Annotated in this window: 75 protein-coding genes, 2 pseudogenes and 1 riboswitch; of the genes and pseudogenes, 41 read left to right on the top strand and 36 right to left on the bottom strand. The window is 48.8% G+C overall.

The genetic code is table 11. The features are described 5' to 3' along the window. On the top strand, positions 1–563 hold a 563-nt coding region (locus BN1234_RS11840; protein ID WP_370733928.1), incomplete at its 5' end, for a BadF/BadG/BcrA/BcrD ATPase family protein. A 33-nt stretch (positions 564–596) separates the two neighbouring features. Next, complete coding sequence (locus tag BN1234_RS11835) at positions 597–1904, top strand: 6-phospho-beta-glucosidase (RefSeq protein ID WP_054956866.1); 1308 nt, start codon at positions 597–599, stop codon at positions 1902–1904. Between the two features lie 114 nt (positions 1905–2018). Here BN1234_RS11835 and trpS read toward each other — a convergent pair whose 3' ends face one another. Then, positions 2019–3005, bottom strand: a complete 987-nt coding sequence (trpS, locus tag BN1234_RS11830; protein WP_054956865.1) for a tryptophan--tRNA ligase — start codon at positions 3003–3005, stop codon at positions 2019–2021. Between the two features lie 530 nt (positions 3006–3535). Here trpS and BN1234_RS11825 point away from each other — a divergent pair. The 7 genes from BN1234_RS11825 to BN1234_RS11795 all read left to right on the top strand — a co-directional run bounded on the left by BN1234_RS11825 (position 3536) and on the right by BN1234_RS11795 (position 10017). Continuing rightward, positions 3536–3781 (top strand): glutaredoxin family protein, encoded by a 246-nt coding sequence (locus BN1234_RS11825; RefSeq protein WP_054956864.1) that lies wholly within the window; start codon positions 3536–3538, stop codon positions 3779–3781. Positions 3782–3848: 67 nt separating this feature from the next. Continuing rightward, positions 3849–4172, top strand: coding sequence for a metal-sensitive transcriptional regulator (locus tag BN1234_RS11820; RefSeq protein WP_054956863.1), 324 nt, complete (start codon positions 3849–3851; stop codon positions 4170–4172). A gap of 303 nt (positions 4173–4475) precedes the next feature. Next, positions 4476–6917: a heavy metal translocating P-type ATPase gene (locus BN1234_RS11815; protein WP_054956862.1), complete on the top strand. Its 2442-nt coding sequence runs from the start codon at positions 4476–4478 to the stop codon at positions 6915–6917. Between the two features lie 50 nt (positions 6918–6967). Beyond that, the gene (locus BN1234_RS11810; protein ID WP_054956861.1) at positions 6968–7606 is read left to right on the top strand and encodes an NAD(P)/FAD-dependent oxidoreductase; all 639 of its coding nucleotides are present in this window, start codon (positions 6968–6970) and stop codon (positions 7604–7606) included. A gap of 306 nt (positions 7607–7912) precedes the next feature. Then, entirely contained in the window at positions 7913–8374 is a 462-nt protein-coding gene (locus tag BN1234_RS11805; protein WP_245640158.1) for a MarR family winged helix-turn-helix transcriptional regulator, read from the top strand. 38 nt (positions 8375–8412) lie between these two features. Beyond that, positions 8413–9165 (top strand): SDR family NAD(P)-dependent oxidoreductase, encoded by a 753-nt coding sequence (locus BN1234_RS11800; protein ID WP_054956860.1) that lies wholly within the window; start codon positions 8413–8415, stop codon positions 9163–9165. Positions 9166–9258: 93 nt separating this feature from the next. Then, complete coding sequence (locus tag BN1234_RS11795) at positions 9259–10017, top strand: SDR family NAD(P)-dependent oxidoreductase (protein WP_054956859.1); 759 nt, start codon at positions 9259–9261, stop codon at positions 10015–10017. Positions 10018–10154: 137 nt separating this feature from the next. On the opposite strand, the gene BN1234_RS11790 is transcribed toward BN1234_RS11795, so the two are convergent. From BN1234_RS11790 to BN1234_RS11780, 3 genes are read right to left on the bottom strand one after another with little or no spacing between them, the layout of a single operon-like run. Next, positions 10155–11771, bottom strand: coding sequence for an extracellular solute-binding protein (locus BN1234_RS11790; protein ID WP_054956858.1), 1617 nt, complete (start codon positions 11769–11771; stop codon positions 10155–10157). Positions 11772–11831: 60 nt separating this feature from the next. Then, positions 11832–12716, bottom strand: a complete 885-nt coding sequence (locus BN1234_RS11785; RefSeq protein ID WP_054956857.1) for a carbohydrate ABC transporter permease — start codon at positions 12714–12716, stop codon at positions 11832–11834. 13 nt (positions 12717–12729) lie between these two features. Further along, positions 12730–13629, bottom strand: coding sequence for an ABC transporter permease (locus tag BN1234_RS11780; RefSeq protein ID WP_082423181.1), 900 nt, complete (start codon positions 13627–13629; stop codon positions 12730–12732). 426 nt (positions 13630–14055) lie between these two features. On the opposite strand from BN1234_RS11780, the gene BN1234_RS11775 reads away from it, so the two are divergent. Then, a complete protein-coding gene (locus tag BN1234_RS11775) occupies positions 14056–16332 on the top strand; it encodes a helix-turn-helix domain-containing protein (RefSeq protein WP_054956855.1) in 2277 nt (758 codons plus the stop codon). Between the two features lie 70 nt (positions 16333–16402). Here the strand turns inward: BN1234_RS11775 and BN1234_RS11770 are convergent, their stop codons facing one another. The 3 genes from BN1234_RS11770 to BN1234_RS11760 form a co-directional block, all read right to left on the bottom strand. Further along, positions 16403–17419 (bottom strand): LLM class flavin-dependent oxidoreductase, encoded by a 1017-nt coding sequence (locus BN1234_RS11770; protein WP_054956854.1) that lies wholly within the window; start codon positions 17417–17419, stop codon positions 16403–16405. Between the two features lie 180 nt (positions 17420–17599). Continuing rightward, positions 17600–18892 (bottom strand): serine--tRNA ligase, encoded by a 1293-nt coding sequence (gene serS / locus BN1234_RS11765; protein WP_054956871.1) that lies wholly within the window; start codon positions 18890–18892, stop codon positions 17600–17602. A gap of 299 nt (positions 18893–19191) precedes the next feature. Continuing rightward, positions 19192–19518, bottom strand: coding sequence for a YnfA family protein (locus tag BN1234_RS11760; RefSeq protein ID WP_054956853.1), 327 nt, complete (start codon positions 19516–19518; stop codon positions 19192–19194). 138 nt (positions 19519–19656) lie between these two features. On the opposite strand from BN1234_RS11760, the gene BN1234_RS11755 reads away from it, so the two are divergent. From BN1234_RS11755 to BN1234_RS11735, 5 genes are all read left to right on the top strand, one after another. Next, positions 19657–20382: a threonine/serine exporter family protein gene (locus tag BN1234_RS11755; RefSeq protein WP_245640160.1), complete on the top strand. Its 726-nt coding sequence runs from the start codon at positions 19657–19659 to the stop codon at positions 20380–20382. Between the two features lie 20 nt (positions 20383–20402). After that, on the top strand, positions 20403–20846 hold the full coding sequence (locus BN1234_RS11750; RefSeq protein WP_054956869.1) for a threonine/serine exporter family protein: 444 nt from the start codon (positions 20403–20405) through the stop codon (positions 20844–20846). A 218-nt stretch (positions 20847–21064) separates the two neighbouring features. Next, positions 21065–22360, top strand: a complete 1296-nt coding sequence (locus BN1234_RS11745; protein ID WP_054956852.1) for a GntP family permease — start codon at positions 21065–21067, stop codon at positions 22358–22360. A 33-nt stretch (positions 22361–22393) separates the two neighbouring features. Then, positions 22394–23539, top strand: coding sequence for a glycerate kinase family protein (locus BN1234_RS11740; protein WP_054956851.1), 1146 nt, complete (start codon positions 22394–22396; stop codon positions 23537–23539). A 111-nt stretch (positions 23540–23650) separates the two neighbouring features. After that, positions 23651–24700, top strand: coding sequence for a CdaR family transcriptional regulator (locus tag BN1234_RS11735; RefSeq protein ID WP_054956850.1), 1050 nt, complete (start codon positions 23651–23653; stop codon positions 24698–24700). Here the strand turns inward: BN1234_RS11735 and BN1234_RS11730 are convergent. Then, positions 24693–25562: a class I SAM-dependent methyltransferase gene (locus BN1234_RS11730; RefSeq protein WP_245640157.1), complete on the bottom strand. Its 870-nt coding sequence runs from the start codon at positions 25560–25562 to the stop codon at positions 24693–24695. The two genes, BN1234_RS11735 and BN1234_RS11730, sit on opposite strands and share 8 nt — an antisense overlap. A 180-nt stretch (positions 25563–25742) precedes the next feature. On the opposite strand from BN1234_RS11730, the gene BN1234_RS11725 reads away from it, so the two are divergent. Next, complete coding sequence (locus BN1234_RS11725; protein ID WP_054956848.1) at positions 25743–26474, top strand: HAD family hydrolase; 732 nt, start codon at positions 25743–25745, stop codon at positions 26472–26474. On the opposite strand, the gene BN1234_RS11720 is transcribed toward BN1234_RS11725, so the two are convergent. The 5 genes from BN1234_RS11720 to BN1234_RS11700 form a co-directional block, all read right to left on the bottom strand. After that, on the bottom strand, positions 26469–26945 hold the full coding sequence (locus tag BN1234_RS11720) for a glutathione peroxidase (RefSeq protein WP_054956847.1): 477 nt from the start codon (positions 26943–26945) through the stop codon (positions 26469–26471). The genes BN1234_RS11725 and BN1234_RS11720 overlap by 6 nt on opposite strands. Before the next feature lie 132 nt (positions 26946–27077). Further along, positions 27078–27257, bottom strand: a complete 180-nt coding sequence (locus BN1234_RS11715) for a CsbD family protein (protein ID WP_054956846.1) — start codon at positions 27255–27257, stop codon at positions 27078–27080. A gap of 56 nt (positions 27258–27313) precedes the next feature. Continuing rightward, positions 27314–28777, bottom strand: a complete 1464-nt coding sequence (locus tag BN1234_RS11710; protein WP_054956845.1) for an alpha-amylase — start codon at positions 28775–28777, stop codon at positions 27314–27316. A gap of 134 nt (positions 28778–28911) precedes the next feature. Then, positions 28912–29418 (bottom strand): cupin domain-containing protein, encoded by a 507-nt coding sequence (locus BN1234_RS11705; RefSeq protein ID WP_054956844.1) that lies wholly within the window; start codon positions 29416–29418, stop codon positions 28912–28914. A gap of 111 nt (positions 29419–29529) precedes the next feature. After that, complete coding sequence (locus tag BN1234_RS11700; protein WP_245640159.1) at positions 29530–30501, bottom strand: YeiH family protein; 972 nt, start codon at positions 30499–30501, stop codon at positions 29530–29532. A 232-nt stretch (positions 30502–30733) separates the two neighbouring features. Between BN1234_RS11700 and BN1234_RS11695 the strand changes: the two genes are divergently transcribed. Continuing rightward, positions 30734–31633: a LysR family transcriptional regulator gene (locus BN1234_RS11695; protein WP_054956842.1), complete on the top strand. Its 900-nt coding sequence runs from the start codon at positions 30734–30736 to the stop codon at positions 31631–31633. 47 nt (positions 31634–31680) lie between these two features. Further along, positions 31681–32124, top strand: a complete 444-nt coding sequence (locus BN1234_RS11690) for a hypothetical protein (RefSeq protein WP_054956841.1) — start codon at positions 31681–31683, stop codon at positions 32122–32124. A gap of 317 nt (positions 32125–32441) precedes the next feature. On the opposite strand, the gene BN1234_RS11685 is transcribed toward BN1234_RS11690, so the two are convergent. After that, positions 32442–33299, bottom strand: a complete 858-nt coding sequence (locus BN1234_RS11685; RefSeq protein ID WP_054956840.1) for a lipoate--protein ligase family protein — start codon at positions 33297–33299, stop codon at positions 32442–32444. Positions 33300–33472: 173 nt separating this feature from the next. On the opposite strand from BN1234_RS11685, the gene BN1234_RS11680 reads away from it, so the two are divergent. The 5 genes from BN1234_RS11680 to BN1234_RS11660 all read left to right on the top strand — a co-directional run bounded on the left by BN1234_RS11680 (position 33473) and on the right by BN1234_RS11660 (position 37842). Then, positions 33473–34525, top strand: coding sequence for an ABC transporter substrate-binding protein (locus BN1234_RS11680; protein ID WP_211751803.1), 1053 nt, complete (start codon positions 33473–33475; stop codon positions 34523–34525). A 33-nt stretch (positions 34526–34558) separates the two neighbouring features. Next, the gene (locus tag BN1234_RS11675) at positions 34559–35377 is read left to right on the top strand and encodes an ABC transporter permease (protein ID WP_245640156.1); all 819 of its coding nucleotides are present in this window, start codon (positions 34559–34561) and stop codon (positions 35375–35377) included. A 1-nt stretch (position 35378) separates the two neighbouring features. Further along, entirely contained in the window at positions 35379–36119 is a 741-nt protein-coding gene (locus tag BN1234_RS11670; RefSeq protein WP_054956838.1) for an ABC transporter ATP-binding protein, read from the top strand. Between the two features lie 90 nt (positions 36120–36209). Then, positions 36210–37127, top strand: coding sequence for a cysteine synthase A (gene cysK, locus BN1234_RS11665; RefSeq protein WP_054956837.1), 918 nt, complete (start codon positions 36210–36212; stop codon positions 37125–37127). 145 nt (positions 37128–37272) lie between these two features. Continuing rightward, entirely contained in the window at positions 37273–37842 is a 570-nt protein-coding gene (locus tag BN1234_RS11660) for a DoxX family membrane protein (protein ID WP_054956836.1), read from the top strand. A 296-nt stretch (positions 37843–38138) separates the two neighbouring features. On the opposite strand, the gene BN1234_RS11655 is transcribed toward BN1234_RS11660, so the two are convergent. The 3 genes from BN1234_RS11655 to BN1234_RS11645 all read right to left on the bottom strand — a co-directional run bounded on the left by BN1234_RS11655 (position 38139) and on the right by BN1234_RS11645 (position 41478). Beyond that, complete coding sequence (locus BN1234_RS11655; RefSeq protein ID WP_054956835.1) at positions 38139–39251, bottom strand: TolB family protein; 1113 nt, start codon at positions 39249–39251, stop codon at positions 38139–38141. 78 nt (positions 39252–39329) lie between these two features. Next, positions 39330–40793, bottom strand: a complete 1464-nt coding sequence (locus BN1234_RS11650) for a sensor histidine kinase (protein WP_054956834.1) — start codon at positions 40791–40793, stop codon at positions 39330–39332. A 1-nt stretch (position 40794) separates the two neighbouring features. Continuing rightward, positions 40795–41478, bottom strand: coding sequence for a response regulator transcription factor (locus BN1234_RS11645; protein ID WP_054956833.1), 684 nt, complete (start codon positions 41476–41478; stop codon positions 40795–40797). 166 nt (positions 41479–41644) lie between these two features. On the opposite strand from BN1234_RS11645, the gene BN1234_RS11640 reads away from it, so the two are divergent. After that, complete coding sequence (locus tag BN1234_RS11640; protein ID WP_054956832.1) at positions 41645–42043, top strand: YgaP-like transmembrane domain; 399 nt, start codon at positions 41645–41647, stop codon at positions 42041–42043. Between the two features lie 333 nt (positions 42044–42376). Here BN1234_RS11640 and gdhA read toward each other — a convergent pair whose 3' ends face one another. The 4 genes from gdhA to BN1234_RS11625 form a co-directional block, all read right to left on the bottom strand. Next, positions 42377–43747 (bottom strand): NADP-specific glutamate dehydrogenase, encoded by a 1371-nt coding sequence (gdhA, locus tag BN1234_RS11635; protein WP_054956831.1) that lies wholly within the window; start codon positions 43745–43747, stop codon positions 42377–42379. A gap of 191 nt (positions 43748–43938) precedes the next feature. Next, the gene (locus BN1234_RS21895) at positions 43939–44070 is read right to left on the bottom strand and encodes a DUF4023 family protein (RefSeq protein WP_082423175.1); all 132 of its coding nucleotides are present in this window, start codon (positions 44068–44070) and stop codon (positions 43939–43941) included. Between the two features lie 285 nt (positions 44071–44355). Then, positions 44356–44667: an antibiotic biosynthesis monooxygenase gene (locus BN1234_RS11630; protein WP_054956830.1), complete on the bottom strand. Its 312-nt coding sequence runs from the start codon at positions 44665–44667 to the stop codon at positions 44356–44358. 71 nt (positions 44668–44738) lie between these two features. Next, positions 44739–46007: a DUF418 domain-containing protein gene (locus BN1234_RS11625; protein ID WP_082423174.1), complete on the bottom strand. Its 1269-nt coding sequence runs from the start codon at positions 46005–46007 to the stop codon at positions 44739–44741. 134 nt (positions 46008–46141) lie between these two features. On the opposite strand from BN1234_RS11625, the gene BN1234_RS11620 reads away from it, so the two are divergent. Together BN1234_RS11620 and BN1234_RS11615 are read left to right on the top strand one after the other, a co-directional pair. Next, complete coding sequence (locus BN1234_RS11620; RefSeq protein WP_054956867.1) at positions 46142–46864, top strand: response regulator transcription factor; 723 nt, start codon at positions 46142–46144, stop codon at positions 46862–46864. Further along, the gene (locus tag BN1234_RS11615; RefSeq protein ID WP_054956829.1) at positions 46861–48594 is read left to right on the top strand and encodes a sensor histidine kinase; all 1734 of its coding nucleotides are present in this window, start codon (positions 46861–46863) and stop codon (positions 48592–48594) included. The genes BN1234_RS11620 and BN1234_RS11615 overlap by 4 nt, the downstream gene beginning before the upstream one ends. 82 nt (positions 48595–48676) lie before the next feature. On the opposite strand, the gene BN1234_RS11610 is transcribed toward BN1234_RS11615, so the two are convergent. Then, positions 48677–50035 carry an ArsB/NhaD family transporter gene (locus BN1234_RS11610; protein WP_054956828.1) on the bottom strand — a complete coding sequence of 453 codons (1359 nt, stop codon included), beginning with the start codon at positions 50033–50035 and terminating at the stop codon, positions 48677–48679. Between the two features lie 33 nt (positions 50036–50068). Beyond that, complete coding sequence (locus BN1234_RS22250) at positions 50069–50239, bottom strand: hypothetical protein (protein ID WP_156337202.1); 171 nt, start codon at positions 50237–50239, stop codon at positions 50069–50071. 203 nt (positions 50240–50442) lie between these two features. Next, positions 50443–50544: riboswitch (purine riboswitch) on the top strand. A gap of 199 nt (positions 50545–50743) precedes the next feature. On the opposite strand from BN1234_RS22250, the gene ade reads away from it, so the two are divergent. From ade to BN1234_RS11575, 7 genes are all read left to right on the top strand, one after another. Continuing rightward, complete coding sequence (ade, locus tag BN1234_RS11605) at positions 50744–52537, top strand: adenine deaminase (RefSeq protein ID WP_054956827.1); 1794 nt, start codon at positions 50744–50746, stop codon at positions 52535–52537. A gap of 216 nt (positions 52538–52753) precedes the next feature. Further along, positions 52754–54157: a cytochrome ubiquinol oxidase subunit I gene (locus tag BN1234_RS11600; RefSeq protein WP_054956826.1), complete on the top strand. Its 1404-nt coding sequence runs from the start codon at positions 52754–52756 to the stop codon at positions 54155–54157. After that, positions 54147–55160, top strand: coding sequence for a cytochrome d ubiquinol oxidase subunit II (cydB, locus tag BN1234_RS11595; RefSeq protein WP_054956825.1), 1014 nt, complete (start codon positions 54147–54149; stop codon positions 55158–55160). Before BN1234_RS11600 ends, cydB begins: the two co-directional genes overlap by 11 nt. Continuing rightward, complete coding sequence (gene cydD / locus BN1234_RS11590; protein WP_054956824.1) at positions 55160–56914, top strand: thiol reductant ABC exporter subunit CydD; 1755 nt, start codon at positions 55160–55162, stop codon at positions 56912–56914. Before cydB ends, cydD begins: the two co-directional genes overlap by 1 nt. Then, complete coding sequence (gene cydC / locus BN1234_RS11585; RefSeq protein WP_054956823.1) at positions 56911–58692, top strand: thiol reductant ABC exporter subunit CydC; 1782 nt, start codon at positions 56911–56913, stop codon at positions 58690–58692. The genes cydD and cydC overlap by 4 nt, the downstream gene beginning before the upstream one ends. 475 nt (positions 58693–59167) lie before the next feature. Next, the gene (fumC, locus tag BN1234_RS11580) at positions 59168–60556 is read left to right on the top strand and encodes a class II fumarate hydratase (protein ID WP_054956822.1); all 1389 of its coding nucleotides are present in this window, start codon (positions 59168–59170) and stop codon (positions 60554–60556) included. Between the two features lie 13 nt (positions 60557–60569). Then, on the top strand, positions 60570–61628 hold the full coding sequence (locus tag BN1234_RS11575) for a hypothetical protein (protein WP_054956821.1): 1059 nt from the start codon (positions 60570–60572) through the stop codon (positions 61626–61628). Positions 61629–61691: 63 nt separating this feature from the next. Here BN1234_RS11575 and BN1234_RS11570 read toward each other — a convergent pair whose 3' ends face one another. The 9 genes from BN1234_RS11570 to BN1234_RS11530 all read right to left on the bottom strand — a co-directional run bounded on the left by BN1234_RS11570 (position 61692) and on the right by BN1234_RS11530 (position 76904). Beyond that, the gene (locus BN1234_RS11570) at positions 61692–63281 is read right to left on the bottom strand and encodes a hypothetical protein (RefSeq protein ID WP_054956820.1); all 1590 of its coding nucleotides are present in this window, start codon (positions 63279–63281) and stop codon (positions 61692–61694) included. Positions 63282–63446: 165 nt separating this feature from the next. Next, positions 63447–64793, bottom strand: coding sequence for a hemolysin family protein (locus BN1234_RS11565; RefSeq protein WP_054956819.1), 1347 nt, complete (start codon positions 64791–64793; stop codon positions 63447–63449). A 711-nt stretch (positions 64794–65504) separates the two neighbouring features. Continuing rightward, the gene (locus BN1234_RS11560) at positions 65505–66494 is read right to left on the bottom strand and encodes a LacI family DNA-binding transcriptional regulator (protein ID WP_054956818.1); all 990 of its coding nucleotides are present in this window, start codon (positions 66492–66494) and stop codon (positions 65505–65507) included. Between the two features lie 108 nt (positions 66495–66602). Continuing rightward, complete coding sequence (locus BN1234_RS11555; protein WP_054956817.1) at positions 66603–69953, bottom strand: GH36-type glycosyl hydrolase domain-containing protein; 3351 nt, start codon at positions 69951–69953, stop codon at positions 66603–66605. Positions 69954–70084: 131 nt separating this feature from the next. Continuing rightward, positions 70085–72244: a glycoside hydrolase family 3 N-terminal domain-containing protein gene (locus tag BN1234_RS11550; protein WP_054956816.1), complete on the bottom strand. Its 2160-nt coding sequence runs from the start codon at positions 72242–72244 to the stop codon at positions 70085–70087. 322 nt (positions 72245–72566) lie between these two features. Further along, complete coding sequence (locus BN1234_RS11545) at positions 72567–74165, bottom strand: extracellular solute-binding protein (protein WP_054956815.1); 1599 nt, start codon at positions 74163–74165, stop codon at positions 72567–72569. A gap of 63 nt (positions 74166–74228) precedes the next feature. Then, positions 74229–75143, bottom strand: coding sequence for a carbohydrate ABC transporter permease (locus tag BN1234_RS11540; protein WP_054956814.1), 915 nt, complete (start codon positions 75141–75143; stop codon positions 74229–74231). 16 nt (positions 75144–75159) lie between these two features. Continuing rightward, on the bottom strand, positions 75160–76125 hold the full coding sequence (locus BN1234_RS11535; RefSeq protein WP_054956813.1) for an ABC transporter permease: 966 nt from the start codon (positions 76123–76125) through the stop codon (positions 75160–75162). An 11-nt stretch (positions 76126–76136) separates the two neighbouring features. Further along, positions 76137–76904, bottom strand: a complete 768-nt coding sequence (locus tag BN1234_RS11530; protein WP_054956812.1) for an alpha/beta hydrolase — start codon at positions 76902–76904, stop codon at positions 76137–76139. A gap of 391 nt (positions 76905–77295) precedes the next feature. On the opposite strand from BN1234_RS11530, the gene BN1234_RS11525 reads away from it, so the two are divergent. Next, complete coding sequence (locus BN1234_RS11525; protein WP_054956811.1) at positions 77296–78201, top strand: serine hydrolase domain-containing protein; 906 nt, start codon at positions 77296–77298, stop codon at positions 78199–78201. Between the two features lie 169 nt (positions 78202–78370). Here the strand turns inward: BN1234_RS11525 and BN1234_RS11520 are convergent, their stop codons facing one another. Continuing rightward, a complete protein-coding gene (locus tag BN1234_RS11520) occupies positions 78371–79078 on the bottom strand; it encodes a MerR family DNA-binding transcriptional regulator (protein WP_054956810.1) in 708 nt (235 codons plus the stop codon). Positions 79079–79184: 106 nt separating this feature from the next. Between BN1234_RS11520 and BN1234_RS11515 the strand changes: the two are divergent. After that, positions 79185–79724, top strand: a pseudogene (locus tag BN1234_RS11515) (DUF6022 family protein). Between the two features lie 94 nt (positions 79725–79818). Here BN1234_RS11515 and BN1234_RS11510 read toward each other — a convergent pair. The 3 genes from BN1234_RS11510 to BN1234_RS11500 form a co-directional block, all read right to left on the bottom strand. Beyond that, positions 79819–81681, bottom strand: a complete 1863-nt coding sequence (locus BN1234_RS11510; protein WP_054956809.1) for an LTA synthase family protein — start codon at positions 81679–81681, stop codon at positions 79819–79821. 218 nt (positions 81682–81899) lie between these two features. Then, a complete protein-coding gene (locus tag BN1234_RS11505; protein ID WP_054956808.1) occupies positions 81900–82589 on the bottom strand; it encodes a CidB/LrgB family autolysis modulator in 690 nt (229 codons plus the stop codon). After that, on the bottom strand, positions 82586–82957 hold the full coding sequence (locus BN1234_RS11500) for a CidA/LrgA family holin-like protein (protein WP_054956807.1): 372 nt from the start codon (positions 82955–82957) through the stop codon (positions 82586–82588). Before BN1234_RS11500 ends, BN1234_RS11505 begins: the two co-directional genes overlap by 4 nt. Before the next feature lie 121 nt (positions 82958–83078). On the opposite strand from BN1234_RS11500, the gene cidR reads away from it, so the two are divergent. The 6 genes and pseudogenes from cidR to BN1234_RS11470 form a co-directional block, all read left to right on the top strand. Then, positions 83079–83969, top strand: a complete 891-nt coding sequence (gene cidR, locus BN1234_RS11495) for a cidABC operon transcriptional activator CidR (protein WP_054956806.1) — start codon at positions 83079–83081, stop codon at positions 83967–83969. A gap of 134 nt (positions 83970–84103) precedes the next feature. Next, positions 84104–85144 carry an oxidoreductase gene (locus tag BN1234_RS11490; protein WP_054956805.1) on the top strand — a complete coding sequence of 347 codons (1041 nt, stop codon included), beginning with the start codon at positions 84104–84106 and terminating at the stop codon, positions 85142–85144. 128 nt (positions 85145–85272) lie between these two features. Further along, positions 85273–86067, top strand: coding sequence for a delta-lactam-biosynthetic de-N-acetylase (gene pdaA / locus BN1234_RS11485; RefSeq protein ID WP_054956804.1), 795 nt, complete (start codon positions 85273–85275; stop codon positions 86065–86067). A gap of 205 nt (positions 86068–86272) precedes the next feature. After that, positions 86273–88567 carry an ATP-dependent DNA helicase gene (locus BN1234_RS11480; protein WP_054956803.1) on the top strand — a complete coding sequence of 765 codons (2295 nt, stop codon included), beginning with the start codon at positions 86273–86275 and terminating at the stop codon, positions 88565–88567. Between the two features lie 89 nt (positions 88568–88656). Then, positions 88657–88869: a hypothetical protein gene (locus BN1234_RS11475; RefSeq protein ID WP_054956802.1), complete on the top strand. Its 213-nt coding sequence runs from the start codon at positions 88657–88659 to the stop codon at positions 88867–88869. A gap of 47 nt (positions 88870–88916) precedes the next feature. Further along, positions 88917–89256: pseudogene (locus BN1234_RS11470) on the top strand (ribosome small subunit-dependent GTPase A); the annotation flags it as partial.

The raw sequence follows: 89256 nt of genomic DNA, 5'->3' as shown, positions 1-89256 counted from the left end.
AGCTGCAATATGGCGGTTTTGGTTTTAAGTATGGGGATGGGTATGCGGGTGGATCGGGACTTGCATTACTGGCATTCCGGTCTGTGATGAGGGCGTGGGACGGGCGTGGCCCCAAGACCATGTTAACGTCTTTGGTGCTTGAGCATACGGGATATACCTCCGTGGAAGCTTTGTTTGAAGATGTGCTGTATGAGAAGATTTCCATTCCCTCCAGCCTGGTGAAAACATTGCTCCAAGCCGCAGAAGCAGGCGATGATGTAGCGGTCTCCATTCTTGAAACCGAAGGTGAAGAGCTGGCTAATGCCGTATGTACATTGATCGAGCGTCTTGGAATGGCGGATGAAGAGTTCGATATTGTCTATATTGGAAGCGTTTTAAACAAAGGCAGGAATGTCGTCTTTACGAATGCCATCGAGCGCGGCGTGGCCAAGCGGGCACCTCATGCCAGATGTGTACACTTAACCTCAGACCCTGTAGCGGGTGCTTTGCTTAGTGCAATGGATGCGGATGGACAAGTGATTGATGCGGAAACCGAAAACCGATTGAAATCCCTGTCTTTCTAGACGATATATACATCAACTATGGAGGCGATTGAAATGGCACAACCGAAAGGACTCAAAATTACGGTCATTGGCGGGGGCTCCTCGTACACACCGGAAATCGTAGAAGGATTTATTCGCAACTATGATCAAATGCCAATCCGCGAGCTGTGGTTCGTTGACATTGAGGAAGGTAAGCATAAGCTGGATATCGTAGGTAACCTGGCTAAACGTATGATTGAGAAATCCGGGCTTCCCATTGATGTTCACCTGACGCTTGACCGCAGACGTGCGATCGAAGGCGCAGATTTCGTAACAACTCAGATGCGTATCGGTCTGCTGGCTGCCCGTAAGCTGGATGAGCATATTCCAATTCAGCACAGCGTTATCGGTCAGGAAACAACAGGTCCGGGAGGAATGATGAAGGCTCTTCGTACCGTGCCTGTTATTCTGGATATTTGCCGGGATATCGAGGAGCTGGCTCCGAATGCATGGATGCTGAACTTTACGAATCCGGCAGGTATTGTAACCGAAGCGGTGCTGAAGCACAGTAAAGTCCGTTCCGTCGGCTTGTGTAATTCCCCGATTAACTTCCAGAAGTTCCTGGCAGCAGAATATCAGGTGCCCGAGAAGGAAGTGCTTCCGGAGTTTGTAGGTATTAACCACCTGCACTGGGTAACCTCGGCGATTGTTCAAGGAGAAGAGAAGCTCCCTGAATTGCTGGATGGCGGAAAGACCTACACGGCTAAAAATGTTCCAACCCTCGGCTGGGATGCAGATTTCCTGAAATCACTGGGTGCGATTCCGACCTATTACCTGAAATATTACTACATGACAGATACCATGTTCGCTGATATGAAGGCCGCCCTGGAGAAGAACGGAACGCGTGCTGATGTCGTCAGCCGGGTGGAGAAGGAATTGTTTGGGCTGTATCAGGATGTGAATCTCGATGTGAAGCCGAAGCAGCTGGAACAGCGCGGCGGCGCCTTCTACTCCGAGGCAGCGGTGAATCTGATGAACTCCATCTATAATGACAAGCGCGATATTCAGACCTTGAATGTGGCGAACGGAAATACATTTGACTTCTTGCCTCCAGATGCCAGCATTGAGGTAAACTGCGTAGTAACCGGACAAGGACCGATTGTGCTGGCGCCTAAGCATGTACCTGAGAATGTGAAGGGCTTGATGCATGCGGTCAAAGTATATGAGAAATTAACCATCGATGCGGCGGTAACCGGCGATCGCGGTATTGCACTTCAGGCGCTGGCTCATCATCCGCTCGTACCATCTGTAGATGTGGCCGCAAAAGTACTGGATGAGCTGCTCGAAGCTCATAAAGCTTATCTGCCTGCGTTTTTCAAGTAGTGCATTCGTAATACAGATGCACTGATTTTATAGATAGATAAGAAGAGCCTCCCGTTTAAGAGTGATGCGAACCAACTCGGTTTGCACCCTCTCTGGGAGGCTCTTTTATTTTATTTAGAAGGTGACAAAGCCCATCGCGCGCTTCGCAGCCTGCAGTGTTACTTGAGCCGCTTCATTGGCACGTACAGCACCGTCCTTGAGGATATCATCCAGATCCTTGGAGTTAATGATCTCATGATATGTTTTCTGGATCGGTTCGAGCTTCGCGATGACTGCCTCAGCGAGACCCTTCTTGAACGCACCGTAGCCTTGGCCTTCATACTGCTTCTCAATCGCCGGAATGGATTCACCTGAGAATACCGAGTAAATCTCAATCAGGTTGCTGACCTCTGGCTTGGTGTCCCAGTCGTAGCGTACACACATATCGGAGTCGGTTACAGCCCGGGAGAACTTTTTGCGTATAACGGCAGGGTCATCAAGGAGCAGTACGTAGCTGTTCTGGTTCGGATTGCTCTTGCTCATTTTGTTCGTTGGATCATCCAGACCCATGATTCTTGCACCTGTTTCCTGGATGACTGGCTCAGGGATCACAAAGGTCTTACCGTATTTATTGTTAAATCTTGCAGCCAAATCGCGCGTCAGCTCGACATGCTGCTTCTGGTCATCGCCGACAGGCACATGAGTGGCCTGATACAGCAGGATATCTGCCGCCATCAGCACGGGATAGGTGAACAGCGCAGAGCTTACCGTATCCTTGCCTTCGGATTTATCCTTAAATTGTGTCATCCGGCTTAACTCACCGAAATGAGCCTGGCTTTCCAGCAGCCATGACAGCTCGGCATGCGCAGACACTTGGGATTGCAGGAAGATGGTCGCTTTGTTGGGATCGATGCCTGCCGCAATGTACAAGGCAGCCAGGTCACGGGAACGCTGGTGCAGCTCTTTAGGGTCCTGATATACCGTAATGGCGTGCAGATCAGGGATGAAGAAAAAGCATTCGTAATCGTGCTGGTTAGCTACAAACTGGCTGAGTGAGCCGCTGTATCCGCCGATGTTCAAATCTCCGCTGGGCTTAATGCCCGAAAGCATTCTTTTATTCATAATCGTTGACCTCCTTGGATTTATGAAACTATAAAAAAACACCTCGCCCCTGTCATCAGGGACGAAGTGTTTGACTCCGCGGTACCACCACTTTTCGGCAACATGTGCCGCACTTTAACATGACGGGAAGAGAGGCGTAATTACATAACCTGCTCCGATCATTTCTCCCGTGATAACGGGGGAGTGCCGTCAAAGCCTACTGACCTGCTTGATCAGGAGTTCGGTTTGAAGCGAAGGGACCCATTCACAGACCTCGTTGTACCGGACCTCACACCGGCCGCCGGCTCGCTTGAACAACGATGGATAAGCTACTATTTTCCCTTCATGGCTTTCGTGTAATATTAGTTCCTATAAAGATGCCATATTTCAGATCGAACGTCAAGATGGACGGGAGCGGGATCATCATGTACCTGAACTTGAGCTTCGTTATTTGGGCGATAACTTCCTTGCGAATAGTGTGGATAGGGTAGGGGGCTATATGATATAATATATAAAGAATCTTGTTTCATCTGAACAAGGAGGGGCTTTTGATGAGAAGACCGAAAGTTGAAGTGTACACCACACCAACCTGTGAAGACTGCCGGAATTTTAAGAAGTTCCTGAATGAGCATATTATAAGCTATAAAGAATACAGCATTGCTGATGAACCGAAATATGCGGAGAAGCTTCGCAAACGTTCAGGAAAGACCCTGGTGCCTACGATATATATTAATAACCAGGAGTTTTTCGGATTTGTTTTTAATCGTCAGGAGATTGAGAAGCTGCTGTTAGGTTAACAACGGGCCTCTATACGCCAAGACAGCGGTTATTATAAAATAGGTGTAATTTAGGAGGGGATCGTTAGTGGAGACAGTAGATCAGACCCATGAGAGTTGTTCCGTCCCGGGAGAACGCAAGAGCCATCATTCGGATAAGACCAAAAGCAACTTAATCAGCCGTCTGAACCGGATTGAGGGACAAATTCGCGGTGTAAAGGGACTCATCGAGAAGGACACCTATTGTGACGATGTGTTAAATCAGATATCGTCCATTCAGTCAGCCTTGAATGGGGTGGGGAAGCTCCTGCTGGAGCATCATATGAAGAGTTGCGTGATCGAGAGAATTCAAGAGGGCGATGATGAAGTTATATCTGAGCTCTTGGTTACGATGAACAAATTAATGAAGTAAGTTGGACAACATGCCACCCGCATAACCGGTGTGGCATTATTATTTTTTTCGAAAAGATGAATGAAGCGCTTGACAAATATAGGGTAGGGGGGTAAACTAATTCCAAGTTAAGGGAAATATATTCATTAAGCCAGGATATATAGCAGTCCATCAGGATTTCGGGTAAGAAGGATGCAGGAATGCAAGTTAGAATGCCCGGTAACGATAATGAGAAGAAGCAGCACGGTAGAATGAATCCGAGAGTGTGAGGTTTATTTATACGCGGAGTTGAACGTTAATTGAATGGGAAGAGGTGTATAAAGAATGGGTGGAGAAACCGAATCACTTCAGAATGAGTTGAAGAAGACCACAATGCAGTTGACAGGAATGACCTGTGCTGCCTGTGCGAATCGGATCGAGAAGGGCCTTGGCAGGATGGAAGGCGTGCAGGAGGCGAATGTGAACTTTGCGCTGGAGCGGGCAGCCGTAACCTTCGACCCGAAGGTGGTCACAGTGCAGCAGATGGAAGAGAAGATTGAGAAGCTTGGATACGGGACAGCGAAGGAGACGGCAGATCTGCAGTTGGTCGGCATGTACTGTGCGGCTTGTGCGGTCAAGATTGAGAAGGTCGTTGGCAAAATGCCGGGCGTATACAGCTCCGCTGTGAACTTCGCTATGGAGAGTCTCCGGGTGGAATACAATCCGGCAGAAGTCAGCATCCCGGAAATCCAGCAGCGCATTGATAAGCTCGGATATCAGGCAATGCCGAAGGAAGAGCAGACGGATAAATCAGAGCACCAGGAGAAAGAGATCCAGAAAAAGAAACGCAAGCTGCTCATATCCGCTATTCTGTCACTTCCACTTCTCTGGTCCATGGTAAGCCACTTTTCCTTTACCTCGTGGATCTGGATACCGGATATATTTATGAATCCGTGGTTCCAGTTGATTCTGGCAACACCGGTCCAATTTTATATCGGCAAGCAGTTTTATGTGGGTGCTTATACAGCGCTTCGTAATAAGAGCGCAAATATGGATGTGCTCGTCTCTCTGGGTACATCGGCGGCGTATTTTTACAGCTTGTATTTGACCATAGATTGGGCTTTAGCAGGAGCGAGTGCCCATCACGGACCGGCTATGTATTACGAAACAAGTGCGATTCTGATTACCCTGGTGCTGCTCGGCAAGCTGTTCGAGGCCCTCGCTAAAGGACGGACTTCTGAAGCGATTAAGACACTGATGGGACTGCAGGCGAAGACCGCTGTGGTTGTCCGGGACGGACAGGAAATGTCGATACCGGTAGAGCAGGTGCAGCGCGGTGATGTGGTTATGATTAAGCCTGGCGAGAAAGTGCCGGTAGATGGTGAAGTCATTGAAGGCACATCCGCTGTAGATGAGTCGATGCTGACCGGTGAGAGTATACCGGTAGAGAAGAAAGCCGGTGACGTTGTCATCGGGGCTACGATGAACAAAAACGGCAGACTGATGATCAAGGCAACGAAAGTGGGTAAGGAAACGGCGCTGGCACAGATCATTAAGGTTGTCGAAGAGGCACAGGGCTCGAAGGCGCCAATTCAGCGTATTGCTGACGTGATCTCAGGTATTTTCGTTCCGATTGTTGTAGGTATAGCCATTGCTGCGTTCCTGGTATGGTACTTCCTGGTTACTCCCGGCGACTTTGCACGCTCACTCGAAATTGCCATTGCCGTTCTGGTTATTGCCTGCCCATGTGCGCTAGGTCTTGCAACGCCGACATCCATTATGGCTGGTTCGGGACGTGCGGCAGAGCTGGGTGTACTGTTTAAAGGCGGGGAGCATCTGGAGTCCACGCACAAGATTGATACGATCATCCTCGATAAGACGGGCACGGTGACCAAAGGGAAGCCGGAGCTAACCGATGTTGAAGTGAATGGAATGGATGAAGCCCTGTTTAAACGCCTGGTGGGCGCAGCGGAGAGAAACTCTGAGCATCCACTCGCCGAAGCTATTGTAGCAGGTATCACAGCTGAAGGAATTACTCTTCCTGCTGTGGGTGAGTTCGAAGCCGTTCCGGGTTACGGAATTCGCGCTGTAGTCGAAGGCGCTACCGTACTGGTAGGTACTCGCAAGCTAATGAAGAAATATGAGATTGAAATAGGTCAGGCGGATTCACGCATGTCCGAGCTTGAAATGGAAGGCAAGACAGCGATGCTGGCAGCTGTAGACGGAAAGTTTGCAGGGATAGTAGCTGTGGCTGATACGATCAAGGAAACCTCGAAGGAAGCGGTAGCCCGATTGAAAGGCATGGGTATCGAAGTCATCATGATTACAGGAGATAACGAGCGTACAGCCCAGGCGATTGCTAAAGAGGCCGGTATAGATCATGTCCGTGCCGAAGTTCTTCCTGAAGGCAAAGCAGAAGAAGTGAAGAAATTACAGCAGCAGGGCAAGAAGGTGGCCATGGTCGGGGACGGCATTAATGACGCTCCGGCATTGGCCATGGCGGATATCGGAATGGCGATTGGTACAGGTACGGACGTTGCGATGGAAGCCGCAGATGTTACCTTGATGAAGGGTGACCTGAACAGCATTCCGGATGCGATCTACATGAGCCGCAAAACGATGTCGAACATCCGTCAGAACCTGTTCTGGGCTCTAGGTTATAACTCTCTCGGTATCCCGGTTGCTGCCCTTGGCCTTTTGGCTCCTTGGGTAGCGGGTGCAGCAATGGCGCTGAGCTCGGTATCAGTCGTCCTGAATGCGCTCAGACTGCAGCGCATGAAGGTGTAAGGCTAAAGCTGGAATGGATGGCATGATGGCAGAGGGGAGATTCATGGGACATGGTGATGAAGAAATTCGCGGTAACACCAGGCTTCAAGGTTGGGGGAACTCTGTTTAAGCCTCAGCAGCTTGCTGTACTCGGTTCTATCGTAGGACCGGATGCAGAGATCGAAATGACAACCTTTAAGCAGTTATATGTGGCGATGGAAGAGGAACGGATTCCTGAAGTGCAGGAGCAGCTGAGACAGGCGGGACTGGAAGTGCATCCTGCGGGATTCGTGTCCAAGAGCCTGATCACATGCAACTTTTGCCGGGGAGCAGAGGATGCTGGACTGGATATCGCCCAAAGGCTTGATGAAATCGTAGCCGATCGTGAAGTGCCCAGCCCGCTTAAGATTGGATATGCGGGGTGCGCACTCGGCACAAGCGAACCGCTGATTAAAGATATTGGCGTCGTGAAGATGAGGGATGTATTTGATATTTACATTGGCGGGGAGCCCAAGGGAATCAAGGCCAGCCTTGCGCAGCTGTTCATGAAGGATGTTCCGGAAGAGAAGCTTCTGCCCATTGTGGATCGTCTGATCTCGATTTATCAAGAGAATGGAAAGAAGAAGGAGACATACGCCCGATATGTCAAAAGAATAACGCCAGAGAAGCTGCATGAGCTGGTGATCAGCTCTAGTATAGCAGCCGAATAGACATGGGGAGACACGCCGGAAGATCAACCATCTTCTCGGGGCTGTCTCCTTTTTTTGATGCAGATAAAGTCCATATATTACCACTCGTTTTGTCACAATCTTTCAACATGTCCTGCCTATTTTCGATGTAAGTACAGAACGACAGCGGGTAATAATTCTTAAGATCGTCTTGGTTATAATGCATGCAATAAAACAGGCCAGGAAATGAATAGCAAGTAAGCCATTACACAACATTGACTGGGGGATGGACAAGGGTTACACTTGAATTATTCAAAGGTGTTAACTTCTTAATTACGTACCATTAAAATGAAAAATTATAAGATCGAGGTGATGAATCTGGACAAGAAGGATAGACTGTCGCAGCTGGCTTCCAGTTACGCAAACAGTCTTGTTGTCGGATTCGCCAGGCTGCTGGACAACGAACTGACAGCATCTCAATATTTTATTCTTCAGATGCTTGCAGATGATGAGATGCGGACTTGTTCAGAAATTGCCGGTACGCTGGGAGTAACCCTTCCGGCGGTGTCCAATTTGACCAACAAACTTGTTAAAAAAGGACATGCAGAGCGTGTCCCAAGCCAAACGGACAGACGGATTGTGTATCTGAAGATTACAGATGAAGGCCGAGACGTTACAACAAAGATGCTTGAGAGGTATAAGGAATTAACCGACGGACTATGGACTGATTTTTCCGAGCAGGAAGTGGATCTGCTTATTGCATCTTATGAGAAGACGATCAGGCGCTTACAACAGCGGAATTTCCAATAACCGGTGACTCCTTAGTCACATACTGGAGGGTATTACAAATGGGAAGATTAGACAATAAAGTAGCTGTCATTACAGGTGCTGCAGGCGGTATGGGTAAAGCAGATGCACTTCTTTTTGTACAAGAAGGAGCGAAGGTAGTCCTTACTGACCTTCAGGCAGAGAAGGTAAAAGAAGTGGCTAAAGAGATCGAAGCAATGGGTGGCGAGGCGCTTGCCTTGAAGCATAACGTTGCTTCCGAGGAAGATTGGGCACGTGTTGCTGAAGAAGCTATTGCAAGATTCGGCAAGATTGACATTCTCGTCAACAACGCCGGTATTTCCAGTGCGACTCCATACATGGAGCAGACTGTAGAGTCCTTCGAGAGAGTGATGAAGATCAACTTGAATAGCGTGTTCCTTGGCCAAAAAGCTGTTATTCCTCATATGATCGAGAATGGCGGAGGCTCCATCGTTAACATCTCCTCCATTGCTGGCCTGACTGGCGGCAGCGGCGCAGGCCCTTACACAGCAAGTAAAGGTGCGGTACGCATGCTGACCAAAGCGACAGCGGTTGATTTTGCAAAATATCATATTCGTGTAAACTCCGTTCACCCTGGATTCATTGAAACTCCAATGACTAAAGACATGTTTAAGGATGAGAGAATGACAACCTGGTTCCAATCCATGACTCCATTGCCACGCTTGGGTAAAGCAGAGGATATCGCAAGAGGTGTATTATTCCTTGCTTCGGACGAATCTTCTTACATTACAGGCGTTGAGCTTCCAATCGATGGCGGATACTTCGCAAAATAAGAATCGCCTCATATTCAATATTCAATATCAGCTATAGTAAAAGGTTATTTACATTTACATCAGTGTCTATCGTGAGATGAGGAGAGTGTCATCATGTCGGAAAATAATCAAGTAGCTATCATTACAGGTGCAGGCAGCGGTATTGGCCGTGCAAGCAGCATCAAGCTGGCGGAGAATGGCGCAACCGTCGTTCTGGTTGACTATAACGCACAATCGGGTGAAGAAACGCTTCAGATGATTAAGGATAAGGGCGGGAATGGTATCTTCGTTCAAGCCGACGTATCCAAGAGCGAAGATGTTCAGAACTATGTGAACAAAGCTGTGGAGGCGTATGGAAGAATTGATTTCTTCTATAACAACGCTGGCGTGGTACAGAAGTTTAACCGGCTTGCCGATATCGAAGAAGCTGAGTTCGACCGCCTTGTAGCCGTCAATCTGAAAGGCTGCTTCCTTGGCATGAAGTATGTTCTTCAAGTTATGGACCGGCAGGGCAGCGGTCATATTCTGAACACGGCTTCAACCGCAGGTATCCGCAGTGAGCACAGTGCAAGTGTATACTCGGCAACGAAACACGGCGTTGTTGGGATGACCAAATCGGCTGCACTCGAATATGTGAAAAGAGGCATCCGGATCAATGCTATTTTGCCGGGAGCAGTAAAAACGGCCTTGACCGCAGGCGTCATGAAATCCTTCCAGGAAGGCGGCTATGTTCCTGAGGAAGTCTCCAATGTGAGAATGGGCCGTCCGGCAGAACCTGAGGAAATTGCCAATGTGGTAGCATTCATGGCATCTCCGGCTTCCAGTTACATGACAGGCTCCCTCGTCAACGTTGATGGCGGTTTGACACTGTAACGTCTGTTGTTACTCTCAGCATAAATTAAAGCACCCCTTGGGGCAGCGCGGATTTCTGAGCTGCATGCCAAGGGGTGCTTTTTTATTGTAAATGCGATGCAGCCAAGCGGGATTCGACCGCGTCTGCAGCTGTCTGCTTACTCGCCGACTTTTTGGTAACGCTCATAAGCCTTTTTGTAAATTTCCATATACTCGGAAACTCCCATCTTCTCAACCTGTGCCACGTACTTATCCCAATCGGACATCGGAGCTGCTCCCGTAATGAACTTCGCTTCCATCTCTTCGATATAGGTGCCGATATCCGCTCCAACGGTGGACATGAAATCTGTCTCTTCTTCCGTATAGTTGAAGGCGCTCCACTGTTCCTTAATCTTATAAGGCTCGGCTTTTTCACCGACGGCAATCGATTCAGGAAGTGATTCAGACCCTTTAAAGTACTTCACCTGCACGTATCCCGGATAGCTGCCGCCCAGCCAAGTAATATATTTGGCCAAAGCCTGGTCCATGGTAAGTCCGTTCGGGTTTTTCGTGATCTCTTCTGTGAATTGCAGCTCTCCGTCTGCATTTTTGGTGTATGTCTGCCCTTCAAGGCCCATGAAGTAGAAGGTCGCTCCCTCATCACCGTAGAAGTGGTCCATCCATCTTACAGTCGCTTCCGGATTTTTGTTCTTATCCGTAATGACGAAGGCGCCCGGCCAAACGACAGGGACTTTAATATGCGTGTACAGCTGATCGCCATACGGTCCTTTCAAAGCGCCAAGTCCAAAGTAACCGGTCTGGTTCATTTGGGTTGCCGGGTTGGGATTAATGGTTGCCCCGAAAATGCCTTCCTGTCCTTTAGCGTAAAGCGCGCTGGTCTTGATTGTGAAAATTTCGTTGTCGATCAGGCCTTCTGTATACAGCTTACGCATATATTCAATGACCTCTTTATATTTCGGGTCCGTACGGAAGAACCGGAGCTCATTCGTAGCAGGGTCCACGTCCACATGCTTATGGCCGAGGCCCCGGTTGCCGAAGCCCCATGCTCCCCGCAGCTGCTCGATCAGCGGATTGATTCCTGTTCCGGCATACGGGATTTCATCCTTCTTGCCGTTTCCGTTCAGATCGTTCTCCTTGACACCCTTTAAGTATTGATAGAACTCCTCGGTTGTCGTCGGTTCCTTCATATTCAGCTTATCGAGGAATTCCTGCTTGACCCACAGCGGCGTACCGATCAACATCGGCAGAAATTCAGGGCTGTAGAAGGAAGGGAAGGAATAAATATTGCCGTCAGGCATGGTCAATCCCTTCTTCAGGTCCGGATACTTCTCCATGAGGGCCTTAAAGTTCGGCGCATACTGGTCGATCAGGTCATTCAGCTTGATAAAGGTTCCCTGGGAGCCGTATTTCATCAGATCTGCCGCAGGCACCCGGGCACTGTAAAAGGCATCGGGATAGTCGCCGCTGGCCAGAGCCAAATTCCGCTTCTCGGTCAGGTTATCGAACGGAACCAGCTCGAACTTAACATTGATGTTAGACATCTTGGCGTATTCTTTCCATACAAGGGTTTCTTCAAAGTTATTGCCGTTCGTAGCTGCCTTACCGGTGAAGAAGGTAAGGGATACCGGCTCTTTGACAATAGGCATGCCTGTCAAGTTCACATTATCCTTGTTAGCCGCTTCCGTCTTTCCGTCGGTCTTGCTGCCGCAGCCGGAGAGCAGGCTTCCTGTCAAGGCTGCAGCCAGCAATAATGAAACCAAGCTTTTTCTTTTCATCCAAATAGACACCCTTTCAATTGGAAAATGTTTATGAATCCGTTAATCTGGCATGGCATACTAGCCTTTGACTGCTCCAATCATAACGCCTTTGACAAAATACTTCTGCAGGAACGGGTAGAGGCAGAGTACAGGCAGGTTCGCAACAATGACAGCTGCGTATTTAATGGCCTCGCCCTCCATGACAATTCGGGACTGGGTATCGTCGCCAATACCAAGCATCTCCTGCATCTGGCCCTGGATGAGGATCTCGCGCAGGAACAGCTGAAGCGGGTACTTGTCGCGGTCGGTCAAGTAGATCAATGCGCTGAAGTAGGCGTTCCAATGTCCGACGCTGTAGAACAGGATCATAACGGCAATAATCGGCATGGATAACGGCAGCACGATCCGGATCAAGGTGCTCATATTCGAGCAGCCGTCAATCGAAGCGGCCTCCTGAACCTCATAAGGAATGCCGTTCTGGAAGAAGGTCCGCATAATCAGGACATTGTACACGGACACGGCTCCCGGAATGAGCAGCGCCCACATAGAATTCAGCATCCCGAGACTTTTGACGAGCAGGTAGGTCGGAACCATCCCTCCGCTGAAGAACATCGTAAACACTAGCAGGGCAGCAATGGTATTGCGGCCGAAGAAATCCTTCCGGGAAAGCGGATAAGCCGCTGCGATGGACATTACCAGATTGATTGCCGTTCCGACCACCGTATACAGGATGGTGTTTCCGTAACCAATCAGAATTTCGTCATTCTGAAAAATTTTGCTGTATCCGACCATCGTAAGCTCTTTCGGCCAGAGCCACACCTCGCCCCGCATGACGGCATCCGGGCTGCTGATGGACGCCATGAGGACGAAGACGAGCGGGTACAGCACGGCTACGCAGATAAGAATTAAAACGATATGCACACCCCGGTCAAACCACTTCTCGCTTTTACTTTGATTATTCAAGATCCATCACCTCCTACCACAGACTGGTCTGATTTATTTTGCGGGCGATACGGTTGACGGTAACCAGCAGGATAAAGTTAATCACTGAGTTGAACAGGCCGACAGCGGCGGAATAGCTGTACTGACCGTCAATGATCCCCTTGCGGTATACATGCGTGGAGATGACATCGGACGCCGGCATATTCAGCGAATTCTGCATCAGGAATACCTTCTCAAACCCGACACCGAGCAGGGAGCCCATGTTCAGGATGAGCAGTACGATAATCGTCGGCATAATCCCTGGCAGGTTGATGTGCCAGATCCGCTGCCAGCGGCTGGCGCCGTCCACACGTGCAGCCTCATGAAGCTGCTGGTCGATGCCCGCTAGCGCGGCCAGGTAGATGATGGAGCTCCATCCCATCTGCTGCCAGACGCCTGACAAGACGAAGATGCTCTTGAACCACTCCGGCTTCGTCAAGAAGGCGATCGGGTTCCCGCCGAGCGAGGTGATCAGTGTGTTGAGCAGACCCGTTTGCGGCGAGAGGAAAATGTACAGTAATCCGACCATGACGACAGTGGACAAGAAGTGGGGAGCATACGTGATCGTCTGCACGAACCGGCTGAATTTTCTGGAACGGACCTCATTAATGAGCAGCGCCAGGATGATCGGGATCGGAAAGCCGACAAGCAGCTGGTACAGACCGATGCCAAGCGTGTTACCGAGAAGCCTCCAGAAATAATAGCTGTCAAAAAAGCGCTCGAAATGCTTGAGGCCTACCCACGGGCTGTCCAGTATTCCTTTATTGGCGATAAAATCTTTAAAGGCAATCTGCAGACCGTACATCGGCCCGTATTCGAAGACCAGAAAGAAAGCGATTACAGGAAGGATCAGCAGGTACAGATCCCAGTTCTTTTTTATGCGTTTATATACCATGCGTCGGTCCGTTTGGTTTCGGGTCTTTTTAGAAGCGGTTGGTACCAAATGGGGAGTAGACAAACACGACTCTCCTTTCTATAGGTCGATCAGGAACAAAGAGAAACAGGAAAATGCAGCTCAGACCACCTCTTTTTATCAAGTTCATCCATGCCATGAATTTAAATCCATTGTATAAGGCGTTTGTTTTCCTTGTATTAACGGAGCGTGAAAATGAAAATTCTCTCCTTTCCCGGGGTTTTATTGCATCTTAGCAGGAGAATCGGTGCATGAAAATGAACACTTCTTTATGATCTTATCGTCTTATTGGCTGAGATAAAGAAAAGATAACTTTACAAAAAAATGATTGTACTGTGAGACAGTGTTTTAGGTAAAATATGGGTGACCATGCAATTGTCAAACTGCGAAACGGAGGGATAAGAGCAATTGAAGTGGAAATGGTTTAAGCAGCGGAGCTTCGTATTTCGGATTTATGTCAGTTTTCTGGTCATTATCCTTCTGTTTTCCATGTTTAATCTCTTGTCTGTCGGCTTGTTTAGTAAAGGCGTACAGAACGAAATCATTCAGTATAACCGGATGATGCTGAGAAACACCGCCGAACGGTATCAAACTCATTTTGAGCGGGTCAAGACGTTGGTATTTGATATTTATTCGAAGGACGATGTTGTTGCCTTCCATCATCAGATTGAGAAGCGGGAGGCGAAGGATATCAATTACAGAGAAGCCAAGGATATTCTAAGGGAGCTTCGGACTCATGCATCCAATCCGATGTTTTATTTGGACAATCTGTTGATTCATTTTAATAAAGGCGGGGTTGTGCTGGATAAGGAAGGCAGCCTGTCCGCCGATATGATGTTTTCGAAATTTTATGTAAGCGAGCCGTATTCCGTTTCTTATTGGGAGGACAATATCAGCAGACCAGGCAGCTTTATGATCCATTCGGAAAGCGCTTTCCTTACATCGGGACTGAATGCCTCAAAGACACTGGGCATCATCCCGGTATCCTTTCATATGCCGTCCTCGAACTATCAGGTTATCGCCTTTCTGGATGCCAGGCTGATGAATGAGGCTTTTTATGATGATGCGGAGGATAAGCAGTTTATCATTCTGGACGGGGACGGGGCGGTACTGTATCGCACACCCGGAAATGTAATGATAGATGCTATTCCCGCTCTTGATGGAAATGAGACATTCACACTGTCGCACGGATACTATTTCTTTAAGGAAAAGGATGAGGAGAACAATTTAACCTATGTGACGGCCGTGTCATCCTCAAGCATTGCGGCGAAAGTAAGAAGCACCAACTGGAATCTGATACTCATCTTGGCCGTCTCGATCGTGCTCGGACTGCTGGTGTCCATGTATTTTGTCCGGGGAATCCATCGGCCGGTGAAACAGTTCATGGCCTCAATCCTTCACCCCAATTCGGCCAGACTGGACAGCAGGGTTCATGAATTTGATCTTATTCATCAAAATATCCGCAATTTAATGCTGGAGAAGGAATCGATCCACCAGGAGCTTCAAAACAAACAGTCACTGCTCACCAGCTTCGGTTATATCAATAAACTGAAAGCGATTGTGTCAGACATCAATGATTGGAAGGACATCGCCGAGCTGGAGGAGCCTTTTATTCTTGTGCTGTATCAGCTCCACTTCAAGGCAAGGCCAGCGGAAAGCACGCATATGAAGACGAACCGGATGGCGTATTACATACATGAGTACATCAATGTCATCGTCTCGGAGTTTATTCCATCTTCCCACACGCTGCAGATTGAGAATAATCAGATTATTTCCCTGATCCGCAGGGACGAAGTGCGGGAGGATCTCGACAAAGCCCTGTCCGGGCTGAAGGAGCGGCTGGATCAAGATAACAGCTATGTGCTGGTGACCATCGGCATCAGCTCGGTTTATCCGAATTCTTCCGAATTCAGTGAAGCGTATAATGAGGTGCTGGAGCTGGTCCAGTGCGGCAGGCCGGTCGATGAGACACAAATCATCCGCGGACCGCAGCCGGATGCGGGAGCGCTGGTATTTACGGTGCAGCAGGAACATGAGCTGTACGCGAATTTGCAGGCCGGGAATGCACCGTTCTGCATCTCCTTTATTGAACGGATGCTGGACCAGTTCAACCGCAAGGAGGCAAGCATCCGCCAGCTGCGAAGGCTGTCGGACGGCATCATAACCAGGGTGATGAAGATTCTGGAGCCGTATGGAACGGTTGACCAGGGAATGGCGAAGCAGCAGACGAAGCTCATGATGGAATGCTGCACCCTGGAGCATTTCAAGCTCTTTTTTGCCCAGCTGTTTGAAACAGCCGCCGAAGTCATCCAATCCAAGAAGGAGGAGCAGGACCCCATTATTTCTTATGTGATGGACTATATCGCCAATGGGGTGGGAAGCGAGATTTCGCTGGATCATCTGGCTGAAAGTCTGAACCTGTCGGCGGCGTATCTTTCCGTCTATATCAAGGAGAAGACCGGCGCTAACTTCAGTGAGCATTTCAACTCGGTCCGGATCCGTAAGGCGAAGGATCTGCTTGGAGCAAGCAGCATGTCTATTCAGGAGATCAGCAGCCATCTCGGCTACAGCAATGTGACCTCCTTCAACCGGATGTTCAAGAAGATGACGGGCATACCGCCGGGAGAATACCGTAAGCTCGAAATGGTACAGAACGGAACCGATGATCACCAAATATGCCCTTAACGAAAGGAATAGAAAAGACCAGCCGATATCCCGCAGGATATCAGCTGGTCTTTTCATGGTAAATGGTGAGTTATTTAGTGATGCCGATGTCCGCCAGCAGCTCATAGGAACGGAGACGGGCTTTATGATCGTAAATGGCAGATGCCACAATGATCTCGTCCGCGTCTGTCATGTCGATAAAGCGATCCAGCTGCTCACGCACTGTGGCTGGGCTTCCGATAGCGGAGAAGCTGAGAGTACGTCCGACAACCGCTTTTTCCTGCGGGCTCCAGATGTCATCCATACTGTCGACCGGCGGCTTAAGCTGACCCGTGCGGCCCCGGATAATATTCAGGAACTGCTGCTGCGCTGAAGTGGCAAGACGGTGCGCTTCTTCATCCGTATCTGCACAGATCACATTAACGCCAACCATGGCATAGGGCTGCTGCAGTTCTTCGGAAGGTTTAAAGTTGCTGCGGTACAGATCCAGTGCAGGCAGCAGGTAATCCGGTGCGAAGTGGCTGGCAAACGCAAACGGCAGTCCAAGCTGAGCGGATAACTGTGCACTGAATCCGCTGGAGCCAAGCAGCCAGATCGGAACATCCAGTCCCTCCCCGGGAACGGCCCGTACTTGCATGGAGGAGCCGGAGGTTGGATGGAAGTAATTGCGAAGCTCACCCAGCCGTTCAGGGAAATCCTGACCATCGCTGCCCGGACCGCGGCGCAGAGCACGCGCCGTCAGCTGGTCTGAGCCTGGTGCCCGGCCAAGGCCAAGGTCGATCCGGCCTGGAAAAAGTGACTCCAGGGTACCGAACTGCTCAGCGATAACGAGCGGGGAATGGTTCGGCAGCATGATGCCCCCGGCACCGATCCGCATCGTTTGGGTACCGGCTGCAATATGTCCAATAACCACGGAAGTAGCTGAGCTTGCGATACCTGTCATGTTGTGATGCTCTGCAAGCCAGTAGCGGTGATATCCCCACTTCTCTGCATGCTGGGCAAGATCAAGCGAGTTCCGAAGCGATTCCGCGGCCGTGCTCCCTTCAGTAATTGGAGCCAGGTCCAGAATAGAAACGGGTATATGTTGAACTGTTTTGGATACTGTCATCTGAATATCCTCCTATTTAGATACTGTTTAAAAAATAGCACAGTTGTATTATATACCCTGTGGGCGTATAACGAAACTTTTGTTAAGTGGTTATACTCGAGGCATCCCAAAAAGAGCCCTTACTTCACAGGTAGGGCTCTTTGTTCGGTGTTCCCAGAGAGCAGGATTCAGGCTCCTTTATTATTTCCGTAACTCAATCCGTTCCATTCCGTTCATATAAGGCTGAAGAGCCTTTGGAATGGCAATCGATCCGTCCTCCAGCTGATGATTCTCCAGCAGAGGAATCAGGATGCGCGGCGAGGCGACTTCCGTATTGTTCAAGGTATGGCAGTACTGCAAGTTTCCGTCTTCATCCCGATATCGGATGTTCGAACGCCGGGCCTGAAAGTCCAGCAGGTTCGACGACGAATGTGTCTCGCCATAGGCACCTCTGCTTGGCATCCAGGTTTCGATATCGTATTGCTTGTACGTCTTCTGCGACATGTCTCCCGTGCAGACGGCCATCACCTGGTAAGGAAGCTCCAGCAGCTGGAGGAGCTCTTCAGCATTCGCAGTGATCTCCTGATGCATGCGCTCCGATACCTCCAGATCTGCCTTACACAAGATAACCTGCTCAACCTTGGCGAACTGGTGAACCCGGTACAACCCGCGTACATCCTTGCCTGCCGAGCCGATCTCACTGCGGAAACACATCGAAGCTGCAGCAAGCTTCAGAGGCTCTGTAACATCTACAGTTTCACCGCTGTAATACGAGACGAGCGGAACCTCCGCCGTGCCGACCAGCCATTTATTTTCATCCGTGATATGGAAGGTCTGGTCTTTGCCCAGCGGGAAGAAGGCTGTGTTCATGAGTGCCTCTGTCCGTACCATAAGCGGCACATCGAGCAGTGTAAATCCTTTCTTCACCAGCAGGTCCAGTGCCAGCTGCTGCACAGCCCTGTGAAGCTGAACCCCTACACCAGCCAAGTAGTAATTTCGGCTGCCGGCGGTTTTGACGCCGCGGGGGATATCAATCATTTGATGCATCTCGCCGAGCTCCACATGATCCCGGAACGGAAACGGGAACACAGGGGGCTCCCCGATCTGTCTGACCACCACATTATCCTGGTCCGAGGCACCCACTGGCGTATCCTCCGAGACGATATTTGGTACAAGCATGATAAGCTCCGAGTACGCCGCTTCGACTTCACGAAGCTGGTTTTCTTGTCCGGTCAGCTGCTCATTGATCTCTTTAACCTTCTGCTTTACAGGCTCAGCCTGCTCCCGTTTTCCCTCCCGCATGAGGACGCTGATCTCCTGTGTAAGCTGGTTCCGCTTCTGGCGCAGGGCTTCTACATCCTGCAAGAGCAACCGCCGCTGCTCATCAAGCTTCAAAAGCTCCGCCACCGACAGCTTAATTCCTTTTTGATCGGCTGCTTGCTGTACTCTTAACTGATTCTCTTCCTGTTCTCTAAGCCATTTCATGTCAATCATCATCACCGCGTCCCTTCTGTTTCAGAAATAACAAAAAAAGCGTCCTAGTCCGTATGGGACGAGGGACGCTTATGCGCTCGCGGTGCCACCCAAATTGATTAAACTGCTGAAGCTTCAGAAGCTTAATCCACTTTGATTCCGCGATAACGGGCGAAAGCCGGTTAACTTAGGGGGAAGACCCCTTAACGAGAACGCCTCAGAGTTGGAAGCTCTTCATTGGCCTGATTTCGATATTTGTATATATTATACCGCAAGCATATGTTTTGATTCAAGGGACGGGCTGCTGTGCGCTGTTCCATTTAATGCCTCGGTGCCCAGAGCATAATGGACACGCCGACAAGACATACAGCCGCCCCAATCCAGTCATATATATCCGGCATTTTTTTGTCAACGCCCCATCCCCATAACACCGAAAGAATGATGAACACACCGCCGTAAGCGGCGTATACTCTTCCGAAATCCGGGAATTTCTGAAGTGTAGGGATAATTCCGTACAGCACCAGCACGATGGCTCCGATGATCCCGTACCAATACGGCCGTCCTTCCCGCAGCCATAGCCATACCAAGTAACCTCCGCCGATTTCAGCCACTCCAGCCAGCAAAAATATAATGATGGAATGTATCATCTCTCACCCTGCCTGTCGTCAAAATTAATTACAATATATCGGGGTCAGAAATACTATAATAGGATGAGACTCAAATGTACAACTTTAGAGCTGGGAGGAACAGCATTGGACACGCTGCTGCAACGCGAGCATGAGATTATGAAAGTCTGTCTGCTCGCCGGTAAAATTATGCTTCAGAGCGGGGCGGAAACGTACCGCGTTGAGGATACAATGATAAGGATCGCCGCATCTTATGGGGTGAATAACAGCCACAGTTATATGACCCCAACAGGGATTATTTTTTCAGTGGAGGAGCCGCAGCATATTACGAGATTGATTCGGATATCGGACCGTACAACGGATTTGAATAAGATCGACCTGGTGAACACCATTTCAAGGAGAATCAGCATGGGAGAATTAACGATTTCCGAAGCCCAGCAGGCCTTGCGTGAGGTAGAGAGGGCGAGGCCCAATTATCCGATGTGGCTGCTTATACTCTTGTCTGCTGTTGCAAGCGGCTGCTTCCTGATTATGTTCAAGGGGATTTGGAAGGACTTCCTTCCGGCTGCGCTGGCTGGCGGACTTGGATTTTCCTGTTTTGTCTATATTCAGCGGGTTATTCCGGTGCGGTTCTTTGCCGAGTTCTCCGGGGCAATGACCATCGGTTTGGCTGCCGTGTGGATGGTGAAGAACGGATATGGACAGCAGATCGATATCATCATTATCAGCTCGGTGATGCCGCTTGTTCCCGGGCTGGTCATCACGAATGCAATCCGTGATCTGATGGCAGGACATTTGATTTCCGGCTTGTCCAAGGGAGCGGAGGCATTCATTACATCGTTTGCCATTGGCGCAGGCATCGCGTTCATGCTGTCATTCTATTAAGGAGGTTAGCGAACTTTATGATGATGTATATTCAACAGATTATAACGAGCTTTATTGCTTCTGCTGCCTTCGGGATGATCTTCAATGCACCGCGTAAAGCGCTGGTACAGTGCGGTTTTGCCGGCATGGTCGGATGGATCCTGTATATCTGGTTTCAAAATATGGGGATGAACCCGGTGGCGGCAACGGTGATCGCAGCATTCGTGGTCACGATGATCAGTTACTTTTTTGCAAAAAAATATAAAACGCCCATTATTGTATTCAGTGTTTCCGGAATCATACCCCTTGTTCCCGGCGGTCTCGCCTACGATGCCCTGCGTCATGTCGCCCAAAATCAATATGATCTTGCCGTTCAGCTGGGTGCGCGAGCGTTTATGATCTCGGGTGCGATCGCGCTGGGCTTGCTGCTGGCAGAAGTAACGAACCAGGTGATCAAGAAGGCAGCCTTGCCTCGGAAGCTGTAATCCAAACGAAAGGCCGGGAAACGAATTCCCGGCCTTTTTTTAGCGAAAGATAATAATGTGATGTATATCACTTTTGTGCATATGCACAATGAAATACGTTATCCTATCAATAGAATTGCGCCCTGCGGGCCTTTATACTTACAACTGTAAGCGTCATCAATTCCATGGAGAATGACAAGCATTATAACATCACGATACCTTTTTGGGGAGGCAGCAGCATGGAAGGGACAGTAATTCATTGGGGCGGAGCTATTATCGGACTGGTCCTAGCTATCGTACTTATTTTCAAAAAAGTAAATCCGGTTTATGCCCTGTTTGGAGGCGCTGTCATAGGCGGTCTTCTGGGCGGAGCATCGATTGAGTTAACCGTACAGTATATTATTGAGGGCACGAACAGTGTCATGGGCGCGGTCGTTCGCGTATTGGCGGCTGGTGTGCTGGCAGGTATTCTGATTGAATCCGGCGCAGCCGAGCGTATTGCGGAAACGATTGTTTCCAAGCTCGGTGAAAAGAAAGCGCTTTTATCCATTGCGCTGGCCACGATGATTATTACCGCAGTCGGGGTCTTCATTACCGTAGCCATTATCATCGTTGCACCCATTGCATTATCGGTCGGGAAAAAGATAGGCATATCCAAAACAGCCTTGCTGCTTGCATTGGTGGGCGGCGGTAAAGCAGGCAACATTATTTCCCCGAACCCGAATACCATTGCGGTAGCCAAGGGGTTTGACGTAGATCTGGCCCAAGTGATGATTAACGGATTCTTACCAGCCGTTGCAGGCTTGATCGTTACCGTAATCGTGGCTAAGATGCTGATGAAAAAAGGTGTGATGGTGGCGGACACGGATCAAGTGGATAACGGAGCAGTCAAGAAGGAAAAACCGAGCTTTGGCCGTTCCATGGTCGCTCCGATTGTAGCTATTGTACTGCTCGCGATCAACCCGATCGGCAGCATCTTCGGCATTGAAGCATTGAAGGCGTTTAAGATCGACTCGATGATTATTCTGCCGGTTGCCGGCATTATCGGTCTGATCGCTATGAAGCAGAGCAAACAAATCATTAACTTTACAACCTCGGGTCTGAATAAAATGACAGGCACCGCTATTATTCTGATTGGTGCCGGCGCCATCGCGGGCATTATCTCCAAATCGAATTTAAGTGCGGTTGTTGTTGACACGATTGATGTGTTGGGTGTTTCAGGCACATTCCTCGCACCGCTTGCAGGTATTCTGATGGGTGCCGCAACGGCATCTACATCGACGGCTTCCATTGTGGCGGCGGGATCTTTTGGTGAAGCTATTCTGTCCATGGGCACGGCTCCGTTAAGCGCAGCGGTCATGGTTCATACCGGTGCTACGGTAATTGACCATTTGCCTCATGGAAACTTCTTCCACGTTACGGCAGAATCCGTTAAGATGAGTATTAAGGAGCGAATGAAGCTCATCCCTTACGAGAGTATTGTCGGTTTAACGATGACGATTGCGGCTACGATTTTATACGGATTTGTATTTTAGATTATGAATAGTATAAAGATGGGGTGGAGCACGATGAAAAACGATATGGTGATTGTCCTGGCACCGGATTCTTTCAAAGAGAGTATGACGGCCAAGGAAGTATGCGAAGCGATGGAAAAGGGAATCCGGAAGGGTAACCCCGATATTAGCTGCATTCATGTACCGATGGCGGATGGCGGAGAAGGAACAATGCAGTCACTGGTCGATGCAACCGGAGGCCGTGTTCATACCTTGAAGGTGAGAGGGCCTCTGGGAAACGAAGTGGAGGCTTCCTACGGGATATCGGGAGACGGGGTAACGGGCATTCTGGAAATGGCGAGCGCGAGCGGTATCCATCTCGTTGCCCCAGTGCACAGAAATCCGCTCATTACAACAACTTATGGTACGGGTGAATTGATCAGGGCATGTCTGAATCATGGAGTCCGCAAGCTGTTGATCGGTATTGGGGGAAGTGCAACCAACGACGGCGGAGCCGGAATGGTTCAGGCGCTGGGAGGGAAGCTGCTTGATGCAGATGGAAATGAGCTTCCTGGCGGCGGCGGTGCCCTTGGCAGACTTGCAAGCATTGACCTGACGCATTTTGACCCGCGTCTTCGGGATGTGGAGGTAGAGGTCGCTTGTGATGTAACGAATCCGTTATGCGGTCCCCAAGGCGCATCCCATGTGTTCGGGCCTCAAAAGGGGGCAACACCGGATATGATTCAGCAGCTGGACGACAACCTTCGTCATTACGCGAATGTGATTCAGCGTCAGCTGAACCAGGATATCGTGGATGTGCCGGGTGCAGGTGCGGCCGGTGGATTGGGCGGAGGCCTGATGATATTCCTCGGCGGCGTGCTGAAGAAAGGAATCGATATGGTGATCGATTACACGGGGCTTGAGGAGAAGGTCCAGCAGGCTGATATGGTATGGACGGGTGAAGGCGGCATGGATTTTCAGACTCAATACGGCAAGACGCCGCTTGGTGTAGCGATGGTTGCCAAGAAATACGACAAGCCTGTCGTGGCCTTGGCGGGACGGATTGGCGATCAGATTGAGGTTCTGTACGATAAAGGAATTGATAGTATATTCGGAATTATGCCATGTGCAGCAACGCTTGCGGAGGCTTTGGCACATGGACCGGAGAATGTGGAGAGAACGTCGGAGAATGTTATTCGATTGTTAAGATCGGTAAAATAGCGTAAATTCAAGAGGCTGCCGTATACCGGTCAGCCTCTTTCTGTATTCATATGCTTAAAGTCAGGCATAAGAAAGAGATTAGACTAAAGGATTCGAGCGGGGAGGCACATCATGAAACTATCAAGATCGCTTGCAGAGAGAATCGCCAATGAAATGATGAAGGTTATTCCCTATAATATCAATGTCATGGATGAGAAGGGGATTATTATCGGCAGCGGAGAGTCTAAGCGCATCGGTACGTTTCATACCGGAGCGCTCAAGGCCATTCATTCCGGCCAGATCAATGAGGTTTATGAGGCAGGGGGCGGCATGAAGCCGGGCGTTAATGAGCCGATCGTGATGGACGGCAGGGTGATTGGGGTTGTCGGGATCACAGGGCATCCAGATGAGGTCAGACCTTTTAGCAAGCTGTTAAAAGTAACCGTGGTGCTGTTAATTGAGCAGGAAGCACAAAACAAGAAGAACCAGGATGAGAAACAGCGGAAGGGAAAATTCTATCAGGAGCTGTCCTACCGAAAAGTTGCTTATGATCAGGATTTTCTGGAACGGGCCAAGGATTACGGCCTTGATCTCACCCGAAAGTGTGAGGCGGTACTGGTTCATGCTGATTTTGGTGCAAGGGAGTTTCAGCACTTTACTCAAGAATACCCGCATCATTGGAGCCTTGAGAATGACAAGACCGTGTTCTATATTACAGATACCCTGAAAATCAGGGAAATATTGGCCAAACTTGCCGATTTCAAAGCGGTTGTCAGGGTCGGGGTGGGCCAAGCCGAGGAGCTGGGGGCACACTCCCTGGAACAGGCAGTCTTAGCCATGGAGACGGGCGCGAAAATTTGTCCATCCCGAATGATTAACCGGTATATTGACCTGAAATTTCTCATTCACCTATCCCACGAAGACCGCAAAGAGCTGGGTGCGCTGTACAACGTGCTCTATCAGAATGGGGACAAGCTGGGACTTTTGGAAACACTGCAGGTATATATAGCTGAGAACGGGGACCATAATGCGGCTGTCAAACGACTAAACATCCATCGGAATACGCTCAACTACCGGTTAAACCGGATCAAGCAGCTGACAGGAAAGGACCCCCGTTCGCTCATCGAGCTGTTCGAGCTTCTCTGCGCGCTAATGTGGAGGGAGCAGCCGTCCATTATTTGATGCCAAGACGCAATCGGTAGCTGAACATGACTTCCCGCGGCTGCCCTTGGAAATACGCCTCCACCTGCTGTATGAAAGCATCGATGGCAGAATCCAGCTCATGTATTCCATGCCGGAACAAGGTTTGAATACCTCCCTGGCTTAGGGTAAGCCCGACATATCTTTCAGCGTTACAAGGCTCCATATGGTGAAATACAATTTCTTTGGCAAACCGGAACAGGCCGCTTTCCCGAATATGCTTCAGATGCTCATTTTTATTCCCTTTACGGGCTTTACGATCGTCTTCGATATGCTTATTAATTAGCATCTCAGCCGATTCAATCAGTTCATGACAGGTTTTCTCGATTGGCCAGTGCAGGCTCGGCGGCCAATCGCAATCGTATACGGCAAAGATCCCGCCTGTACACAGCAGGCGTGCGGCCTCCTTGAGTGTGCTCGCTGGCTCCATCCAATGAAACGATTGGGAGCAGGTGATGATGTCTACAGACTCTGAATCCAGCGGGATTTGATTAGAATAGCCAGCGATAAAGCTGATATGGTCTGTACGCTCCTGTTCCTGAAGCTTATCGATAGCCTTTTGCCGCATATCATCATTCGGCTCGATGCCAATGATTCGGTCTGCGGCATTTTTCCAAACATAAGAAGACAAACCGGTTCCGCAGCCAATATCCACGACAAGAGCGGGCTTTCGCTGTAAATACCCTGTCAAAATATCAATGACTTGCTCCGGTGCCTCCGGTCGGTACCGATCATACGTATCCTGGTAGCCGGAGAACCGGTCCACATTGCTCTGCCGGTTTCCTTCTGGAATATTACGGCGTTCCGCGTTTGCGTTCAGGTCCTGTTCATGCTTCTTCATCATCTAAACCTCCACTTGATCGAATGTTGTTACTTTTTACCCGCCTGTTACGCATGTAACGGAAGCGGGCTGAATTGGCTGTACCCGTTATGAGTATGACCCAAGAGGTTGAGGCCATATAAAAGGTGCAATACAATGATATAGAGCAGCAGGAGATGAACCAGACTAGAAAGAGGGTAACCCATGCATTTGAATGAACATAAAAAAGCGGTTTTCTTTGATGTGGATGATACATTATATGATCATCTGACTCCATTCCGTCGTGCAGTAGATGAGATCGCCCATCCGGCGGCCGATTTTCCTTATGAAGCAGCTTACCACCGGATGAGATATTACAGCGATATACTGTCGCTTGAGCTTGGCGGCGCGGGTTCGCAGCAGTATGAAGAGACGGTGGAAGAGATGCGAAGACGACGCTTTCAGCTCGCTCTGCAGGAATTCGGCATAGAGCTGAGTTCTGACCAGGCGAAACGAATGCAGGCCGCATATATCGGATGCCAGTATGATATTCAGATGTTTGCCCGTGCACGTGAGCTGCTGAAGCAGCTCGCAGACGACGGTCATATTATTGGATTGATTACGAATGGGCCATTGGAGCATCAGATGAACAAAATCGCAGCGATGAATCTCGGTGACATCATCCCGGATGAACGGTTATTTGTCTCCGGCGCCGTGGGCTGGGACAAGCCGGACGCGCGTATTTTCGCTTATGTGAATGAAAAGACGGGAACGCGTCCCGAGAACAGCTTCTATGTAGGAGATTCTTGGCGCAATGATGTGATCGGTGCCTTGAATGCCGGATGGCATGTCATCTGGTTTAACCACCGCAGAGCAAAGCCGGAATCTGAACATACTCCTCATTACACGGCGACAAGCTATGAGGAACTGGGTGAGATCTTGAAGGCTCGCCTATAGCAGTGCTTTAATATGACTTTCGATCTTTTCCGGCGTATCGGCCGGGGCAAATCGATTGATAACCTTGCCGTTTCGATCCACAAGAAATTTGGTGAAGTTCCATTTGATTCGTTTGGTGCCTAGAGCCCCAGGCGCCTCAGAGGACAAATACTTGAACAGTGGATGTGCGCTCGCCCCGTTGACATCAATTTTGGAGAACAGGGGAAAGGTGACTCCGTGATTCAGCTTGCAGGCACTGGCGATTTCAGCATCGTTCGCAAGCTCTTGATTCATAAATTGACTGCTGGGAAAGCCGAGAACCGCAAAGCCTTGATCCTGGTAAGCCTCGTGAAGCTTCTCCAAACCATCGAACTGTGGAGCGAAACCGCATTTGGTGGCTGTGTTTACGATCAGCAGGACCTGACCCTTGTAGGATTCCAGTGTTTGATGTTGACCGTTAATGGTAGTGACCTCGAAATCATAAATAGACATTAGGCAGATGCTCCTTCTATTAAAATATGATAAGGGTGTATACGATATCCGCTTCACTGGGGTTTCAATCCACCCCTTGCCACAACGAAAGAACCCCGGACCCATCAGGCCCGGGGTTCTTGTATATATACCTTAATGCTTGTCTTTAACCTCGCCGACTTTTTGCTGAACCTCGCCTTTGGCCTTATCCACTTTACCTTCGGCCTGCATTGATTTGTTATCGGTGGCGTTACCTACTTGATCCTTTACCTCACCTTTTGCCTTGGAAACGCCGCCTTTGATTTTATCTCCGAGTCCGTTATGATCGCTCATTATTAACATCTCCATTCGGTTTAAGGATACAAGGTATTAACCGATTAGAGAAAATTTTAAACATTTTCATCAGGCTGCGCCCATACAGAAACACTGCCGCCATTTACCGGGAATTCTGCAAAACCATCTTCACCAATGGTGATCTTGTCTTCCCTTGTATTGGTTAGGTCAACCCAGACTTGTCCGGCTCGTTCTGCGCCTACATTCATTCGCTTGCTGCCTTCATCACCATTCGATATGACAACCGCACAGCCGGAGCGCTCGATTTCAGGAACGCCCAGGCGAACCCAGCCAATCGTGTTAGGGTGGTCGAAATAGTCCTCCTGCTTGCCATAGGCTTTATTGGAACGGGCATAGAGCAGCGGATCGATGGCAATCTGTTTACCGGGGATGGGGTTTTCTCCGCCAATGCCATAATAATCTCCGTAAAAGACGACAGGGTAGCCATCTTTACGCAGCAATATTAAGGCGTAGGCACTTTGCTTAAACCAATCCTGTACCCACGATTCAAGCGATTCATGAGGCTGTGAATCATGATTGTCTACAAAAGTAACGGCATTTGTCGGATGGGACTGAACCAGGGTATCATCAAAAATCGTCCGCAAATCAAAGTCAGCTCCAGCTTCAGATGCGGCATGCAGCTTGTAATGGAGAGATACATCGAACAAGTCGATTTGATAATCAATCGAATCGAGGAATTCACGCGAGGCATCCAGCTCCGGATTCCAGAACTCACCGACGATATAGAAGGAATCCCCTTCCTTCTCCCTCATCGCTGCTGCAAACTCTTTAATAAAATCATAGTTAATATGCTTGATGGCATCGAGGCGGAATCCGTTGCAATGCAGCGTATCAATCATCCACTTGCCCCATTCCGTCATCTCGCGGCGGACATCGGGGTGACTGTAATCAATATTGGCGAACATGAGGTAATCATAATTGCCGAATTCATTATCTACATTGTCACTCCATGATTTATTCTCACCCAAGATACGGAAGATGCCGGTACGGCCCTGGCTTTCATCGTAGTCTGTTCCGTTAAAATGGTTGAAGTTCCACTTGAATGACGAATAAGTATCCCCGCGTCCCGGAAAGGTAAACTTGGTCCATCCTTCAATTTCAAAGGGCTTGGAGATATCCTTGTTGCGATCCATTTCGTCTACTTCAATGACCTGGAACCGTTCTGTGGCGTCTGCCCCAGCCTTGTGATTCATGACCAGATCGACATAAACGGCTATGCCATTATCCTTACACGCCTGAATGGCTTCAATCAGCTGCTCCTTGGTACCGTATTTCGTAGCAACGGTTCCCTTTTGGTCGAATTCACCGAGATCGTACAGATCGTATACTCCATAACCCGTGTCTTCAGCAGATTGGCCTTTGGTTACCGGGGGGATCCAAACGGAGGTAATTCCGGCCTGTTTTAATTGAGGTGCAGCATCTCTTAGGCGATTCCAGTGAGAACCGTCAGCTGCAATATGCCACTCGAAAAATTGCATAATGGTATGATTTCGTTGCAATGAACCCATCTCCTCTAAGTTATAACTCAACAACGTTATGGTGATCCTTGTAGCCTACCCACGAAAAAGAAGGCTAAACTCTGCGAAGAGGGTTATAGCCGTATCATAATAATTTACCCGATTTTCGGTTATTGTTAACATCCGTTTCGCCACTTCCGTATCAATGGTCCATCTGTGCCGTAAACCGGATCGGATAACGGGAGCGGGACATGGCGTATCTCCTCAAGCGCTTTGGGCCGGTCACTTGGCTCTCCACGGCGAGTGTTGTAATCCATGCCATCCGGGTATGCTCCGGCAATAAGAAAATCTGCGGAGGAGGATATTTTCTTATGACCGGTTCCTGCAGGAAGCACAACAACATCGCCGGTGTTCAGTTCAACCTGTGCTCCTTGCTCACCGCCCAATTGAAGAAGGGCAGAGCCTGAGATGACACCAAGCACTTCATGGGCGTTGCTGTGGTAATGATGGTATGGAAAAACACCATTCTGCCAGCTGTTTCGCCATCCATTGCGATTAAAGATGCTTTCGATCTGTTCGGATTGATTGCTTAATGCATTAACATATAGAAGGACAGGGAGTGTGGGATGATTAGGGATCATCCCGTCATCTTCAAACATGAAGGCTTTAACCGTCTCATTCATTATCGTTTACCTCATTTTTGGATGTCTTTCGCCGGATTTTTTTCGTTCATGAAGATTGGCATGTATAAATATACCACTCCATTGTCCGGGGGAATCAGCGCTTGGTTATTTTTATGACATCCAGAAGGCGAGTACGGCAAGCAGTACGGATGTGATGGTCATAGCAAGCAGCGGACGCCAAGCCTTTCGAAGGGACTGGATATGAATGTTCAGTCCAAGGCCTACCATAGCCATTGCAAGAATAAAGGATGCCGAGTTTGCAATACCGTTCTTTAAGCCGGCAGGAATAAGGGGCGTACCGCCGAATTCAATACTGCCAATCAGGCTAAGGGCAATAAAACCAAGTAGGAACCAAGGGAATTCAAGCTTCGAACCCTTCTCGATCCGTCCGGTACGGCGCATCCAATACATCAATACAAGGCTCAGTGGAATCAGAAGAAATACCCGTCCAAGCTTCGCCAGCAGGCTGACCGCAAGCGCCCCTTCTCCGGCAGGCGCTGCAGCTAAGGCAACATGGGCAAGTTCATGAAGACTGATGCCGGACCATATACCGTATTGTCCTTCTGTAAGCGGAAGAACAGGTTGCAGCAGCGTATAAACAACGGCGAACACGGTGCCGACAAAAGCAATGATTCCTGCGCCAAGTGCCGTATCCTCATCTTTAGCTTTCAGGATCGGTGATACGGCTGCGATGGCCGCTGCACCGCATACACCGGTTCCAATCCCAAGCAGTAGCGAGAGGGAACCGTCGGCTTTAAGCCATTTTGACAGCAGCATGGTTACCAGAATAGCGAACACAATGACGACAACATCCCGAAGCAGCAGCCCCAGGCCTTGGCTGAATACGATGGCAATATTGAGCTTGAGTCCGTACAGAATAATCGCAAGCCGAAGCAACTTCTTCGCTGTAAACTGTATTCCGGATCGAATGGCCTCAGGGTATCCCCACAGCTGACGGATTAAGGCAGCAATTAGAATCGCCCATGCCAATTGTCCCAGAACACTCAGTTTAGGCACGGAAGATAGGGCATAGCCTATAAGTGCGATTATAAATGTAAAACCGATTCCGCCTGCCATAGCCATAATTGTGTTTTTCTGTTTTGGCCGCTGGTTTTCATATGGTTCCTGATTCGAAAGTGTGTGATCTTCTGATCTCATTACTGTACCTCCGATATGTCCGGTTAAATGGTTTTAATTCATCGTAACTGATATTCTTAAATAAGAATAATAAATCATCATAATTATTATCATAAGTAAAAGGTTATGATAATCTTTTAAATCATACATAGATCTAGGGAAGGAGGGAGCTCGATCAATGGATCTCTCGTTACAAGTTTTTGTGACGGTTGTAGAGAAAGGAAACTTTACGCGGGCAGCAGAGGAGCTGAATATGACCCAGCCTGCGGTAAGCCAATACATACAGGCGCTGGAACGAACCATGGATGCCAAGCTGCTCGAAAGAACAAATAAATATGTGCGCTTAACCCGGGCAGGTGAAATTGTATTTCATCATGCCCAGGATATTTTGGGAAAGTATACTCGAATGCATACACTCGTCGATGATCTGCTGCACCGGGCCGGTGGTGATTTGTCGATCAGTGCGAGCTACACCTTTGGAGAGTACGTGCTGCCGCATGTGCTGGCGCATCTACGTGATGAATACCCCTTGATCAAGCCCAAAATTCAGATTGGAAATACGGCAGAGGTGGCCGAAATGATCTTGAATCACCAGGCGGATATCGGAATCGTAGAAGGAGAATATCATCATGACAAGCTTTTTATTGAGGCTTTTGCAGAGGATGATTTGTTTATTATTGCACCGAATGCGGAGCGTTATGCGGGACGGGATACGATCAGTCTATCCGAGCTGAGCGATGAAGCCTGGATTGTACGGGAGAGCGGGTCAGGAACACGTTATGTGACCGAGCAGATGTTTACGAAGTGGGGATATCAACCGGAGCATAAGGTGGAGTTTGGGAGTACGCAGCTGATAAAAGAATCGGTGGAGGCAGGGCTTGGAGTGACATTGCTGTCCCACTGGGCTGTGAGGAAAGAGATTGCACTCGGAACACTGCTGATGCTGCAGCCTGACGGCGAACGGGTGCGGCGGCATTTTTCCCTGATTACGCAGGGGACGCCGTATCATACAAGAGCAGCAGAAATTTTTCTGGATATGCTGCGCCTAAATAAAGCTTTTCCGCCACGGTATATGTAACCTCTTGCTATTTTGCCGTGTTATTAGTGGTAGAGGTGATAAATGTGATGTCAAAATGGATATCAGCACTCCTTTCTTCGCTCCTCATCTGTCTGATCGCAGCTTATGGGGATTACACGCCAATTGATATGAGGGAGACGGGAATTGGCTATGAATCGTATTTCATGCTTTTTATCACAGGATGGATCATTCTGTTTCCAGTGTATCTTCTTCTCGGCGTCCCGCTTTCACTGGTGCTGGATGCTGCGGTTGAGCGTTTGTTTAACGGAGCCCCCAAGGGCGTAGCGATTGCTATGAAGCTTATTTCTTATTTGCTCGGAAGTGTCGCATTAGGATGGGGCTTCTCCCTCTTGATGGGAGCCGGGGATTGGACCGCATACCGATATCCCTTTATGCTGGGTGCGTCGGTATATTGGGCATTCCAGGAGCTGCTGAGGTGGGCACAGAAGCGGATCAGAAGGAAGGCTGCCTCGTCGTCTATGAGAGGATAATGGCCGGTAAGGCATATGCCGGAAGTGCGGTCGTTATAGAAATGATTGATTGCAGTGCATCCCTGAATGAGGGGATGTCTTTTTTTTGTGTAATAGAAGTCTTGAGCATGGTTTATCATTGCTAATCGGGGCATATATTGGCTACAATGCTTTAAGCAGTATACATCGTCTGCTTCTTCATTCTGCACATCTGGGACCGTCGGAGATCGGTCCGTCCGCCTTATCAGCCAGAAATGTAATAAGCATAGTCCGAATTTAATAAAAAGGGTTGTTCAGCAGTAATGATTACTGGGAACAACCCTTTTTGGCATACTCATCTATTCCCGCATATAGCGCTGTCTGAGGGAGTGCGCCATAGTGCGGATTTCTTCTGGGGAAGGAAGCACAAGCTTAGCGGCGGCAGCTGTCAGGGCTGCCGGATCTGCAGCCAATTGCCAGTTCCGGATGACCTTCTTGACCGCTTCCGTAAAGACGGAAACGGCGTTTGGACCCAGATCTGCCAGCTCTTCCAGACTCGCTGTGGAATCGGGCTGAACGAGCGGATAATCGGCGGGATCCGCCTGTCCGGCCGCCTGGTCATAGAAGGAACGGACAAGGCGGGCACGTTCGCTGCCGGATCCCTCCGCGATAATAAAGGCTTGAATAATGAAAGACTTGCTCTGTCTGCGCTGGGCGATCCCGCAGAACTTCCGGCCATGGATGCTCAGGTCATAGGCACCCGGACAGAAGGCTCCGGCAATTTCGCCGGTATCCACGGTATATCCCGAATCCTTGAGTGCTTCACGAATAAGGAGCACCATCATCTCGAAATCCTGATGAAAGTTCTGATGGTTTGGGTGATCTCCAAGCGGAAGGATGAGGGACAAGTTCACTACACCCGGATCGAGAGGGACGGCAGCTCCGCCCGAATGGCGGGTGGCTGTATCGTAACCAAGTGTCTGCAGCAGCACTTCCGCTTCCGAAGCCTTAGGCAGCCTGCTGTCACGGACACCCATAACAAACGCGCGGGGATGCCGCCATATATGGCATATGGCCGGGCCGCCCCGCCCTGTTACCCGGCATAGAAGCTCATCCAGAGCAAAGGAATAGAGCACGTCCGGTTCAGCTAGGTCTTGGCTTCGATCCAGCATCAGGATGGGGCCGGTCCCCTCGAGTAAATATGGAATTGCAGTCATGACAAAGGCCTCCTTCAATAATAGCCGGCAAGTTGAATATATAGAGAATACCATAAAGACGAAATAAAGAAGACTACGGGATTATTTTCAACCAAATGGATTGACAATCATTAGAAGTTTTTCTTATAATCCTAGTAAGTTTATCGGAATTTATGAATAAAGGGGGCTTTACGATGTCAAAAGATACCCAAGGGTTGAAAGGGTTCATGATCGGCCTGCTTCTCATCGCCATGCTGGCAGTTACAGCGTGCGGTAATGAGGCGAAGCAAGGTAATGGAGACAGTGCCGGAGAAGAGGGCAAGGCTCAGAAGGATTTTGTGGTTGGTTATCTGAATGTAATGGATGATGCTCAGGCGATGCTTGCTTATGAGGCTAAGCTGTACGAGAAGCATGGGCTTAACGTGAAGATGCAGCAATTCAAGAGCGGTACGGATTTGATTAAAGCGATGGTCGGCAAACAGGTGGACGCCGGGGTGCTCGGTTTCACCAATGCGGTTTCCTGGGCTTCGAAAGGTGCTGGCGTTAAGGTTGTAGGCGGAGCGCAGCTCGGATTTCACAGCATACTTGTGAAGGATGGAAGCCCTGTTACATCCGTAAGTGATCTGAAGGGCAAGAAACTGGCTTCCCAAGGGCAGGGCAGTACAGCGGATATCGTTCTGAACGGTGTTGTGCTCAAGGAAGCGGGATTAACGAGCAAGGATGTGCAGATGGTATACGTGGATCCGGGCCAATCCATTCAATCACTCGCTTCCGGTGCGGTGGATGCAGCGTTTGTATTCGAGCCATATGACAGTATCGCAACCCATACACTGGGTGCGAAGCAAATATACGAAATCGGCAAGGTGTGGCCGTTCCCTTGTATGGTCGTGATTACAACCGAGGATAATCTGAAGAACAACCGCGAGGCCGTCGATCAAATGCTGGATGCACAGAAGGAAGCGATTGAAATGCTGCAGCAGGATCCGAAGAAATCGGCAGGCCTGATCATGAAGCATTTTGTAGATTCGGATACGATGACCTCCCATCATGGCGGTACGGTAGAGTCGCTTGATGTGATCAAGCAGGCGATAGAGACCCAGGTGTTTAACTGGGAGATCACGCCGGATGAAGTGTCCCGTATGCAGGAGATTTCCGACATGATGAAAGAGCAGGGTGTGCTGGAGAAAGATGTGTCGGTTGAAGATATTATAGATCTGAGCTGGCAGGACCGGCAGAAGCAGCAATAACTAAAATTACAGCTTATAAAAGGAGAGTTTCCGGTGAACCCATCGTACACGAAATTGCCGCAGGCGAAACCGAAATCAGGCTCCTTCTTGCGAAAAGTGCTCCCCTACCTCCTTGCGGTAGGGAGTCTTCTTGCCATTTGGCAGATCACGGCGTTCTTCCTGCCGTCCTATCTGCTGCCTGATGTGCCTGACGTGTTTGTCCGTCTGTTCAGCAGTATTCAAGACTCTGAATTCAGAAGCCATATTGGCGACAGTCTGATCCGGCTGCTCTGGGGTTACCCGCTTGCGTGTCTGTTCGGGGCCCTGCTCGGTCTGGTCGGTGGAATATCCAAGGGCTTTGCCGTGTATTTGCGGAGTCTGATATCTATATTGCAGGCGATTCCGCCGATTACTTGGGTCCCTTTCTTCGTGATATTGTTAGGCTTCGGGAACAAAACCATTGTGACAGTCATTATTATCGCGAGCTTTTTCCCGATGGCGTTATCTGTTTTGAATGCGACGGAAGGGGTAAACCGTACACATCTCGAACTGGCTCGTGTTATGGGTGCAAGCCGTCGTCAGCTGCTGGCGAAGGTATTCGCTCCGGAATCCCTTCCCGCTTTTGTGACCGGGGCGCAGGTCGCTTTCGGGAATGCATGGCGCTCCCTGATTGCAGCGGAGATGGTTGGCGGAGCCATGGCAGGCCTTGGCTTCTACTCCCGCTGGCGGGGTGAGGTTGCCGATATGGAAGGTGTGCTGATGAGCATCATCGTCATCGGAACGATTGCAGCGCTGCTGGATCTGGTACTGCTTGAGGGTTTGAAGCGTAAGCTGCTGCGCTATCGTTATGTTCAGCCGGGAGGAGATGAATAGCATGCAGACTATACATGTAGACCATGTATCTAAAGCCTTTGGTTCACTGAATGTTCTTGAAGAGGTGGATATTACGATTCCCCAAGGTGAGTTTGCTGCCATTGTGGGTCCTTCCGGATGCGGCAAAAGCACGGTTCTGCGCATGATTGCAGGCCTCGACTATCCAACAGGCGGCAAGATTACAGCAAGTGAACAGCCGATTCAAAAGCCTGATCCAAGCCGAATGCTTATCTTTCAGGAGCACGCCTTATACCCGTGGCGGACGGTTGAGTATAATGTAGGCTTCGGTCTGGAGCTTGCGGGAATCTCCAAAAAAGAACGGACCGCACAGGTAGACGCGATACTTGCGAAGGTCGGCCTCGACGGTTTTCAGAAATATTATCCGCACCAGTTATCCGGCGGCATGCGCCAGCGCGCATCGATTGCCCGTGCGCTGGTCATGGACCCGGAAGTTCTGCTGCTGGATGAACCTTTTGGTGCGCTGGACGCCATCACCAAGATTTCCATGCAAAACGAGCTCCTGCGCCTGTGGGAAGGAACGGGAAAAACGGTTCTGCTGATTACACACGACATCGATGAAGCGATCTACCTGGCGGATACCATCTATGTTATGAGTCCTCGTCCGGGGCGGATTGTGGAGTCGATCTCCATTGACACACCGCGGCCGAGAAACCGTAATGCAGCGGAATTCGCTGCTCAGCGGGAACGGATCATGAAGCATCTGGATTTGAGCCATCATTAAATCTAGATATATCTGATAGGAATGGTATGATAAAGAGAGATATTGCCGCATAGGGCTATCATTATTTTGCTTCAAAAAGGAGAGAACATCATGGAGATATACGATAATATTGTAGATTTGATCGGCGGAACACCAATGGCCCGGCTGCAGCGAATCGTACCGGATGGAGCAGCTGAAGTATATGTAAAGCTGGAAATGTTCAATCCTTCCGGCAGTGTGAAAGACCGTGCAGCCTTTAATTTGATCGATACCGCAGAGAAGCTGGGTCATCTCAAGCCAGGTGGCACCATCATTGAGCCTACCAGCGGGAATACCGGAATTGGACTGGCGATGATTGCTGCGGCCAAGGGTTACCGGGCGATTCTCATCATGCCGGATAATATGTCTAAAGAGCGGATTAATATCCTGAAGGCATACGGTGCTGAAGTGGTGCTGACACCAAGCAGTGAACGGATGCCAGGCTCTATAGCCAAGGCGCTGGAGCTGAGAGAGCAGATCCCGGACAGCTTCATTCCGCAGCAGTTCGAGAACCAGGCGAACCCGGATATCCACCGTATAACGACAGCACCAGAGATTTTGCAGCAGATGGAAGGGCGGCTGGATGCCTTTGTTGCTACAGCAGGTACTGGAGGAACCATTACCGGTACAGGTGAAGAGCTGCGTAAGCATCTGCCGGAGCTGCACATCGCTGTAGTTGAACCGAAAGGATCACCCGTGTTGTCAGGAGGACAACCGGGACCGCACAAGCTGGTGGGAACAAGCCCGGGCTTTATTCCTAACATTCTGAATACCGAAGTCTATGATGAGATCATCCAGATTGCGGATGATGAGGCATTGCAGACAATGCGGGACCTGGCTCGTAAGGAAGGGATTTTGGTTGGTCCTTCATCAGGTGCCTCTGTCTTTGCGGCGATCCGTGTGGCGGAAAAGCTGGGGGCTGGTAAACGGGTCGTATGCATTGCGCCGGATACCGGAGAAAGATACCTGAGCATGGATATTTTCGAGTAATCCTGCTCGTCTCTGTTTCTCAGGCTGTGAGAGCGTAGAGAGCGTATGCTTTGCCGAAATGGAATAATTAGGTTTTCCGATCTGATGATGTGGTTATATTTAGAATAACTGTATTTATTTGAAGCAGATTGGAGGGCTTATCCATATGGCGAGGCATAACTTAAGAGAAGGCCAGTACGTGGTCGTTCCTGAGAATCCGGTATCGATGTTTTTATTCAGCAGCACCCGTTCAGCCTGGATTTGGCTTATCGTGCGGCTTTATCTGGGATATACATGGTTGACATCGGGGATTAAGAAATTGTCCGCGGACGCCTGGACAGGAGAGAATGCAGGGGCTGCGATTCAAGGTTTTGTAAAAGGAGCACTTGCCAAGGCGGAAGAAGGTAAGGATGTTACCGGCTGGTATGCATCGTTCCTGGAAAATTTCGTACTGCCCAATGCCAAGCTCTTCGCGTATATGGTGGCGTTTGGCGAGGTGTTGGTCGGATTAGGGCTTATTCTCGGGCTGTTAACCGGGATTGCCGCTTTTTTTGGCGGCTTGATGAATGCGAGTTTCCTGTTTGCCGGCACGGTGAGTACGAATCCGCTATTGTTTATCCTGGCAACATGGCTTATATTGGCCTGGAAAGTCGCAGGCTGGTATGGGCTGGACCGCTGGGCTCTGCCGTTATTAGGCACACCGTGGAGCCGGAGGTCAAGAAGATCGGTGGAATGATAATCACAATACAGGAGAACCCTCCGGACAGGATGATGCGTGCAAGCGATCCTGTCTGGAGGGTTTTTTGAATTGGACTTTTATTTTGCGCTATTAGTTATATTATCTTATTCATAAGTATGATATAACGCTATTCTGGTTCGTGCATTCAGTGACCAACGGAACTGAGAAGCATTAGCCAAAATCATCGAAATAAGGTCGCTGAATTCCCTTAATGTCGTAAGGATCAGTGACTGTCCAAGCGTGAAGCAGATTTACTTATGGGACAGCCTCTTTAATTATCTTTAAACATAGCGTTATTTTTGAATGAAGAGGTTCAAATAGACGATGGTGCTGCTAAACTGTTTTCCATTCCATTCGGTATAAACGAGTTCCTTGCCTGTTGGGCTCCATGAGGTAGATGCATTGTCGATACCAACGGCAAGCTGGCTGGACTTATGACTTAACAGATCATACACGTACAGGCCGTTTCCGCCGGATGCAGCGTTAGCATCGGACTTCAAAGTGTATGCAATCATGCGTTGATCCGGTGACCATGAAACACCGCCAAGCTCGGTGCCTTCGGCGATGGTTTTTTGGTTATCACCGTTTACATCGCACAGGATCAGCTTGTTTTTGGAACCGGGGGATTGCAATACGAGCATTTGCTTCTTATCTGGCGATGGATATACGCCGACCACATGATCCAGGTTCAAGCTGGTCTGTTTCTTCGTTTTCAGGTCCAGCGCCATTAATACCGCATTGGCATGCGTGTTGTAATAGACGGTATCGTTGATTTGTTTAGCAATAAATAATGGCTCTTCCGTCCATTTATCAGTCGTAATGCTGCCCGCAGTCGTCGCTGTATAAGCTGTGTCACTGTAGGCGGCGCCAAAAATCCTGTCCGAATCCACCCATTCCGCACTGATCGCTCCGCCGATCGGATCACCTGACAAGGGGAACGCCTTCTTCGAATCAAGGCTCATCACCCAATAGAGAGGGTCGCCCAGTGCATATTCCTGATAAATCAAATGCTTCTTGTCCGGGGATAACTGGGCATCGCCAAGATGCAGATTCTTCTGTTCCTTCAGCAGCTCAAATTGTTTGGTCTCCAGATGGTATAGGTACAGGCTTCTGGGGTGGGAGTCCGATAATTCTTCCAGGCTCATTTTGTCCAGGGACTCATTTTCCTTTGCAACGATAACCGTGTTCTCATCCCACCAATCCGATATTTCTATATTTTCAAACTTATCCGTTTGTTCGACGGAGATATCGGCTTCACCGGACTTTTTGCCAGTATCGTCAATGACAGTGATCGTTTTGTCAGGTTCCTCTTTAATGACGGTCTTGTTCCCGGCCCCTTCTGGCGAGCAGGCTGTAAATGTTAATAACAGAGCGGGTACGGCCAGGATCATTTTAATCTTTTTCATTTCGTTCGCCTCCTTGATCCTTACCATAGCCGAAAGATAATTCAGGAATATTAACAATTGTTTCTAAAAAGTAAACAATCAGTTCAAGGATGCTGGAAGGATAATACGAAAATGGCTTCCATCCGCATTCGTGTTCACCAGGGATATCGTGCCGCCTTGAGCTTCCGTATACTTCTTGGCAAGCGAAAGTCCAAGCCCGGCGCCGCCGCTTTCCCGCGACCTGTTTTTATCGACGGTAAAGAAAGGATCGAAAATTTTACGGGCAGCTTCCTCAGGAATGCCAATGCCTGTGTCCGTGATATCAATGATTACCTGTCCATCCTTCACTTCATTGCGGACCTTGATTTGGCCTTTTGCCTTGTTATATTTAATGGCATTGTCCAGGAGATTCACAAGCACAATGGTCATGCAGTCTTTGTCCGCCTCCAGATAAGCTTCTGTTAAATCGGTTTCGAGCAGGATGCCGAACTTCTCCATTCTTCCCTTCAGGCTGTTCAGCACCGCTTGAATGACCTGCCGCACATCAATTCTCTCCGTATTGAATTCAAAATCGTACTTCTCCATGGAGGACAACTTGAGGACTTTCTCAACCATTTCATATAGCCTCAGCGTTTCGCTTTTAATGCTGGTCTTTGCTGTTTTCAGCAGCTCTTCATCGTCCGGGTACAGCTCTAGCAAATCGATATACGCACGGATCGAGGTCAGAGGCGTTTTGAATTCGTGGGTGACACTGCCAATAAACTGTTTTTGCTGTTGATCGAGCTGAGATAATTTCTGGACAGCCAGGGACAGCTTTTCCTGTTCTTTGTCCTTATCCTGAATGGTTTTCTTGATCTGGCGGCTCATGACCCGGATGCCTTCACTCAGTTCTCCGATCTCATCTCTGCGTGTGAAGGCGGGAGATTCATAATCTCCTGATCGGATTCGGTCTACTGTCTGATTCAGCTTGATAATGATGCGTGCAAAGGAATTAAAATATACATAGGCCAAAATAAAGCTCAGGATAAACACGCCCGCACCCATCGTGATAAACAGCTGTTTCATCTGATTGTAAAACGCCAGATTTTCCGTTAGTGAATAATAGAATTGTACGACACCGACTTGCTCAGCGCCTGTACTTGTACGCAGCGGGGAAAAGTAGTACAACGACTCATGATCCGTCAAATAGGCCGTTTTTCCACCTTGTGCATAAGACAGTGTTTTGGCAAGGCTGTCCGATCTGGGGTTGTTTTTTTTCTCGCTGACGATGTTTCCCTGTTTGTCATACAGTACAATCGTTTGCCCACTGATCATTTCCAGCTCTTCAGCAAATTTCCGGCCTTTCGTTGCAAGGAAGGTATGAGGCACCTTGTTCGGCTCGGCTGTTAGCGTCTGGTAAAAATAAATATTTGCCGTCGCTGCCTGCTGGGCAAGATGCTGTTCCAGCTCTGACTGCTGATTCTTCTTAAGTCCCTGCAGGACGAGCAGGCTTAAGACGAAGACGGTGAAGAGGAGAAGGACCGCGAGAAAAATACTGAATTTGATTTTTATGCTGATTCTCATGTTAATCACCCAGCGCTTTGTAACCGACCCCATGAACGGTTTGTATGATATCGCTGTAATTTGCGCCAAGCTTTTTCCGGATCCGCTGTACATGAATGTCGACGGTGCGCGTTCCGCCGATATATTCTATTCCCCACACGATATCCAGCAGTGTCTCTCTTGTATACACCCGAAGGGGACTGGCCAGGAGCAGCGAGAGCAAATCAAATTCTTTGGGTGTCAGCTCCAGCTTCCGGTCGCCGGCAAAAGCCGTTCGTTTGCTCGCATTCAATAGCACCCCGCCGAGCGTAATCTCGGTCTGCTCATCTTCTTCCCGGGCGGCCTGCATTCTTCGGAGCAGCGATTTTAAACGTGCCAGCAGCTCCCGCATATCAAAAGGCTTGGTCATATAATCATCCGCACCGAGCTCAAGCCCGAGTATTTTGTCGATCAGGTCATCTTTGGCGGTGAGCATAATGACGCCTACCCGTCCCTTGTCCTGAAACTTTTTTAAAATATCATAGCCATCCATGCCGGGAAGCATGACGTCCAGAATAATCGCTGCCGGCTTGAATTCATAGAGTTTAACCATTGCCGTATCACCGCGATCAGCCACCTCAACGGTATATCCTTCTTTGGTTAAAGCATAAGCAATCGCATCGGCGATTATTCGCTCATCCTCAATGATCAGAATTTTATCGCTCATTGCTAAAACCTCCGACATCTTTTATGAAACAAATTTTACCAACCCGTCTTCAAAAGAACAACCATGAAAGGTGATGAAATGGGGTTTTCATATTATTCAACGGAGAAGTTTCGAATTATTGGGTAAGTAATACGCGTACACCACTTTTCAATAGGAGGGAACATCCATGAACTTACCTGCAACGACGGAACGAGTGAAGGAGCATACGGGAGATCAGGTCAACCGGCAGATTCAACAGCAAACCGAGTTCAATATAGAGAACTGGAAGCATAGAAGTGATGCAGATATTAAAGCGCGTATCACGGAGCTTGAGCGGGAATGGGATACCGAGCGGGTTCTTGAAACCAATGCTTCGGCACTGATGTTAACCAGTACGGTTCTGGGACTGACTCATAACAAAAAGTGGTTCGCTTTAAGCGGTCTCGTCAGCGCATTTCTGCTGCAGCACGCGCTGCAGGGCTGGTGTCCGCCTCTCCCGATCATTCGCCGGTTAGGAGTGCGTACGTCTTCCGAGATTGATGATGAGAAATATGCTTTGAAATATGAGTTGCAAGCCCGGCAATGAACACATGAATAGAAGGTCATGAATCTCTGCGATTTGTGTTCTTTGTTTATCCGGAGTTAACAATAAAAGCCTCCGTTCTTTATGGAACGGAGGCTTTGCTGTTAGCAGACCGGCTCCTTGGTGAACAAGGAGAGCGCTGCTGCCTGTAAACGTTGTTCAACCCATCCGTGTAACCTCAGGTTTCAGGATGCTGACAAAGTCAAACAGAAGATGAGGTTGTGTCTTGCCTTAAGATGTATTCCAGCTTCCATTAGACTTTGCCTACAGTCTGAAACCGAGAGTTAACAGCACGATTGGTCGCCTACACGGGCATAGCTCAGTCAGAATGATGTATTAAACAATACCTTGGGCAAGCATTGCATCTGCAACTTTACGGAAACCGGCAATATTAGCACCTACGACAAGGTTTCCAGGGCAACCAAACTCTTCAGCTGCTTGCATGCTGCTCTCATAAATATTTTTCATGATCAGGTGAAGTCTGGTGTCCACTTCTTCAAAAGTCCAGGACAATCTCATCGAGTTCTGGGACATCTCCAGTGCGGATACAGCTACACCGCCTGCATTGGCTGCTTTAGCAGGTCCGAACAGAACATTGTTCTGCAAGAAGAGATCGATCGCTTCCAGCGTGGAAGGCATATTCGCACCTTCGCCGATCGCTTTTACTCCATTGGAGATCAGAATGGCAGCGGATGCCTCGTCAATTTCATTTTGCGTAGCGCATGGAAGAGCGATATCACAAGGAATCGTCCAGATACCCTGCCAGCCTTCTGTGTAAGTGGCACGCGGATGCTCTTTTACATACTCACTTACGCGTTTTCTTTCAACGTCTTTCAGACGGCGAAGGGTTTCAAGGCAGATACCTTCAGGGTCATGAATATAACCGTTGGAGTCACTGCATGCTACCACTTTAGCGCCAAGCTGCTGAGCTTTCTCGATGGCGTGAATCGATACGTTACCGGAACCGGAAACAACGACTGTCTGGCCTTCAAAGCCCATATCCTTGGTTTTCAGCATTTCTTCTACGAAATATACGCAGCCATATCCTGTTGCTTCAGGACGTCCAAGGCTGCCGCCGTAAGGAATAGATTTACCTGTAAGGACACCAGCTTCGTTGCCGCCGCGGATGCGCTTGTATTGACCAAACATGAAGCCAATCTCACGTGCGCCGACACCAATGTCACCTGCAGGAACGTCAGTGTCTGGTCCAATGTATTTGTAGAGCTCTGTCATAAAGCTTTGAGTAAAGCGCATGATTTCATTGTCGGATTTGCCTTTAGGGTCGAAGTCGGAGCCGCCTTTACCGCCGCCGATCGGAAGACCCGTCAGAGAATTTTTAAGAATTTGTTCAAAACCGAGGAATTTAATAATGCTGACATTAACAGAAGGGTGGAAGCGAAGACCGCCTTTATATGGCCCGATAGCACTGTTGAACTGAACACGGTAGCCGCGGTTAACCTGAACTTTACCTTGATCGTCTACCCAAGGAACTCGGAAAATGATGACACGCTCGGGTTCAACGAGTCTTTCTAAAATCCCTGCAGCTTGATATTGCGGATATTTGGTCAGGATCGGAACGAGTGAATCCAAAATTTCTTTCACAGCTTGATGGAATTCAGGCTCGTTAGGGTTGCGCTTTTGTACAGTCTCAAAAATGGATTGGACGTAAGATACCGCTTCTTGCGATTGTTGTGCAGTAAGATTCATGTACAGGTCCACCTTTCTTATAAATATGTATTATGTTGTATTTATCAAATATTGAGCATCCTTGCAAGTTATGATTTATACATTTAAGTTCATTGTTTATACATTTATACCTAAAAATCAATTAAAGATATTACACCAATAGTGCAAAAAAAAGACGATCTGGAAGATCGCCTTTTTGCTTAGGGGAATCGCTATTTATTTGTGCCGTGCTGTTTCGTCGGCAATTTTGAATTCGGAGATCCTTTGCCGTTATTTTCCTTGTTATGACGGGATTTCTCAGCATTTTCCTTCATTTTTTCCACGAACTCATGTGTGCTTTCCACCGTAAAACCTCCTTAAAAATAAGTCTGGTTTATAACGTTCAGACGTTCATATTTACTATTTCCCAATATGTAATTTTGTATAGATGATTTGAATTTTTATGTGCTAATCGCATGAAGTTTACACCGGTCATAAAACTTTCCTATCGACCTTTGAAGAAATAGTGATGACAGCGCTCTCTTATAGGAATGGGGAGTAAGAAAGTACGAAGTTAGCGATTTGGCAGCGTCTAAAAAATATAAACAAAACCCGCAAAAAGCCCAGGCTTTTTGCGGGTTTTTTAATGGTTATGCTAACGGTGGGTTACTCACAAGCAGTTCATATTTATTCAGGGATGCGCCAAGAATCAGATCGCTGCCCCCTCCACGGTGAGATTGGCGGAAGGATTCGCTGGAAGTCCAGCCTTTAAATGCTTCCTCGTTCTCCCATACGGTACATACCTTGAGCTCCTCGGCTTCAGCACCTTCCTTGGCTTCGTGCCATACTTCCATTCGGATGAACCCCGGCATCTCCTGCACACCCTTCGCCTGAGCGAACCGTTCAGACAGTTCTTTGCCATGACCTGGTTTGACTTTGATAGAGTTTGTTACGACCAGCATATTTGTTCCTCCTTTAGGCTTGTTATTCGGCGCACCTTCGCCGGTAAATTGCGATCACGATTGCATGTCTATTATACCTTAGCTGTGTAGGTGATTTCATCTTGTGGTGACTTATGAAGAGGGGCTCCTGTCTTCGGGTGAACCTGAGCGGCATTCTGCTGGCGTCTTAGCTTCGGACGCCCGCTCCACGACCAATAGGTGCCGATCCGCAGCAGCCATTCGACGGGACCGATGCGAAAGCGATTAAGAATCAGCAAGCTGAACACCGCTTGAGCGGTGTAAATCATGAGAGCGAGCAAAATGCCTGGGAGGACGCCAAGCTTACCGAACAAGCCAATCCCGAAACCATAAAAGATAAGAACACAGATAAAAGTCTGCATCAGATAGTTCGTCAGCGACATCCGGCCCACGGCCTCGAATGAGCGGACAATAACAGACTTCTCGGAAGAATGAGCATAGAGGAATGCAAACAAATAAATATAGCCAATGGCTAGAATTTGTCCTCCAGCGGCTTGCATAAGTGTGCTCCATGTATGACCTGTGCCGAGGATGACACTCATCGTTTTCGCAGCGATGCCGACGGGAACACAGATCACAGCGTAACGCAGGTACAATTTTTTTTCTGTTCCTGGTGACATGAATCTGCCGCGTTTGGCTGCTGCCATGCCGAACAGGAACAGAGCTCCCAAGATCAGCGGAACCAGGATAAATAAAACAATGGGGACGACCCAGCCTGGAAGGCCAAGTGGATCTGAGTTTATCCGGTGGTACATGATCTCAGAATAGGTGCCCGTACCATAAAGGTCGATTGTTTCTTTTACGTAGCTCATCATGCGCTGTGCATCCTCAGGTGTCGGATTGTACGAGCCGTAACTGATACCAATGCTGAGAAGGAGGAAGACCGAACCCCAAATCATTAAAGTCTTTGGCTTGCGATTCACAAACATCAGAAGAAAAAAGGTAATCGTTCCATAAAAGAGGAGAATATCTCCCTCCCATAACAAGGAATGTAAAAATCCGAGAATGATTAGAAGAATGGATCGTCTTACGATGTTGCGACCGAATTTCAGACCCTTCGCTGTCAAACTGTCTTTCATTTTAATCATGCTGAATCCGAACAGGAATGAAAAAATAGGCATGAAGCTGCCTTCAACGAATATTTTCAACATATCATGTCCAATCAGGTCCCAAGAAGTTGGGTTAAATAAATGTAATTCATCTTTACCGTACACACCGTATTGAAAAATAAGGATATTGGCCATCAGGATGCCCAGCAGGCTAAAGCCCCGGATCGCATCTATGACCGTTGTTCTCTTTGGTGGATTTTTTTCCACATTCATCACCTCTAGGACTCAGTTTATCAATGGTACATAAATAATACAGAAACGGAAACCTAACTTTTTCTTAACGATATTCCTTGCTGTTTAACTATTGTTAAGGTTGCTGTGTTAGCATGGAATCGGGTGAGGAAACGATGGAAAATACAAAAATTCTAATTGTTGATGATGAACAGGCAATTGTGAAAATGGTACAGATGGTTCTTCGCAAGGAAGGCTTTCATCATATTTATACGGCAGCTAACTGTGCTGAAGCACTCCATGAAATGGAAAGGCATCGTGCAGATATCCTGCTGTTAGACGTGATGCTGCCGGATGGAAGTGGATTTGAGATCTGTTCAACGCTTCGTACATTTGGAAATCCGCATGTTATTTTTCTGACAGCTAAAGCATCGGACCTAGATGTGCTTACAGGCTTTGCCGTGGGAGGCGATGACTATGTGACAAAGCCGTTTAATCCGCTTGAAATTGCAGCCCGCATTAAGGCTCGTGTCCGTCGGGGATTATTCGAAGGCTCCGGTATGATGGTTCAAGATCAGCCTGCAAAGCGTGTGTGGGATTTCGGCCGCTTTGTGCTGGATGAAACGGCAGGGGAACTGCTGGTGTCAGGTGAATCCGTGTCTTGTCCAGCTCAGGTATTTCAATTGTTATTGCACTTCTGTAAACATCCTGGGGTAGTATTTTCTAAATCACAATTATATGAGATGGTGTGGGGAATCGATGGGTTGGGTGAGGACAGCACCGTGATGGTCCATATTCGCCGAATTCGAGAACGCATCGAGGAGAATCCGAGCGACCCGCAGTATTTGGTCACCGTCAGAGGACTTGGCTACAAGCTGGTCAAGGAGAAAAGAAGATGAAGCTGCGCGGACGACTTGCCTTTCATTTTACATATCAGTTTATTGCTTTTTCAGTGTTTATGTTTTTATTCCTGCTTGCCCTTCTATTTGTTCTGATCAAGCATATATCGAATGAAGAAATACAGCGTAACATTCCTTCCGGTGTGCTAAGCAGCATAACAGCAGAAACCGTGACGGAGAAGGGCAATGTTATGCTGGAGGATCATTGGAAAAAGCTCCTTCGAGAGCAGAATATGTGGCTCCAGGTTGTGGATATGGGTGGAGAAGTGATTCACGCGACAAACACGGCTGAAGATGTGCCATCAGCTTATTCGGTAAGCCGTCTGCTGGAAATCAAGGATGAACGACGGTTGGGTAAATATACGATGGAGTGGGAGATGGATCTGACATATAAGGATCCACTGTTGTATTTACTTGGCAGAATCGATGAAAATACAGACCGGTTGAGATTTTGGTTTGAAGAGTACGGGAACGGAGGCAGGCCAGACCCTTTACAGCGTGACTCTTTTACAGAGGATGTAAGAAAGACGGGAGGCTACGTGCATGTCATTGACGGTGAAGGTAAGATCAAGGACTCGATTGGTGATTCAATCGAAGACAAGAAGATCTACCATCCACTCGAGATTATTTCCATGCAGGAGGAACCAGGAGCTTATGCGACATATGTGAATGTGTACCGGGACAAGGCAAGCGGAATGACATGGGTATATCATACGCCAAGGGATGGAAATATTGGCAAGCAGCCGATTATGAATGAGCTGCTCAAGGTGGTGCTGTGGGTATGTATTTCCGTTCTGGCAGTCGCTGTTGCTGTATCGATCTGGCATGGATATCGTTACAGCCGTCCGTTGCTGTTGTTCACAGGCTGGTTTGAGCGAATGGGAAAAGGCGCCTATGAGGAAGTGCTCACGCCGAAGGATCGAAAGAGGGTGTTTCGCAAGAACGGAAAGCTGAGGATGCGCTATAAACTTTACAAGGAAGTCATTCACTCCTTTTATCAAATGGCTGAACAGCTGGCAGCATCCGAACGGGAGAGAGCGCGGTTAGAGCGAAACCGTGAAGAATGGATGTCTGGTATTTCGCATGACCTTCGAACGCCGCTTTCCTCTATACAAGGATACGGCTATATGCTGGAAAATGCACCGGAAGACTGGAGCCCTGCGGAGCTTCGAGAAATGGGGAATGTGATCCGTGAAAAGGGCGACTATATGCTGGAGTTAATCAATGACTTCTCGCTGATCTTCCGGCTGAGGACAGAGGTACGTCCTCAAGACATGTGTCAGCTCGATCTGAACGAGCTTGTCCGTCGATGTGTGCTTAAGTACGTCAACGACGCAACGCTTGACGGTGTAACCTTTCAGTTCCATGGCGGAGTGAAGCCGATCCTTACTTCAGGAAGTGCCATATGGCTTCGCCGTTTAATGGATAACCTAATTTCTAATGCTGTCAAGCATAACCCGCCCGGAATTATAGTTACCGTAAGCGTTAAGCATCTGCCGGATGCTGCTGTCATTGTTGTAAATGACAATGGAATAGGTATGGATGAAGAGACAAAGCAAAACCTGTTCGAGCGCTACTACCGCGGGACGAATACGGAAGGAAGCATCGATGGTTCAGGTCTGGGCATGAGCGTCGCGAAGGCGATTGTGGAAGCTCATCACGGTACGGTAGAGGTTGAATCAGAGGAAGGAAAGGGAACGAGTATTATGGTTCTTTTGCCGGTTCAATAAAAGAAAGAGCTGTCTCCAAGGTGGTTGCACTTGGGCAGCTCTTTTCTGTTCATTACAAGCAGGATGTCTATTATTCCCGTATTCAATACAGCCACTGCACCCAGAAGGCAAGTGCCGTCAGGGTAAACAGCAGGGCTGGAGGGATGGTGAGGATCGTGACCTTGATATAATCCGACCATTTGATCTTCACATGATGCTGCTTCAGGATATGAAGCCAGATCAGCGATGCGAGGGTACCCATGGGGATGAGGAGAGATCCAATGTCACTGCCGATCACACTGGCGAGATAAGAGATTTTTAAGGTGAGAGGATCGAGGTCCATTTGGGTTAACGTCATGGTGCCCACCATGAGAGCAGGGTGATTATTAAACAGGATAGACATGAGAGACAGGAGTCCGCCCATAAGCAGACTGGCATTGAGCAGATCGGAAGCTACAATCGGTTCGAAAACATGGATCAGCCACCGTGTTAATCCGATGTTGTTCAAGCCGTAGATCATCACGTACATTGAAAAAGCAAATACGAGAATATGCCAGGGCGTCTTTTTGATCATATCGGTTGGCGGTATCTTTAGAGCCGACCAGCGCCAGGCAAGCATTATAACCGACCCTAGCGTGGCCACCAGCTCGATCGGAATACCGGCATAGGATGCGGCAAAAAGACTGACACGGACGGAAAGAACAAACAGCAGCACATTACGCATAAACTTGTTCTGATCGCTGGCAATTAAGGGGGAGGGAGGGCTGGAGAGCAGAGGGTGCTTACCGGGCTCATGTCTTCTATGCTTATGTTTCCCGGTGGTTGAAAGTGTGCGTGGAAGCTGCCGGTAGAAGCACAGGAACAGCAGAAACAAGAGGAATAACAGGCCGAGTGTCGCAGGAACGAACATCATCAGTGTATGCATATACAAATCCATGCCCACAATTTCAAGTGCGATCAGGTTGACGATGTTACTCACACCGATCGGGGCACTGGAAGCGGTGGCGATAAGCGCGCCGGATAGAAGGTAAGGGATTTTTTCGTGATTTTTAAGACCCAGCTTTTGAAGCAGGATGAGCAGAATCGGAGTTGTAATCAGAATACTTCCATCATTATTGAAGAATAATGTCATTAGAAAACACATCAGATTCACATACCAGAACAGCCGGATACCGGATCCCCGGGCTCTTGCGGCTAGCCCCTCAGCTGCCCAGTTGAAGAAGCCAAAGCTCTCTAAAATAATGGCCATCACAATCGTGGCTATAATGGTTATGGCTGCACTGCTAATCGTCGTAGTGATGGTTTCAAGATCCGATATAGTGACCGTGCCGCTCAAGATAACCAGAACCGCGCCGGTTGTGGCGGGAACAGATTCGTTCAGGCCGCTTGGGCGCCAGAGGATCAGCGTCATGGCGATTAGAAATGCAGCAATGGTTATGGTTATCGCAGCCGAACCGAGCATAGATGTCACTCCTTTCTCAACCGCATTCTTACTCTATTCGCCTGGCGGCTTACGGTCGTTCCGTTCGGATGTACGGATACTGCTGACAACAAGCTGCTCGGAAAGCAGAGCATCTGTGTTTATCTCCGTCATTTTCTCTTCCGGCGGGGTCAGCAAGGAATAGAGACCGAATCCTGAGGCCAAAATAATAAATAGAATAAACATGGCATTCACTCCCTGTTTTAATGTGAATCCGGTTTCTGGTCCAGCATCTATCTACCATTCATAATTAGTAGATATTTATACTCTATTTATATGTATTAAGCCAAGAGGCTGCTCTGATGGTTTTGCCTTGTTTTTAAGCATTCCGCTAGTTTGTATAATCTACCATTCTATTGACTTCCGACTGCAAAGGATTATAATGCATACAAACAACTGAAAAGTTTTTATGTATATGCCAGAGAATAGGGCTCAGGCGTCTCTACCAGGTTACCGTAAATAACTTGACTACATAGAAGTTGAGAGAAGACCTCATCGGAATAAAGACAGGTTCAAGTCTACGGGCTGGATGCTGCTTAGGTTCCGTATAAATAAAAAGGTATTTTTCCGCATCTCTCTTTCTAATGTAAAGTCATTAACCCGGGCAGAAGACACTGTCCGGGTTATTTTGTGCAGGTTCATGGGGAAACCTGATGTAAGACGATTTAATATTAAGAGGGAGCGTGTCATATGAGTTCACAGAAGAGACAGAAGCGTTATGAGGTTAGCCATCAGCTTGGACAAATCGCCATGGGGAAGGCAGCAGCCGAGACCGTCATTAAGGGCGGAACATTAGTCAACGTGTTCACCGGAGAGCTTCAGGAGCATATGGATATCGCAATCGCCTTCGGCAGAATTGCCTATATCGGCCAAGCGGACCATACAATCGGTGAGAATACAAAGGTTATTCAAGCGAATGGACGATATATTTCGCCGGGCCTTCTGGACGGACATATGCATGTGGAAAGCACGATGCTTACCGTGACTGAATTTGCCAAGGCGGCAATGGCTAAAGGCACCACGGCTGTCTTCATGGACCCGCATGAGATCGCGAACGTATTTGGCTCAGAGGGTGTACGCTGGATGCATGAAGAGGGACAGCAGCTTCCGCTCAAAGTATTTACCACATACCCGTCATGTGTTCCGGCAACAACAGATCTGGAGGATGCAGGTGCGGCGCTGGGTGTAGCTGATATAGAAGAAGGTTTAACTTGGCCGGGCGTTGAAGGTCTTGGCGAAGTGATGAACTTTCCAGGGGTTGTATATGGCGATCCGACAATGTGCGGTGAAATTGAGGCTACGCTGAAGGCAGGAAAGGCAGTTACCGGACATTTTCCTTCTGAGGACGAGGGCATGCTGCAAGCCTATCTGGCTGCAGGTGTAAGCTCAGACCATGAGACGGTAACCCGGGAGCAGGCGCTGCAAAAGGTTCGCCTTGGTATGCATTTGATGATTCGCGAAGGCTCCGCTTGGCATGATGTAAAGGAAGTCATTAAGGTCGTGACTGAGGATAAAGTGAATACAGATAATATTTCTCTCGTAACCGATGATGTGTATCCAATGACACTGCTGAATCTTGGGCATATGAATCATGTTGTCCGCCGTGCGATTGAGGAAGGTGTTGATCCGGTTACCGCTATTCAGATGGGAACGATCAATGTTGCGCGTTATTTCGGGATGGATCAGGAAATCGGAAGCATCGCTCCCGGTAAATCAGCAGATATTCTGCTCATTGATGATCTGAAGCAGATGGTGCCTTCACTTGTCATTACTGACGGTGAAGTGATAGCCGAATCCGGTAAGATCGTGAAGGAATTCCCGGTTTACGAATACCCTGCGGAAGCCCGCAGCTCTGTGCGTCTTCAGCGTGCACTCACAGCTGAAGATTTCTTGCTTCGCAGCAAGGGACAGGCTGATAAGACACAAGTGAATGTGGTTCGTGCGATTGAGAACAGTGCCCGTACTGCCAAAATGATAGCAACGCTGCCTGTAGTTGAAGGTTATATCCAGCCGGATCCTGCACAGGATGTGATTCGGATTGCCTGCATTGAGCGCCATAAAGGCACAGGTCAGATTTCCCTTGGCTTCGCGAACGGATTCCAGCTGAAATCCGGTGCAGTAGCTTCCACGGTGGCTCATGACAGCCATAATCTGCTTGTTATGGGTACGAACCCGGAGGATATGGCATATGCAGCGAATGAGCTTGCTGCATGCGGCGGCGGCATGATCGTTGTGCAGGATGGAAAGATTCTGGCAAAAGTCGCAATGCCTGTAGCAGGCTTGATGGCAGACCGTTCACTTGAGATCGTAGCAGCTGAAGTGGCCGAAATGGAGGAAGCCTGGAAGGAAATCGGCTGTCCGCTGAATGCGCCGTTTATGACCTTCTCGCTGATCGCACTGCCTGTCATTCCGGATATACGGATTACGAACCGCGGTTTGGCTGACGTAACCGAGTTCAAGCTGATTGAAACAGAAATTTTGTAAATGTGGTTAGAAATGCAAAAGGACTCGCACAAGGTGCGGGTCCTTTTTTTCCTTTATTATCAAGGAAGTGATTTTCGTCACAAATTTATAACTATTTATCACCCTTTCATCGCACTTTATGTGATAAAGCTCACAATTCAACTAACAGCGGTCTGCGAAAATAAGAAATGATTAATTTTGAAGCATTATTATGTGACCAAAAGGAAGGGGTATATTATGGATCCGGTTATGCTCGCACGAATCCAGTTCGCTTCGACAACCATTTTTCATTTCATCTTTGTTCCGCTTTCCATCGGCTTGGCATTTCTGATTGCCATCATGGAGACGATGTATGTCGTTAAGGGCAAGGAAATATACAAGAAGATGGCAAAATTCTGGGGAAAGCTGTTCCTCATTAACTTTGCTGTCGGTGTCGTTACCGGCATACTGCAAGAATTCCAGTTCGGCATGAACTGGTCAGATTATTCAAGGTTCGTAGGAGATGTCTTTGGGGCACCGCTTGCGATTGAAGCTTTGCTGGCATTTTTCCTTGAATCCACCTTTATTGGATTGTGGATCTTCGGATGGGATCGCTTATCCAAGAAAGTTCACTTGCTGTGCATCTGGCTCGTATCCATCGGTACGGCGATGTCTGCTTTCTGGATTTTGGCAGCGAACTCGTTCATGCAGCGACCGGTTGGTTTCGAAATCAACAATGGGCGTGCTGAAATGAATGATTTCATGGCTCTGATTACGAACGGACAGCTGTTGGTTGAGTTTCCTCATACAATCTTTGGGGCACTGGCAACCGGTGCGTTCCTGATTACAGGGGTTAGCGCATACAAGCTGTTGAAGAAGAAAGATATTGAGTTCTTTAAAAAGTCTTTTAACATTGCGATTATTGTTGCTTTGACCTCTTCGGTACTGGTTGCCGTATACGGACACCAGCAAGCACAATATTTGGTTGATACTCAGCCTATGAAGATGGCTGCTGCGGAAGCCTTGTGGGAAACAAGTGATGACCCGGCACCGTGGACGGTTATTGCGTCCATTGACTCGGATAAACAGGAGAATAAGATGGAAGTGAAAATTCCTTATCTCCTCAGCTTCTTGTCCTACAGTAAGTTTTCCGGTGAAGTTATCGGTATGAAGGAACTGCAGGCACAGTATGAGCAGCAGTACGGACCTGGTGACTACATCCCGCCGGTTCGAACAACGTTCTGGAGCTTCCGTATCATGATTATTGCTGGTTCCGCTATGATTCTGCTCGGTCTTTACGGTGCATGGCTGACATGGAGAAAGAAAGTAGAGACAGCAGGAAAATGGTTCTGGTATGCCTTGCTGTTTAGCATCTCCCTGCCATTCATTGCGAATACAGCAGGCTGGATCATGACTGAAATCGGCCGTCAGCCTTGGACCGTATTCGGATTAATTACAACTGCAGACAGTGTTTCACCGAATGTAAGCGCAGGTTCAGTTCTGTTCTCACTGATTGCATTCAGCACGATTTATGCTGTATTAGCTGCAGTCATGGCATATCTGTTCGTGAAAGTAATCAAGAAAGGGCCATTTGCGGAGGAGAATGACGATCACCACGCAACTGACCCGTTCAATAAGGAGGGATACGGCAATGCCTCTTAATGAGTTGTGGTTTATATTGGTTGCCGTTCTGTTTATCGGATTTTTCTTCTTAGAAGGTTTTGACTTCGGTGTGGGTATGTCTACACAATTCTTAGCCAAAAATGATAGTCAGCGCCGGGTTCTTATTAACTCTATCGGCCCGTTCTGGGATGCGAATGAAGTATGGCTGCTCACGGCAGGCGGTGCGATGTTCGCCGCCTTCCCGAACTGGTATGCAACGCTCTTCAGCGGATTTTATATTCCGCTCGTGTTCCTGCTGCTGGCCTTGATCGCTCGGGGTGTAGCCTTTGAATTCCGCGGCAAGGTCGAGGATGCGCGGTGGAAGAAGGTATGGGATATTGCTATTTTCACAGGCAGCATTCTGCCGCCGTTCCTGCTGGGTGTTGTATTTGCCTGCCTGATTCAGGGACTGCCGATTGATGAAGCGATGCAGCTTCATGCCGGATTCTTCGATGTTGTGAATCTGTACACCGTGGTAGGCGGAGTTACTGTAGTTATGCTATGCTTACTGCATGGATTGATGTTTACAACCCTCCGTACGATTGGGGATTTGCAGGAGCGTGCACGTGTTATGGCCCGCCGTCTGTTAATTCCGGTAGCTGCACTGCTGCTTACATTCGGAGTGATGACGTACTTCATGACGGATGTGTTTGAAGTTCGCGGCGGATTATTATCGATCGTATTGATTATAGGTGTATTTGCTTTCCTGGCAGCCGGTTATTTCATGAAAGCCAAGAAAGACAGCTGGGCATTCGGTATGACCGGAGCTGTCATTGCGCTGTCCGTTATGTCCGTATTCATTGGTTTATTCCCGCGCGTGATGATCAGCTCGATCAGCAGTGCATTCGATTTGACGATTCAAAACGCGGCTTCAGGGCCTTATTCTCTGAAAATCATGACGATTGTAGCGTTAACACTGCTGCCATTCGTATTGGGTTACCAAATTTGGAGCTACTTCGTTTTCCATAAACGGGTACATGAGAAGGAGCATTTAGAATACTGATGGGTAAAGATCTGCTGGGATACAAAGGGATTAAGACGGTTTTCCTCTTCATTGCCATCTGTACCCTAGCACAGAGCGCGGCCATCATATTACAGGCAAAATGGCTGGCGGAGATCCTCTCCGCCCTTTTTGCCGGATCCACTTTGCAGGAACAATACAGCACAGCGGTATTGTTCCTGCTTGCTTTTCTGGCACGTCACGGCATCGGACTCGTGCAGCAGGGTATTGCACAGCGGTTCGCCGAGGAAACGGGCACGGACCTGAGAAAGCAGCTGATGGATACGCTGTTCCATAAGGGCCCAAGATTTGTCCGGTCCGAGGGAACAGGTAATGTGGTCACGCTTGTGCTGGAGGGCATCACGAAATTCCGCAAGTATGTGGAGCTGACGATCCCCCGTATGATGGGGGTAGCCTTCACTCCTGCATTAGTATGGCTGTATGTGTTCTATATTGATCGCATTTCGGCCGTGATTCTGCTGATTACAATGCCGATTCTGATCATATTTCTGATTCTGGTAGGCCTGGCAGCACGGAAGCAGACCGACCGCCAGCTGCATACCTACCGCATACTTTCCAATCATTTTGTTGATTCGCTGCGGGGGCTTGTAACCTTGAAGTTCCTGGGGCAGAGCAAGCGACACGGCGAGAGTATTGGCCAGGTGAGTGAGAGCTACCGGAAGGCTACGATGAAGACACTTCGGGTCGCATTTCTGTCCTCCTTCGCACTCGACTTCTTCACCATGCTGTCGGTTGCTGTGGTAGCGGTAAATCTCGGGCTGCGGCTTATTAATGGCGGCCTGGAGCTGCTGCCTGCGCTGACCATTCTTATTCTGGCACCGGAGTATTTCTTGCCTGTGCGTATGGTGGGGGCTGATTTCCATGCTACTCTTGACGGCAAACAGGCAGGTGAAGCGATTCAGGCCATGATTAAGGAGGATTCGGAAGGGAACGTGCAAGATGGGCAGGAAGCCAGTGAAGCTGCCTCTTCTTCTGAAACTGAGCTGGAGTGGAAAGAAGACAGTGTGCTGGAGCTATCAGGTATCGGCATGCATCACGATGTGCAGGGCCCTGAATCCTTGGCGGATGTAAGCTTCCGTCTGGAGGGAAGAGCCAAGATCGGGATTGTTGGCGAGAGCGGAGCCGGCAAGTCAACGCTGATCGATATTTTGGGCGGCTTTCTAACCCCAAGCAGCGGCGGGATAACGCTGGATGGAGTGAAGCTGCATAATACCGCATCCAAGGCGTGGAGAAATCACGTAACCTATATTCCGCAGCATCCATATTTATTTGGCTGCTCTCTTGCAGACAATATTCGCTTCTATGTTCCGGAGGCTTCCCATACCGAGGTTGAACGGGCAGCAGAGGCGGCAGGGCTGTCCAGTGTGGTTCAATCCCTGCCTGGCGGTCTGGATGAGCTTATCGGCGGCGGGGGTCGCAGTTTGAGCGGTGGACAGGCGCAGCGAGTAGCTATTGCGAGAGCATTTTTGAGCCAGCGCCCTGTTCTGCTTCTGGATGAGCCTACCGCGCATCTGGATATTGAAACGGAATATGAGCTGAAGGAGACGTTTGCCTCACTCTTTAAAGATAAATGGGTATTCCTTGCGACACACCGGCTTCACTGGATGACAGAAATGGATTACATTCTGGTGATGGATCAAGGACGACTTGCTGAATCGGGTACCCATGAAGAGCTAATGGCGCTTAAAGGTGTTTATTACGGCCTTATTACATCACAAATGGAGGGAGTACAATGAAGCAGGAGCAGTGGTTTCGACCTTATATAACAGCTAACTTCTGGCGCTTTCTGCTCATTGTGATCCTCGGTGCACTGACCATTCTGTCTGCGTCGATGCTTATGTTTACCTCGGGCTATCTGATCTCGAAATCTGCGCTTCGGCCGGAGAACATTCTGATGGTGTATGTGCCTGTTGTTGGAGTGCGGACCTTCGGGATCAGCCGGGCTGTCGTTCATTATGTAGAGCGGCTGGTCGGCCATGACACCATTCTTCGGATTTTATCTAAAATGCGCGTCCGGTTGTATCATCTGCTGGAGCCGCAGGCGCTGCGGTTCTCCTCTCGCTTTAAGACGGGGGATCTCCTGGGTGTGCTTGCAGATGATATTGAACACCTGCAGGATGTGTATATCCGGACGGTGTTTCCGGCCATTGTAGCCCTGATCTTATACGCAGGCGCTATAATCGCTATCGGGGTGTTCGACCCATGGTTCGCTCTGCTCATGGCGGTATATGTGTTTCTGCTGCTGTTCGTCCTGCCGATTGTGTCCCTGCTTCTGACGAAGCGGAAGAACCGGGCGATGAAGCAGGAGCGCGCTGCACTGTATCAGAAGCTGACGGATGCCGTGCTCGGTATGGGTGAGTGGTTTATCACCGGCCGCCAGCAGGATTTCCTCACCGGATATGAACGGGATGAAGCAAGCGTGGATCGCATGGACCGGTCTTTGAAACGCTGGGGACGTTACCGCGGCTTTATCAGTCAATGTATCGTGGCGGCTGTGGTGATGTCCATGGTCGTCTGGTCTGCTCATCAGTATGCTGATGGTCGTATCGACGTTACCCTGATTGCCGCTTTCGTACTTGTTGTGTTTCCGTTGATGGATGCATTTCTGCCAATTTCCGAAGCCGTTGAACGGATTCCACAGTATGAACAATCAATAAATCGCTTAAATGCGATTCAGGAAGAAGTGCCTGGCTCAGAGGAGGACATCAAGCAGCAGCGCAGTATGACTCTGACCCGGGATGAAGCAGATGCAATCGCTGGTCATGACGTTCATGTCAAAGTGGACCATGTCTCCTTCCGTTATGGGGGAGTGCAGAACGAGCATGAACAGCATGCGGTGAGCAAGCTGTCGCTCGACATTCCTCAAGGCTCTAAGGTAGCCGTGATCGGCCGCTCAGGTGCAGGCAAGTCTACCCTGCTGGGCCTGATCCAGGGTGTGCTTACGCCAACGGAGGGCAGCGTAACGATCAATGGCACAGATGCCTTCCGGTTCGGGGATGGAATGGCTTCCGTCGTGTCTGTGCTGAATCAAAGCCCGCATCTGTTCGACACGACGCTTGCGAATAATATTCGGCTGGGCCGAATGGAAGCAGCGGATGAGGAGATTGAGGAGGCGGTTCGGAGAGCCCGTCTCGGAAGCCTCGTGGATTCATTGCCAGAAGGCCTTGCAACCCGGATGCAGGAAACCGGCCAGCGTTTCTCGGGCGGGGAACGGCAGCGGGTAGCGCTCGCTCGTATTTTGCTGCAGGATACACCGGTTGTCATCCTGGACGAACCGACAGTCGGATTAGATCCGAAGACAGAGCGTGATCTGCTGTCAACGATGTTCGCAAGCCTCGAAGGCAAGACACTGATCTGGGTTACTCATCATCTGGTGGGTGTAGAGCAGATGGATGAGATTATCTTTATGGAAGAGGGCCGCATTGTAATGCGCGGCACTCATGCAGAATTGCTTCAGAACTATCCGCGGTACCGTCGTCTGTATGGACTGGACCGTCCGCTTGTGCAGGAATAGCAGGACCGAAGAGGAGTCCATGACAGGACAGCTCACTTAACGAAAAAGGCATAAAAACATAGAATGGCGGTGCAGGGAGCGTATCAGCTCATCCTGCACCGCCATTTCGTGCTTTTGGCCTGCTTTCTTGAGCAAATTGTGGGTGAGAGTTGCCCGGATATCTTCTTCTATATCCTCCAAGGGGAGGTTTTTGTTTGTTTTGTTTTTTGAATGGATATGCACGAAGCCAGCGGAGGGGACGAAGCGATTCCGGAGAAGCGATAGCGTTCGCCTTTGTCACCGAATTTCTCCCGCTAGTATATGATTCAGGAAATTCGGTGGCAAGAGCGATTGTAGGAATGATTCGTCCGCGGAGCGCCTCACAACAGAAAAAGGTTACACCATATTTGATCAGATAAAGCCCCTTGGATTAATCTTATGGCATAATAGGGTAAATGAAGTAGAGAGAACGAATGCCAGGGGAGGGAACCAAAATATGGATTACCGTATTGAAAAAGATACCTTGGGCGAGATTCATGTGCCTGCGGATAAGCTGTGGGCTGCCCAGACACAGCGGAGCTTCGAAAACTTCCGAATCGGTACAGAGCGGATGCCGCTTGAGATCGTCCGGGCCTTTGCCATTTTGAAGAAGAGTGCGGCAGCGGTCAACGCGAAGCTTGGCAAGCTGGACCAGAGCAAAGCGGAGGCTATCGCTGCAGCGGCAGATGAAATATTGGCCGGAGATCGTGACGACCACTTTCCGCTTGTCGTATGGCAGACGGGCAGCGGCACGCAGTCCAACATGAATGTGAACGAAGTGATTGCTAACCGGGGAAACCAGATTTTGCAGGAGAAGGGCATCAATCAATCTATTCATCCTAATGACGATGTGAACAAATCGCAAAGCTCCAATGATACATTTCCGACAGCGATGCACATGGCAGCCCTGATTGCTGTAGAGAATGAGGTTCTGCCTGCGCTGCAAAGACTGAAGCATACGTTAGCGAAGAAGAGCGAGGAATATAAGGATCTTATCAAGATCGGACGCACACACCTGCAGGATGCCACCCCGTTGACACTGGGGCAGGAAATCAGCGGCTGGCACCGTATGCTGGAGAAATGCGAGCTCATGATTGCCTCTTCGGCAGAGCCGCTGCGCGAGCTGGCTATAGGAGGCACTGCGGTCGGAACCGGAATTAATGCTCATCCGGAGTTCGGGGATATGACAGCAGCAGAGATCAGCAAGGAAACCGGCAAAAGCTTCAGAAGTGCGAGCAACAAGTTCCATGCCCTAACGAGCCATGATGAGCTGGTGTTCGCTCATGGAGCGCTCAAGGCGCTTGCAGCTGACCTGATGAAGATTGCGAACGATGTGCGCTGGCTCGCCAGCGGCCCCCGCTCGGGTATTGGAGAGCTGACCATTCCAGCGAACGAGCCGGGCAGCTCGATTATGCCGGGCAAGGTGAATCCGACACAGAGCGAGGCATTAACCATGGTTGTCTGCCAGGTGATGGGGAACGATGCGGCGATTGGTTTTGCAGCCAGCCAAGGTAATTTTGAACTGAATGTATTTAAGCCGGTGATTATATATAACTTTTTGCAGTCTGCACGTCTGTTAAGCGATGCAATGGATTCATTTGACCGGAATTGTGCGGCAGGTATTGAGGCCAATCTGGGTGTCATTCGCAGTAATATGGAGCGTTCGCTGATGCTGGTGACTGCGCTGAATCCTCATATCGGCTATGAGAATGCGGCAAGCATTGCGAAAAAGGCTCATAAGGAAGGCCTGACGCTGCGGGAGGCAGCCGTACAGAGCGGCCTTTTAACCGGGGAGGACTTTGACCGGATTGTGAAACCTGAAGAAATGATTCACCCAAAAGAATAAAGGGGAGAACAGATTGAAAAAGCATCAGTGGATTGCGACTCTCCTCTCTCTGGTATTCACCGGAGCAGGGATGTTTTATATCGGTACGCCGGCCATGATCGCTGGCGGGGTGCTTCTTATGGCGCTTCAGGGCATGTCGATCTATGTTTTTTTTATGACGCTTGGGTTTCTGGGCGGGGTTACATTGCCTTTAGCGCTTCTGGTTCACAGCATAGGTCTCATTGTAACTCTCATGTATTTCAGACGGGATACGGCGAAGGACCCCTATAAAGCACAAAGGCGGGAGCGCCAACTGTCGTCTCCATGGAAGATTGGGGTGCGAACGGTGATCGGCTTGGCCCTTTTTGCAGGGGCTGTTTATGGAGGCTACACGAAGGGCATGGGACCGTTCTCCAAGACAAGTAGCGAGAAGAAGATCGTTCAGGAAGCAGCTGAAAGCTATTTGGAGAATAAGTACAACGAATCCTTTGCGGTTTCGGAAGTGCGATACATTTGGGCAATTAGCTCTTATTCTCTAAAGGCTCATCCGGAACAAAATCCTCATATCGAGTTCAGTTTGGATAGCAGTAATGGCAGCCCGCCACGAATTTCGAATGACACGTATTTAAATCACTTGTGGGGATCTCAGCTTAAGGATAATCTGACTCCCCTGGTGGATGAATTCTATCCTGACCGTGCGTTCATTTATACTTGGGTGAATGAAAAGGATCATCAAATGGTGGAGAAGAATTATAATAACCTGAGTGGAGAGAACGGGCTGCAGATTAGCAGCCAGCATGTCACTCTCTATGTATTCGCTGATCTTACGGAAGATAACCTTGCCGAAGAGAAGGAGCGCGTGATGACACTGATTCGGCGCATGCCGGAGGTGATGTCCGAAGGTGAGACGGAGCTTGATATCAGATATTATCCTTCAAATATGAATACCCCAGCCAACATGAATAAGCTCAAAAGGGATAAAACGGATAAAAATTTTAATCAAGGAAAACAGACACATATGCTCCGGATTGATGATATTTCGGAAATCACATCTGTGAATGATATAGAGATCCGTAATCTTCGTGAGGAATAGGTCATAACCAAAAACAATCCCCCGTGTATCCTGGACCGGGGGATTGTCTATTGTTATTGTGTTTTACATCTCCATCGTCTGTCTGGAGCTAAGATGCACCGACATTTTATTCACGAAGAAGGTGATCAGGAATGAACAGAGCAGACTGGCTGCCATAGAGATAAGAAAACCGGTTGTGTTGTTGGAGGTTACTGGACCCAGGAAGGAAGGGACATACGCCGTTCCTCTGACTTCAAACAGCCCTACGAGCAGGCCGCCCAGGCCCGCTGACACAATGGCTCCGGCAAACACAAGCTTGTTCGAGAACATGAACGGATAGGCAGCTTCCACAAACGTGCCGAATCCCATATTGATGGCAAAGCCCGGTGCGGCTACAGCCGCTTCGCCTTTATCGCGTGGAGCGATGATGTTGGCAAGCGTAATGCCTGCGGATACCATAACCAGGCTTGCCATATCGACAGCTCCAAGGAAGCTGTTGCTTGTAAGCTCCATCTCCAGCAGCACAATCGGCAGAATAGCTGCATGGTAGACCCCGCCGATAATTGCCGGCCACATCAGAAGTCCAGCGATCAAACCTGCTAAAGCAGGGCTCCAAGATACAAGGGTCTCAAGCAGGAGGCGGACCGATTCTCCTGCGGTCAATGCAACAGGAGCAATCAAGAAATAGACGAACAGGCCGGCGATCAGGCCGGATATGCCCCCGGCCGCGATGTTGACGGTTGTGGCAGGAAAACGCCATTCTACACATTTGCGGAACACGTAGTGGACGATCAGGCCGGCCCCGATCCCGCCGATCATTCCGCCGATGATGCCTCCCTCCACGGAAAGAACGCCCGCTATAATACCAGCAACGATGGAAACCTCATCAAGCTCCGAAATCTGTTTCGCAGCAATGACGGCAATAATGACGGGCAGCGCTTTAATCATCAGGTCAAACACGGAGGTGAGCGCTGATAGGCCGGGAATTTTACTGGCTGCAAGAATTAATGCCATTCCGATAAAACCAGGCAGTGATGCCATCATGATACCCCGGATGTTAATTCGTTTCCATGGCGAAGTATTTGTTGCTGTGCTGCCGGAGGCCGCCGCGCTGCTGCCGATTACAGGGCGATAAGACAAGCGCCAGTGCTTGCAGAGTGAGGTCACAAAGGCAACGGCGCGTGTTCGGTTGGTTGTGCCTGTCGTACCCGATGCTGAAATAACGTGAACGCCCTTGGATTGGATGATGGCCATAGACGTTCCTCCGGTTCCCGTAACGGGCAGCTTGTGCCGTGCAGCTGCTTCAAAGGTGTGACGATTGGTGTTCTCGGGATCAGCACTCATGGCGATGATACCTTCAATTTCTCCGAGCTCAATCTGCTCCGCAATTTCTTGGTCCAGCCGCCGTGCTGCTTCGTTTACTTCTTTGAGTGTACCTTCGGCAATAATGACAGGTGCTCCCTGCGAAATGCTCCAGCTATAAAGCACGGCTAATGTGGTCTCCTTAGCGGAGTCCATCGAAGTCTGAGCCGCGATGAACTGAAGTGCTGCACAGGATAAACCGGCACTTTCCATCTGAAGCCGTATTTCTTCCAGCAGCTTTTGCGGCTCTTTACCACCCAGATTGTATAGGTTGCCCCCGCTGCTTCCGATAATTGCGATTTGTCGATGCATGTCTACCCGTCTCCCATCTGTTTGAACATAATATACTATATTACATCAACGTTATGCTCTATTAAAGCGTGAAAATAAACTTTATTTCAGGTTAGAAGACCGGATAAGAAAAAAGTCCGTCAGAGAAAGGCTTCTCTGACGGACTTTTTATTTGCTTAACTGTGCTTATTCGTTCTCAATCGATGGGGCAGCAGGAACTTCGTCTTCTTGCCGTTCATCCATTTGTTTAACGATCTGAAGCTTGGTATACCGATGTGTCTTTTTCTCAAGCACGGTAAAGGTCAGGTCCCGGTAAGTCCAAATGTCGCCTTTGACCAGCTCGGAGTTGTGACCATAAAGCCATCCGCCAATCGTATCCAGATCATCCGTGTTCAGATCGCATAGAAGCAGATCGTTCACTCGATTGATGGAAACCTTACCGTCTACAATGAGGCGGTTCGGCTCAGGCTGAAGCAGGTCGCGTTCCTCATCATCATCGAACTCATCGCGGATTTCACCGACGATCTCTTCTAAAATATCCTCAATCGTAATCATCCCGGAGGTTCCGCCATACTCGTCAATCAAGATTGCCATGTGTGTGCCTTCCTGCTGCATCTTCTTCAGCAATTTCTTGACCGGAATGGCTTCAGATACCGTCATGGCAGGGTGGATCAGCTTGGTGAGGTCAATGCTGGAATTATCATCGAACTCCAGGAAGAACTGCTTCGTGTTCACCATGCCGAGAACCTGGTCCTTATCCCCGCGTACAACAGGGAAACGGGTATACTGTTCTCTTTTTATAATTTGCAGGTTGGCTGCAAGGGGTTTATCTGCATACAAACATACCATATCGGTACGAGGCACCATGATTTCCTTGGCAAGCAGGTCATCGAAAGCGAAAATCCGGCTTACATAGCCATACTCACTCTGATTGATCTTACCGCTCTCATAGCTTTCGCTCAGAATCATGCGCAGCTCTTCTTCCGAGTGAGCCTCTTCATGCTCACTTGCCGGATGAAGACCGAATAAACGGACGAGACCGTTCGCAGAACCGTTAAGAACCCATATAAACGGGTACATCAGGCGATAGAATCCAATGATCGGCTTAGCCGTCATGAGCGTGATGTATTCTGCTTTTTGAATGGCAAGCGTTTTAGGTGCAAGCTCACCAATAACAACGTGGATATATGTCATAAATATAAATGCAAAAATAAAGGATAGAGCTCCGGCGAATTCAGCAGGAATGCCGAGGGCATCAAATAAAGGATGGAAAATAGCCTCAAATGTGCTTTCTCCCAAGTAACCGAGACCGAGGGCTGTAATCGTAATACCGAGCTGACACGCCGATAAGTAGCCATCGAGGTTTGAGATTACTTTTTTGGCGGCAAGAGAATTCTTGCGTCCTTCTAATACGAGTTGATCAATACGGCTGGTACGAATCTTTACAATGGCGAATTCCGTCATTACAAAAAAAGCGGTAAAAGCGATCAGTAATACAACTAAAAATATATTTAGGCCTAAACTACCATCCAATCAAAACACATCCTTTTCTTATCTGGTCCGAATTTGTTTTCAATAGCTTACTGCAAAGCACGAGGCAAATATGCATGGCCATCTAACATAATTCGACCTGAACTTTAGAGGTTCAAGGAGCATGTGCTTTAAGACTAGAAAAATATGAGCAGTTTGTATACTGAATTTGTTCATGCGTGTGGATATCAGATACATAGTACGCGCTGCAACCGTTTCGTTGTGTTCCGGTACAGGACCGGTTGGAATCGGTGACGGTGCTGCGCGATGACTCTTAGCCAGTGCCAATTCCTGCGATGGAACTGCGGAATCGGCCCGATCATCTCCGGTTAGGGAAATGGAGGAGGCCATAACACTTATACCAAGTGTTAAATAGATGAATCTGCTTATCCTTCGTATGGGGTCCAATTGTCGATTCTCACTCCTGTAAGTGTAATGGGGTTGCCTTTGGTTCTTCCCAAAATAGCCGCAACTTAAAATTGGTTATATGTTATCTATAATAAGAAAAAGTAAGTGTGTCTGTCAAACCGGGCTATCTGACAGTTCCATTTATTAGGGTGTCAGGTTATTCATTGTAATACCCGTGAAAGTAGAATTTGAACCGGGATCATACCGTCTGATCGGGAAATCCGCGGCAATACGAATTACCTTAAACGGCATATAACAAAACTGCTCTTTCAAAGATCGTATAATCCTCTGAAAGAGCAGCTTGTATTATACATATGGCGTGAATGAATGAGCGCCTTTGCCGACCGAATCTCCTTTAACGAGAGAAACGTAAATCCGCTCATTTTCGACCGGTTCACCTGAAATCAGCTTGATCAGCTGCTCAGCGGCAAGTGCGCCCCATTTACGCTTGGAATAATCGATCGTGGCTAGACGGGGCTGCATATAGCGAGTCAGCTCAATGTTATCGAAGCCGATCAGATGAATATGCTCTCCGATGACCAGAGAGGTATCGGCTATGCGGTCGCATAGCCCGATCGCCATCTCATCATTCAGGCAAAAGACGGCTGCAGGCTCCGTATACTGCTGTATAATCTGGTCTGCCGCTTTTTCGCCCCCGCTTTTTTTGAAATTGCCTTCGATTTCAATCCATTCGATATCATGGACCCGGTCCTGAATCTGCTTCACGGCTTTCATCCTCTGAATGGAGTCGAAAGAGCCGGCAGGACCGGTCACGATATAGATTTTCTTATGTCCCCGTTCAATCAGATACTCTGTCGCAAGCGTTGCGCCTGCTTTATTATCCAGAAGCACCTGGTTGATATTTTTGTGTTTTAGCTCTCTGTCGAGCACAACGATTTTATGACTGCGGGCTGCATATTCAAGCAATTCTTCACTGGTAAAGGTGTGATCCAAAATAACGGCTCCATCAATCATTCTCTCCGGCAGCATTCGGTGAGACTGCTTGCCGCTGCATACGATCAGATCATATCCTTGCGAGTTGGCAGTTTCCTTCATGCCGTCCAAGAGATCCCCATACACATCCCCTTTGAAATCCGTCAAGAAGACACCCAGAATTTTGGATTCTCTCTTCTTAAGCGTCCTTGCTGCAGCATTGGGTATATAATTCATCTCTTGGGCAATGGCTAGAATCCGTGAGCTTGTTTCCTCCGTTACTTTGCTGCTGCCGTTAAGTGCATAAGATACCGTTGATATCGACACGCCCGCTTTTTTAGCGATATCCTTAATGCTTACCAATATTTATTCGCTCCTCCACTCATAAACCAATTCTAAATCTATATATTGCTTTCTAAGTTGAATAAATAGTAATGGTATATGTCAATTTGGAATAGATTTTCATGTAGGTTACATGAAAATCTCAACCACGTTCCGATCCTGAATCATACGCTCGAAGTCATGTCTGGATACCCGTATTCCGCCTTCACGGTACGGGTTCGGCATGCGTAAAGATTCCAGCTCGTGCCCGTTCATGACAACCCGGTGGATCGGCACACCTGTTATATGGTAGATAAACGTCACTTTGCTTCCGGCAAATCCATATTCGAATTGAAGTCCATCCATGCTTGCAGGGATCACAGGGTCGAGTACAAGATCGCCTTCGACCTGACGGATACCTAGTGCACTGGAAATCAGCTGGTTCATATAGATTCCCGGTCCGCTCGAATAAATCCTCCAACCGCCTTTTACCTGAACGTCACCTATTCGCAATCCTTCAAAGTTTTCCTGTGCATCATAGCGAGTCTTGAAGCTGCCGTCGGAGCTGCTGAAATACGAATTGCTCTGCCGGAGAGCTGCATTTGGAACCACTTCCTGAATACCGACAGGATTGATCGTCTCAAGCCCTTTCCATACATCATCCGCATGGCCTAGTTTGGCCATCGCTTCGATGTACCGGATATGAGCATGCACATACTGCAGTCCGACCTCGCGGCCGAAGTTAGAAGCCTGCTCTGCACGCTTGAAATGCTTGCTAATGCCGCCTTCATAGGAAGCAGGGCGGTTCATCAGCCGAACGCCGTCCGGGAAGAGGAACGTCTTCTGGATGAGATCATAATGGGCCTTGGCTTCCTCAGGACTGAGCAATTCCGAAATCATGCTGCGAGTCATCGGGAGCAGCCGATACTGGATGCCTGTCTCCTTGTCCTCAGGATGCAGCATCAGCTTGGGATTCTTCGGGTCCTCAAGGTACAGGAATCCTGGAATTACATCGTTGTTCAGCATGTAGCGTTTAAAATCCTGCCGGATATTTGCCGCCATCTCGCTTAGTTTATCCGAGAGCAGGCTATCGTATAATCGCAGGGCCGAAGATAGCTGCCCAATGGTCTGATAGGTTAACGCTACGGTCCAGCTGCTTGCCATAAATTGCTTCAGCTGCGCATTGGCTGGCTGCAGGGTGTCATCCCAGTCCCCGTCACCATAGGAGGACAGGTGTGTATCGTGCAGGAAGTGCTCTCGTATATATTGAATCTCTTTTTGAGCATGCTCCAGAATGGAAGCTTTATTCTCCGTGAATTGGAAGGAATGCTTCATCGTATAGGGCACTTTTTCCTCTAAAATACTGTAGTCCCGGGTAACCGTCAAATAGTCGCTGAGCACTTTGAGAGGCCAGACGATGATATCACCATGACTCTCTTCCTGCTGCACCGCAAAATACTGATCGAACATAAACCATTGCGGCCAATTCCCGTCATCCTCGTATTGATGACTGTATACCATCCGGAGGATATCTTTAACCTGATCATACTTTTGGGTGGCCATGAAATACTCGACAGGACCTTGGCATACGTCCCGTGTTCCCCAGGCTGCTCCGCCATACTGCTCCAAGCCGTGCGGTGAAGAATAATGGACAAACATGTTATGTGTGTACCACCAGGCCAGTGCATTCACCTTGAACAGTTCTCCTTCTTCATTCTTTGGATTCGAGAGATGGAAACCGTTCATGACCTGGCTGTAGAACTCACGGTACCGGATAATTTCTTCTTCGGCTTGAACTTCCCGGGCTGCAATTTGTTCGCCATCCAGCAATCCCTGGATGGTCAGCGTCCAGTCGCTTGTCTGTTCTAACTTCATCGTTACGAGAGAAGCAGAACCAGCAGCCACGCCCTCTGCCAGCATGGTTTCATCACCAAGGCGTACCTTTGCACCATCAACCCACATCCGGTACTTAAGATCAGGATAAGCCTTAGCCGTATCCGGATTCGTATCTCCATGGAAGGTCAGTACGCCGGATTCTTCGGTCATGTGTACAGGCGTTGTATATTCATTTACATTCATGGTCACTTGGCTGGTCACCATGAAATGATAGGCATGCCCTTGTTCGGACTGAACATGGAGCCGCACTTCAGGGGTGTCTACCGCGCTGAAATTCGTGATGATGAGCATATCGTCATCCATTTTGTAATACCAGCGTACATAGTTTAGGCCGATTTCGAACATTGAAGGCATCGTGAGCACATGATAGGCTCCGTCTTTCTCTATATAGATGCGCTGTCCGGACGTTTTTGGAATATTGAGGGCATTGCGTGCATTGCTCATCATTTTGTTCATGTTCGTGTTCCCGACAACCACGTGGGAGTTAAATATACCATACATGAAAGAGGTGGTAGCAATGACTTTGGCACCAAACTCTACATTGTTTCCGTTCATCAAAATATGTCCGTGCGGGCGCTCTACAAGCATTTCTTTGCTTTTCAGGACAATATGCTCATAAGTAGGGGTGAAGAAGGCAAGCAAGCTTCCATCTTTACGTTCCTCCTGATGCCGGTCAGCTGCCGGGAATCGTACGTTGATCTCTTCTTCAGTGAGCTCATGGCCTTGAAGCGGATCTCCTATGACCGGATTCAGACGAACAGGAGGGAGAGGTGATAGATTGGCGGATGAAGCCTGACTCTCATAATCCTTCCATGCTTGCTTAGCTTCTTCCAGATATTCAAGCTCTGTAAGAGCTGCAGGATGATCGCCTTTAAATAGACCGTAGAATACAAAACGTGCTTCGCCGTTTAGCTCCACCTTTTCAGACTGAAGGCCGGTGTAAGCAAACTCATATTGGTATACTTCTGAAGCAAGCTGTTCTTCGCTTAAACATGCAGGGGTATTGGCCTCCTTGTAAGACAAGCCGAAGAACTGGAAGCCGTCGGTTGTATAGCCTGTTGTACCTGTGATGGCACCCTGCTGCAGGTAAGGGAAGCTTCCGCCTTGCGGCTGGTTCTGACGGGAGCATACGACATAGCCGAGCTCTTGATCCTGGAATGCACGGTGGTCAATGTATTGCGATAGATAAGCTTCATTGCTGCGAACCGCACCGATATCGGCAATACCGATATCTTGTCCGTAGATGAGGTCAATTACTGCCCCATGGCCTTCGGCTAACACGTCCCAGAACCATATATCACCGGACGTAACTGTAAACTTGACCGTGTATTTGATGCCCTGGACTTTACCAGTCCACTGGATCATATTGTCCCCATGGCTTACCGTGCTGGCCGAATGAATGCCGAGCAGCGGAAAGTGTCTGATTCCGGATTCGTCATGAACTCGCAGATACAGGTTGTTGAGAGAGCCGTCCAGCGGATTGGATATCAGTTGATTAATCATCGTATTGCCGCTTACCGCTTGAAATAAGTCTCCGCTTGGCCAGAAAGTAAAGCGGAGATTGCCCGCCTGAATGTTGAACTGATCTTGTGTAATTGTTGTCATGAGAGTTCTCATTCCTCCTATCCTGGCAATAAACCGATTCTTGCTTATATTTGTTTACGGGTTATTGCCGGGTGCTTGTTGAATTTATTTCTAAGGACAAACCTGCTTATCGCTTGATAAATAGGCTGAGGCTAGACTAATTCGAAAGAGCCTTGAAGGGTATCCCGGCTGTTTGGTCCAACGAAAACGTGGAACCTGCCCGGATCGCTTGAATAGCTCAGATCACTATGATAGTAACGAAGCATTTCCTCTGAAACAGTGAATGTAACGGTTCTGCTCTCACCCGGTTCAAGCTTAATCTGCTCGAAACCTTTGAGCTCACGGAGTGGGCGCACCACCTCGCCAGTTATATCACGGATATACAGCTGAACGGTTTCGATGCCTGTTCTGGTGCCTGTGTTGGTTACGGTCACGCTGACCTTAAGCGGCTGTTCAGCCGACATTTCATGACTTGTGAGAGACAATTCCCCATATGTGAAATCCGAATAGGAGAGACCGAAGCCGAAAGGAAGCAGCGGCTCGTTAGGGCTGTCTAAATATTTGGATACATAACGCTCGTCTGTCTTGGAAGGATCCATCGGGCGGCCTGTATTGTAAGTATTGTAGTAAACCGGAACTTGCCCCACGGACTGCGGGAATGACATGGCAAGTCTTCCGGAAGGATTGGCTTTACCTATGAGGAGATCCGCAATGGCAGCACCGCCTTCACTGCCGGGGAACCAGGCTTCCAGCACAGCATCCGCTTCATCCAGTACACCATGTAAATCCAGAGGGCGACCATTGAAGAGAACGGCAGCTACCGGCTTGCCCAGCTTCCTGATCTCCTTCACCAGCTCAAGCTGGGCTTTAGGCAGCTTGATATCTGTTCGTGAGCCGCCTTCACCACTCATGTCTGCAGCTTCACCGAGCGCTAGAACAATAACGTCAGCCTTGCGGGCCGCATCCACAGCCTTCTGCAGCTGGTCTGGTGTCATTGTATCGATACCGCAGCCTTCCGCGATGGTAAGCTTGCCGTGCAGTCGCTCCTGCATCGCGCTGCCCAGCTGTACAGCATCTTCCTTAACGCCAACGCAGGCCCACCATCCAAGGATGTCCTCCTGCCCGGCGTACGGACCGATCAGGGCTATATCCGCTTCGGGGTCAAGTGGAAGAACACCGTTATTTTTAAGCAGTACACTGGACTTTACAGCCAGGTCATAGGCAGCCTCGCGGTGCTGTGCACAGAAGAGAACTTCGCTTTCACGTGCCGGGTCCGCACCCCGAAGCGGGTCTTCGAACAAGCCCAGCTTGTTTTTTAATTGCAGAATGCGAAGCACAGCTTCATCAATCAACGCCTCGCTTACGCGGCCGCTCTGGATGAGCTCCGGCAGATGCTGAACATAACAAGGTGTCATCATCTCGATATCGACGCCTGCCCGGATCGCTCGGTAAGCTGCTTCACAGTCATCTTCTGCCGCGCCGTGAGCAACCATCTCCCGCACAGAAGCCCAGTCGGAGATGAGTACGCCATCAAAATTCCATTCATCACGTAAAACTCCGCGCATAAGCTTCTCATTTCCGGAAGCGGGAATGCCGTCAACCGTATTGAAGGAGGCCATGATCATTTCGCAGCCTTCATCCAGGGCAGCCTTGTAAGCAGGAAGATACGTTTCACGCAGCTGTCTCTCCGACATATTGACCGTATTGTAGTCCCGGCCTCCTTCGGGCGCTCCATATGCGGCGAAGTGCTTTACGCAGGCAGCGAGGCGTTCCTTATCTTCAGAGAGATTGCTTCCTTGATAGCCGCGGACAAATGCCCGGGCGAACAAGCTGTTCAGATAAGGGTCTTCACCCGTCGTCTCCATGACACGTCCCCAGCGCGGATCGCGCACGAGATCAACCATAGGTGAGAAGGTGACATGTATGCCGGCTGCGGCGGATTCGCGCGCAGCGATTTCCGCACTTTTCTCGGCAAGCTGAAGATCCCAGGAGCAGCCTATAGCGAGCGGAATCGGAAAGATGGTTTTGAAGCCGTGAATGACATCCGCCATAAATAAAAGAGGGATACCGAGACGGCTGTTTTTCATATATTCCTGCTGTAAATCTATAATTGAAGAGGCGCCTGACAGACCGAGAACGGAGCCGCTCGCACGGACCATCTCCCCGGTGATGCCCATTTCCTCCATAGGTCCAGTAATCTGGCTTTGATCTTGGGTGCCTTCATGAAGGTCAGCTGTGAGCTGGAGTAATTGCGCCACCTTTTCCTCAAGCGTCATCTGCTGAATCAGGTCAGTTATTTGTTTCTGGTCCATGTAACTCCCTCCACTTGTTTGTGTCTAAGCCTATTAACGCATTGTTCCGACTACGACTATTGCTAACCGAAAAGGCGGTATGTCCATCCAAGAGAATGTATGGGATCTGGATGGACGAACGAAAGGCAGCTTTCTCCTTTCTCAGGAGTCTGTACAAGAAGGGGCAACCTTTTGTTTTGTGCAGACTCCTCATTCAGAAGAATGAGTGCGGGTAGAAGTGAAGAACCCGGCTGCATCTATAAATGGTGCACACCGGGTTCAATGGACTTGTACCGCGGGCAAATGCCTCAGGTCAACTCTTTTAAAAGCTGTAAGATTATTTTTATTTCTTCAAGTTGTTGAGCTCATCCAAAACAGGCTGTACAAGAGATTGTTTGCTTTCAACCCACTTCTTCCAGTTTGCTTCAAGGTCTCCATCCTGGAGAATCAGGTTGGTATATTCATCTTCATAGGTGAATGTAGCCTGGTTCTTGGCTTTGGAATCATACAACTTTTCATCCCAGTCGTAAGTTGCCAATTTACCGCCTTCTGCGCCCAATTTGGCTTTGTTCTGATAATGCTTAACTGCTGTATCGCGATATTCTTGTTTGATAGCCGGGTTGATCATGCTGAAGTCGTCGCCGAGCAGGTAAAGCCCTTCAAAACGGCCAGGATATTTTGTACCAACCGTAGTTCCTTCCGGAAGCAGGCTGATCAATTCATTGTTCTCGCCGTATTTCCAGTCTGTGCCTTCAAAGCCCATGTTCAGCAGCATCTGGCCTTCCTTGGTTGTCGTGTAATCGATCATATCCATGATGCGCTCAAACTTCTCATCGCTGATGTCAGGGGAGAAGATGAGGGAGGACCAGAAGTTCACTTGCTCCAGGTTGCGGTATTTACCATCGTCACCAAGAACGATCGCTGTATGAACAACCTCATCACTTTCAATATTCAGGTTCTGCTTCATGTCCTTATCCACGTCTTGACGGTAGGAAGCAAGACCCCCGAGGCTCATTACAGCTGCAGTTCCGTTTACACGGAAGTTGTTGCTGCCTTCGCTGTTTTTCCAAGTGTAATACTCAGGGTTCAGCAGGCCTTCTTTATAAGCTTGTTGCATCAGTTTAAGTCCAGTCAGTGTTTCCGGATCAGCCGGTCCCCAGTGGTACTTGCCGTCTTCACCTTTGTAGAAAGCGGATTCTACACGGGAGTGCTCGCTGTTTGGCATCATGATGTTAGTCAGGACATCGCCAGCGTTATAAGAGATCGGTACAAGCTTGGATCCCACTTTGCCCGGGTCCTTCTCTTTAACGAGACGTGCATAATCCATAAGCTCGCTTGTTGTATAAACATCTTTGATTTCAAAATTTACAGCCTCAGCCCAGTCTTTGCGGATGGCGATAACACCAATTTGGTTGACGAGCGGATCAGCAGGCTTGTTCTCGAAATAAACCGGTCTTGGCAAAACGTAAGTGCCGCCAGTCAGTTCCTCCAGCTGCTCTCCAAGGCCTGTCAGCTTGTAAGCTGCAGCCACATTCGGCCAGCGTTCCTTCCAGTCATCCGGGAACTTGTACAGGAGACCTTGGTCAATGTAGTTCATCGCATCGCCATGAACATAGTCCCATGCCGCTACATCAGGCAAATCGCCCGAGTTGATCCACAGGCGAAGCTTCTCGCCCCAAGAACCCCATTCAACGAAGTTGTAGTCCCACTCGATGTTGTACTTATCCATCCAGAACTTATGGAATTCATTATCCAGATCGCCATCATTAACGGTAACCGTATTGGCTACTGAAATTTTCAGCTTCTCTTTGTAATTGCCATTCTCGTCTTTCTCGTTACCGCCTGAAGATTCTTTGCTGGAGCAGGCCGTGACCATAATCATGCTCAGGCACAGCAGCATCATCAGGATTGACTTTGCGGAAAACTTTTTGTTCGTTTTCATGTTTTACCCCCATGAATAATAAGATTTTTTAATCAAATTTTTAATCAAAAATCTATGCATTAATCAGGTCTTGATTGCACCTGTCAATACCCCTTTGGCAAAATGCTTTTGCAGCATCGGGAAGAAACACATGATTGGCACCATGGTTACGAATACGGCTGCCATCTTCATGCCTGTCGAGAAATTGGCCTTGCCTATGGAATCAACACTGGATGCGTTGGATGCGTTGGTCTGCGATTCCACAATGATGGTTCGGAGTACGTTCTGCAGCGGCAGCTGATCTGCCTTCCTCAGGAAAATCATGGCATCATACCAGCTGTTCCAGATGCCCACCCCGTAGAACAGGGTGATTGTAGCAATAATTGGGGCAGCCAGCGGAAGCACAACGGAGAACAGGATTTTCCACTCTCCGGCACCATCCAGACGAGCAGACTCCATTAGAGACTCAGGCAGCCCTTGGAAGTAGTTCATCATCAGAATCATATTGAAAGCGCTGAAGCTCCCTGCCAGAATGACGGACCAGAGCGATCCGGTCAGATGCAGTGATTTCATGACGAGATACAGCGGAACGATACCGCCGTTAAAGATCATCGTGAAAAGCACTAGCATGAAGATTAATTTCTTGCCGGGGAATTTATTTCTGCTCAGCGCATAAGCCATAGTAATCGTTATAAACAAGCTGAGCGGAAGTCCAATAATAAGAAGCTTGAAGGTGTTCCAGTAGCCTGTCAGTATACTGCCATCTGCAAACAATGCTTTATAGTTGTCCAGCGTTGGATTCTGAGGGAGCATCAAGAGCGGATTGTCTGCATATTCCTTAGGTGTTGCGAATGAGATCATAATGACGTTCCAGAACGGTATCAATATAAGTAAAGCCAGCACGAGCAGCACGGCAAAAAGGATGTAGTCGAGCAGGGTCATGTTTTTCTTGCGTTTACGTGCCTTGCGTTCTTTGGGTGTTGTTGTGATTGAACTCATCTTTTTCACTCCTTTCTTAACGGAATAATCCGTCTCCGCCCATTCTCTTGGCGATTCTGTCAGCGGACAACAGCAGCGCCATATTCACAAGCGATCGGAACAAGCTGACTGCGGTGGAGAATGAGAAGTCAGTCGACGATTGGAACGTGATCCGGTAAATATAAACGTCCAGCACTTCCGACACATTCTTGGTTGCGGCATTAGCCAAGTTGAATATTTGGTCAAAACCGGAGGACATCAGTCCGCCAACCGACAGAATGAACATGATCGTTACCGTTGGAAGAATGTTCGGCAGTGTAATGCGGAACATCTGCTGCATTCTTGTAGCACCGTCGATCTGAGCCGATTCGTACTGATCCTGATCGATACCGGAGATCGCGGCCAAGTATACAATGGCGCCCCATCCCGTGGATTTCCATATATCCGTCATCAAGAGCATCGGAATGAAAGATTTCTCTGAGCCCAGGAAGTTGATTGTCGGCAGCCCGAGCAGGGTAAGTGTGCTGTTCACAAGACCGTCGTAAGACAGAACATTGATAACAATACCGGCTACGATAATCCATGACAGGAAGTGCGGGAAGGTAAGCACGGTTTGAAATGCTTTCTTCATCTTGCTCATCCGCAGTTCATTCAGCATAAGCGCCAGCAGGATTGGAGCCGGGAACGTGATGACGAGTTTAATGATATTGATATAAAGCGTTCGCCATACAGAGTCGATGAAGTTCGGGTCCCGGAATACATATTTAAAGTTCTCGAATCCGACCCATGGGCTTCCCCATATTCCCAGGTTCGCCTTGTAGTCCTTAAATGCAAGAGAGAGGCCCCCCATAGGCATATAAGCGAACAAGAACAACCATACGACTCCCGGAATTAACAGGGTGTAAACCATTCGGTGTTTCTTGATTTCAGCTAGCAGTGTTTTGAATTTTGAAGGCTTACTTGCATTTGCCTTCTTATCTGGCCCTAAGGCTGCAGGTTTCAAGTGGCATCTCCTCACTCTTCTTGGGTCTTGTCGTTAAAAAGAAAATCAAAGGTCGTTCTCAAATGCTCTTCCCAGAAGAGCCAGTCATGCGAACCGGGTCCCTCAACATAACGAAAATCGAATTTCGTCTCCTGCATATAGGCAGCGAATTCCCTGTTCATCTGGATGAAAGGATCTTCAGAGCCGCAGCAGCATAATATAGAGGGAAGCTTGTCCGGTTCCTTCAGCCGCTTCGCTGCTAAAGCGTAAATGTCCTGATCCGGCATGACTTGAAGATCAGGTCCGAATACCGCCTGCATTTCCTTCACCATACCCTGCGGCATGTCCATATGGTGAAGCCGCTGTTTAATGTCCGTTACGCCGGATAAAGATACAGCCTTTGCATAACGTTCGGGATAGGTTAGAGCACACTTCAGTGCCCCATACCCACCCATAGACAACCCGGCAATGAAGGTGTGTTCAGGGTCCGTATTCATTTTAAATAGCCGATTACAAAGCTCAGGCAGTTCTTGGGTAATATAAGAGAAGTAGTTTAATCCATACGTCATATCCGTATAGTAGCTGCGATTCGCCTCCGGCATGATGACGGTACAATTATACTTTTGGGCGTAAAGCTCAACCGTGGTTAACCGCTGCCAGGTGCTTGCATTATCTCCCGCTCCGTGAAGCAAGTAGAGCGTGCGATCCGAATCCTGTCCGGTGTCGACCGGAGAGACAACATGAATACTGGTTGTCATGCAAAGGGTAGGCGATCCGGTCTCAATGGTGATATGGGCCATATCTAACCCCTTTCAACGATGTGTTTAGCTTAGGGGGTCATTTGTTAACCGCCTGCTAAAATAGTGTTTCATGAAATGAAAGCGATTTATCGAATCGTTTCGATAACATCATAAATCTACCTCACATCTCATGTCAATGTTCTTTTTAAAAATCTTAGATAATTTTGTTGGAAAATGTCGCCGTTTTGTCGAAAAGTCCTTATTTTGTGGGAGTTTCATTGTCGGAGGCTCACTGTTACTCACCTTTTCAGAAGGGAGTCAGCTTGGAGTGTGAAGAAAGATAAAGGTATTATTTTCCTATAATATCTATTGAAACGTTTCTATAGGCGTTGAAACATGGTATTCTATATATAATTTTTATTAGGGGAAAGAGTAGAAAGAGGGGCAGTTCATGGCTCATTTACTAGAAGGCTTTGTTAAACGAATTACGGATAAGGAGCTTCAGGTATTTTCGGCTCGTGTACGTCAGAACGGGGAAGAGCGTGATGCGTGGGACTTGGCGAAGGATCAGCGGCGTTTGCAGCATTCGGTGAGCAAATCGTTTACCTGTATGGCTGTAGGACTTGCCATTGAAGAAGGTAAGTTATCGCTCGATCACCAGCTCGGACAATTTTTCCCGAGTGAGGCACCGGTGCAGGAAGATTCGCCGCTTCATCCCGGGCATATTACGTTATACAATCTGCTGCGCATGTCCACAGGCCATGATTCACCTCCGTTATGGGCGCCCGAAAGAGCTTCCCTGCAGGAGAAGGATTGGGCTAAATATTATATGTCCCTTCCGCTTGATCGGAAGCCAGGTGAGACCTTTACATACAGCAGTGGGGATACCTTTATGATCTCAGCTCTATTTCAGGCAGTGATGGGACAAACGGTAAAGGATTATCTAACCCCGCGACTGTTCGACCCGCTCGAAATCAGGAATGTCACGTGGGAAACATCTCCGCTCGGCATAACTCTTGGCTGCGCCGGATTATCGATCAGCAATGAGGAATTGAGCCGGTTCGGCCAGATGCTGCTGAAGCGTGGTGAGTGGAATGGACAGCAGCTGGTTCCGGCAGAGTGGATTGATTTTGTTACGCATAAGCACATTGATTCGAAGGGCAGCAGGGATTGGGAGCAGGGGTACGGGTGTCAGTTCTGGATGTGTACGCATGATGCATACCGTGCAGATGGTGCCCAGGGACAGCTCTGCATCATTCTGCCTAAGCTGGATGCAGTTATTGCAATCAACAGTAATGAGGACCGGATGCAGGACATTATGGACGCTGTGTGGTCAGACATTTATCCGCTGCTGTAGCGGGTTTATGTATAAGGTACCCTATGTTCCTGGACGATCCTTGCTGGATTAGATGGAAGCTAAACAAGCGAAAACCCACCGTATAAAGGTTAGGATTAGGGTGCTGTAATAGGAAGTAGATAATAACGTATGCCGCGTTGTTATTTGCTTCTTTTTTTATTTGCTTGGGCTAGATCGGTGTTTTTATCAATTGCATCAAATGGTGCAGCCTGGATACTCCGAAAACTTGAGACTCGATCCTCTTATCTAGGTGAGTTCGGATATTCTCAGCCAGCTTCATGACGCATTTCAGATCACCATGCTCGGCAGCGGCAATCAAACGCTTATATTTCACGCTTTCCTCTGAATAAACAAAGTTTTGCATGACTTGGAGCAACCCCACCTTTAGCAGATGACCTTCATTGTAGAATCGATAACTGTTTTCAGGGTCTCGGTCCGCGACCACATACCCTGCGTGTTCCCAGTAACGGATCGTTGATTTTGGTATCTTCATCGCTTCGGATACTTCCTTGATGGTAAGGCGCTCCTTTGCATTTGGAAATGTATTCTCCTTCACTAATAGCCGAATATCCCCGATTAACTTTTCCAACTTTACTTTATCCTCGTATAAAATGACCTCCTTTTCCCTGATGACCCACAAAGCGTTATGCATCTTGTCACGTTGAAGATAATGAAGCACCTCTGTTGTCACTTCCATTCCGAAGGCAGGGGCCATGGCTTGAATACATGCCAAGTAAGCTGCATGCAGATCTGTATAAAAACGATAGCCGTTCGCTGATCTTCCCGCAGGAGGAATGAGGCCATTAGCTTCATAGTTCCGTAAAGTGCTGGGGCTAATCATAAATGTTGCTGCCATTTTTTTGGGACGCATCTTCATAATCGCGATCTCTCCCTAATATGAACATTAAAGTTGTTTGTAAGGTTTTCTGAATATGCAATAGATTATCCTTCTTATTACTTGATAAACCTTGCAATTGGCTAGTATGTTGTACAATTTATTTGCAATGATGAAAAGGAGGAGAAATTGTATGGAAAAACAGTTCCCGAATTTCCACCAAGACATGACGATAAAAGAAATAGGTGAGGAGGCCAACCGATATATCGAGTCCGAATGGAAGCCGTTATACGATTCGATGCACAAAGACTTGACCGCAGCTTTCGCAGAAATAGAAGATGCGGCCTACGGTCTTTATTTGGATGAGTTGATGCCAACCATATTTGAAGAACTGGAAAGTGCCGGTTTTAGTGCTATGGTGAAGCTGGAAGAGAACGATTTCGTTATTGCAAAGCGACTGATTTTCAGAAACTCCCTTGAGAAATGGGGAACGGAAGATAATAGATCAAGAATTTTTTGGAATGTGATTCATGACTGAAAAGGCAATCCGGTAGGTACTTTGCTTACGGAAATTCCTCATTCCCATCTGAAATTCGACATTCCTTCAGCGCCGGTCGTTTATGCGCTGCCTGAGTTTCTCAAGGAGAAGATCGTGCAAGGAGTTAGAGGAATCAAGGAATCTGAGTAATTGGATAACAACAACGATTGGAGGAATGGTTCGTACCTGCAGAGTCTAACTACAGGAAAAAGGAGCTCCCCGTAATGGAGAAGCTCCTAATCCTTTATTTATTATGTTCAGGCAGCTGCCTTAAATAGCTGTCTGAGAGATGAAGCAGCTTAAGTGCCCGGTTGAACTCTTTTTCGGAAGCTGCCGTTTCGGCTTCGGTTCTGCCTGGCAGCGGGTAAAGTGAACCATCTTCGAACGCATTGCCCGGTATAAACAGGGTTGTGTTGTTGATGAAGGTGCCTGAAGGAAGATAATAGCGTTCAGGCAGCAGGTTGGTGTCCTTCTGATTCAGCAGATCCTGCCCGAAATGCAGCTGCTCCTTCATCGAGTTACCCATCAGATTCGCAATGGTAGGCAGAATATCTACCTGACCGCCGATCTGCTCCATTACTTCCGGCTGAAGATAACCTTCACCGTGTATCATGAGCGGGATATTAATCATGTCAGAGGACACATATTCCCGTCCGTATATTTCTTTCATCAGCTCTTTATCGTCATTGTCCAGCGAGTAAATCGGCAGACCGAGATGATCCCCGTACACCACGACAAGACTGTTATCCCAAATGCCGTCTTTTTTCAGCTGATCGATAAACAATCCAAGGGCGTAGTCAGCATAGTTCTGGGACCTGATATAATCGCCGACAAAAGTCCCTTCATATCGCTCCGGCAGCGTCATCTTGTACTTCGTATCCGGAATCGTAAACGGATGATGAGCAGTCATTGAGATGACCTGGGCATAAAATGGCGTCCCCGAATCATTCATTTTCTTCAGCTCTTCCGCTGTTTTGGAATACAGTACTTCATCAGATGAGCCGAAGAATATTTTATCCGGTTCACCGAAGAAGGATTTATCATAGTAGTGGTCAAACCCGAGTCCTTTATAAAGCTCCTCGCGATTCCAGAATTCAACGACATTCGTATGGAACGTGGCCGATTGATATCCATCCTCCTTAAGCAGCCTGGATAAGCTCGGCAGCTGCTTATCCGCATAATGCTGTGTAGCAGCACCCCGCGGCGGGATATAGAAGGAGGTATTGACAACGAATTCCGCATCCGATGTATTGCCCTGTCCTACGTTCTGGAAGAAGTTAGGGAAATAAAGGCTGTCCTGAGCGAGCTTATTCATGACCGGTGTAACTTCCTTGCCGTCCAGCTTTAAGTTGATCAGAAACTCCTGGAATGACTCCATCTGAATCAGAATGACATTTTTCCCTTTAGCCACACCTTCAAATGCAGGCGCAGTTACCGGGGAAAGACCCTTTAGTTTATTGATCTCTTCCTGGTTAATGGATTTAGCATCGACAAGCTCGGTTTCTTCATTTTGAAAAATCGTATAGGCCTCGTAGTTGAGAATACCCATCTCCTGCGCTCTCACAATTTCGTTCATGATGGCCCGGTTGGGCATAATCTGCACCAGACATAGCATCAGGGATAGAACGAATAAGCTGGAAGCGAGAGCCCGTTTTTCTTTTTTGGAATGCTTCTGTTTCCATGTCTTGACCTTGTCGCTTCTCCACAGAAGTACGAATAACAAGATAATATCTGCGAAGATCAGCAAATAGTAAGGGTCCATGAGTGAGAACACGCTGTTACTGACTGCGGTCACCTGGTTGACCTGCTCCAGCGCATGATAGGTTACCATAACGCCGTAATATTTATAGTACATAATCGCAGCGAAAAATATGGCGGTTAACAATATATTAACGGTCATATAAGCTGCCATTTTGCGTTTGGAGGCGAACCATTCGATTAGACTGAATGCGAGCCAGATGAACGGAATTTCGGCAACAAGCGGACGCCACGGAAGTACATCATCGAAGATGACCATCCAGGCCAGATAGCTCTTCAGCAGCATAATGATGGAGAAAAATATAAATGGCTTCGTAAACGGTATACGAAACCGGTTCAATGCGAACACCAGTACCGCCGTCCTTTCAAATCGCAGGAGCGAATGAATCGCAAACCATGACCCTGCGTGTTATAAGTAGGATATTAATAAACAAGATGAACAAAGTAATTATGCCTTGTACAGACTATGGTTGTCAAAGAGAGATACAGTGCGGGAGTTTCTTCTAACAGGGTAAACAGTTGAAAAAAAACCGGCTATACGAATAGCCGGTGGAGGAAAGCTAAGGTTTATTGTATAAACGACATTAGAATCGGTGCCGCACCAAGCGTAAATAATGCAGCTACAATCATGGAGATGCTTGAGATCGTCCCTGAGAGGGGGCTGAACTCGAACGCTTTGGAGGTTCCGGTACCATGGGCGCTTGTTCCAAACAGGATACCCATTGCAATATCGCCCTTTATTCTAAATACCCTCATAACAAGCGGCCCAATCATAGATCCAAGTATTCCCGTCATAATGACGAACACGGCTGTCATGTTAGGGACACCGCCGATGACCTGTGAGACATCCATGGCAATCGGGGTCGTGATGGATCTTGGAACAAGGCTGGTTGCAAGCGAGCTGTTTAAGTGAAGCCATTTCGCCAGAAATGCAGACGATATAATGGCCATGACCGATCCGGATATCACGCTGACCATAATTTCGGCAGCGTGCTTTTTGAGTGTCTGAAAGTTCTTGTACAGAGGTACGGCAAAAGCAACTGTCGCAGGCTGCAGCAGATCGCTGAGCCAGCTGGCTCCTTTACTGTAGGCCTCGTACGATACCCCGGTTTGTGTCAGAATGATAATGATGATAATCGGGGTAATCAGGAGCGGCGACAAATATACTTTTGATTTTCGTTGATACAGCTTTTTGGCGGCCCAGTAGATAATCACGGTGAGGGGGAGGCCGAAATATGCAAGCCAGGACAAGATCATGATGTCTTCCGCTCCTTTCGTTTGGATATGAATGTTGCAACCAGCCCGGAGCTGACCATGACGGTCACCGTGCTGAATAAGACAACAGCCAGTATTTGAATCCCGTCGCTTTCAAGCATCGGGAAAAATTTCATAACGCCGACAGCAGCAGGAATGAAGAACAGCAAGAGCTCGGCAAGCAGAAAGTTAGCCCCCAGCTCGATCCACTCCAGACACAGCACTTTGGTTTCAAGCAGAATAAATACAACGGCAATACCTAATATACTTCCGGGAATATTCAAGTGGAGCAGCCCGGCTGCTTTATCCATGATGATAGATACCAGCATGAAACCGGCCACCTGGAGACTTCCTTTGATCAATTGTTTCACGACCGGTCTCTCCTTTCATTGGTAATGAAAATTTTACATCAATTGTTTTCATAGGTAAAATGAATATATCGAATTGTTATCATTCCAAAAAGGAATAGTTGTTTTAGAGGAGGCTGAAGCGGTGGATATACGGCACTTACAGTACTTTTTGGAGGTAGCGCGGCTGCGCAGCTTTACGAAAGCAGCGGAAACCCTATATGTTACCCAGCCGACGATCAGCAAGACAATCCGGAACATGGAGGAAGAGTGGGGGGTTACACTCTTTTATCGCCAAGGGAAGCGGACCGAGCTGACGGATGCGGGCAGGATTATGTATCAGCAGGCCCAGCAGATGGTTGATTCCTTCCAGCGGGTGTCGGATGAGCTGGGGGATCTCATGAACGTGAAACGGGGACACCTGCATATTGGTCTTCCTCCGATGATTGGTTCGAGTTTTTTTCCGGAAGTCATCGGGCAGTTCCATCATAAATATCCGCAGATTACGATTCAGTTGTTCGAAGATGGTGCAAAGAAGGTAGAGGAGTATGTGGAGAACGGTCAGACGGATATCGGGGTAGCTGTACTTCCTGTCAATGAAGATGTGTTTCATTATTATTCGTTCGTGAAGGAGAATCTGATGCTGCTCCTGCACCCTTCCCACCGGCTTGCCGGGAGGGATTCTGTCTCCCTTGCGGAATTGGCGGAGGAATCCTTCGTGCTGTTTCGTGAAGACTTCACGCTGCATGGCCGTATTATTAAAGAGTGTGAGAACGCAGGGTTCGAGCCGCATGTTGTATACGAGAGCTCCCAGTGGGATTTGATAAGCGGAATGGTAGCGGCCAATCTTGGGATCGCTCTTCTCCCGGAGACGATTTGCCGGGAAATTGATGCTTCGCGCGTGACGATTCTGCCGCTCGGTAACCCGTCGATCCCGTGGCAGCTCGGGATGATCTGGCGCAAGGACCGCTATTTATCTTTTGCCGCCAGAGAATGGATTACATTCACCCGTTCCCTGCTTGGCGAAAAGGAATAGCTATGGATCGCGGTGAACTGCAGATGCTAATTTTTGTAATAGATGATAGGGCTTAGTGTGCTAATATATTCTAGGGCATCTATGAATCGTAACGTTAATAATAGAATGTAATAATAGAAAGTGGTGATCGACAGATGACGATACAAGTAGGCATTATCGGTTACGGATTATCCGGCTCCACCTTTCATGCGCCTCTTCTTACGAGCATACCGGACTATCATATTCGAACCGTGGTCTCCTCGAATCCGGAGAAAGTGAAGAGGGATCTTCCCCGCACGGGGGTCGTAAGTCATGTGGACGAGCTGTTTCAGGATGAAGAGATTGCCGTTGTGGTGGTTGCAAGCCCGAATGCAACCCATTATGAATATGCAAGGAAGGCTATAGAAGCCGGTAAACATGTCGTTGTGGAAAAGCCCTTCACGGTAACCTCAGAGGAAGCCGACACGTTGATTGAGCTTGCCCGGGAAAAGGGTGTGCTGCTTACCGTCTATCATAATCGCAGATGGGATAACGACTTTCTTACGGTACGCAATTTACTTGAGACCGGCGCACTTGGAAATCTGTCGGTGTATCAGGTGCATTTCAATCGCTACCGTCCGAAGGTTAAGCAACGGTGGAAGGAGCAGGAGGGACCGGGGGCCGGTGAACTGTATAACCTGGGCTCTCACCTGATTGATCAGGCATTGTACCTGTTCGGGAAACCGAAGACGATATGGGCGGATATGCGTGCAGAGCGGGAAGGGTCTGAGGTTATAGATTATTTCCATCTGGTGTTTGGATACGACAAGCATCGTGTTATCCTGCATTCCAGTTCCCTTGTGAGACAGGCAGGTCCGCGGTTTGAACTGCATGGCGATAAAGGAAGCTTTCTGAAGTATGGACAAGATCCGCAAGAGGATCAGCTGAAGCAGGGAATGCACCCGGGGGACAGCGGATGGGGAGAGGACCAGCCGGAACAATATGGGGAGCTGGCGACCGAGCTCAGCGGATTGACCGTACAAGGTGAGATTGAGACGCTGCCGGGCAGGTATCAGGCTTTCTACCAGGGACTTGCTGAAGCGCTCCTGGAGGGGGCAGTGGTTCCTGTGAAGCCTGAGGATGCGCGGGATACGATTCGCATGATTGAATATGCTGTAGAGAGTTATCGTACAGGCAGCACCATTACTGTGTCCTGATTCTATGAGAGAAGGGTGAAATACAGATATACATAAGTTTTCTCCATCCGTGGGATATTATGTTGGAGCAGCCCTGTCATTCTTAGGGGCGAGCACCGATTAATTGATCGATGAAGGAGAATACAAGCATGAATAATCGCAGCGTCCTTCGTGTGACGTCCATCATTTCGATATGTCTGGCCCTGATCCTGTCGTTCTCAGGCTCGTCTTGGGCTGCAGGAAGCGGGCCTTTTCATTTCGGGTTCAAACGCAGTGTGAACGGCAAGCTTCCATCAATTGATGAAGAAGGCTTCAAGGAACTGCTTAAGAAGCATGGAGCTGTCTTTATGGGTGATTCCACGAAGAAAGAGCTGTATCTGACGTTTGATAATGGGTATGAGAATGGTTTTACTGCCGGGATTCTGGATACGTTGAAGGAGAAAAAGGTCCCTGCGACATTTTTTGTGACCGGCCATTATGTGAAGACCCAGGCAGAGCTGTTAAAGCGAATGACAGCGGAAGGCCATATTATCGGCAATCATTCCTGGAGCCATCCGGATGTATCTACGATTTCGGCTGAGAAGCTTACAGAAGAGCTGGAGCGGGTGAAGACCGAAGTGGCTAAAGTAACGGGGCAGAAGGAAATGAAGTATCTCCGAACACCGCGCGGCATATTCAACGAGCGTTCTCTGGCGGTGAGCAAGGAGCTTGGATATACGAATGTATTCTGGTCGCTCGCGTATAAGGATTGGGATGTAAATGACCAGCGCGGTGCACAGTATGCTTTTGATAAAGTAATGGCTCAGCTTCATCCGGGTGCGGTTATGCTGATTCACTCCATTTCCCGGGATAATGCCCAGGCGCTTGGACGGATTATTGACGAGGCAAGAAAGCAGGGGTATGAGTTCAAGAGCCTGGATGAGATGGGGACGAGAGCACCATAAGAGCACAGCGTTACAAGCGGTATGAACCGTATCGAAAAAAATATAGCGGGCAGATCCATGACTTCTGGGAAGCGGGGATCTGCCCGTCTTTTTTATGGGAACATAAAACGAATATTTTAACGGTTAGCCCTCTGCATTTACACCGGAGAAACGCAGGTTTGGTATAATACGGACCAGAAGATTGTGTTTAAGAAGGAGATCGCTTATGCCTCATACCATTCAAATATCCGTAAGGCCGCTAGTGGAATATGTCTTTCGCAGCGGAAGCATTACCTCCGGCTTTCGGACAGCGACTACGCTGACCGAAGGGACAAGAGCGCACCAGCAGGTACAGAGGGAGTATGGAGAGCAGGATCAGAAAGAGGTTTTCCTGGAGACTGAATTTCCTTACGAGGATCTCATATTTGCTGTAGAAGGGCGCTGCGACGGCCTGATTATCGGGGACGGAAGCAGCCCGGTTATGATTGACGAGATCAAATCCACCTCGGGCAGTCTGGATGACATTAACGAGGATACCTATCCGGTTCACTGGGCCCAGGCCCAAATGTATGCATACATGTATGCCAAGCTGCACGGCGCACCCGAGATGGCTGTTCAGCTGACATATTTTCAAATCCCTTCAAGCGAAATGAAAAGATTCAGGCGCACCTTCAGCTTCACAGAGCTTGAGCAGTTTGTACAGGAAGTGGCAGCGGCCTACGCGCCGTATGCCCGCCTGCTTCGAGATCATGCCGAGCGGAGGGATGAGAGCATTCGGAAGCTGTCATTCCCGTTTCCAGCCTACCGGTCAGGCCAGCGCCGGCTGATGGGGGCTGTGTACAAGACGATTGGCGAAGGCCGGCGTCTGTTCGCGAAAGCGCCGACCGGAATCGGCAAGACGATATCCACCTTGTTCCCTTCGATAAAGGCGATGGGTGAAGGGATCGTGAAGCGAATCTATTATCTGACCGCCAAGACGATCACGCGGACAGCGGCCGAGGAAGCAGTGGCCCTGATGGAGTCTGGAGGACTTCATATGCACACCGTCACGCTGACCGCGAAGGACAAAATCTGCTTCAGTGAGGAAGAAGGCTGCGGGCAGGAGTCTTGTATTTTTTCCGAGGGCTATTATGACCGGATTAACGGAGCGATTCTGGATTTGCTGCAGCATGAGACAACCATCACCCGTCCGGTGATTGAAGCGTATGCGCGTAAGCATCAGGTCTGTCCGTTCGAATTCTCACTCGACGCTGCTTATGCAGCAGATGCGGTCATCTGTGACTATAACTATGTGTATGATCCGCGCGTCTCGTTCAAGCGGCTGCAGGAGGACGTGAAGAAGCGCAGTGTGGTGCTGGTTGATGAGGCCCATAACCTGGTGGACCGGGCCAGAAGCATGTTCTCGGCAGAGCTTCATAAATCGATGTTTCTAAATATTCAGCGAGCCTACAAGGAGAGAAGTCCGGGGCTTTATCTGGCAGCGAAGAAGGTGAACAACCGCTTTATCGTGCTGCGCAAGGTCAGCGGTGAAGAGGAGCGTATGGTTGGAAGCTATCAGCCGGAGATGCTGGATGAACTGCTGGAGGAGTTCGTTATGCATGCTGAGGCGGAGCTTGTGACGGGCCAAGGCGGTGAGGAGGCTGATGAGCTGCTCGAATGTTATTTTGCGGCACAAGCTTACCTGCGGATCTCCAAGCTGTACGATGAACGGTTTGTTACGTATGCCGAAATGGAGGGAAGCGAAGTATTTCTGAAACTGTTCTGCCTCGATCCTTCGTATTTGCTGCAGCAGGCCGGGAAGAACTATCTCAGCACCGTGTTTTTCTCCGCTACGCTGACTCCGTTGATGTATTACAGGGACATGCTGGGGGCGGAGGAAGAGGACTACAGCCTCTCGATTCCATCCCCGTTCTCCCATGAGCAGCTTGATGTCCGGCTGATGCCGGTGTCTACCCGATATAAGGACAGGGATCGCAGCAAGGAGGCGATTGTGAAGATGCTGGACAAGCTGGTGAAGGAGAAGCCGGTCAACACGCTGATATTCCTTCCTTCTTATCCGTATATGCAGTCTGTGTACGATGACTTTGTGGCGCTGAATCCGGGGCTGCAAACCCAGGTTCAGGGTCATTTGATGCGTGAGGAGGAACGGGAGCTGTTTTTAAGTGCTTTTCGTGCGGAGGCAGAAGAGCCTTTGGTCGGATTTGCTGTAATGGGCGGTATTTTCTCGGAAGGGATTGACCTGAAGGGGGCTCGCCTTGAAAGTGTAGTCGTCGTTGGTGTCGGGCTTCCTCAGCTGTCGTTCGAGAATGACATCATTAAAGAATATTTCGACCGTAATGAGAAGAATGGCTATGATTATGCCTACGTATATCCTGGCATGAACAAGGTACTGCAGGCGGGAGGCCGTCTCATCCGGTCCGAAGAGGACAGGGGGACGCTTGTCCTGGTAGATGATCGCTTTCAGAACCGGCAATATCATGCACTGCTGCCGGAGGAATGGCGGCAGTACACGAGGATATAGTATGGGAATGTTCATATATTGGTAAATGTTGACACAAGGGAGTGCCGGCCCTATAATACGGATATACTTTTGTTAAGAAGAGGAGGCTGATGTCAAATGAAAAAGCAAATGAAGCAGGTGTTCACGTTGGCGTTGGTCTCTACGGACGGGGTAAGATAGTTGTTCATAAGAACAACAGGACCGCGGGAGACCTTTCATGGTTTCCTGCGGTTTTTTCATGTCCAGGCAGAATTCCTCAGTTCATTACAGAAAAGGTAATGAGGGGATTCCTGCTGGATATGAAGCAAGCCGCAGATGATTGATCTGCGGTTTTTTTGCGTTCAACAATAGGATAAAGGGGCTGCGAAATTTGATAAATGAACGATTGGATCTATCGAAATATGGATGGAATGAATACTGGCAGGAAGTGATGAGTAACTTAAACAGCCAGAAGGATCAGCAGAAGCCGCTTGTGCCTGCACGGGTTACGGCACAGTTCTCCAAACAGTACCGGATCGTGACGGAAACGGGCGAGAGAACGGCAGCTGTGACGGGAAAGTATGAGTTTGAAGCGGCAAGTCGTGCCGATTTTCCTGCGGTGGGAGATTGGGTGCTGGTAGAGCTGCTGCAGGGTGAACCAAGGGCGGTCATTCATGCTCTGCTTCCAAGGGTCTCGGCCATGACGCGAAGAGAGGCGGGAAATGTGCCGG

This window comes from Paenibacillus dakarensis, from assembly GCF_001373415.1.
Taxonomy (GTDB): domain Bacteria; phylum Bacillota; class Bacilli; order Paenibacillales; family Paenibacillaceae; genus Paenibacillus_AQ; species Paenibacillus_AQ dakarensis.
The sequence above is the reverse complement of the archived record's forward strand: the minus strand, read 5'-3'. Positions and strand labels throughout refer to the sequence as shown.

Bases quoted from the DNA above. Each gene is read 5' to 3' on its own strand.
- BN1234_RS11835 (WP_054956866.1), top strand. From the start codon at position 597: ATGGCACAACCGAAAGGACTCAAAATTACGGTCATTGGCGGGGGCTCC.
- trpS (WP_054956865.1), bottom strand. From the start codon at position 3,005: ATGAATAAAAGAATGCTTTCGGGCATTAAGCCCAGCGGAGATTTGAAC.
- BN1234_RS11825 (WP_054956864.1), top strand. From the start codon at position 3,536: ATGAGAAGACCGAAAGTTGAAGTGTACACCACACCAACCTGTGAAGAC.
- BN1234_RS11815 (WP_054956862.1), top strand. From the start codon at position 4,476: ATGGGTGGAGAAACCGAATCACTTCAGAATGAGTTGAAGAAGACCACA.
- BN1234_RS11810 (WP_054956861.1), top strand. From the start codon at position 6,968: ATGGTGATGAAGAAATTCGCGGTAACACCAGGCTTCAAGGTTGGGGGA.
- BN1234_RS11805 (WP_245640158.1), top strand. From the start codon at position 7,913: ATGAAAAATTATAAGATCGAGGTGATGAATCTGGACAAGAAGGATAGA.
- BN1234_RS11800 (WP_054956860.1), top strand. From the start codon at position 8,413: ATGGGAAGATTAGACAATAAAGTAGCTGTCATTACAGGTGCTGCAGGC.
- BN1234_RS11795 (WP_054956859.1), top strand. From the start codon at position 9,259: ATGTCGGAAAATAATCAAGTAGCTATCATTACAGGTGCAGGCAGCGGT.
- BN1234_RS11790 (WP_054956858.1), bottom strand. From the start codon at position 11,771: ATGAAAAGAAAAAGCTTGGTTTCATTATTGCTGGCTGCAGCCTTGACA.
- BN1234_RS11780 (WP_082423181.1), bottom strand. From the start codon at position 13,629: ATGGTATATAAACGCATAAAAAAGAACTGGGATCTGTACCTGCTGATC.
- BN1234_RS11770 (WP_054956854.1), bottom strand. From the start codon at position 17,419: ATGACAGTATCCAAAACAGTTCAACATATACCCGTTTCTATTCTGGAC.
- serS (WP_054956871.1), bottom strand. From the start codon at position 18,892: ATGATTGACATGAAATGGCTTAGAGAACAGGAAGAGAATCAGTTAAGA.
- BN1234_RS11760 (WP_054956853.1), bottom strand. From the start codon at position 19,518: ATGATACATTCCATCATTATATTTTTGCTGGCTGGAGTGGCTGAAATC.
- BN1234_RS11755 (WP_245640160.1), top strand. From the start codon at position 19,657: ATGAAAGTCTGTCTGCTCGCCGGTAAAATTATGCTTCAGAGCGGGGCG.
- BN1234_RS11750 (WP_054956869.1), top strand. From the start codon at position 20,403: ATGATGTATATTCAACAGATTATAACGAGCTTTATTGCTTCTGCTGCC.
- BN1234_RS11745 (WP_054956852.1), top strand. From the start codon at position 21,065: ATGGAAGGGACAGTAATTCATTGGGGCGGAGCTATTATCGGACTGGTC.
- BN1234_RS11740 (WP_054956851.1), top strand. From the start codon at position 22,394: ATGAAAAACGATATGGTGATTGTCCTGGCACCGGATTCTTTCAAAGAG.
- BN1234_RS11735 (WP_054956850.1), top strand. From the start codon at position 23,651: ATGAAACTATCAAGATCGCTTGCAGAGAGAATCGCCAATGAAATGATG.
- BN1234_RS11730 (WP_245640157.1), bottom strand. From the start codon at position 25,562: ATGATGAAGAAGCATGAACAGGACCTGAACGCAAACGCGGAACGCCGT.
- BN1234_RS11725 (WP_054956848.1), top strand. From the start codon at position 25,743: ATGCATTTGAATGAACATAAAAAAGCGGTTTTCTTTGATGTGGATGAT.
- BN1234_RS11720 (WP_054956847.1), bottom strand. From the start codon at position 26,945: ATGTCTATTTATGATTTCGAGGTCACTACCATTAACGGTCAACATCAA.
- BN1234_RS11715 (WP_054956846.1), bottom strand. From the start codon at position 27,257: ATGAGCGATCATAACGGACTCGGAGATAAAATCAAAGGCGGCGTTTCC.
- BN1234_RS11705 (WP_054956844.1), bottom strand. From the start codon at position 29,418: ATGAATGAGACGGTTAAAGCCTTCATGTTTGAAGATGACGGGATGATC.
- BN1234_RS11700 (WP_245640159.1), bottom strand. From the start codon at position 30,501: ATGGCTATGGCAGGCGGAATCGGTTTTACATTTATAATCGCACTTATA.
- BN1234_RS11695 (WP_054956842.1), top strand. From the start codon at position 30,734: ATGGATCTCTCGTTACAAGTTTTTGTGACGGTTGTAGAGAAAGGAAAC.
- BN1234_RS11690 (WP_054956841.1), top strand. From the start codon at position 31,681: ATGTCAAAATGGATATCAGCACTCCTTTCTTCGCTCCTCATCTGTCTG.
- BN1234_RS11685 (WP_054956840.1), bottom strand. From the start codon at position 33,299: ATGACTGCAATTCCATATTTACTCGAGGGGACCGGCCCCATCCTGATG.
- BN1234_RS11680 (WP_211751803.1), top strand. From the start codon at position 33,473: ATGTCAAAAGATACCCAAGGGTTGAAAGGGTTCATGATCGGCCTGCTT.
- BN1234_RS11670 (WP_054956838.1), top strand. From the start codon at position 35,379: ATGCAGACTATACATGTAGACCATGTATCTAAAGCCTTTGGTTCACTG.
- cysK (WP_054956837.1), top strand. From the start codon at position 36,210: ATGGAGATATACGATAATATTGTAGATTTGATCGGCGGAACACCAATG.
- BN1234_RS11660 (WP_054956836.1), top strand. From the start codon at position 37,273: ATGGCGAGGCATAACTTAAGAGAAGGCCAGTACGTGGTCGTTCCTGAG.
- BN1234_RS11655 (WP_054956835.1), bottom strand. From the start codon at position 39,251: ATGAAAAAGATTAAAATGATCCTGGCCGTACCCGCTCTGTTATTAACA.
- BN1234_RS11650 (WP_054956834.1), bottom strand. From the start codon at position 40,793: ATGAGAATCAGCATAAAAATCAAATTCAGTATTTTTCTCGCGGTCCTT.
- BN1234_RS11645 (WP_054956833.1), bottom strand. From the start codon at position 41,478: ATGAGCGATAAAATTCTGATCATTGAGGATGAGCGAATAATCGCCGAT.
- BN1234_RS11640 (WP_054956832.1), top strand. From the start codon at position 41,645: ATGAACTTACCTGCAACGACGGAACGAGTGAAGGAGCATACGGGAGAT.
- gdhA (WP_054956831.1), bottom strand. From the start codon at position 43,747: ATGAATCTTACTGCACAACAATCGCAAGAAGCGGTATCTTACGTCCAA.
- BN1234_RS11630 (WP_054956830.1), bottom strand. From the start codon at position 44,667: ATGCTGGTCGTAACAAACTCTATCAAAGTCAAACCAGGTCATGGCAAA.
- BN1234_RS11625 (WP_082423174.1), bottom strand. From the start codon at position 46,007: ATGAATGTGGAAAAAAATCCACCAAAGAGAACAACGGTCATAGATGCG.
- BN1234_RS11620 (WP_054956867.1), top strand. From the start codon at position 46,142: ATGGAAAATACAAAAATTCTAATTGTTGATGATGAACAGGCAATTGTG.
- BN1234_RS11615 (WP_054956829.1), top strand. From the start codon at position 46,861: ATGAAGCTGCGCGGACGACTTGCCTTTCATTTTACATATCAGTTTATT.
- BN1234_RS11610 (WP_054956828.1), bottom strand. From the start codon at position 50,035: ATGCTCGGTTCGGCTGCGATAACCATAACCATTGCTGCATTTCTAATC.
- BN1234_RS22250 (WP_156337202.1), bottom strand. From the start codon at position 50,239: ATGTTTATTCTATTTATTATTTTGGCCTCAGGATTCGGTCTCTATTCC.
- ade (WP_054956827.1), top strand. From the start codon at position 50,744: ATGAGTTCACAGAAGAGACAGAAGCGTTATGAGGTTAGCCATCAGCTT.
- BN1234_RS11600 (WP_054956826.1), top strand. From the start codon at position 52,754: ATGGATCCGGTTATGCTCGCACGAATCCAGTTCGCTTCGACAACCATT.
- cydB (WP_054956825.1), top strand. From the start codon at position 54,147: ATGCCTCTTAATGAGTTGTGGTTTATATTGGTTGCCGTTCTGTTTATC.
- cydD (WP_054956824.1), top strand. From the start codon at position 55,160: ATGGGTAAAGATCTGCTGGGATACAAAGGGATTAAGACGGTTTTCCTC.
- cydC (WP_054956823.1), top strand. From the start codon at position 56,911: ATGAAGCAGGAGCAGTGGTTTCGACCTTATATAACAGCTAACTTCTGG.
- fumC (WP_054956822.1), top strand. From the start codon at position 59,168: ATGGATTACCGTATTGAAAAAGATACCTTGGGCGAGATTCATGTGCCT.
- BN1234_RS11570 (WP_054956820.1), bottom strand. From the start codon at position 63,281: ATGCATCGACAAATCGCAATTATCGGAAGCAGCGGGGGCAACCTATAC.
- BN1234_RS11555 (WP_054956817.1), bottom strand. From the start codon at position 69,953: ATGACAACAATTACACAAGATCAGTTCAACATTCAGGCGGGCAATCTC.
- BN1234_RS11550 (WP_054956816.1), bottom strand. From the start codon at position 72,244: ATGGACCAGAAACAAATAACTGACCTGATTCAGCAGATGACGCTTGAG.
- BN1234_RS11545 (WP_054956815.1), bottom strand. From the start codon at position 74,165: ATGAAAACGAACAAAAAGTTTTCCGCAAAGTCAATCCTGATGATGCTG.
- BN1234_RS11540 (WP_054956814.1), bottom strand. From the start codon at position 75,143: ATGAGTTCAATCACAACAACACCCAAAGAACGCAAGGCACGTAAACGC.
- BN1234_RS11530 (WP_054956812.1), bottom strand. From the start codon at position 76,904: ATGGCCCATATCACCATTGAGACCGGATCGCCTACCCTTTGCATGACA.
- BN1234_RS11525 (WP_054956811.1), top strand. From the start codon at position 77,296: ATGGCTCATTTACTAGAAGGCTTTGTTAAACGAATTACGGATAAGGAG.
- BN1234_RS11520 (WP_054956810.1), bottom strand. From the start codon at position 79,078: ATGAAGATGCGTCCCAAAAAAATGGCAGCAACATTTATGATTAGCCCC.
- BN1234_RS11505 (WP_054956808.1), bottom strand. From the start codon at position 82,589: ATGATCTTGTCCTGGCTTGCATATTTCGGCCTCCCCCTCACCGTGATT.
- BN1234_RS11490 (WP_054956805.1), top strand. From the start codon at position 84,104: ATGACGATACAAGTAGGCATTATCGGTTACGGATTATCCGGCTCCACC.
- pdaA (WP_054956804.1), top strand. From the start codon at position 85,273: ATGAATAATCGCAGCGTCCTTCGTGTGACGTCCATCATTTCGATATGT.
- BN1234_RS11480 (WP_054956803.1), top strand. From the start codon at position 86,273: ATGCCTCATACCATTCAAATATCCGTAAGGCCGCTAGTGGAATATGTC.
- BN1234_RS11475 (WP_054956802.1), top strand. From the start codon at position 88,657: ATGTCAAATGAAAAAGCAAATGAAGCAGGTGTTCACGTTGGCGTTGGT.